The 114,755-nt window shown below is 39.5% G+C and carries 114 protein-coding genes and 4 tRNA genes (2 of these 118 cut by a window edge); 64 read left to right on the top strand and 54 right to left on the bottom strand.

Translation table 11 applies throughout. The annotated features are described in order from the left end of the window. From mutS to ACSVH6_RS08620, 4 genes are all read left to right on the top strand, one after another. Positions 1 to 1,356 carry the 3' portion of a DNA mismatch repair protein MutS gene (mutS, locus tag ACSVH6_RS08635; protein WP_438077572.1) on the top strand. It extends 1,212 nt beyond the left edge of the window, so 1,356 of the gene's 2,568 nt are visible here — the last part of the coding sequence; its start codon lies off the left edge, out of view; the stop codon is at positions 1,354 to 1,356. Positions 1,357 to 1,498: 142 nt separating this feature from the next. Next, positions 1,499 to 1,571: transfer RNA gene (locus ACSVH6_RS08630), tRNA-Gly, on the top strand. Positions 1,572 to 1,585: 14 nt separating this feature from the next. After that, positions 1,586 to 1,671 (top strand) — tRNA-Leu (locus ACSVH6_RS08625). Positions 1,672 to 1,730: 59 nt separating this feature from the next. Beyond that, positions 1,731 to 2,081, top strand: coding sequence for a DUF1508 domain-containing protein (locus ACSVH6_RS08620; protein WP_438077502.1), 351 nt, complete (start codon positions 1,731 to 1,733; stop codon positions 2,079 to 2,081). An 80-nt stretch (positions 2,082 to 2,161) separates the two neighbouring features. Here ACSVH6_RS08620 and ACSVH6_RS08615 read toward each other — a convergent pair whose 3' ends face one another. The 3 genes from ACSVH6_RS08615 to ACSVH6_RS08605 form a co-directional block, all read right to left on the bottom strand. Continuing rightward, positions 2,162 to 2,398 carry a hypothetical protein gene (locus ACSVH6_RS08615; RefSeq protein WP_438077500.1) on the bottom strand — a complete coding sequence of 79 codons (237 nt, stop codon included), beginning with the start codon at positions 2,396 to 2,398 and terminating at the stop codon, positions 2,162 to 2,164. Positions 2,399 to 2,554: 156 nt separating this feature from the next. After that, positions 2,555 to 4,705, bottom strand: a complete 2,151-nt coding sequence (locus ACSVH6_RS08610; RefSeq protein ID WP_438077498.1) for a S46 family peptidase — start codon at positions 4,703 to 4,705, stop codon at positions 2,555 to 2,557. 33 nt (positions 4,706 to 4,738) lie between these two features. Beyond that, positions 4,739 to 5,974, bottom strand: coding sequence for a 3-deoxy-D-manno-octulosonic acid transferase (locus tag ACSVH6_RS08605; protein ID WP_438077496.1), 1,236 nt, complete (start codon positions 5,972 to 5,974; stop codon positions 4,739 to 4,741). Between the two features lie 95 nt (positions 5,975 to 6,069). On the opposite strand from ACSVH6_RS08605, the gene ACSVH6_RS08600 reads away from it, so the two are divergent. From ACSVH6_RS08600 to ACSVH6_RS08585, 4 genes are read left to right on the top strand one after another with little or no spacing between them, the layout of a single operon-like run. Then, positions 6,070 to 7,203, top strand: a complete 1,134-nt coding sequence (locus ACSVH6_RS08600) for a DegT/DnrJ/EryC1/StrS family aminotransferase (RefSeq protein ID WP_438077494.1) — start codon at positions 6,070 to 6,072, stop codon at positions 7,201 to 7,203. Position 7,204: 1 nt separating this feature from the next. Continuing rightward, the gene (locus ACSVH6_RS08595) at positions 7,205 to 7,345 is read left to right on the top strand and encodes a hypothetical protein (RefSeq protein WP_438077492.1); all 141 of its coding nucleotides are present in this window, start codon (positions 7,205 to 7,207) and stop codon (positions 7,343 to 7,345) included. An 11-nt stretch (positions 7,346 to 7,356) separates the two neighbouring features. Continuing rightward, on the top strand, positions 7,357 to 8,370 hold the full coding sequence (gene galE, locus ACSVH6_RS08590; RefSeq protein WP_438077490.1) for a UDP-glucose 4-epimerase GalE: 1,014 nt from the start codon (positions 7,357 to 7,359) through the stop codon (positions 8,368 to 8,370). A 49-nt stretch (positions 8,371 to 8,419) separates the two neighbouring features. Then, positions 8,420 to 9,337, top strand: a complete 918-nt coding sequence (locus ACSVH6_RS08585) for a DMT family transporter (protein WP_438077488.1) — start codon at positions 8,420 to 8,422, stop codon at positions 9,335 to 9,337. A gap of 33 nt (positions 9,338 to 9,370) precedes the next feature. On the opposite strand, the gene ACSVH6_RS08580 is transcribed toward ACSVH6_RS08585, so the two are convergent. The 4 genes from ACSVH6_RS08580 to fabD form a co-directional block, all read right to left on the bottom strand. Further along, the gene (locus tag ACSVH6_RS08580; RefSeq protein ID WP_438077486.1) at positions 9,371 to 9,631 is read right to left on the bottom strand and encodes a hypothetical protein; all 261 of its coding nucleotides are present in this window, start codon (positions 9,629 to 9,631) and stop codon (positions 9,371 to 9,373) included. 120 nt (positions 9,632 to 9,751) lie between these two features. After that, positions 9,752 to 10,135 carry a DUF3037 domain-containing protein gene (locus tag ACSVH6_RS08575; protein WP_438077484.1) on the bottom strand — a complete coding sequence of 128 codons (384 nt, stop codon included), beginning with the start codon at positions 10,133 to 10,135 and terminating at the stop codon, positions 9,752 to 9,754. Then, on the bottom strand, positions 10,113 to 10,901 hold the full coding sequence (locus tag ACSVH6_RS08570) for a HipA family kinase (protein WP_438077482.1): 789 nt from the start codon (positions 10,899 to 10,901) through the stop codon (positions 10,113 to 10,115). The genes ACSVH6_RS08575 and ACSVH6_RS08570 overlap by 23 nt, the downstream gene beginning before the upstream one ends. A 77-nt stretch (positions 10,902 to 10,978) precedes the next feature. Then, entirely contained in the window at positions 10,979 to 11,848 is an 870-nt protein-coding gene (gene fabD, locus ACSVH6_RS08565) for an ACP S-malonyltransferase (protein WP_438077480.1), read from the bottom strand. Between the two features lie 123 nt (positions 11,849 to 11,971). Between fabD and ACSVH6_RS08560 the strand changes: the two genes are divergently transcribed. Beyond that, the gene (locus tag ACSVH6_RS08560) at positions 11,972 to 13,594 is read left to right on the top strand and encodes a hypothetical protein (protein WP_438077478.1); all 1,623 of its coding nucleotides are present in this window, start codon (positions 11,972 to 11,974) and stop codon (positions 13,592 to 13,594) included. A gap of 48 nt (positions 13,595 to 13,642) precedes the next feature. Here ACSVH6_RS08560 and ACSVH6_RS08555 read toward each other — a convergent pair whose 3' ends face one another. From ACSVH6_RS08555 to ACSVH6_RS08510, 10 genes are all read right to left on the bottom strand, one after another. Continuing rightward, entirely contained in the window at positions 13,643 to 14,170 is a 528-nt protein-coding gene (locus tag ACSVH6_RS08555; RefSeq protein ID WP_438077476.1) for an NADPH-dependent FMN reductase, read from the bottom strand. Beyond that, entirely contained in the window at positions 14,167 to 14,397 is a 231-nt protein-coding gene (locus tag ACSVH6_RS08550) for a (4Fe-4S)-binding protein (protein ID WP_438077474.1), read from the bottom strand. Before ACSVH6_RS08550 ends, ACSVH6_RS08555 begins: the two co-directional genes overlap by 4 nt. Positions 14,398 to 14,399: 2 nt before the next feature. Further along, positions 14,400 to 14,807 (bottom strand): OsmC family protein, encoded by a 408-nt coding sequence (locus tag ACSVH6_RS08545; protein WP_438077472.1) that lies wholly within the window; start codon positions 14,805 to 14,807, stop codon positions 14,400 to 14,402. 2 nt (positions 14,808 to 14,809) lie between these two features. Beyond that, on the bottom strand, positions 14,810 to 15,094 hold the full coding sequence (locus tag ACSVH6_RS08540; protein ID WP_438077470.1) for a GNAT family N-acetyltransferase: 285 nt from the start codon (positions 15,092 to 15,094) through the stop codon (positions 14,810 to 14,812). Positions 15,095 to 15,146: 52 nt separating this feature from the next. Continuing rightward, a complete protein-coding gene (locus ACSVH6_RS08535; RefSeq protein ID WP_438077468.1) occupies positions 15,147 to 15,863 on the bottom strand; it encodes a pirin family protein in 717 nt (238 codons plus the stop codon). Positions 15,864 to 16,135: 272 nt separating this feature from the next. Further along, on the bottom strand, positions 16,136 to 16,711 hold the full coding sequence (locus ACSVH6_RS08530) for a Crp/Fnr family transcriptional regulator (protein ID WP_438077466.1): 576 nt from the start codon (positions 16,709 to 16,711) through the stop codon (positions 16,136 to 16,138). Between the two features lie 6 nt (positions 16,712 to 16,717). After that, positions 16,718 to 17,029, bottom strand: coding sequence for a DUF6370 family protein (locus ACSVH6_RS08525; RefSeq protein ID WP_438077464.1), 312 nt, complete (start codon positions 17,027 to 17,029; stop codon positions 16,718 to 16,720). 2 nt (positions 17,030 to 17,031) lie between these two features. Beyond that, complete coding sequence (purT, locus tag ACSVH6_RS08520) at positions 17,032 to 18,195, bottom strand: formate-dependent phosphoribosylglycinamide formyltransferase (protein WP_438077462.1); 1,164 nt, start codon at positions 18,193 to 18,195, stop codon at positions 17,032 to 17,034. Positions 18,196 to 18,379: 184 nt separating this feature from the next. Further along, on the bottom strand, positions 18,380 to 19,567 hold the full coding sequence (locus ACSVH6_RS08515; protein ID WP_438077460.1) for a pyridoxal phosphate-dependent aminotransferase: 1,188 nt from the start codon (positions 19,565 to 19,567) through the stop codon (positions 18,380 to 18,382). A gap of 56 nt (positions 19,568 to 19,623) precedes the next feature. Then, on the bottom strand, positions 19,624 to 20,718 hold the full coding sequence (locus ACSVH6_RS08510) for a fatty acid desaturase family protein (RefSeq protein WP_438077459.1): 1,095 nt from the start codon (positions 20,716 to 20,718) through the stop codon (positions 19,624 to 19,626). Between the two features lie 107 nt (positions 20,719 to 20,825). Between ACSVH6_RS08510 and rsmG the strand changes: the two genes are divergently transcribed. Beyond that, on the top strand, positions 20,826 to 21,455 hold the full coding sequence (gene rsmG / locus ACSVH6_RS08505; RefSeq protein WP_438077457.1) for a 16S rRNA (guanine(527)-N(7))-methyltransferase RsmG: 630 nt from the start codon (positions 20,826 to 20,828) through the stop codon (positions 21,453 to 21,455). 26 nt (positions 21,456 to 21,481) lie between these two features. On the opposite strand, the gene ACSVH6_RS08500 is transcribed toward rsmG, so the two are convergent. The 7 genes from ACSVH6_RS08500 to map all read right to left on the bottom strand — a co-directional run bounded on the left by ACSVH6_RS08500 (position 21,482) and on the right by map (position 29,175). After that, a complete protein-coding gene (locus ACSVH6_RS08500; RefSeq protein ID WP_438077455.1) occupies positions 21,482 to 22,486 on the bottom strand; it encodes a T9SS type A sorting domain-containing protein in 1,005 nt (334 codons plus the stop codon). A 120-nt stretch (positions 22,487 to 22,606) separates the two neighbouring features. Next, entirely contained in the window at positions 22,607 to 23,824 is a 1,218-nt protein-coding gene (locus tag ACSVH6_RS08495; RefSeq protein ID WP_438077453.1) for a T9SS type A sorting domain-containing protein, read from the bottom strand. A gap of 132 nt (positions 23,825 to 23,956) precedes the next feature. Further along, positions 23,957 to 25,585, bottom strand: coding sequence for an L-glutamate gamma-semialdehyde dehydrogenase (gene pruA, locus ACSVH6_RS08490; RefSeq protein ID WP_438077451.1), 1,629 nt, complete (start codon positions 25,583 to 25,585; stop codon positions 23,957 to 23,959). A 141-nt stretch (positions 25,586 to 25,726) separates the two neighbouring features. Beyond that, positions 25,727 to 26,113 carry a Co2+/Mg2+ efflux protein ApaG gene (apaG, locus tag ACSVH6_RS08485; protein WP_438077449.1) on the bottom strand — a complete coding sequence of 129 codons (387 nt, stop codon included), beginning with the start codon at positions 26,111 to 26,113 and terminating at the stop codon, positions 25,727 to 25,729. Positions 26,114 to 26,187: 74 nt separating this feature from the next. Next, on the bottom strand, positions 26,188 to 27,438 hold the full coding sequence (locus ACSVH6_RS08480; RefSeq protein WP_438077447.1) for a DUF5103 domain-containing protein: 1,251 nt from the start codon (positions 27,436 to 27,438) through the stop codon (positions 26,188 to 26,190). 66 nt (positions 27,439 to 27,504) lie between these two features. Next, the gene (locus ACSVH6_RS08475; protein ID WP_438077445.1) at positions 27,505 to 28,275 is read right to left on the bottom strand and encodes a class I SAM-dependent methyltransferase; all 771 of its coding nucleotides are present in this window, start codon (positions 28,273 to 28,275) and stop codon (positions 27,505 to 27,507) included. 81 nt (positions 28,276 to 28,356) lie between these two features. After that, positions 28,357 to 29,175 (bottom strand): type I methionyl aminopeptidase, encoded by an 819-nt coding sequence (gene map, locus ACSVH6_RS08470; protein ID WP_438077443.1) that lies wholly within the window; start codon positions 29,173 to 29,175, stop codon positions 28,357 to 28,359. A 155-nt stretch (positions 29,176 to 29,330) separates the two neighbouring features. On the opposite strand from map, the gene ACSVH6_RS08465 reads away from it, so the two are divergent. Then, the gene (locus ACSVH6_RS08465) at positions 29,331 to 30,599 is read left to right on the top strand and encodes an acetyl-CoA hydrolase/transferase family protein (protein WP_438077438.1); all 1,269 of its coding nucleotides are present in this window, start codon (positions 29,331 to 29,333) and stop codon (positions 30,597 to 30,599) included. Positions 30,600 to 30,631: 32 nt separating this feature from the next. Here the strand turns inward: ACSVH6_RS08465 and ACSVH6_RS08460 are convergent, their stop codons facing one another. The 4 genes from ACSVH6_RS08460 to ACSVH6_RS08445 form a co-directional block, all read right to left on the bottom strand. Continuing rightward, positions 30,632 to 32,050 carry a T9SS type A sorting domain-containing protein gene (locus ACSVH6_RS08460; RefSeq protein WP_438077436.1) on the bottom strand — a complete coding sequence of 473 codons (1,419 nt, stop codon included), beginning with the start codon at positions 32,048 to 32,050 and terminating at the stop codon, positions 30,632 to 30,634. Between the two features lie 76 nt (positions 32,051 to 32,126). Continuing rightward, complete coding sequence (locus ACSVH6_RS08455; RefSeq protein WP_438077434.1) at positions 32,127 to 32,855, bottom strand: hypothetical protein; 729 nt, start codon at positions 32,853 to 32,855, stop codon at positions 32,127 to 32,129. A 267-nt stretch (positions 32,856 to 33,122) separates the two neighbouring features. Further along, on the bottom strand, positions 33,123 to 34,640 hold the full coding sequence (gene gpmI / locus ACSVH6_RS08450) for a 2,3-bisphosphoglycerate-independent phosphoglycerate mutase (RefSeq protein WP_438077432.1): 1,518 nt from the start codon (positions 34,638 to 34,640) through the stop codon (positions 33,123 to 33,125). Between the two features lie 75 nt (positions 34,641 to 34,715). Continuing rightward, positions 34,716 to 37,169 carry a DUF5916 domain-containing protein gene (locus ACSVH6_RS08445; protein WP_438077430.1) on the bottom strand — a complete coding sequence of 818 codons (2,454 nt, stop codon included), beginning with the start codon at positions 37,167 to 37,169 and terminating at the stop codon, positions 34,716 to 34,718. 190 nt (positions 37,170 to 37,359) lie between these two features. On the opposite strand from ACSVH6_RS08445, the gene ACSVH6_RS08440 reads away from it, so the two are divergent. Continuing rightward, positions 37,360 to 38,067 (top strand): murein L,D-transpeptidase catalytic domain family protein, encoded by a 708-nt coding sequence (locus ACSVH6_RS08440; protein ID WP_438077428.1) that lies wholly within the window; start codon positions 37,360 to 37,362, stop codon positions 38,065 to 38,067. On the opposite strand, the gene ACSVH6_RS08435 is transcribed toward ACSVH6_RS08440, so the two are convergent. Both ACSVH6_RS08435 and ACSVH6_RS08430 read right to left on the bottom strand, forming a co-directional pair. Further along, positions 38,056 to 39,642, bottom strand: coding sequence for a L,D-transpeptidase family protein (locus ACSVH6_RS08435; RefSeq protein ID WP_438077426.1), 1,587 nt, complete (start codon positions 39,640 to 39,642; stop codon positions 38,056 to 38,058). The genes ACSVH6_RS08440 and ACSVH6_RS08435 overlap by 12 nt on opposite strands. Next, positions 39,635 to 40,072, bottom strand: coding sequence for a GNAT family N-acetyltransferase (locus tag ACSVH6_RS08430; RefSeq protein WP_438077424.1), 438 nt, complete (start codon positions 40,070 to 40,072; stop codon positions 39,635 to 39,637). The genes ACSVH6_RS08435 and ACSVH6_RS08430 overlap by 8 nt, the downstream gene beginning before the upstream one ends. Before the next feature lie 156 nt (positions 40,073 to 40,228). Between ACSVH6_RS08430 and ACSVH6_RS08425 the strand changes: the two genes are divergently transcribed. After that, positions 40,229 to 40,301: transfer RNA gene (locus ACSVH6_RS08425), tRNA-Gly, on the top strand. A 30-nt stretch (positions 40,302 to 40,331) separates the two neighbouring features. On the opposite strand, the gene pepE is transcribed toward ACSVH6_RS08425, so the two are convergent. Continuing rightward, the gene (gene pepE, locus ACSVH6_RS08420; protein ID WP_438077422.1) at positions 40,332 to 41,042 is read right to left on the bottom strand and encodes a dipeptidase PepE; all 711 of its coding nucleotides are present in this window, start codon (positions 41,040 to 41,042) and stop codon (positions 40,332 to 40,334) included. A gap of 121 nt (positions 41,043 to 41,163) precedes the next feature. On the opposite strand from pepE, the gene ACSVH6_RS08415 reads away from it, so the two are divergent. Genes ACSVH6_RS08415 through ACSVH6_RS08395 form a run of 5 tightly spaced genes read left to right on the top strand, consistent with a single transcriptional unit; the run spans position 41,164 to position 45,677 of the window. After that, entirely contained in the window at positions 41,164 to 41,931 is a 768-nt protein-coding gene (locus ACSVH6_RS08415; RefSeq protein WP_438077420.1) for a hypothetical protein, read from the top strand. Positions 41,932 to 41,948: 17 nt separating this feature from the next. Then, a complete protein-coding gene (locus ACSVH6_RS08410) occupies positions 41,949 to 42,449 on the top strand; it encodes a DUF6702 family protein (protein WP_438077418.1) in 501 nt (166 codons plus the stop codon). Positions 42,450 to 42,508: 59 nt separating this feature from the next. Then, entirely contained in the window at positions 42,509 to 44,758 is a 2,250-nt protein-coding gene (locus tag ACSVH6_RS08405) for a M1 family metallopeptidase (protein WP_438077416.1), read from the top strand. A gap of 41 nt (positions 44,759 to 44,799) precedes the next feature. Beyond that, positions 44,800 to 45,123 carry a Sec-independent protein translocase subunit TatA/TatB gene (locus ACSVH6_RS08400; protein WP_438077414.1) on the top strand — a complete coding sequence of 108 codons (324 nt, stop codon included), beginning with the start codon at positions 44,800 to 44,802 and terminating at the stop codon, positions 45,121 to 45,123. Further along, positions 45,123 to 45,677 (top strand): phosphatase PAP2 family protein, encoded by a 555-nt coding sequence (locus ACSVH6_RS08395; RefSeq protein WP_438077412.1) that lies wholly within the window; start codon positions 45,123 to 45,125, stop codon positions 45,675 to 45,677. Before ACSVH6_RS08400 ends, ACSVH6_RS08395 begins: the two co-directional genes overlap by 1 nt. Here the strand turns inward: ACSVH6_RS08395 and ACSVH6_RS08390 are convergent. Then, entirely contained in the window at positions 45,674 to 46,315 is a 642-nt protein-coding gene (locus ACSVH6_RS08390) for an O-methyltransferase (protein WP_438077411.1), read from the bottom strand. The genes ACSVH6_RS08395 and ACSVH6_RS08390 overlap by 4 nt on opposite strands. A 60-nt stretch (positions 46,316 to 46,375) precedes the next feature. Between ACSVH6_RS08390 and rlmN the strand changes: the two genes are divergently transcribed. Continuing rightward, the gene (gene rlmN, locus ACSVH6_RS08385; RefSeq protein WP_438077409.1) at positions 46,376 to 47,416 is read left to right on the top strand and encodes a 23S rRNA (adenine(2503)-C(2))-methyltransferase RlmN; all 1,041 of its coding nucleotides are present in this window, start codon (positions 46,376 to 46,378) and stop codon (positions 47,414 to 47,416) included. 55 nt (positions 47,417 to 47,471) lie between these two features. Here rlmN and ACSVH6_RS08380 read toward each other — a convergent pair whose 3' ends face one another. Continuing rightward, on the bottom strand, positions 47,472 to 48,347 hold the full coding sequence (locus tag ACSVH6_RS08380) for a hypothetical protein (protein ID WP_438077407.1): 876 nt from the start codon (positions 48,345 to 48,347) through the stop codon (positions 47,472 to 47,474). A 107-nt stretch (positions 48,348 to 48,454) separates the two neighbouring features. Between ACSVH6_RS08380 and ACSVH6_RS08375 the strand changes: the two genes are divergently transcribed. The 5 genes from ACSVH6_RS08375 (at position 48,455) to dnaG (ending at position 54,015) form a co-directional block, all read left to right on the top strand. Then, a complete protein-coding gene (locus tag ACSVH6_RS08375) occupies positions 48,455 to 49,432 on the top strand; it encodes a polyprenyl synthetase family protein (RefSeq protein WP_438077405.1) in 978 nt (325 codons plus the stop codon). Between the two features lie 145 nt (positions 49,433 to 49,577). Then, complete coding sequence (locus ACSVH6_RS08370) at positions 49,578 to 50,138, top strand: RNA polymerase sigma factor (RefSeq protein WP_438077403.1); 561 nt, start codon at positions 49,578 to 49,580, stop codon at positions 50,136 to 50,138. Further along, positions 50,125 to 50,859: a hypothetical protein gene (locus ACSVH6_RS08365; protein WP_438077401.1), complete on the top strand. Its 735-nt coding sequence runs from the start codon at positions 50,125 to 50,127 to the stop codon at positions 50,857 to 50,859. Before ACSVH6_RS08370 ends, ACSVH6_RS08365 begins: the two co-directional genes overlap by 14 nt. 30 nt (positions 50,860 to 50,889) lie before the next feature. Continuing rightward, positions 50,890 to 51,912, top strand: a complete 1,023-nt coding sequence (locus ACSVH6_RS08360; RefSeq protein WP_438077399.1) for a hypothetical protein — start codon at positions 50,890 to 50,892, stop codon at positions 51,910 to 51,912. 111 nt (positions 51,913 to 52,023) lie between these two features. After that, a complete protein-coding gene (gene dnaG, locus ACSVH6_RS08355; protein ID WP_438077397.1) occupies positions 52,024 to 54,015 on the top strand; it encodes a DNA primase in 1,992 nt (663 codons plus the stop codon). A gap of 30 nt (positions 54,016 to 54,045) precedes the next feature. On the opposite strand, the gene ACSVH6_RS08350 is transcribed toward dnaG, so the two are convergent. Both ACSVH6_RS08350 and nadE read right to left on the bottom strand, forming a co-directional pair. Then, positions 54,046 to 54,675, bottom strand: coding sequence for a response regulator transcription factor (locus ACSVH6_RS08350; protein ID WP_295337852.1), 630 nt, complete (start codon positions 54,673 to 54,675; stop codon positions 54,046 to 54,048). A gap of 72 nt (positions 54,676 to 54,747) precedes the next feature. Then, positions 54,748 to 55,554 (bottom strand): NAD(+) synthase, encoded by an 807-nt coding sequence (gene nadE, locus ACSVH6_RS08345; protein WP_438077395.1) that lies wholly within the window; start codon positions 55,552 to 55,554, stop codon positions 54,748 to 54,750. A gap of 130 nt (positions 55,555 to 55,684) precedes the next feature. Between nadE and gldB the strand changes: the two genes are divergently transcribed. Together gldB and gldC are read left to right on the top strand one after the other, a co-directional pair. Then, positions 55,685 to 56,614: a gliding motility lipoprotein GldB gene (gldB, locus tag ACSVH6_RS08340; RefSeq protein ID WP_438077393.1), complete on the top strand. Its 930-nt coding sequence runs from the start codon at positions 55,685 to 55,687 to the stop codon at positions 56,612 to 56,614. Further along, complete coding sequence (gene gldC, locus ACSVH6_RS08335; protein ID WP_438077391.1) at positions 56,607 to 56,942, top strand: gliding motility protein GldC; 336 nt, start codon at positions 56,607 to 56,609, stop codon at positions 56,940 to 56,942. Before gldB ends, gldC begins: the two co-directional genes overlap by 8 nt. Before the next feature lie 26 nt (positions 56,943 to 56,968). Here gldC and yihA read toward each other — a convergent pair whose 3' ends face one another. Together yihA and ACSVH6_RS08325 are read right to left on the bottom strand one after the other, a co-directional pair. Next, positions 56,969 to 57,586, bottom strand: coding sequence for a ribosome biogenesis GTP-binding protein YihA/YsxC (gene yihA, locus ACSVH6_RS08330; RefSeq protein WP_438077389.1), 618 nt, complete (start codon positions 57,584 to 57,586; stop codon positions 56,969 to 56,971). 39 nt (positions 57,587 to 57,625) lie between these two features. Continuing rightward, positions 57,626 to 58,390 (bottom strand): alpha/beta fold hydrolase, encoded by a 765-nt coding sequence (locus tag ACSVH6_RS08325; RefSeq protein ID WP_438077387.1) that lies wholly within the window; start codon positions 58,388 to 58,390, stop codon positions 57,626 to 57,628. 388 nt (positions 58,391 to 58,778) lie between these two features. On the opposite strand from ACSVH6_RS08325, the gene mraZ reads away from it, so the two are divergent. The 17 genes from mraZ (at position 58,779) to ACSVH6_RS08240 (ending at position 75,852) form a co-directional block, all read left to right on the top strand. Beyond that, positions 58,779 to 59,252, top strand: a complete 474-nt coding sequence (gene mraZ / locus ACSVH6_RS08320) for a division/cell wall cluster transcriptional repressor MraZ (RefSeq protein ID WP_438077385.1) — start codon at positions 58,779 to 58,781, stop codon at positions 59,250 to 59,252. After that, positions 59,227 to 60,135, top strand: a complete 909-nt coding sequence (rsmH, locus tag ACSVH6_RS08315; RefSeq protein WP_438077383.1) for a 16S rRNA (cytosine(1402)-N(4))-methyltransferase RsmH — start codon at positions 59,227 to 59,229, stop codon at positions 60,133 to 60,135. The genes mraZ and rsmH overlap by 26 nt, the downstream gene beginning before the upstream one ends. 5 nt (positions 60,136 to 60,140) lie before the next feature. After that, positions 60,141 to 60,488: an FtsL-like putative cell division protein gene (locus ACSVH6_RS08310; protein WP_438077381.1), complete on the top strand. Its 348-nt coding sequence runs from the start codon at positions 60,141 to 60,143 to the stop codon at positions 60,486 to 60,488. Then, positions 60,479 to 62,488, top strand: a complete 2,010-nt coding sequence (locus tag ACSVH6_RS08305; protein ID WP_438077379.1) for a penicillin-binding protein — start codon at positions 60,479 to 60,481, stop codon at positions 62,486 to 62,488. Before ACSVH6_RS08310 ends, ACSVH6_RS08305 begins: the two co-directional genes overlap by 10 nt. Continuing rightward, positions 62,485 to 63,948, top strand: coding sequence for a UDP-N-acetylmuramoyl-L-alanyl-D-glutamate--2,6-diaminopimelate ligase (locus ACSVH6_RS08300; protein ID WP_438077377.1), 1,464 nt, complete (start codon positions 62,485 to 62,487; stop codon positions 63,946 to 63,948). Before ACSVH6_RS08305 ends, ACSVH6_RS08300 begins: the two co-directional genes overlap by 4 nt. A 3-nt stretch (positions 63,949 to 63,951) precedes the next feature. Then, positions 63,952 to 65,178: a phospho-N-acetylmuramoyl-pentapeptide-transferase gene (gene mraY, locus ACSVH6_RS08295; RefSeq protein WP_438077375.1), complete on the top strand. Its 1,227-nt coding sequence runs from the start codon at positions 63,952 to 63,954 to the stop codon at positions 65,176 to 65,178. Then, entirely contained in the window at positions 65,178 to 66,512 is a 1,335-nt protein-coding gene (gene murD, locus ACSVH6_RS08290) for a UDP-N-acetylmuramoyl-L-alanine--D-glutamate ligase (protein WP_438077373.1), read from the top strand. The genes mraY and murD overlap by 1 nt, the downstream gene beginning before the upstream one ends. Positions 66,513 to 66,584: 72 nt before the next feature. Beyond that, the gene (locus ACSVH6_RS08285; protein ID WP_438077371.1) at positions 66,585 to 67,895 is read left to right on the top strand and encodes an FtsW/RodA/SpoVE family cell cycle protein; all 1,311 of its coding nucleotides are present in this window, start codon (positions 66,585 to 66,587) and stop codon (positions 67,893 to 67,895) included. A 1-nt stretch (position 67,896) separates the two neighbouring features. Then, positions 67,897 to 68,988: an undecaprenyldiphospho-muramoylpentapeptide beta-N-acetylglucosaminyltransferase gene (gene murG / locus ACSVH6_RS08280; protein WP_438077369.1), complete on the top strand. Its 1,092-nt coding sequence runs from the start codon at positions 67,897 to 67,899 to the stop codon at positions 68,986 to 68,988. A 1-nt stretch (position 68,989) separates the two neighbouring features. Beyond that, positions 68,990 to 70,330 carry a UDP-N-acetylmuramate--L-alanine ligase gene (gene murC, locus ACSVH6_RS08275; RefSeq protein WP_438077368.1) on the top strand — a complete coding sequence of 447 codons (1,341 nt, stop codon included), beginning with the start codon at positions 68,990 to 68,992 and terminating at the stop codon, positions 70,328 to 70,330. Continuing rightward, a complete protein-coding gene (locus ACSVH6_RS08270) occupies positions 70,327 to 71,049 on the top strand; it encodes a cell division protein FtsQ/DivIB (RefSeq protein ID WP_438077366.1) in 723 nt (240 codons plus the stop codon). The genes murC and ACSVH6_RS08270 overlap by 4 nt, the downstream gene beginning before the upstream one ends. Before the next feature lie 6 nt (positions 71,050 to 71,055). Next, the gene (ftsA, locus tag ACSVH6_RS08265) at positions 71,056 to 72,447 is read left to right on the top strand and encodes a cell division protein FtsA (protein ID WP_438077364.1); all 1,392 of its coding nucleotides are present in this window, start codon (positions 71,056 to 71,058) and stop codon (positions 72,445 to 72,447) included. Positions 72,448 to 72,495: 48 nt separating this feature from the next. After that, complete coding sequence (gene ftsZ / locus ACSVH6_RS08260; RefSeq protein WP_438077362.1) at positions 72,496 to 74,448, top strand: cell division protein FtsZ; 1,953 nt, start codon at positions 72,496 to 72,498, stop codon at positions 74,446 to 74,448. Between the two features lie 222 nt (positions 74,449 to 74,670). Next, positions 74,671 to 75,120: a GatB/YqeY domain-containing protein gene (locus ACSVH6_RS08255; protein WP_438077360.1), complete on the top strand. Its 450-nt coding sequence runs from the start codon at positions 74,671 to 74,673 to the stop codon at positions 75,118 to 75,120. A 98-nt stretch (positions 75,121 to 75,218) separates the two neighbouring features. Next, positions 75,219 to 75,467 carry a GIY-YIG nuclease family protein gene (locus tag ACSVH6_RS08250; protein ID WP_438077358.1) on the top strand — a complete coding sequence of 83 codons (249 nt, stop codon included), beginning with the start codon at positions 75,219 to 75,221 and terminating at the stop codon, positions 75,465 to 75,467. Positions 75,468 to 75,528: 61 nt separating this feature from the next. After that, positions 75,529 to 75,777, top strand: a complete 249-nt coding sequence (locus ACSVH6_RS08245) for a GIY-YIG nuclease family protein (RefSeq protein WP_438077358.1) — start codon at positions 75,529 to 75,531, stop codon at positions 75,775 to 75,777. Between the two features lies 1 nt (position 75,778). Next, positions 75,779 to 75,852, top strand: a tRNA-Arg gene (locus ACSVH6_RS08240). 293 nt (positions 75,853 to 76,145) lie between these two features. On the opposite strand, the gene ACSVH6_RS08235 is transcribed toward ACSVH6_RS08240, so the two are convergent. From ACSVH6_RS08235 to ACSVH6_RS08205, 7 genes are all read right to left on the bottom strand, one after another. Further along, complete coding sequence (locus ACSVH6_RS08235; RefSeq protein ID WP_438077357.1) at positions 76,146 to 76,529, bottom strand: HU family DNA-binding protein; 384 nt, start codon at positions 76,527 to 76,529, stop codon at positions 76,146 to 76,148. A gap of 378 nt (positions 76,530 to 76,907) precedes the next feature. Further along, positions 76,908 to 77,570, bottom strand: a complete 663-nt coding sequence (rpe, locus tag ACSVH6_RS08230) for a ribulose-phosphate 3-epimerase (protein WP_438077355.1) — start codon at positions 77,568 to 77,570, stop codon at positions 76,908 to 76,910. Between the two features lie 205 nt (positions 77,571 to 77,775). Beyond that, entirely contained in the window at positions 77,776 to 78,639 is an 864-nt protein-coding gene (locus ACSVH6_RS08225; RefSeq protein ID WP_026711939.1) for a sigma-70 family RNA polymerase sigma factor, read from the bottom strand. A gap of 126 nt (positions 78,640 to 78,765) precedes the next feature. Next, entirely contained in the window at positions 78,766 to 79,446 is a 681-nt protein-coding gene (locus ACSVH6_RS08220) for a hypothetical protein (protein WP_438077353.1), read from the bottom strand. Positions 79,447 to 79,618: 172 nt separating this feature from the next. Beyond that, the gene (locus tag ACSVH6_RS08215) at positions 79,619 to 81,817 is read right to left on the bottom strand and encodes a polyribonucleotide nucleotidyltransferase (RefSeq protein ID WP_438077351.1); all 2,199 of its coding nucleotides are present in this window, start codon (positions 81,815 to 81,817) and stop codon (positions 79,619 to 79,621) included. Between the two features lie 140 nt (positions 81,818 to 81,957). Further along, complete coding sequence (gene rpsO / locus ACSVH6_RS08210; RefSeq protein WP_026724205.1) at positions 81,958 to 82,227, bottom strand: 30S ribosomal protein S15; 270 nt, start codon at positions 82,225 to 82,227, stop codon at positions 81,958 to 81,960. 106 nt (positions 82,228 to 82,333) lie between these two features. Next, entirely contained in the window at positions 82,334 to 82,789 is a 456-nt protein-coding gene (locus ACSVH6_RS08205) for a GAF domain-containing protein (protein ID WP_438077349.1), read from the bottom strand. A 70-nt stretch (positions 82,790 to 82,859) separates the two neighbouring features. Here ACSVH6_RS08205 and xrtF point away from each other — a divergent pair, with 70 nt between their 5' ends. The 11 genes from xrtF to ACSVH6_RS08150 all read left to right on the top strand — a co-directional run bounded on the left by xrtF (position 82,860) and on the right by ACSVH6_RS08150 (position 92,836). Further along, positions 82,860 to 83,417, top strand: a complete 558-nt coding sequence (gene xrtF, locus ACSVH6_RS08200; RefSeq protein WP_438077347.1) for an exosortase family protein XrtF — start codon at positions 82,860 to 82,862, stop codon at positions 83,415 to 83,417. Further along, on the top strand, positions 83,392 to 83,835 hold the full coding sequence (locus ACSVH6_RS08195; RefSeq protein WP_438077345.1) for an exosortase F system-associated membrane protein: 444 nt from the start codon (positions 83,392 to 83,394) through the stop codon (positions 83,833 to 83,835). The genes xrtF and ACSVH6_RS08195 overlap by 26 nt, the downstream gene beginning before the upstream one ends. Positions 83,836 to 83,854: 19 nt before the next feature. Continuing rightward, on the top strand, positions 83,855 to 85,402 hold the full coding sequence (locus ACSVH6_RS08190; RefSeq protein WP_438077343.1) for a T9SS type A sorting domain-containing protein: 1,548 nt from the start codon (positions 83,855 to 83,857) through the stop codon (positions 85,400 to 85,402). A 144-nt stretch (positions 85,403 to 85,546) separates the two neighbouring features. Next, positions 85,547 to 86,383 (top strand): ATP cone domain-containing protein, encoded by an 837-nt coding sequence (locus tag ACSVH6_RS08185; protein ID WP_438077341.1) that lies wholly within the window; start codon positions 85,547 to 85,549, stop codon positions 86,381 to 86,383. Next, positions 86,380 to 87,735: an MBL fold metallo-hydrolase RNA specificity domain-containing protein gene (locus ACSVH6_RS08180; RefSeq protein WP_438077339.1), complete on the top strand. Its 1,356-nt coding sequence runs from the start codon at positions 86,380 to 86,382 to the stop codon at positions 87,733 to 87,735. The genes ACSVH6_RS08185 and ACSVH6_RS08180 overlap by 4 nt, the downstream gene beginning before the upstream one ends. A 45-nt stretch (positions 87,736 to 87,780) precedes the next feature. Further along, positions 87,781 to 88,182: an HYC_CC_PP family protein gene (locus tag ACSVH6_RS08175; RefSeq protein WP_438077338.1), complete on the top strand. Its 402-nt coding sequence runs from the start codon at positions 87,781 to 87,783 to the stop codon at positions 88,180 to 88,182. Positions 88,183 to 88,232: 50 nt separating this feature from the next. Next, entirely contained in the window at positions 88,233 to 90,239 is a 2,007-nt protein-coding gene (locus ACSVH6_RS08170) for a TonB-dependent receptor plug domain-containing protein (protein ID WP_438077337.1), read from the top strand. 18 nt (positions 90,240 to 90,257) lie between these two features. Next, positions 90,258 to 90,599 (top strand): heavy-metal-associated domain-containing protein, encoded by a 342-nt coding sequence (locus tag ACSVH6_RS08165; protein ID WP_438077335.1) that lies wholly within the window; start codon positions 90,258 to 90,260, stop codon positions 90,597 to 90,599. Between the two features lie 100 nt (positions 90,600 to 90,699). After that, complete coding sequence (gene can / locus ACSVH6_RS08160; protein WP_438077333.1) at positions 90,700 to 91,335, top strand: carbonate dehydratase; 636 nt, start codon at positions 90,700 to 90,702, stop codon at positions 91,333 to 91,335. Next, positions 91,335 to 92,063: a DUF2490 domain-containing protein gene (locus tag ACSVH6_RS08155; RefSeq protein WP_438077331.1), complete on the top strand. Its 729-nt coding sequence runs from the start codon at positions 91,335 to 91,337 to the stop codon at positions 92,061 to 92,063. Before can ends, ACSVH6_RS08155 begins: the two co-directional genes overlap by 1 nt. Positions 92,064 to 92,152: 89 nt before the next feature. Beyond that, positions 92,153 to 92,836: a DedA family protein gene (locus ACSVH6_RS08150; RefSeq protein WP_438077329.1), complete on the top strand. Its 684-nt coding sequence runs from the start codon at positions 92,153 to 92,155 to the stop codon at positions 92,834 to 92,836. A gap of 74 nt (positions 92,837 to 92,910) precedes the next feature. Here the strand turns inward: ACSVH6_RS08150 and groL are convergent, their stop codons facing one another. The 7 genes from groL to miaB form a co-directional block, all read right to left on the bottom strand. Then, positions 92,911 to 94,542, bottom strand: coding sequence for a chaperonin GroEL (groL, locus tag ACSVH6_RS08145; RefSeq protein ID WP_438077327.1), 1,632 nt, complete (start codon positions 94,540 to 94,542; stop codon positions 92,911 to 92,913). Positions 94,543 to 94,599: 57 nt separating this feature from the next. Continuing rightward, a complete protein-coding gene (locus ACSVH6_RS08140) occupies positions 94,600 to 94,875 on the bottom strand; it encodes a co-chaperone GroES (protein WP_438077325.1) in 276 nt (91 codons plus the stop codon). Between the two features lie 136 nt (positions 94,876 to 95,011). After that, on the bottom strand, positions 95,012 to 95,353 hold the full coding sequence (gene secG, locus ACSVH6_RS08135) for a preprotein translocase subunit SecG (protein ID WP_438077323.1): 342 nt from the start codon (positions 95,351 to 95,353) through the stop codon (positions 95,012 to 95,014). Positions 95,354 to 95,359: 6 nt separating this feature from the next. After that, positions 95,360 to 96,169, bottom strand: a complete 810-nt coding sequence (locus ACSVH6_RS08130) for a tetratricopeptide repeat protein (RefSeq protein ID WP_438077570.1) — start codon at positions 96,167 to 96,169, stop codon at positions 95,360 to 95,362. Between the two features lies 1 nt (position 96,170). Then, positions 96,171 to 96,674 (bottom strand): LptE family protein, encoded by a 504-nt coding sequence (locus ACSVH6_RS08125; RefSeq protein ID WP_438077321.1) that lies wholly within the window; start codon positions 96,672 to 96,674, stop codon positions 96,171 to 96,173. A gap of 57 nt (positions 96,675 to 96,731) precedes the next feature. Continuing rightward, entirely contained in the window at positions 96,732 to 97,994 is a 1,263-nt protein-coding gene (locus ACSVH6_RS08120) for a sigma-54 interaction domain-containing protein (RefSeq protein WP_438077319.1), read from the bottom strand. Positions 97,995 to 98,021: 27 nt separating this feature from the next. Further along, positions 98,022 to 99,473, bottom strand: coding sequence for a tRNA (N6-isopentenyl adenosine(37)-C2)-methylthiotransferase MiaB (gene miaB / locus ACSVH6_RS08115; protein ID WP_438077317.1), 1,452 nt, complete (start codon positions 99,471 to 99,473; stop codon positions 98,022 to 98,024). Between the two features lie 330 nt (positions 99,474 to 99,803). On the opposite strand from miaB, the gene ACSVH6_RS08110 reads away from it, so the two are divergent. From ACSVH6_RS08110 to ACSVH6_RS08075, 8 genes are all read left to right on the top strand, one after another. Continuing rightward, positions 99,804 to 100,016, top strand: a complete 213-nt coding sequence (locus tag ACSVH6_RS08110) for a hypothetical protein (protein ID WP_438077315.1) — start codon at positions 99,804 to 99,806, stop codon at positions 100,014 to 100,016. 131 nt (positions 100,017 to 100,147) lie between these two features. Beyond that, positions 100,148 to 102,646 carry a type I DNA topoisomerase gene (topA, locus tag ACSVH6_RS08105; protein WP_438077313.1) on the top strand — a complete coding sequence of 833 codons (2,499 nt, stop codon included), beginning with the start codon at positions 100,148 to 100,150 and terminating at the stop codon, positions 102,644 to 102,646. 3 nt (positions 102,647 to 102,649) lie between these two features. Beyond that, the gene (locus ACSVH6_RS08100; protein WP_438077311.1) at positions 102,650 to 103,801 is read left to right on the top strand and encodes a formimidoylglutamase; all 1,152 of its coding nucleotides are present in this window, start codon (positions 102,650 to 102,652) and stop codon (positions 103,799 to 103,801) included. Positions 103,802 to 104,048: 247 nt separating this feature from the next. Further along, complete coding sequence (gldK, locus tag ACSVH6_RS08095; RefSeq protein WP_438077310.1) at positions 104,049 to 105,470, top strand: gliding motility lipoprotein GldK; 1,422 nt, start codon at positions 104,049 to 104,051, stop codon at positions 105,468 to 105,470. A gap of 50 nt (positions 105,471 to 105,520) precedes the next feature. After that, positions 105,521 to 106,153, top strand: coding sequence for a gliding motility protein GldL (gene gldL, locus ACSVH6_RS08090; RefSeq protein ID WP_438077308.1), 633 nt, complete (start codon positions 105,521 to 105,523; stop codon positions 106,151 to 106,153). Between the two features lie 56 nt (positions 106,154 to 106,209). Then, positions 106,210 to 107,754: a gliding motility protein GldM gene (gene gldM, locus ACSVH6_RS08085; protein WP_438077306.1), complete on the top strand. Its 1,545-nt coding sequence runs from the start codon at positions 106,210 to 106,212 to the stop codon at positions 107,752 to 107,754. 42 nt (positions 107,755 to 107,796) lie between these two features. Continuing rightward, the gene (gldN, locus tag ACSVH6_RS08080; RefSeq protein ID WP_438077304.1) at positions 107,797 to 108,774 is read left to right on the top strand and encodes a gliding motility protein GldN; all 978 of its coding nucleotides are present in this window, start codon (positions 107,797 to 107,799) and stop codon (positions 108,772 to 108,774) included. Positions 108,775 to 108,838: 64 nt separating this feature from the next. Then, complete coding sequence (locus tag ACSVH6_RS08075) at positions 108,839 to 109,882, top strand: NAD(P)/FAD-dependent oxidoreductase (protein WP_438077303.1); 1,044 nt, start codon at positions 108,839 to 108,841, stop codon at positions 109,880 to 109,882. On the opposite strand, the gene ACSVH6_RS08070 is transcribed toward ACSVH6_RS08075, so the two are convergent. Beyond that, on the bottom strand, positions 109,872 to 110,255 hold the full coding sequence (locus ACSVH6_RS08070; protein ID WP_438077301.1) for a DUF983 domain-containing protein: 384 nt from the start codon (positions 110,253 to 110,255) through the stop codon (positions 109,872 to 109,874). The genes ACSVH6_RS08075 and ACSVH6_RS08070 overlap by 11 nt on opposite strands. A 100-nt stretch (positions 110,256 to 110,355) precedes the next feature. Here ACSVH6_RS08070 and ACSVH6_RS08065 point away from each other — a divergent pair, with 100 nt between their 5' ends. Next, positions 110,356 to 112,266 carry an ABC-F family ATP-binding cassette domain-containing protein gene (locus ACSVH6_RS08065; RefSeq protein ID WP_438077299.1) on the top strand — a complete coding sequence of 637 codons (1,911 nt, stop codon included), beginning with the start codon at positions 110,356 to 110,358 and terminating at the stop codon, positions 112,264 to 112,266. A gap of 28 nt (positions 112,267 to 112,294) precedes the next feature. Here the strand turns inward: ACSVH6_RS08065 and ACSVH6_RS08060 are convergent, their stop codons facing one another. Continuing rightward, a complete protein-coding gene (locus tag ACSVH6_RS08060) occupies positions 112,295 to 113,440 on the bottom strand; it encodes an 8-amino-7-oxononanoate synthase (protein WP_438077298.1) in 1,146 nt (381 codons plus the stop codon). A gap of 59 nt (positions 113,441 to 113,499) precedes the next feature. Further along, positions 113,500 to 113,982, bottom strand: a complete 483-nt coding sequence (locus tag ACSVH6_RS08055; protein ID WP_438077296.1) for a DUF1761 domain-containing protein — start codon at positions 113,980 to 113,982, stop codon at positions 113,500 to 113,502. A 219-nt stretch (positions 113,983 to 114,201) separates the two neighbouring features. Between ACSVH6_RS08055 and ACSVH6_RS08050 the strand changes: the two genes are divergently transcribed. Continuing rightward, on the top strand, positions 114,202 to 114,755 hold the 5' portion of the coding sequence (locus tag ACSVH6_RS08050) for a leucine-rich repeat domain-containing protein (RefSeq protein ID WP_438077295.1). The gene runs 301 nt beyond the window's last position; the window shows 554 of its 855 coding nt (coding positions 1-554); the start codon lies at positions 114,202 to 114,204; the stop codon falls past the right edge of the window.

Raw genomic sequence — 114,755 nt, 5'->3', positions numbered from 1 at the left:
GCGCCGGTAGCAATTACCAAAGGAAATGCGATAGCAGCCGGAATTCATGCTGAATTGGACGAGTTGCGAAGTATTGCTTTTTCCGGAAAAGAATTTCTGGAAGCCATTGAAATCAGAGAATCAGAGCGTACCGGGATTTCTTCCCTTAAGATTTCGTTTAACAATGTGTTTGGATATTACATTGAAGTCAGAAACACACACAAAGATAAGGTGCCGTCCGAATGGATTAGAAAACAAACCCTGGTCAATGCGGAGCGTTATATAACCGAAGAATTAAAAGAATATGAAACCAAAATTCTTGGGGCTGAAGAGAAAATCCATCAAATAGAAACGTATTTATTCGAACAATTGGTGGTTTGGATTGGAACTTATATCAAGCAGGTTCAGCTGAATGCAAACTTGGTGGCACAATTGGATTGTCTTACCTCTTTTGCGCAACTGGCTATTGAGAATGATTATGTGTGTCCGATATTAGACGAAACGTTTGAATTGGAAATTACGAATGGTCGTCATCCGGTTATTGAAAAGCAATTGCCGGTAGGAGTTCCATATGTAGCTAACGATGTGTTTCTGGATAGGGAGTCCCAGCAAATTATCATGATAACCGGTCCTAATATGTCGGGTAAGTCGGCTATACTGAGGCAAACAGCCTTGATTGTACTCTTGGCGCAAATGGGAAGTTTTGTTCCGGCAGAGAAGGTGAGAATGGGTGTAGTGGATAAAATATTTACACGCGTAGGTGCCAGTGATAATATTTCAATGGGCGAATCTACGTTTATGGTAGAGATGAATGAAACGGCTTCCATTTTGAATAATATCTCAGACAGAAGTTTGGTCCTTTTGGATGAAATCGGGCGAGGAACGAGCACCTATGACGGTATTTCTATAGCTTGGGCCATTGCAGAGTTTTTACACGAAAATCCCGCACGGCCTAAAACTCTTTTTGCTACGCATTATCATGAGTTGAATGAAATGAGTGAGTCGTTGACCCGGATTCAGAATTACAATGTTTCCGTTAAAGAATTAAAAGACACCGTTCTTTTTATCAGAAAACTAGTGAAAGGAGGAAGTGCCCATAGTTTTGGAATACATGTGGCTAAAATGGCCGGTATGCCGCAGATGGTGATTCAGAAAGCACAGAAACTATTGAAGAAGTTAGAGAAAAACCATTCCAGTGATGCTTTAAATGGGATCAAGTCTGATAAAGAGGAAATGCAGTTGAGTATTTTTAACTTGGATGATCCGTTACTTGAAGAAATCAGGGAAGATATAATCAATTTAGACATTAACACTTTAACTCCGGTGGAGGCATTGATGAAGCTTAATGAGATAAAACGAATGTTGCAAAAGAAATAGTTGTCGCAGCTTAGTTTTGCTAATCAGGGCATTAGATTTTCAAAAAGTTTTTTTCAAAAAAAGGTTTGTATAATTCAATTTTAGTGTTACATTTGCATCCGCAATACAGAACAAGTATGGCGGTTCTTATACAAAATGAAATGCGAAAATAGCTCAGTTGGTAGAGCGCGACCTTGCCAAGGTCGAGGTCGCGGGTTCGAGCCCCGTTTTTCGCTCAACATCTCATAACGCTCGGATGGTGAAATTGGTAGACACGCTGGACTTAAAATCCAGTGAACAGCAATGTTCGTGCGGGTTCAAGTCCCGCTCTGAGTACAAAAGCTTCAAACTATGTTTGGAGCTTTTTTGTTTTAATCACTTTTGAAAATTATTTCATGGGTACTTTTGTAATCAGCAAACGGTTGAATGACTACTATAAGTTTGAATTTGTTTCCAGAAAAGGAAAGACAATTCTAACCAGCAATAGTTATGAGTTGAAATTTGAATGCGAGGAAGAGATTGAAGTGCTTAAGGCTTCTTTGGAAAGATGTGATTACCTGAAGTTTAAAACGGCCAAAGGCAAATGTTTTTTTAAGCTGATGCTGGATCAAAAGATTGTGGCGGTAAGCAGAAAGTATTCAACTGAACTGCTCTTGCAGAAAGGGATTGACGAGATTAGTAAATATGCCTCAAAATCAGAAGTGCTTGATTTTTCTGGTGGAGATTCAATTTTCTTGGAGTCTTAATTTTTTATAATTTATTGCTAAAAAAGAAAGCCACGCATAGCGTGGCTTTAAATCTTTTAAAGATAATTAGTGAGTACTAATTATTTTTTTGCTGGAGCAGCTGGAGCAGCAGCTGGAGCAGCAGCTGGAGCTTCTGCTTTAGCAGCAGTTGTGTCAGCAGCTGGAGCAGCAGCAGTATCAGCAGCTGGAGCAGCAGCAGTATCAACAGCTTCAACAGCAGTTGTGTCAGCAGTAGCTTCAGCATTAGCATCAGCTTGTTTACAAGATACTACAGTTAATGCAGCAACAACAGCTAAACTTAAAAATACTTTTTTCATCTTACTTAATTATAAAAGGTTAATTATTAATTCGAGGCAAAGATATAAATTTTTTTATTCGGAAAAACTTTTATTTAACTTTTTTTGAAAAATCTATATTTCACTTCGCTTTTTCTATCACAATAATCGTGCCAAAAATTAAGAACGGCTTAAGAATTATTTTTTCATTTTTGGGGAAATGATTTTCATTTCTTTGATAAGGTTCTCTGCACCGGCATATTTATCTACTATAAAGAGCACATAGCGGATATCCACCATAATATTTCGACAAATGTCGGGAGAATAATAAATATCACTCATGGTACCTTCCCAAACCCTATCAAAATTCAAACCAATCAAATTACCGTTGGCATCCATTGCAGGGCTTCCCGAGTTGCCTCCCGTAGTGTGATTGGTTGCAATAAAAGCGAGCGGCATTTTACCATTAGATGCACCATATCGGCCATAATCTTTCGCATTGTATAAATCAATCAGTTTCTTCGGGACATCAAATTCATAGTCGCCAGGGACATATTTTTCGATTACACCATCCAAATACGTAAAGGGTTCGTAAGTCACTCCATCGTTTGGCTTGTAGCCTTTTACTTTTCCGTAAGTCACACGTAATGTACTGTTGGCATCCGGAAAAATGCGGGCTGATTTTGGACTTAATTCCAAAATTGCTTTCATGTAGGTCCTTTGCGTGGCTATATTTTTCAAATTGATTTCATCATATTTAGGCGCAACATTTTTCAGATAATTATCGGCCATGGTTTTGATTACCTCAAATCCTTTGTCTTTATTGATGTTTTCTAAAACTGTTTTAGAGTCGCCACTCAGTAGAACTTTAATTTTGTCGTAACTGACCAATTGTGATTGCGTGAAAACAGTATTGGCCAAGCTTACAGCGTTTAAATTCTCATATGCTGCCGGTAAAAACTGTTTTGGGTAGTTACTGCTGTAAAAAGCCATCAATTGCTCAAATACTTTTTGATCTACATTCGGATTGAAATCTTTGTAAAAATCTCCTAATCCATTGATTAAGTTGTTTCTTCTGTCATTAAATGCTTGTTCTCCCTTATTATTGTATAGTTGTTCTAATTGGTACAATTTGTATCCAAGAGTTAGAATTTCGGTATTGCGCAAGGCAATTTCGGTGAATATATCCCGGGCCAAAGCATAGTCTTTAATGTTGGTGTAATTTTTGTCGAAATCAGCTAACAGGTTTCCGTATTCGGCTTGTTTTCCTGCTTTAATCACTTTTTCCTGAAAGTTTTTTTCAAACTTTTGCTTCATGGCAACAGCATTCGATTTCTTTAAACCTTTGGTTTCACCCATCCATTTTTTCCAATAATTGGCGACACCGGCATATTTAGAAGCGTACTGAATTTTAATGGCATTGTCTTTTCGCATAAATCCATCCTGCACTTTCAAAGCAGCATCGCGTATCGCTATTTTTGCCGGATTCAGTGTATTTACAATTTGGTCTACTGCTGCTGAAGGCAAGTATTCTTGTGTTCTTCCGGGATATCCCATTACCATGGTAAAGTCATTTTCCTTAACTCCTTTAATGGAGATAGGTAATGAATATTTAGGTTTGTACGGAACGTTTTCTGTCGAATATTCTGCCGGGCGATTATTTTTGTCGGCATAAATACGGAACATAGAAAAATCTCCGGTGTGACGTGGCCAAACCCAGTTGTCTGTGTCCGAACCAAACTTGCCTATTGAACTTGGTGGCGCTCCAACCAAGCGAATGTCTTTATAGGTTTCTGTAACAAACAAGATGTATTGATTTCCGTCATAAAAGGTGCGGATACTGTTTTCCTGCCAGGCTTCTTTGGGTAAGGTTTTGTTTAGCGTGCTGATGTTCTCCTGTATTTTCTTTTGTTTGTCGGCTTCGTTGGGTAAAGCGGAAACACCTTCTAAAACTTTGGGTGTTACATCTTCGATGCGGATGATAAAAGTGACTACCATGCCTTTGTTGGGCAATTCATCTTCCATTTTATAAGCCCAAAAACCGTTGGTTAAGTAATCGTGGTCTACCGAAGAATGGTTCTGAATCGCATCAAACCCACAGTGGTGGTTGGTTAAAATCAATCCCTTGTCCGAGATTACTTCTGCGGTACAGCCTCCGTCAAACTGCGGTACGGCATCTTTTAGGTTTGATTTGTTAATGGAATAGATTTGCTCTGCGGTAATTTTCATGCCGAGAGTTTTCATTTCGTTTTCGTTCATGCCTTTGAGCATCGAGGGAATCCACATGCCGCCTTGTTGGGCCGAAACCTGTACGAAAACAAATAAGAGAAGAAGTCTTAAAAATTTCATGATAATAGTTTGAGGTATAAGTTTGTTTTTTGATTAATTGTTACGAATGTGATTTAAAATAATCTCCGTAGCTCCTTTGTTCATTTGAACAAAAGTGGCGCAGATGTGTCCTTTTTCGTGACGGATATCCAAGTTGAAAATCAAATTTTGAAACGCCTCGTTAAAGTCGTTTTGAGTACTAACGGAAACGCAGCCTTCCAGATTTACCAAGGCGGTAGCTTCTGCAAAATGAGAGTAATTTGGGCCGACAACTATTGGAATGCCAAAAGTGGCTGGTTCCAGAATATTGTGTACTCCGGGATTCCCAAAACCACCGCCCACATAAGCAATATCAGCATAGCTGTAAATTTTGGTCAGTATCCCAATGGTGTCAATGATAAAAACCTGATAATCGGCCAAGCTGCAGCCTTCTTTTTCAGAATACAGTACTGTAGGTTTTTGAATTTGGGATTTCAAAGTTGCAATTTGATCAGCTTTAATATTGTGCGGCGCAATGATAAATTTCACATTGGCAGCAGTCTGATTGATAAAATTAACCAGGAGACTTTCGTCTTTTGGCCAGGAACTTCCAATGACGATTGTTGTGGTGTTGTTTTTGAATTGTTCGATGAAATCCAGAGAATTATCCCGTTCCAAAATAGAAACTACCCGGTCAAAGCGGGTATCTCCAGAGATTTTTACATTTTGGTAGCCTAGACTTTGCACCAGTTTTTTCGAACTGTCATTTTGGACAAAAAAGTACTCAAAAGTTTTCAGGGCATTGCGGTAAAAACCACCATACCATTTGAAAAAAGCCTGATTTTCTCTGAAGATGCCCGAAATCAAATAAGTTTTGATGCCGGCTCTCTTCAATTCGTTCAAATAATTCGGCCAATACTCATATTTGATGAAGAACACCTGTTCAGGATGAACCAATTTTAAAAATTGCTTTACGTTGTTTTTGGTGTCCAAAGGCAAATACACGGTAACATCCGCAATGGTATTGTTTTTTCGAACCTCATAGCCTGAAGGTGAAAAGAACGTCAATACAATTTTATGGTTTGGGAATTCTTTTTTTATTTTTTCCATCACCGGCAGGCCTTGTTCGAACTCACCCAGTGAAGCGGCATGAAACCAAATGGTTTGGTCTTTGGTGTTGATTTTGTTGGTTAAAGTTTGGAAAACGGATTTTCTCCCTTCAACAAACAACTTCATCTTCGGGCTGAAAAGTGCTGCTATTTTCACGATTTGTGAAGCCAAAATCAGTAATACATTGTATAGAAAAAACATCCCGAAAATTTTGATGCGCTAAAATACGTTTCTTTTACGGAATAGGATATTCTACTTCAGAATTTCTTACTTTTGCTACTCATAATTTTTAAAACATGAGAAAAATTCAAATGGTTGACTTAAAAAGTCAATACGATAAAATAAAAGATACTGTTAACGCCTCCATCCAGGAAGTTTTAGATACCACCACTTATATCAACGGACCTTTGGTTCATGAATTTCAGAAGAATTTAGAGGAATATCTTGATGTAAAACACGTCATCCCATGTGCTAACGGAACTGATGCATTGCAGATCGCAATGATGGCATTGGATTTGAAGCCGGGTGATGAGGTAATCACAGCCGATTTTACCTTTGCCGCCACAGTAGAGGTGATTGCCTTGTTGCAGTTAACCCCCGTTTTGGTGGATGTGGATATGATAAACATGAATATTTCTATTGATGCCATAAAAAAAGCCATTACGCCAAAAACGAAAGCCATTGTACCGGTTCACCTGTTCGGAAGAGCGGCCAATATGGAAGCCATCATGGCGATTGCCAAAGAACACAATTTGTATGTTATAGAAGATAACGCACAAGCTATCGGAGCTAACTGCAAATTCTCTGACGGTACTAAAAAGAAAGCCGGAACGATAGGACATGTGGCGTCTACTTCTTTTTTTCCTTCTAAAAACCTAGGCTGTTATGGAGACGGCGGAGCCATTTTTACCAATGATGATGACTTGGCCCACAAAATTCGGGGGATAGTAAACCACGGGATGTATGTGCGTTACCATCATGATGTGGTAGGAGTGAACTCGCGTTTGGACAGTATTCAGGCGGGAGTTTTAAATGCCAAGTTACCTTTTTTAGACGCTTACGGGAAAGCCCGTCAAGACGCAGCACGAAAATACTCAGCCGCTTTTGAAGGGCATAAAAACATTATCGCGCCGAGCATCTGTGATATTTGTGATTGTCATGTGTTTCACCAATATACACTGCGAATTATTGATGCCGACAGAAACGGTTTGATGGAACATTTACTAGCCAAAGGAATTCCGTGTGCGATTTATTACCCGATTCCGTTGCACAGTCAGAAAGCGTATGCAGACAGTCGCTACAAAGAAGAAGATTTTCCGGTGACCAACCAGTTGGTGAAAGAGGTAATATCCTTACCCATGCACACCGAGTTAGACGATGAGCAAATTCAATTTATTACCGACAGTGTTTTAGAGTTTTTAAACAAATAAAATGGAAGAAGGGAACAAGAAGAAAATAGTGCAGGTGATTCTCTTTATAGTAACGTTTGCGGTTGCTTTTTTCGGAACAAAATATGTGATGTCTCGTTTGAAATCAGAAAAACCGAAAGAAGTCAAAGAATCAATAAAATAATCTATTAATTAATGAAAGTAGTTGTTACCGGAGGTTTAGGGTTTATTGGTTCACACACCGTAGTAGAATTGCAAAACGAAGGTTTTGAAGTAGTGATAATCGATAATCTTTCTAATGCTTCTGAAAAGGTTTTAGATGGTATATACAACATCACGGGTCAAAAGCCGCTTTTTGAAAAAATTGATTTAAGAGAAAAGTCAGCCGTACAGCATTTTTTTAAAAAATACCACGATGTAGTTGGAATAATTCACTTTGCCGCTTCCAAAGCCGTTGGAGAAAGTGTTGAGAATCCTTTACTGTATTATGAAAATAATATCAATACTTTGGTTTACCTGCTTCAGGAATTGACGGCCTTGCCTCAGGCCAACTTTATTTTTAGTTCTTCTTGTACCGTTTACGGTCAGGCCGAAAAAATGCCGATTACTGAAGATGCCTCTGTGCAACCGGCCATGTCACCTTATGGGAATACCAAACAAATTGGAGAAGAAATCATCAGAGATACCGCCAAAGTGACGAATGTCAATGCTGTTCTCTTGCGTTATTTCAATCCAATCGGAGCCCATGCAAGTGCTGAAATAGGAGAATTGCCATTGGGAGTTCCGCAAAACTTAGTGCCGTTTATTACACAAACGGCGATGGGCTTACGCGAGAAGCTTTCTGTTTTCGGAAATGATTATCCAACGCCTGACGGAACCTGTATTCGCGATTATATTCATGTAGTCGATTTAGCAAAAGCACACGTTATCGCTTTACAACGTTTGTTAAACGAACAAAATGTTGAAAAAGTGGAAACCTTCAACTTGGGCACCGGTACCGGAAGCTCTGTTTTAGAAGTAATTCATGCTTTTGAAAAAGTGTCCGGACAAAAATTAAACTACCAAATCGTGGGCAGAAGAGAAGGGGATATCACTTCCGCTTATGCCAGTACAAATAAGGCCAATACTGTGCTGGGTTGGAAGGCTCAATTGTCTCTGGAAGAAGCGTTGGCCTCTGCCTGGAAATGGGAACAAAAAATCAGAAGCTGATAATTTTTTAAATCCCCGATTACTGTCATCATAGAAATCACCTGCGAAAATGAGTGAAAAGCCCGATTTTAAATTAATTTTTTGCTTGTTTACGGTCGCCATCGTTTGGGGAACCACCTATCTCGGAATCCGAATAGCTGTCGAGACCATACCGGCTTGGTACATAACATCAACCCGACAAGGAATTGCTGCCTTGATGGTACTGGTCATTTTGCTCTATAAAAAACAATTGGCCTGGATAGGATGGGAGAATTTTAAAATCCAATTCATTCCCGCTATTTTGATGATTGTTGTGGCCAACGGGTTTACAACCATAGCAGAAAAGACGCTGCCCAGCGGGTTGACCTCCATACTTAGTGCCCTTTCGCCTTTGGTGGTTTTCTTAGGCAGCACAATCATGGGTTTGCAAAAGCCTACGCTGAGAGGATTTATAGGAGTTGTGATTGGTTTTCTCGGAGTTGTTTTTATTTTCAGAGACGGACTTGGCGCTATACTGGATCCCAATTATAAAATTGGAATACTGTTCTTGAGTATCGCCATTTTATCTTGGTCGGCCGGAACGGTGTTTACCAAAATGAACACCCACAAATCCAATAATATCGCACTTAATTTATTTTATCAATTCTCTATTGCCGCTATTGTTCAATTTGTTTTGGCGCTTATTTTTAATCCCGATGTGGATTTCAACAAATGGAGTGCCCGAAGTATAGGAGCTACTTTGTATCTGGCTGTTTTTGGTTCTGTTGTGGCCTTTTTCTGTTACCACTATGCGCTCAAAAGAGTGACAGCGATTCAGGTTACAGTGCTCAATTACATCAATACCGCTATTGCCGTTTTTTTGGGTTGGCTGTTGTTGGATGAGGTAATCAAACTTGATTTTTTAATTGCAACATTACTGATTATTTTAGGCGTTTTCATTACCAATTATAAAAGAACCCGTAGGGGGCCCGAAAAGGATAAAGTATAAAAAAAATCCCTTCTTGATTGGACGGGATGGTATTTATTTTTTTACGCTCTCTTTTAATTTCTTAGCAGTTTCCTCCAATTTTTCAGCGCTTTTCAGTTTTAAACTGTCTACTTTGGCATTCGCCTTTTCTTTTAAGGAATCTACTTTGGCTTCGGCTTTTATTTTGGCCGAATCAACCTTTTCCTGTACTTCTTCAGTTACGGCGTCTTTGGCGCCTTCCAGTTTTTCTTTGGTTTCCGGTTTGCAAGAAACCAGCAAAGTCACTAAAGCGAATGATAAGATTATTTTTTTCATGATTTAAGATTTTAATTTTTAATAACGAATTTGGATACAAACAAAGCTACAAATACAAGGCCAAAGTTGCTAAACGACGGGCTTCGGGATGAGTGCTTTTTGTTTTTCATAATGATTCAGTTATAAAACCAATTCAGTATACAGTTTTTCAAAAGTGGCATCTAAGTCAAAACTAAATCCTGAATGTGGCCGGGAGCTTTGGATGCTCGAGCTTTTAACTGCGGTTAACCACCTAAAACGCTCTGCGGTTTCAAAGGCTGCTATTGGCCCGCCATCTTTACTGCCTTTTCCTATTTTTACAAACGAATCTAAGTTTTCTTGTAATTGGTCTATATCAAATTCGGAACAGATTGACTTGATTTTTTCGGGAACAAGATGATATTCAATTCTTAGGTATTTCTGTCTTTTACAAAAAAGCATCAACCCAACATTTATAAATTCTTCGCGCTCTACCTTAGGCACAACACGAATCACGGCATATTCATATAAGTGTTTTTCGTGCATCTTGAGCTTGTTTTAAAAATAGGTCAGCATGTGCCAATCGAAGGGTTAAAAACTGAAAATAGACTTCTTTTATCTCTTCAGGAGAAAGGGTTTTGTCTTCCCAATGCAACCAGTCTTCCGGGATTTGATTTACAATTTCTCTCAGGACTACATCGTTTAACCGGGCTGTAAACTCGGCGTTCACCGCTGAAAGTTGAGCCGCTTTGGGCAATAAAACATGGTCTTTTATTAAAGCAAAAGGGGTAATGGCACTGCTTTGCCAATTGTCCCAAGAATGGTGAAAATAAAAAGAAGCACCATGATCAATCAACCAAAGTTCTTTCTTCCAAATCAACAGATTGGTGTTTTTAAAAGTCCGATCCACATTGGTAATGAAAGCATCCAGCCAAACAATCTTTGAGGCTAAGGTTTCCTCACAATCATTGGTTGCGGCATCATACGTTATCGCGCCTGACAGGTAGTGTAATCCCAAATTTAGCCCTTGACTAAATTGTAACAAATCCTGAATTTCTTCATCGGCTTCGGTTCTTCCAAAGGCTTCGTCCAAATTCGCAAAAACCAATTCAGGAACCGGCAAACCGAGATAACGCGCAATTTGTCCACCCAAGAATTCGGCAATCAAAGCCTTGACACCATGACCCGCTCCCCGAAATTTTATCACATACTTAAAATCGTCATCCGCTTCTGCCAATGCCGGAAGCGAGCCACCTTCGCGAAGCGGCGTAATATATCGGGTTACATTTACAGTTCGTAAATTTAAGTTCATGAATTTGGAATTCTTTTAACAAAGATAGCATAAAAAAACTCCGATGTTTTTATCGGAGTTTTCAATTTTTTTTAAGGTTATGCCGAATGGGTTTCCACATCCCGATCAATTTTATTGACCAAACCTACTAATACTTTTCCTGGGCCTACTTCTGTAAAACTAGTGGCGCCATCTTTAATCATTTGTTGTACCGATTGTGTCCATTTTACCGGAGCAGTCAACTGAATGATTAAGTTTTTCTTAATCTCACCAGCCTCCGAAACGGCACTGGCGGTTACGTTTTGATAGACCGGACAACTCGGTGTGTTGAATGTAGTTGCTTCGATGGCAGCAGCCAATTCTTCTCGGGCAGGTTCCATCATAGGCGAGTGGAACGCGCCCCCTACAGGCAATAATAAAGCGCGTTTGGCACCTGCCGCTTTCATGGCTTCACAGGCTGCTTCTACGGCTTTAAATTCTCCCGAAATAACCAACTGCCCCGGACAGTTATAATTGGCAGCAACCACAACCCCGTCAACAGACGCACAAACCTCTTCCACAATTTTATCGTCCAGTCCTAAAACCGCCGCCATCGTGCTTGGCGTAATTTCACAAGCTTTCTGCATCGCCATGGCACGTTGGGAAACCAATTTTAACCCGTCTTCAAACGACAAAGTACCATTGGCCACCAAGGCCGAAAACTCTCCAAGCGAATGTCCTGCCACCATATCGGGTTGTATGTTCAAGGTTTTAGCCAAAATAACCGAGTGCAAAAACACAGCCGGTTGGGTTACCTTGGTTTCTTTCAATTCTTCGGCAGTACCTTCAAACATGATGTCGGTAATACGGAAGCCTAATATTTCATTGGCTTTTTCAAAAAGTTCTTTGGCTAAAGCCGAGGATTCATATAAGTCTTTACCCATTCCGGTAAATTGGGCGCCTTGTCCCGGGAAAACGTATGCTTTCATAATTTTTATTTCAAAAGTGATGTTGTAAGCGTCTATTGGTAAGGAGCAAAAATAGTATTTTATTTAATTATTGTAACTATAATTCTCTTCCGTCGTATAATAGCCGTAACATAAATCTTACTCATGAAAAAAATTATACTTCTTATCGTCGTTGCCTTTTTACTGTTTTATTTCAATTTACCAGTAATCAGTTACGGGTTTTTGGGATTGCCGGTGATTCTTTTAATCCTTTGCGTCCTGGCTATTATTCTTTTCACCCGATTGGAAGTAGGGCAGGATAAGAAGGTCCGCCTCATGGAGAAACCCAAGAAAATCTTTTTCCTCCTGGCAGGAATTGTATTGATTTACATGATAGTTTTTCCGCTTTGTACCAGTTTGCCCATGTTCAGAAGTGAAGCCTATAAAAACCTGATTGGCAAGGTGGCGGACGGAAAGAAAATCTCCCAACACATAGCTCCGATTTCGATTAATGAAATCCGGGTGGTAGACGAAGACTTGGCTTATTTGTTGGGCGAAAAAATTCTAGGCTCGCAACCGGCTTTAGGAAGTCAGGTAGAGTTAGGTGATTTTTGCATCCAAAAAGTAGGCAAAGATTTGTATTGGGTAGCGCCATTACTGCATTCGGGCTTTTTTAAATGGTGGAATAACCAGGAAGGGACTGCCGGTTATGTGATGGTTTCGGCCACCAATGAGCGCGATGTGAAACTGGTGCAGCAGGTCAACGGCAAAGCCATTAAAATCAAATACCAGCCCGAAGCCTTTTTTCAAAGTGAGATTACCCGCCACATTTACATGAATGGCTATGCCACCACCGGATTAACCGATTATACGTTTGAGATTGATGATGCCGGGAATCCGTTTTGGGTAGTGACCAAATTTGATAAAACTATCGGATTCAGCGGTGACAATGCCAATGGAGTTGTAGTAGTAGATGCCCAAACAGGAGCGATTCAGGAATATACCATTGCCAATGCACCAACGTGGATTGACCGCATTGAGCCCATCAGTTTTATAGAAGAGCAATTGAACGATTGGGGTGAATATGTTCACGGTTACTGGAATTTTTCCAACGCCAATAAATTACAAATCACCGAAGGCCTGACTTTGGTATACGGACACAACAATCGTTCGTATTGGTACACGGGTCTCACTTCGGTAGGGAAGGATGAATCGGCGGTAGGCTTTGTATTGGTAGATACCCGAACCAAAGAAACTACGTTCTACAAGCAAAGCGGAGCTACCGAGTTTGCCGCTCAAAGTTCGGCTGAAGGAAAAGTTCAGGAGAAAGGCTATAAGGCTTCGTTGCCCATTCCGTATAACATTAACAACATTCCAACCTATGTCATGACCTTAAAAGATGAGGGTGGATTGGTCAAAATGTATGCCATGGTAGCCATCAGTGATTATACAATAGTAGGCGTTGGCAATACAATGCGCGAGACCCTGATGTCCTATAAAAATGTGTACAACATGGCCGGAAACAAAATCAACCCGAACAGCGAAAGCAACAAGAAACAATTGAAATCGGTGGTTACCCGTATTCAGAATGATGTTAAAAACGGCAACAGTTTTTACTATTTCACCGTTAAGGATTATCCCAATATTTTTGTGGGCTCGTCACAGCTTTCCAGCCAGTTGCCGGTAACGGTAGTGGGCGACAGCATTAAGGTGTCGTTTGATTTGGATTTGGAAGAAGTCATTGATGTTTCAACGTTTGAAAACCTGAATCTGAAAAAGAAAAAATAACCCCTGTACTGAAAGCAAAAGCGCCTGAGTAATCAGGCGCTTTTTTAGTTATAGTTCGATCGAATCGATAAGATCCAGCAATTGTTGGTTCAACTCCGGATTGGTAATTCCTTTTCCCTTTTCAAAATTTTCATTGAAACTCGGCAACGAAAAACTACCTTTTACGATTCCTCCCTGAAACGGCATTCGTTTGACGGCGGTATCCAATACCGTACTTCCGCCACGTGCACCGGGCGAAGTAGCCAGTAAAAGCATTGGTTTTTCCTGAAACGTTTTCCCGTTGATGCGCGACATCCAATCTAAGATGTTCTTATAAGCTGTGGTGTAACTGCCGTTGTTCTCGGCAAAAGAAATCAGAATGAAGTCAGCATCTCCAATTTTTTGGTAAAAATCATGCGCCAATTGCGGTATTCCGTTTTTCCGCTCCCGGTCTTTGGAGTAAATCGGCATTTCGTAATCGTTCAAATCCAATAGATCCACGTCAACCTCTTTAAATAGTTTTGAGGCATAAGTGGCCAGTTGTTTATTGATAGAATCGCTGCTGTTGGAAGCACCAAAGGCCAGTAATTTTTTCATTTTTCGTTATTTAAATAATAAGTCAAAGCACCCGAAGGACATTTTTTTATCGTATCCATAATCTTTTCAGTGGTGGAGCTTTCCGGTGTAATCCAAGGCTTTTCTTTAGGTTTGAAAACATCCGGATTGTTGCGCACACAATTGCCCGAATGAATGCATTTGCCCGATTGCCACACTATGGTGACTTCGCCATTGGTATATTCTTTTGTTAGGTTGTTTGGATCCATGGTTATAGCGTTGTGTTAATGATTACTTTGTTTTTCAGAATTTTTGAAATCGGACATTTGTCGGCAATGAGCAGCAAACGTTCTCTTTGTTCTTCACTGATATGGGCAGAAAAGGCAATGTCTCTTGAAATCGTAGTCTCCAGTTCAGGATTTTGTTCTTGTGCCAAATTTAATGAAATAGTAATTTCCGGTATATCCCAACCCTTGCGGTCAATGTACATGCGCAAAGTGGCTAAGGTGCAGCCCGCCAGCGAAGCCAAAAGCGTGCTGAAAGGATCGGGTCCCAAATCCTGACCGCCCGAGCTTTCCGGTTCATCCATCAGCAACGTCCCGTTGCGCCAGGAAATGGTGCACAAGTAGTTTTGTGTGCCTATTTTCCCTTCTATGTTTTTCTCTAAAATCGTAGCCATAATTATAACACGTCTTGAAATTCCGGAACTTTATCAAATACACTTTTGGCAAACGGACAAAGCGGAATGATTTTAATGCCGTTCTCACGAGCGTATGCTACCGCTTGGGCGACCATTTTTTTACCCAATCCTTTGCCTTCGTTTCCGGGGTTTACCTCGGTATGGTCAATGATGATTTTGTCATCACCTGCAAAAACAAAGGTCATCATGGCTTCGCGCTGACCTGCAATGTCAATGTAAAAAAAGCCTTTTTTACCCTCTATTTTTAATTGTACTTCGTTGTTCATGTTGTTTGGTTTAAAAAAACCTGCCGGATTGAAAAATCAGGCAGGTGATGAATTATTGTATCATGGGAACTTCCATCAATAGGATTTCGGTATCGGAAGTAGCTTCAAAAGTTACTTTATCAAAATCGGTAATTCCCAGGCCATCGCGCTGTGCCAGTTCTTGTCCGTCTACTTTTACGCTTCCTTTGATGACAAAAACATACAAGCCGTTGCCTTCTTTTTTGCGGTCATATTCCAAAGTCGTTCCCTTATCTAAATTCCCCATGTGGAACCAAGCGTCTTGGTGAATCCACACACCGGCATCATCGGCATTGGGAGACAAAATCTGTTGTAATTTGTTGTGACGGTCCGAGGTGTCCAATGTGATTTGTTGGTAACGCGGCTCTACATTTCGGTATTTCGGGAACAGCCAAATCTGCAACAGATTGGTTCTTTTATCAGCATTCGGATTGAATTCGGAATGTTGTATTCCTGTACCGGCACTCATGACTTGTACATCTCCGAATTTGATGACTTCGGTATTCCCCATGCTGTCTTTGTGTGCCAAATCACCTTCCAGCGGAATGGTGATAATCTCCATATTATCGTGTGGATGGGTGCCAAAACCCATACCGCCGGCAATGATGTCGTCATTTAAAACTCTCAATACACCAAACTGCACGCGGTTTGGGTCATAGTAGCCGGCAAAACTAAACGTGTGATGAGCGTTTAACCAACCGTGATCGGCATGTCCACGGGTATTGGCTTTATGTAAGATGGTATTTTTCATATTGTATAAATTTACTAATTATTACAATACAAATTTACAATCAGAGCGCGCAGATTGCACTTAATGTAGGTTAAGAAATCGGACTGGGTTCATGGCCTCTGTTTTTGGGTTTTGTTCGGAGTGTGTGCGATGTGTGTCCGATGTGTGTGCGATGTGTGTCCGATGAAACCCTATAAAATATCGCACACACATCGGACGTATCCCGCGGGCATATCGCATATATCCGGAACAAAACAGGAGAGAGTTATGACGTAAAGTGGTATGGTATTGTTTTACTTCTTCAGCATTCTTGCTTTCATTTTGCTGAAAAACTCAGGCGTAACGCCTATATAGGAAGCAATTTGTTTTTGAGGAACCTGTTGAATCAGGCTTGGGTATTTTTTACAGAATTTTTCAAAACGCTCTTCGGCAGTCAGGCTGAGGTTGTCCATCAGTCGTTCTTGATTGGCCACCAATGATTTTTCAATTAAGATTCTGAAAAAGCGTTCGAGTTTTGGGATTTCATCATACAAGCGGTCTTGGTTTTCTTTAGTCAACACGATGACTTCGGCATCCTCTAAGACTTCAATAAAAAGATTTCCGGGTTTTTGCGACAACAGGCTGTACATGTCGCTAATCCACCAGCCATCGCAGGCAAAACTCAGTACATGTTCTACGATATTGTCATTGATATTGAAACTGCGCAACAGCCCCGAATTGACGAAATAACTCTCTTTGCACACCTGGCCGGCATGCTGAAGGATGGTTTTGGCTTTGAATTGTTTGGTTTCGGTTTTAGATAAAAATAACGCCTGCTCTTGTGGAGTAAGCGTTACTATTTTGGAAATATTGTCGAGAATTTGTGCCAAAATAGATTACTCTTTTGCCGGTAATAATTTAAAATAGGTTACCACAAAGCGGTTGTTTTTGACTTCGCCAATGACTTCCGCTTTTCGGATGGCAGAACAGAAACCGTCTTCGGCATGCGCATCGCCGTGTTCGTCAATTTTGGTGCCGTCTACAAAATAGGTTTTCCCATCAATGCGTACCGCCAGGTCACATCCTTTGGCTTTCATCCCAAACTGGCATTGCCCGCAGGATACTTCGACGGTTTGGATTTTTGATTTGTCTTGTGCCTGAACCGCTAAGCCGGTAAAAAGGACGAATAGGCATAGTATCTTTTTCATTTTTATGAGTTTACAGTTAGTAAGGTTGCGGCCTCTTTGGCCTTTTCTACGACATGTTCTATGGGGGTCCCCAAAACATCGTGGGTCAAAGCTACGCCCATTCTTCTGTACGGACGGGAACTTGGTTTTCCAAAGATACGAAAATCGGTCTTAGGTAAAGCAGCTATGTCTGCCATTCCGTAATACGTTGGGGTATTGGAGTTCTCCGAAGCTAAAATTACCGCACTGGCTCCTACTTTTTCTAAGGTGATTTCAGCAATAGGCAAGCTCAAAACAGCACGCAGATGCAGTTCAAATTCATTAAAGTTTTGGGTTCCGGCCAAGGTCACCATACCGGTATCATGCGGTCGTGGAGATAGTTCAGAGAAATACACTCCATCATCGGTAAGGAAGAATTCTACCCCAAAGAGTCCGGCTCCTCCCAAGGCCTCGGTTACTTTTTTGGCCATTTCCTGTGCTTCAATCAGGTCTTCTTCAAAAACGTTAGCGGGTTGCCAGCTTTCCTGATAGTCTCCGCGCTCCTGACGGTGTCCTATAGGAGCACAAAACAAGGTGGGATGGTTGTTTTGGGTTACCGTCAGTAAGGTGATTTCAGAATGAAAATTAACAAAAGCTTCTACGATGACTTCCACCACATCGCCCCGTGATCCTTCTACGGCATACGACCAGGCTTTGGCGATATCGGCTTCGGTTCGAACGGTCGATTGGCCTTTGCCGGAGGAACTCATCAAAGGTTTCACCACACAGGGAATCCCAACTTCGACAACCGCTTGCTCCAGTTCTTCAGCTGTCGTAGCATAACGGTAATTGGCGGTTCGCAAGCCTAATTCTTTGGCTGCCAAATCGCGAATTGCTTTTCGGTTCATGGTAAAGTTGGCGGCTTTCGCTGAAGGCACCACGGTTATCCCTTGTTTTTCGTAGTCATAAAAACGTTCGGTACGGATGGCTTCGATTTCGGGAACGATAAAGTCGGGTTGGTGCTTGGCTACGATTTTGTCCAAGGCTTTGCCATCCAACATGTTGATGACTTCAAAACCGTGGGCGACCTGCATGGCCGGGGCGTTTTCATAACTGTCAACGGCGATGACGGTTTGCCCGATGCGTTGTGCGGCGATGACGAATTCTTTTCCTAATTCGCCCGAACCTAGAAGTAAAATTTTTGACATGGTTAGTGTTGTTTAGTTGTGTTGTGTTTGCGTTAGCGGGTGGAATGAAAATCCTTTTTTAGGGTTGGCCTTGAGCAACGCAGAATGCCAAGCCGAATAAAAGATTGGAACGAAACACGCGACCCGCCGAAGGCGCGGTAACGCCCAAATAAAAAGGCCCCAAGTTTCCTTGAGGCCGTATGGTTTATGCTAGTGCTGCTGCTATTCTTTTGAACGCTTCGGTCAGTAATTCCTCGCTGGTAGCATACGAAATTCGGATGCAGTTCGGGTTTCCGAAAGCATCTCCGGTTACGGTAGCCACGTTGGCTTCTGATAGCAAATACATTGAAAAATCATCGGCATTGTTGATTGTTTTGCCGCGTAACGTTTTTCCGAAAAAGGACGAAACATCGGGGAAAACATAGAAAGCGCCTTCAGGGACGTTTAGTTTTATGCCCGGAATGGCCTTGGCTAAACCTACGACTAAATCTCTTCGGTTTTTAAAAGCGCTGACCATTTCGTTCAAGACGCTCGGATTGGCATCAACGGCAGTAATTGTAGCGCGTTGTGCAATTGAATTGGCTCCGGAGGTTACCTGACCCTGCATTTTGGTACAGGCTTTGGCAATAAATTCGGGAGCGCCGATGTACCCAATTCTCCAGCCGGTCATGGCAAAAGCTTTAGCTACTCCGTTTACCGTAATCGTTCTTTCGAACAGACCCGGAATGGAGGCAATGCTGCAAAACGTTCCGGAGAAGTTGATGTGTTCGTAAATCTCATCAGATACGATATAGATGTTAGGATGTTTTTCCAATACTTTACCGATAGCAGTCAACTCTTCCCGATTGTACACCGAACCACTGGGGTTACACGGGGAGCTGAACCACATCATCTTGGTTTTAGGGGTAATGGCTTTTTCTAACTGTTTGGCAGTCATTTTAAAATCAGTGTCTACTGAAGTGGGCACTTCTACCGGAACACCGCCGGAAAGTTTGATGATTTCGTAATAAGAAACCCAATAAGGTGCCGGCAGAATTACTTCATCCCCTTCATTCAACATTACTTGAGCCACGTTGTACAACGATTGTTTGGCTCCGGTGGAAACCACGATGTTGGACGGTTTGTAATCGAGATTGTTGTCTCTTTTGAATTTGCGGCAAATCGCTTCTTTTAATTCTAAATAACCGTCAACGGGAGTATAAGTGCTGTAGTTTTCGTCTATGGCTTTTTTGGCGGCTTCTTTGATGAAATCGGGAGTGTTGAAATCAGGTTCTCCCAAGCTCAAGCTGATGATGTCTTTTCCCTGAGCTTTTAACTCGCGGGCCAAAGCAGCCATGGCTAATGTTTGTGAGGTAGATAAATTGTTAATTCTGTCTGATAAAACGTTGTTCATGGTGTTGTGTGATAAAGGTATATAAAGAGACGCCAATGAAGGCGTCTGATTTAAATTTAGGCCAATTGAGGCTGTCTTCCCAATTCCCTTAAGTGTTTGAAATGGGAGGCTATTGCTTCACGAGTAGTTTTGAATTCATAATAAGGCAACTCACATTCCTTGGCTGTTTGCTTTACAATTTCAGCAATCTTATCATAATGAATATGGCTAATATTCGGGAATAAGTGGTGTTCTACCTGGTGATTTAACCCTCCGGTATAGTAATTGACCAACCAGTTTTTCGGTGCAAAATTGGCGGTAGTAAACAATTGGTGAATGGCCCAGGTGTTTTCAATCTCGCCGTTATCGTCCGGAATCGGGTTTTCGGTTTCCTGCACTACGTGTGCCAATTGGAATACCACACTCAGGATAACACCGGCGGTATAATGCATTACTAAAAAGCCTAAAACGACTTTCCACCAAGTGATGCCCATTACCATTGGGATAACTAACCAAATGGAGAAGTATATTATTTTAGTAATGATTAAAGTTGTCCAGCGAATAACCGGTTTTTTGAATTCTCCATACGATAAATTGCGTTTCAGATAGCGTTTCATTTGGAGAAAATCGGTGGTAATTGCCCAATTGAAAGTCAGCAAACCGTATAGGAAAATAGAATAATAGTGTTGGAATTTATGAAAACGGTACCATGGAGCTTCTTTGGTAAAACGCATGATTCGACCGGCTTCCAAGTCCTCATCGTGTCCTAAAATATTAGTGTAGGTATGGTGCAAAACATTATGCTGTACCTGCCAGTTGTAAACGTTTCCGGCCAAAATGTAAATACTCCCGCCCATCATTTTATTGACCCATGATTTAGAGGAGTAAGCGCCGTGGTTTCCATCGTGCATGACGTTCATTCCTACTCCGGCCATTCCTACTCCAATAACCACATTAAGTAGAAGATATACCCAAAAAGGCATGTCCATGGCCAGTAAAAAAAAGTAAGGTGTCAGGAAAATAGAGAACATGACCACCGCTTTCAGGTGTAGTTTCCAGTTTCCGGTTCGGTCTAAGTTGTTTTCTTTGAAATAAGCGTTCACTCTGGAATTGAGTGTTCTGAAAAATTTCAGGTTGTCAGTTTTAGAAAATATGGGTGCAGTGGTACTCATTTATGGAAATTCAAATTTTGCCCAAAGATAATTATTATAATTTTTTAAAGATTATAAAGAAATTATAATTATCAACTAAAACGTTATTTTTGTTGAAAATTCAATGTATGGAAGAGATTCTGAAGCAATTTCCCAATCTTACTGAAAATCAAGTCTTACAGTTTCAAAAACTGGAAGCTTTATATCAGGATTGGAACGCTAAAATTAACGTGATTTCCCGTAAGGATATAGACGAATTGTATACGAAACACGTGCTGCATTCTCTGGCAATTGCGAAAATTCAGCCGTTTGAACCCGGAACTTATGTTCTGGATGTGGGTACCGGGGGCGGTTTTCCCGGCATACCGTTGGCTATTTTATTTCCGGAGACACGCTTTTATCTGATAGATGTGATTGCCAAGAAAATAAAGGTGGTGCAGGCAGTGGTGGACGGCTTGGGATTAAAAAACGTAAAAGCAGAGCAACTGCGTGCCGAAAATGTCAAAGGAGATTTTGATTTTATCGTAAGCAGGGCCGTGACGAACATGCCCGATTTTGTTTCCTGGATAAAGGATAAAATCAAAAAGCAAAACAAACACGAACTGAAAAACGGAATTCTTTATCTCAAAGGAGGCGACTTGACCGAAGAGTTAAAAGACTTCCCACAAGCTACCGAGTACAATATCGCTGATTTTTTCTCAGATGACTTTTTTGAAACGAAGAAAGTAGTACACCTACCCCTGAAGTTTAAAGCATAAAAAAAGTCCCGATTTCGGGACTTTTTTTAGTTTTTTATAATTTTCTTAGTGACCTTTCCTGTCTCATTACCAATAGTGACCAAATACATGCCTTTGGGTAAGGTTGTCGGAATGTTGAATATCCCGGGGATGGTGTTGCCTTTGGATTCGTAAATAATCTTCCCCAGCATATCGGTTACGGATATGTCGGTATTTTCCATAGTTTCGGATGTGCCGATTTCAATGGTGTCTGCTACCGGATTTTTAATCCAGAGATGATTCAAAGCAAAAGCAGGGTTGCTGAGTGTAGTTGTATATTTCTCCAGCGTGGTATCTGTTTGGTCTATCGACATTAGCGGAACAACGGCTGAGGTTGTAACACTTCTGAAAATAGGATTGTTGAAATAGGTTGCTGAATTGACATCATAATAAATATATGATGTTTGAGTCACTGTGCCCACATTGGTGAAAAAACTGTAGTTCAGTGAGATGTTGAGAACGGTTTTCAATCGCACTACCGAACCGGTATAAGAGATTGACGGATCCGTAAGTGTCAGTGTGCCATAAGCGTCTACACTGGTATTGAGTGTGCCTGTAAAAGTTCCGGAGTAGGTCGTGTACGTGTAATTTCCGGCTACGGTGTCAGAGTTACTGTATCCGTAAGTCATAGGAAAAGCTCCCAAAGTGGCATTGTTTGTAGCAAAATTAATATTCAAATCTGTGGCGGTCAATCCTGTAATGGACAAAACATTCCCTGTTGCTGTTTTGGTAAACATTTTAGAACCGCTACTGTTTAGAATTACCTCAGTCGTTCCCGGATAAGTGGTTGTTTCTGTGGTGGTGGGAGTTGCATAATTGTAAGTGGTTTGTCCCAACGCTACAAAAGAACCAAAAGTCCAACTTTGATTGGCTCCACTGGCACTGTGATCTAATGCGGTAACCGTGGAAAAAGCATCAAATACGGAATTGTCTGCGCCGTGAAACGTTGAAATGCTTTGTGCAGTTGCGCTAAGGGTTAGTAAAAAGGTAAATAAAAGTAGTTTTGTTTTCATGGTTTGACAGTTAAATTTCATTCGAATATACAAAAAATTCATATTCAACCACATAAAAAGCCCAAGTAACAACTTGAGCTCTTGTAATTGAAAATGTCGTTTTATGAAATGATATTTAAATTACTGTTTTACCAATTTTTTACTGCTGCTTCCGTAGTCGGAATTCATGGTAACCATATACATTCCTTTTGATAAAGCACTTATGTTTACCGTAGATTTACCGTCATTGTCTTCCAGTACTTTTCGCCCGTTCATGTCATAAATTTGTATGGTGTTGATTGTGGCGTTGCTCTTGCTTTCTATCGTTATCCATTCGGATGATGGATTTGGAGAAATAGTAATGTTGTCATTTTTGTCAAATTCCGATACTTCTAAATCTTCCATATCTCCGCTAGAGTTTTTGTAAATAATTCCGTAATCGCCAACAACATAGCCGGTAGTTGCATCGGCAAAAGTGATAGCCTCAAAGGGCGGGTTTCCGGCAGTATCAGCATAACAGTTTTGAGTAGCAACAGGTAACTCCGGGTTGGTCAAATCTCTTTTTTTGATGCAAAAAAAGGAACATTCGCATAAGGTAAAAGTATTCTCAACGCTCCAAACCACATTTTCATTCAAAGAGCAGAAATCCGCTGTGAGAGAGGTTGAATCTCCCATATAGATTAAATTGACCCCTCCATCTGTTGTTTTAAAAATAGCATCTGCCTTAATAAATCCAACATTTTCATCTAAAAAGAAAAAAGAAGAAACTTCATTTGAAACTAATGTCCACGTTGTTCCGCCATTTGTCGTTTTGATAAAAGCATTAGTATCGGAACCAAAATAGTCATAACTGCAAGCGTAGCCTACCTGGTCATTCAAAAACTGTATTGTTTTAAAAGAGAAATTCCCGGTATAATTTTCATCGGTATAGGTAGTTCCTCCGTTATTAGTTCTTTTAATCAACCCGTTGTCTCCGGAGATATAAAATAGATTTTCGTTCAAACAGGACAACCCGTAAAGATTGGTTGTAATTCCGGTCGGAATGTTGATCCAGCTTTCCCCGCTGTCAGTGGTTTTCAACAAGGTGCCATTCTCTCCAACAGCATATCCTGTAGTTGTGTTTACAAACTGTACTTTGGTTAGGTTCTGAATGGTTCCCGAGGGTTTTTGAATCCAATGTTCTCCCCCATCGGTAGTTTTCAGAATAGTGCCGGCATTGCCAACAATTACTACTACATTTGCCGATAAGCCGTAAACATCATTAAGGTTTTGAGTAACACCTGAATTTTGCGGAAACCAATATTGCGCCCTAAAAGACACAGAGGTTAGAAGAAGTAAAATCAAGATAATTTTTTTCATATTGGAATTTCAGGTGGTTGAACGGTAATAAAATTAACTAAAAATTTCTGATAAACGAATTTTTGTTTTTCAAACTAAAAAAGTCCAATCATTGCTGACTGAACTTTCTTAAATATTGTAATCTCTTTTATTTTATTCTCCTAAAAACGGATAACGATAATCTTCCGGCGTCACCATCGTTTCTTTGATGGTTCTTGGGGAAACCCAACGCAATAAATTTTGCATTGAACCGGCTTTGTCATTGGTTCCCGAGGCTCTGGCCCCTCCAAACGGCTGCATACCTACTACAGCTCCTGTTGGTTTGTCATTGATGTAGAAGTTACCGGCGCTGTTTTGCAATGCTTTGGTCGCCTCGTCAATGGCGTAACGGTTTTGACTGAAAATAGCTCCGGTTAAAGCATATTCTGAGGTGTTGTCCACCAATTCTAAAATTTCTGACCATTTAGCATCTTCATACACATAAATCGTCATCACCGGTCCGAACAATTCGGTTTCCATGGTGGCGTATTTCGGGTTGGTAGTCACGATCACCGTAGGTTCAACGAACCAGCCTTTTGATTTGTCGTAGTTCCCGCCCACGATAATTTCGGCATCAGCGTCTTTTTTGGCTTGGTCAATATAGCTCGCCAGTTTGTCGAACGAACCTTCATGGATTACCGCAGTAATGAAGTTAGAGAAATCTTCCGGCGAACCCATTTTCATCGACTTCACATCAGTAATTAATTGCTCTTTAACGGCAGGCCACAAACTTTGCGGAATATAGCCTCTCGAAGCCGCTGAACATTTTTGTCCTTGGAATTCAAAAGCTCCACGGGTGATTCCGGTTACAACTTGTTTTACATTGGCACTCGGATGTGCTAACACAAAATCTTTTCCTCCGGTTTCTCCAACGATTCTCGGGTAGGTTTTATAGGTATGGATGTTTTCTCCGATTTTCTTCCAGATTTCTTTGAATACAAAAGTAGAGCCGGTATAGTGCACTCCGGCAAAATCAGGATGTTTTAAAATGGTGTCGGTAATCATAATTGGGTCACCAAAAACTACGTTAATAACACCATCCGGAACTCCCGCTTCTTTGAAAACGTCAATAATGATTTTGGCTGAAAATACTTGGCTGTCGCTCGGTTTCCAAACGACCGTATTCCCCATCAATGCGGCACTGGCCGGAAGATTCGCGGCAATAGCCGTAAAGTTGAACGGTGTAATGGCGTACACAAATCCTTCCAACGGACGGTATTCCACACGATTCCAAACATCCGAAACCGATTTAGGTTGGTCGTTGTAAATTTGGGTCATGAATTCTACGTTGTAACGCAAAAAGTCAATCAACTCACATGAAGCATCAATCTCCGCCTGGAAAATAGTTTTGGATTGTGCAATCATAGTCGCAGCGTTGATACGCGCACGGTAAGGACCGGCAATCAGTTCGGCGGCTTTTAAAAAGATGGCTGCCCTTTGTTCCCAAGCCAAATTGGCCCATTTTTTTCTGGCTTTCAAAGCCGCTGCAATGGCTTTTTCTACATGAACTTTTTCGGCCAAATGGTATTTGCCCACCACATGTTGATGGTCATGGGGAGCCGTCATGTTGCGCGTGTTTCCGGTACGAATCTCTTCGCTGCCGATATAGTTGGGAACGTCAATCGTTTCGTTCCACATTTTTTGGTAAGCTGCTAATACCGCTGCTTTTTCAGGCGAATTAGGAGCGTATGATTTTACGGGTTCATTGACCGCTTTCGGGACATGAAAAAAACCTTTTGGCATATTTTTTAATTTGAAAATTAAACAATTTGAAAATTTGAAAATTTCTTTTTGGAGGAATTCAAAATGAAGCACAAAAGTACAAAGGAATTTTTGAATTTTTAATACGGGAAGGCAAAGATTAGTTTGCTCTTAACAAGACTTTTAATTCAAAGCAAAGGGGGCACTCAGTTTAAATGCCGGCACTATGACTTTGAATGTTTTGGTAGTGGTAAAATTAATCATGTTGAAAAAACCACTCATGGCTCCGAAAGGAGAGGAGAGGAGGCAACCCGAAGTATAGGTGTGTTTTTCGCCGGGCTTTAGTACCGGTTTTTTACCTATGACACCTTCGCCGTCCACAATTTCCACATCGTTGAGGGAATCCAAAATTTCCCAATGACGGGAATTCAGCTGTACAGAATCTTTGCTGTGGTTTTCAATAGTAACTTCGTAACTGAAGGCAAAATGAATCTTGTAGTTTTTGAAGTAAGTGCCTTCAAAACTAGTCAAAACCGAAATTTTTATACCTCTTGTTATTTGAGAAACCATATGGTATTGATTGGATTACGTTGTCAAATTTACGAAAAATACAATTTGTTGTGTAAAATTGGTGTTATTTTTTATCAGTTGGTGATGTCTACTGAAGAGGCTATCCCTTTTCCTATAACTCTGTCGTAACGCTGATTGTTTTCTTTGTAATATACCAGCACAAAATAATTGTTTTCGGTTTGATAAAAATTACCGTCGACCGCATTCTCTTCATCTATTTTTCCTTTGCTGTCCGCTATCACATATTGGAAATTGGTAAAGCCTTGTTTGATCATAATGGCTTTTTCATAGATGCCTTTTTCGGCATTGTAATCCATTTTGTTTTCATCGCCCAAAGCGTAATTGTTGAACATGCCGTTCACATAAATATTGTTTTTGCCGAAATAGGTTGGTGCATATAAAGTAAAAAACACCCAGGAATAATCGGCTTCTATATCATTGTTTTCGGCATCAATTTTTTTAATGATAAAGTTCCCGTTGATGTCAGGATAATACGTATACGGTTTGTTGGTTCGCGCTTCACTGGTGTAGAGGTGGTCGTTGTAAATCCCGTCTTTGGCATCCACCCGGGCGATGCTGTTATTGGCGGCTCTGATGTCTTTGTTTTCATAAAACAGAAACTCGTTGCCTCCCCAAAACTGCGTCTCGGCATCGTATTTATAAATCAAATCATTACCAATGGTGTATTGCGGTTTAATGTTCGTAATGGCATTGCCGAATTTTCCGTTTTGCATCAACAGCACTTTCACGTTTGTTAACGGGTTTTGGAAGTTAATGTTGGCCGACTTTATTGCAAAGTCCAGGTTTTGTTTCTGATTGTAAACCGAAAGATTTCGGGCTCTCTTGACTTGTACCGGTACGGAAACCAAATCTTCAAAAAGAATAAACTTTCGCGAAAAGACCACTTGTTTGTCATCATTCACAATCTTGAGGATATAGTTACCGCTTACTCTAAATTGGGTAAGTCTGTTGGGGAAAGTGACCCGATAGTGGGAGTATATCTGTAAGGTGTTGAACGAATTGCTATAGTCCTGAATGCGTTGGTCATCAAAGCCGTTCAGGTATTCATTGCGGGACAACTGTGACGGTTTCCAGTCGTAGTCGCAATGTACAATTTGATAATAATAATTGGCTTCGTTTCCATATAAGTCGTCAAACTGCAATTGAAAACTGTCGCCCAACTGGAAAACGGGAATGGTATTTTGTCCGTTCTGAACAAAAGTGATTGTTTTGATGTTGTAAGGCGGAGTGACTTCTGTTTCGGTTTGAGAAAAAGAAATGGCAGTAAGCAATAAAAGGCAGGCGGAAATCAACTTTTGTAACATAGTTTGCAAATCAGAATCGTAAAGATACTAAAATTTATAAACCGTCATCGTCCTGATTCTTAGGTTTTACTTAAAACAAACCGGAATGATTTCACCCGGAGCCAAACAGTATTTAGTGACCCACTCAGGAGCAATCTTGTTGGTATAATCTTCTTCCGTTACTTTGAAGCCCACACTTCTCAATTTATCAAAATAATCTCTGCCGTAAACGCGAACATGATCGTACTGTCCAAAGATTTTAGCCCGTTCTTTTTGGTCTACAATGGTATCGTCTGAAAAAGTTACCGCTCTGGACAAGTCTTGGGGTATTTGGAAAATTCCCATACCGCCCGGTTTCAATACCCGATACAACTCCTGCATGGCTTTGGTATCATCCGGAATGTGTTCTAACACGTGGTTGCAGAAGATAATGTCGTAGCTGTTGTCGGCAAACGGCAGATTACAGATGTCCGCTTTTACATCAGCTAAAGGAGATAGCAAATCGGTAGTCGTGTACTCTATATTCTTTTGTTTTTTGAAACGTTTATAGAACTCTTGTTCCGGAGCAAAGTGCAATACCTTTTTCTTGTCGGTAGCAGTAAAAAAATCGGTTTCATTTTGTAAATACAACCACAGTAACCGGTGTCTTTCCAGTGAAAGCGTACTCGGTGACAGCACGTTGTTGCGTTGGTTTCCGTAGCCATAAGGCAGAAACATGCGGAAACTCTTGCCATCAATGGGGTCCGTAAAACGATTGCCCTTTAACAATAAAGCCAATGCCGGGCGCACTACGATACTCAAACGGATAAGAATGGGTCTCGGAATGGTATTTAAAATGAACTTGAATAGTTTCTTCATGGAGTTACCTATTGTCTATTGATAGGACTTTGGGTTATAATTCCGAATGTCCACCGGACATTCTCCTCTTAATATCAAATATTACAGTACTAATGGGCTTTTACGAAACTCATCTTCCTCGTTGCTTTCGATGCCTAACGCTTTATAGATATAAGCAAAAGTCGAGAGCAATTCCGGTTTTCCGTCTATCAGTGCCACATCGTGTTCAAAGTGGGCGCTGGGTTTCCCGTCTGCGGTCAGGATGGTCCAACCGTCTTTCAATTGTTTGATATTTCGGGTTCCCATGTTAATCATCGGCTCAATGGCTACCACCATGCCTTCAACAAACAGTTTACCGCGACCGCGTTTGCCATAGTTGGGCATTTCGGGTTCTTCGTGCATTTTACGTCCCAAACCGTGTCCTACCAATTCGCGAACTACTCCATACCCATGGGCTTCGGTATATTTTTGAATGGCATTCCCCACATCTTCCACGCGGTTGCCGGCTCTGAATTCGCGAATGCCCACATACAAACTTTCTTTAGTCACCTGCAGCAATTTTTTTACTTCGGGAGCCACTTCACCAATTTCAAAAGAATACGCATGATCTCCGTAAAACCCGTTTTTCAAAGCTCCGCAATCTACCGAAATCACATCACCTTCCTGTAACGGCACATTGTTGGGAATACCGTGTACCACTTGTGCATTCGGACTCATACAAAGCGAGTTGGGAAAGCCGTACATACCCAGAAATCCCGGCTCGGCACCATGGTCTCTGATGAAGGCTTCTGCCAGTTTGTCTAAATATAAAGTGGTTACGCCCGGCTTAATTTCCGAAGCAATCATACCTAGGGTTTTTGAAACGATTAAGGCACTTTCGCGCATTAACTCTATTTCTTCACGTGTTTTTGGGATAATCATCTTGCTTAATTTAACTTGATTTCTTTTGGCTCATCACCTTGAATCAGTTGGCAAAAGTACAATTTTATACCGATTTTAAATAATCAGAAAGCACAAATGAGTTTTATCATGTTTTTCCGTATCTTAGGGCAATACCTTTGTCTAAATTTTTAGTTATGAGCAAATATGTTACTGCAGCAGAAGCTGTAAAAGTCGTAAAATCTGATGACAGAGTTTATGTGCAAGCCGCAGCAGCAGCCCCAACCGTGTTGACCAAAGCGCTTACCGAAAGAGCTGCCGAGTTGCGCAATGTAGAAATCTGTCATTTACATACCGAAGGGGAAGCTGCCTATGCCAATCCGGAGCTTGCCGAGAGCTTTCATGTGAATTCTTTTTTTATTGGTGCCAATGTGCGCCATACCTTAACGGCAGGGAACGGTTCCTACACGCCCGTTTTTTTAAGCGAACTGCCGCATTTGTTTCGCAAAAATGTGGTGCCGCTTGATGTGGCTTTTATTCATGTTTCGCCACCCGACAGGCATGGGTATTGTTCTCTGGGCGTTTCGGTAGAAGCTACCGTAGCGGCTATTGAAAATGCCAAAATTGTCATTGCCCAAGTCAATCCGCAAATGCCCAGAACCTTTGGCGACGGGATTCTTCATGTCGATGAGATTGATTATTTGGTCGAAGTGGATGTGCCTATTTACGGTCATGAACCGAGTTCCTTTACCAAAGAAGAAGAAAAAATAGGCGAGTATGTGGCCTCTTTAATTGAAGACCGAAGCACCCTGCAAATGGGTATCGGCTCTATCCCGAATGCCGCTCTCAGCAAACTCAAAAACCACAAGGACTTAGGCCTACATACCGAAATGTTCTCTGATGGCGTGATTGATTTAATCGAAAGCGATGTCATCAATTGCAATTACAAAGGGACTCTGCGCGGCCGTGTGTTGGCCACGTTTTTAATAGGTTCCAAACGCCTGTATGACTTTGTCAACGACAATCCGTTTATCGAAATGAAGGAATCGTCTATGGTGAATGATACGGCCCGCATTCGCAAAAACCCTAAGATGGTCGCCATCAACTCGGCCATAGAGGTGGATGTAACCGGGCAAGTGTGTGCCGATTCCATCGGGGCCCGAATGTATTCCGGTGTAGGCGGACAAATGGATTTTATCAGAGGCGCCTCATTGAGTGAAGGCGGCAAGGCCATTATTGCGTTACCCTCTGTGACCAAAAGAGGCGAAAGCCGCATTGTGCCTTACTTGAAACAAGGGGCCGGCGTAGTCTCTACCCGTTCCCATGTGCAATACATCATTACCGAAAACGGTATTGCCAACTTGTATGGCAAAACCCTCAAACAACGCGTATCCGAAATGGTCAAAATAGCGCATCCCAACCATCAGGAGCAGGTGGAAAGAGCCTATTATGAACTCTTGAAATAAAAAGAAGGCCTCTCATTGAGAGGCCTTCTTTTTTATTCTTTAATGAACTTAACGTTCGTACTGCCTTTGTCGGTGGTGACTTTAATACAATAGATTCCATTCTGTAACTGAGAAACATCTATCGCAGCAACAGCCTTAGGGAGGGTCAGCACCACTTGCCCCAACACATCATAAACAGTAAGGGAGGTCAAGGTTATCCCCTCCGGAAGATTCAAATACAAATTGGTTTTGACAGGAACAGGGTACAGGCTGCAATACACCTTGGCACCGGAATGGGGTGTGGCCAAATCGCAGAGGCTGTTGGCCTGGCAATTGGTATACCCGTATTGGGTAATCAAGTTTTGTACGTCGTTAAGTTGGGCTTCATCGGCACAAACGTTTTGCAGGCTCGGATTGTTTGAAAAATCCAAAAACGATTCGTTGCTGCCGTTCTTGATATTCAAATCAGTTAACATCGGGTTGTTGTAGCAATTCAACAGCGACAATTCGGGTAACTGACTTGTGTCTAAGGTGGTCATTGGATTGGCACTACAGTCCAAAATCTGTAAGCCGGGCAAGTCGGTTAACGTAAAAGCCGGAATCAGGTTGTCATGGCAATACACCGATTGCAGTGCGGGCATCCCGTTCAGCACCAGGGTGTTGCTGATTAGGTTGGCTTCGCAGTTGAGCAGTGTCAATAGGGAAAGATTTGCCAGGTCTAAGGCGGTAATTTGATTGTGGGCACAATTCAAGGTGCTGATGGTATCCAATCCGGTCAGGTCTAAGGCAGTCAATTGGTTGAACGAGCAATTCAGTGCTGTCAGATTCACCAAACTGCTCAAATCCAACGAGGTCAACTGATTGGATTGACACCCCAAATCCGTGAGTTGGACGGAGTTGCTGAGGTTTATGGTGGTCAGTTGGTTGTAATCGCAGTTCAGCGTGTGCAGGTTGGGCAGTGCAGCGACATCCAGGTTGGTAAGGAAATTGAATCGGCAGCTCAAAGACTGAATATTGACCGCATCGGCAAATGTAATTTGGGTCAGTACGTTCTCGGCACATTCCAACGTTAGCAGATGTGTCAGCCCGCTTAAGTTTAGTGAAGAAAGCAGATTCAGGCTGCAGTACAATGATTTCAGATTCACCAGTGTACTCACATTGAGCACCGGAAAATGATTTTGACTGCAATTCAGCCACCTGAGGTTGGTAAAGTATTCGATACCGGTAGTGTCGTAAATATCGGCTATGGATATGTTTAAGCTGCTTACCTGCAAGGCTTCGCTTAGCTCTATTTCGTTGTTGTTGTTGGTGTCTATGGTGATGTACACATTGGCACTGTTGGCCGCAGTGGTATTGGTCGGGCCGGCTGCCAGCAGTCGGGCTTTGAAATTAGCATCGGGGATGTTGATGATTTGCGCCTGAGTGGTGAACGCCATAACGAACACCAGCAGCAACGGGAAACATTTTTTCATAAAATGAGTTTATGAACCAAAGATATACAAATACCACAAGATACAAATTGCGTTCCCTTTTTTGTCTCTCCAAAAGCTAAGACTCCGCGGCAATAATCCTGGCCGGACTGCAGTTTTTGCTGTTCACATATTGCTTTTCGGTAAATCGGTTGGTGTGGTAAAACAGGAGCTTGGCACAGACCAATACCAAATGGCCCTGGGGCATAACAGGACCGGTCCACACCGTTTCGGGGATAAGCGCCTCCTGGTAGGCTATCGGGAGCAGGGTGTAGGCATCCTCGTAATGGGTGTGCCGGTCAAAGTTGGTGGATAGGACATACAGCAGCAGTTCGGCTTGCTGTGTCTCTTCGGCAAAATGTACGGCTGTTTTAGGATGAAATGCGGGAATGGTGACCACCACCTGATTTTGGTCGTTGAGGACAGCGTTGATGTCCGGCGTAAAATAATCGGTAAAAGGAGAGTGGGTGTTAAACTCAAAACCGGCTAACCCAACCATGCTGCTGTTTAGCGGAGTCCGCACTCCTTTGGGCAAAGCGGTATTCAATTGTAAAGCAGCATAGAGCTGACCGGTAAAACGGCTGTGCATATAGCTGTCGGTGTCGTGCGACAAAAAGGAAGTCAACCCCAGCCGCAGCCGTTTCGCCCAACTGCTGCATTGCCTGAATTCGCTGCCGCTGATGCGCGTTTTTGAGGTCTGTTGTACCGAATCGGGTTTGGACTGTACAATTTGTTTTTTGGCCATCGTTCTGAAAACGAGGTTTCCGATAACGCCGCTTAAGGCTTTGTGTTTGTTAATCTGTGCCATAGGATTGAAAGATGGATTTAGTTATGCCGCAGAGACACTCGGTATCCCTTTGGGGTAATACTATACCAATACTGTGCCAATACTGTAAAAAAGGGTGTTTTTCACAGAGTTACCATAGAGTTATCATAGACTCACTATAGACTCATGGGGAATACAACCCCAACACGTACCGAAAAAGAAAGGGATTGTAGTACTGTTTTTGGAGCTGTTGGGGTATAAAAAAACGCCCTTCGGATGAAGAGCGCTATACTGTTCCGGTGAACGAGATTATAATAAGGATTTGCCGGTCATCACCGCAGGCTTTTCAATACCCATCAGCTCCAATATGGTAGGAGCGATGTCGCCCAGTACACCGTTGTTTACGGTTTTGAGCTCAGGGTCTACCAGGATAATCGGCACCGGGTTGGTCGTGTGCGCCGTGTTGGGCGAACCGTCGGGGTTGATCATGGTTTCGCAGTTGCCGTGGTCGGCGATGATGATGGTGGTGTAGTGGTTTTCAAGCGCAGCGGTCACCACTTCTTTCACACAAACATCTACCGCTTCACAGGCTTTGATGGCCGCAGCCATCACACCGGTATGACCTACCATATCGCCATTGGCAAAGTTGAGGCACACAAAATTCACGTCGCCTTTTTTAAGTTCCGGAATCAAAGCGTCTTTTAATTCGTAGGCGCTCATCTCGGGTTGTAAATCATAGGTGGCTACCTTAGGAGAGTTTCTCAAAATACGGGATTCCCCTCTAAACGGAATTTCCCTTCCGCCGGAAAAGAAAAACGTAACATGCGGGTACTTCTCGGTTTCGGCTATACGGATTTGGGTTTTGTTGTGTTTTTCCAACACTTCACCCAGAGTTTCGGTGATGTTGTCTTTGTCATAGATGATGTGTACATTTTGATAGGTATCATCGTAATTGGTCATCGTCACATAGTATAGATTCAGCTTGTGCATGTTGAATTCGTGGAAGTCTTTTTGCGAAAGCGCTTCGGTGAGTTCTCTTCCTCTGTCGGTTCTGAAGTTGAAGAAAATCACCACATCATCATTTTGAATCGTAGCCACCGGGGCATCATTGGCATCCACCGCGATTATCGGATGGATGAATTCATCGGTTACGTTTTCGGCATAACTCTCCGCTATGCTTTGGACTAAATCAGTGCTGTGTTTCCCCGTTCCGTTCACGATTAAGTCATAAGCGAGCTTCACGCGTTCCCAACGTTTGTCACGATCCATGGCATAATAACGGCCAACCACCGAGGCGATTTTGGCCGAAGTATTTTGAAGGTACTTTTCCAAATCCTGAATATAACCTTTTCCTGATTTCGGGTCTACATCGCGACCATCGGTAAACGCATGGACATACACCTTGCTCAATCCGAATTCCTGCGAAGCATCAATCAACCCCCGTAAATGGGAGGTATGCGAATGCACCCCGCCATCGGAAACCAAGCCCAGAAAATGGACGGCTTTGTTGTTATTTTTGGCATAGGTAAAAGCGTCAATCAACGATTGTTCTTTACTCAAGGTTTTATGAGCGACTGCCAAATTGATTTTGGCCAAATCCTGGTACACGATACGACCGGCACCTAAATTCATGTGGCCTACTTCGGAATTCCCCATCTGTCCATCGGGTAAGCCTACATTGAGGCCGTCCGTTCGGAGTTGGGCATTCGCATATTGGGTATACAAACTGTTTATGAAGGGCACATTGGCATTGTCAATAGCAGAGACTTTCGGGTCGGGTGATTTCCCCCAACCGTCTAAAATCATGAGGATTACTTTTTTGTTCATCGCGAAGTTATTTTATTTAGTACCGTTCGGCCGGTAGGTCGCAGGTGCTACAAAGATAAGCCTAAAAATTGATTATCAGAAGTGGATTCTTTCCTGAGGTTTGGTAAAGGCCCTGGCAAAGCGGCTGTTTTTTACCGAATTGTAATCAATGAAATAGCGGATGCTTACGGAGAAAATGTGACTCAGATTCTGATTGTCGACGGCCTCTTTGAAATTGTGATCAAACTGATGGCTGAATTCACGGGTAAACAAGCTCGAATTGTTGCGATACAATACCGAAATCTGACTGCCGGGAGCAAACCACCAGGAATACGACAGGTCTAAATTCCAGTTGTTTAAATTGGAGTTTTTGTTTTTGGTAAACGTGGTGTTGTCTGTCAGACTTCCATCCGTCATCAGCGACATATAATTGTGATTGACCACATAAGACCAATAGTGTCGCACCGATAAATTCAAATTCATTTTGTTATTCACAGAGTACTTTCCCTGCAACGTATTGGCGTAGGTAATGCGGTTTCGTCTGGCAAAAACAACTTCATCGTTGTCAAAGGCAACCCAGCCGATATCATTGTTCTGGCGGTTAAAGTTGAAATTATACACCAATGAAAAACGGTCATTGAATCGGTACCGTGGACTGATGATAAAACCATAACTCACCCGGTCTTTTTCGTTCAGGAAATTATAAAAAGGATTAAAATCGAGCGCAAAGGTCTTATTGTAATTGGAGGAGTAGTAACACCATAGGTTGAAGCTTTCCGGCAGGGTAACAAACGCGCGTTCGTTTTCGGTTCTCGGCTCGTAAAAATCATAAGTTTTTAAGGGTCTCCAATTGAAGCCATAGCCGTAATAATTGTTTTTAACGGTGGTTGAATTGATGTTGAGGTTAAGTTGACCGGCCTGAATCCTTCCGGTAAGGTTGTCAAATTCGGAATAAAAGTTCAGATTGGATTGGTAGGAATTGTATTTTTTGGTAGGCTTTAGCAGACGGTAACTGGCATTACCATACACGGAGTGGTAATGGGTTTGGAAATTAATCCCTAAATCGTTGATGTCATACCCTCTTGAGTAGTACTCGGCCCCTAAGCCATAGCGGTATTTTCCGCTTGATTTGGCGGCATACAATTCGGATTTGAAGCCGGTTTTATTGTCAGCGTCTGCGGTTTCGTTGATGTAACTGTACTTGTAATTTCCGTTGAGGTTATAGGTGTTTTTTCGGGTGTTCAAATCAAATGACAAAGCCGAGACGTTGGCATCGCGATAGGTTCCGTCCCGCATGACATTGGTATTGGTCAGGGAAACGGAAGAGTTTTTGTTAAAACGCTGGTCGAAAACCAACACATTGTAATTGGTTAAGGGGGATAAGATTTCCCGACGGACAGTACCGGTATCGTCATTTTGTATGGTTACACTGGTTTTTTCAGAAACGGCGTTCATCACACCGATACCCAATCCGCTTTTGGTTCTGCCGGAAACCTTCAGCGCATTTACCAGTTTGATGTTGCCGGGCTTATCTAAAATGGTTTCGTTGTCGGCTACTGCGATATCGGGTGTTTCGCCTATTCTTCGGGTGTACAGCAGGTCGCCTTTATTGAATAAGTCGGTTCCCTCTGTAAAAAACGGACGATTTTCACTGAATTGCTGCTCAAAGGCACTCAGGTTTAACTCGACATTGTCGAATTTGGTTTGGCCAAAATCGGGAATTAGAATAGCGTCTAGAGTAAAGGCATCATTAATACCGTACTTGATATCCAGTCCCCCTTTAAACTCCCCATTGCTCTTGTGTTCCTTACTGGCATAAAAATACTGTGAGGAATAGGGGATGAAAAACAAACGGGTTGGGGTTTTGATGTTGTTGATACCGTCTAAAATACCGGCCTGTGTACTTTCGTTAGGGATTTTGTTATCGAGAAAGTTCCAGGAATATTGTTGCCGGTCGCGCATAATTTCGCGGTAAAAGTTGAGCCCCCATATTTGTTTCACATCCGTAGAAAAACGCAAAGCCGCATAAGGGATTCGCATTTCAACGGCCCAACCGTAGTCAGTGATGGCTACATGGCTGTCCCAAATGGCATCCCAAGAGTAATCTTCACCATTGGCATCGGTATACACCAGGTCCTGTTGTACCCCGGCAGCACTGACAAAAAAACGGAATTCCTGTTGGCCGTCATTATAGCCGTTAAAGAAAACACCAAAATGATCTGCGGTGGCAAAATTATCTCTTGAAGTAAGTTCTTTGCGTATTTTATCGGGTTCGTTATCGTACAACTTAGCGGCCACATAAATGGCTTCGTTGTTGTACACGATTTTGACTTCGGTTCTTTTTTCGTAGGGAATGGGTTTGCCGTTGTCGGGATTAATCATGATGAAGTGGGTAGCCACAGCTGCCGTTTTCCAAGCTTCCTCATCAAACTCAGCATCTATCGTTATCTTCTCGTCTGTGAATTTTGTTTGCAGGACTTTCTTTTGGCCAAATGACAAAATCGATAGGAGTAGTATGATATGTAAAAAACGATAAGATTTTTTAGACATAAAGAGGGCACTTAGTCGAACAAAAATAATTATTTAATTGATTGTCACAAGAATCAGTACAATAAAATAGCAAATTTTGCGTTATAAAGAATACTTAAGAATAGATTAATTTTTTAAAAAAGATAGCATTCCGATTGCTATTTTTATAGATTTGTCATCCCAAGTCTAATGTTTAAACCTATATACTTCAATGAATTACAACCTATTTTCACTCTTTATAGTCGTATTGTTGACCTCTTTTGGTCGTCTTTCCAATACGACGAAGCCAAAAGATGCCCCGGTTACCGCTATCGAAAATCCCGCTTCCGGTGCGCTGGCAGTCTACAAGATGTTGGATGCCAATTCTTTCAGTATGCCTAATCCCGAGAGTTTTTCAGAAGCTTTGGAAGGGTTTTATGCTTTGAAGCAAAAGGGAATCATACAAAAGGATATCCTAACACTTATAGACTTTTCAAAATCAGCCAACACGAAACGTTTGTGGGTAATCGATTTAAAAGCCAATAAGATTTTATTCAATACCCTGGTGGCCCACGGGAGAAACACAGGAGAAGAATATGCACAGACTTTTTCAAACGCTGCGGAGTCTTTCAAAAGCAGTTTAGGGTTTTACGCCACAGGCGAAATTTACAACGGGAAACACGGGTTGTCTTTACGATTAGACGGATTGGAAAAAGGAATCAACGACCATGCTCGTGAAAGATCGGTAGTGGTCCATGGTGCTGATTATGTTTCGGAGTCTTTTATTAAAGGCAACAAACGATTGGGGAGAAGCCAGGGTTGTCCGGCGATTCCGGTTGAAATGAACGAAAAAATCATCGAAGTGATTAAAGACAAATCCTGTCTTTTCATTTTCCACCCTTCCAGAAATCAATCGGCTTTCCGCAAATTAATTTCTTAACTTTTTGTACAACTCTTCATCGAGGTCGTAAATATCGTCTCTGAAAATTAGTTTCCCCTCTTCACTCCAAGCCGTCCAATACCAGAGATAAAGATAGGTTTCGGAGGGTATGCGAACGTTTTGAGTTTTCCCGTCTTTCAGGATATCGGCAATTTTAGTTTTGGAATACTGAATTGTGTCGTTGAGAAGGTAAGCGGTCAATTCGAGTGGATTGTCCACACGCACACAGCCCGAACTGAGGGAACGGTTGGTTTTATCAAAGTAATCCCGGTGGTTGGTATCGTGCAGATAGACCGAAAAGCGGTTGGGGAAAATCAGTTTGACCATGCCCAATGAATTGTAGGTGCCCGGACTCTGCACATAACGGTACCCTCTGGCTCTCGAAGCTTTCCAGTGGGATGCTTCCACTACATTTCCATTCGCATCATAAACCGTTATGTTCTTTTCGGCCAAATAATTTCTGTTTTTAAGAGTAGCCGGAATCACATCTTCTTTAATAATGGTAGGCGGTACCGTCCAGGTCGGATTGAAAACGGCATAACTCAGCTTGGAGGACAATACCGGTGTTTTTCTTTTGGCCGAACCGACTATGATTTTGTGTGTTCTTATGGTGTCATTATCATGCACCACATGTAGGCTATAGTCTGGAATGTTGATGATGAGGTACTGTTTGCCTAAATCCTGTTGGTACCATTTCCAACGCTCTAAATTGGCTACAATCTGCTGTCTTCTCTGTTCTTTGGTAAAATTTAAAGCCGCAATGGTTCCTTTGCCTATGACGCCGTCTGCGGCTAAACCATGTCGGGTCTGGAATTTTTTGATGGCGGTTACCGTTCTCGAATCGTAAATGTTGGTTAAACTGTCCGGTTTCTTTAAGTCATTCCAATACACCAGTTTTTGTTTGATTTTTAATAAGGCGTTGTTGGTATCATTCGGAATGATTTTGGCTTCAAAAGTTATTTTTTTCAGCGTGTCTTTCGGGAATGTATTGAGCAAGACTAAGGCGCTCTTCAATCTTTTGTAAACTAAATGTTGGGGTTTGCAACTGTCTAGGGAAGCCCAGAAATCAGTCGACTTATAACTGTTGAGTAAAATTTTGACCACATCGTTTTTCTTCGGATTCAATTCCCAATTTTTGTACAAGGCCATCGGGTTCAGTTTGCCTTGGCTGATGTGTCTGATGTATTTCTGCAGGTTGTAGGTGAGCAGCAAATCATAGTTCACCATTTCTTTATCAGAAAGCGAACTGAATTTTTTCTCAAAAGCGTTTAGTTTTTTGATATGGTAATCGGAAGGGTTGAGTCCCTCATTTTCCGCTTGGCTCAATTCGGCTAAGATAAGTGCTCTCTTTTTTGCTGATTGCCAAACGGTTTCATTTTCAAACTTTTGATAAAATGCCGTCAGCGTCGGACTGTTGTATTTTGAATACAATAGGGTGTCAATTTTCAGAATTCGTCCTTCGGTTATCGTATCGCCTCTGGAGATTCTTTTTGGCGGTGTTATCTTGATAGCCGGAGTGTCATTTTTACAACTCACCATGAGTAGGATAAGACAAAAAAGGAGTAGCTTATACATTTTTATACATTATAAAGTGAGTGCCGATGTCTTTGATTTCAAAGGCATCGCCTTTGATCTGATATCCCAGTTTTTTGTAAAAGCCGACCGCATGACTTCGGGCGTTGAACCAAAGTAAGCAATTTTCCTCGTCTTTGAGCAACTGTTCACAATACTTTAGCAATAGTTCACCGAATCCTTTTCCTTGAAATTCCTCCAAAATGGCCATGCCGCGCAATTGTACCTGATTGGTTTCGGGAAAAACAGTCTGGCGATTTTTAAAAAATGACGCGACACCAATGAGTTTCTCGTCACTGAATAGGCCATAATGATGTGTTGTGGGGAGATTGTCGCCGTCAAAGTGGCAACTTTCGATAGGTTTTCCGCTTCTGAGGACAGGATGCCGAACCGAAAAAGTATCTGCCGCAGCTATTTCCTTGATGGTATGCATTTGATTCGAATAAAAATTGAAGGCAGTTAAAAATATAACATTTTCATTATAAAATGGTTGTGAGCGAATTCTTTTTGCGGCAAAAAACATTCAAAAAAAAGTAGAAAAAAAATTTGCATCAAAGGAAACTTATTCTATATATTTGCACTCACAAATGCGGAAGTAGCTCAGTTGGTAGAGCTCCAGCCTTCCAAGCTGGTTGTCGCGAGTTCGAGCCTCGTCTTCCGCTCAAAAGCCTTAACGAAAGTTAAGGCTTTTTTTATTTGCCCAAAAAGGCTAAGTCTGTTTCAGGTTCCAATTCTTCCGGAGTTTGGTTTTGTTGAAACAGTCGCGCAGTTAAAGTGCCTTTTAAAATAATCTTTTCTCCGGTCACTTCCAGCCAGCTTCCTTCACGCAGCCCTAGAACCGGTGTAGTGTTGAAGGCGTGAAATTCTTTAATTCTCGTTTCACGGGTTTCACCCATATGTTTGCTTTGCAAATCGGCATCCAGATAGTGTGGATTGAGATTGAAAGGAATCAAACCCAAAGTGGTAAAGCTGGGCGGATAAATTATGGGCATGTCATTGGTAGTTTGCATGGTTTGCCCTGTAATGTTGCTGCCGGCGCTCGAGCCCAGATAAGGCGTTCCGTTTTGAACGGTTTGAGCCAGAACTTCCATGACGTTGTTAGCATACAGTTGGGTCACCAACAAAAAGGTATTTCCACCTCCTGTAAAAATTCCTTCTGCTTTTTGAATGGCCTCAACAGGATTCTCAAATTCATGAAGTCCTTTTACTGTTTTGTCAATTTTAGCAAACGCAGATTGAACAGTAGTGGTATAGTCATCGTGTGATATACCACCAGGACGGGCATACGGAATAAATAGGATTTCACTACACTGGCTGAAATGGCGGCTTAAGGTGGGTAATAAATATTCAAGGTAACTTCCTCCGTGAAGTGTTGAGGTGCTGGCTATGATTAGTCGTTTCATTTTAAATTATTCTTTCTTCAAAAGTACTGTTTTTAGGCTTTTTATTTAACAAAAAATTACCAAGCTGTTGGCATTTATTTAGGATAGCCTTCAGATACTTTTACCGAATCGAAAACCATTCATGAGATATTTTTTTTCAATAGTGCTGCTGATTTTTATTCCTCATTTGCTTTTGGCCCAACAAGGCAGCACAAAAGAAATTAAGGGCAAAGTGGTTTCTGAGGCCCCTGATTTGGAAAATATTTATGTGGTTAATTTAAAATCGGAAGCAACTACTTCAACAAGGAACGGAGGTTATTTCACTATTGCTGCTGCGGTAGGAGATACGTTAATGTTCTCGGCAGTGCAAATTAAAGGCAGCAGAATGGTCATTACCGAAAAGGATTTGGGAAAAGATTTAATCCTTGTCAAATTGGAACCCGTGATCAATCAACTGCACGAAGTAATTATACAGCAATATAAAAACATTAATGCGGTTTCATTGGGGATTATCCCGGCGAATACGAAACGTTACACACCGGCAGAACGCAAGCTCAAAACTGCTACTGATGCCGACCCGAAAGGTAATTTTGACGGCAGTTTGGGTGGTTCGGTAGGATTAGATCCGGTGTTGAACTGGATATCGGGACGCACGGCCATGCTCAAAAAGGAACTGGAAGTAGAGAAAAAAGAGTTATTGCTTCAAAAACTGGAGAATCAATTCTCAGCCAATTATTTTACGGATAAGCTCAAAATTCCGAAAGACTATGTCAAAGGATTTTGGTACTTTGCTATTGAGGAACCTAAATTGGTCAAAGCATTGAATGAAAAGAATGAGACGATGGCTGCTTTTGTTTTGGCCGAACTGGCTACAAAATATATCGAATTACAAAAGCCTGAAAGCCGATAGTTTACTATTTTTGAGCTATGAAAAGAAGATTGACAATTGTAACGCTGGTTTTTCTGCTTATAGGGTTGAGTGCTTTCAGTCTGCACCGATTTTATGCGGCAATTTACCAGATTAATTTTGTGCCGCAAAAAAAGACAGTTCAAATAACCACGCGAATTTTTATTGACGATTTGAATGAAGCACTAAAAAGACAATATCATAAAACAACCTTTGTGGGTACCAATAAAGAAACGCCTGAAGATATTGCTCTGATGAAAAAATACCTTTCGGAAAAATTTAAGATTGCTATCAACGGTCAGCCGAAAACGATGAATTATCTCAGTGCCGAATTGGAAAACAATGTCATTATTTGTTATTTGAATATTAAAGAGATCTCTAAAATTGCCTCGCTGGAAGTAGCCAATTCTGTGTTGACGGAAGTGTACCCCGACCAGCAGAATATTATTCAGTATACAAACGACGGAAAGAAACAAAACCTCTTACTGACGGGGGAAACCACTAAAGGAATGTTAAAATAATTCCCAATACTTTCTGCCTTCCAAAATTATTTTACTTTTATGACCTTAAATTAAAGTCAATGAAAGGAATAACGAAAGTTTTGCCCTATGCGTTTATGGCTTTTTCTTGCTTCTTGCAGGCACAGGAGACCCCAAAACCACCCAAATCCGATGAGCGGAATCCCGATAAATTCAAACAGATGTATGATTTGTTGGCTACGCCCAATATGTATCGTACCGCTTCGGGAGCCCCGGGTCCTGAGTATTATCAGCAGCAGGCGGACTACAAAATAGATGTGGAGTTGGACGACAAAAACCAAAAGTTGTATGGTAAGGAAATCATAACGTATACCAATAATGCAAAAGAAGCATTGGATTATTTGTGGTTGCAGTTAGATCAAAACGAAAAGGCTAAGAACTCTCTTTCACCCTTGATTGAAAACAATAAAACCGAATCGGCCATATCGGCACAAGGTTTTTCCAGAAAATATTTAGAAGAAGACTTTGATGGCGGATTTAAGATTGAGTATGTGAAAGATGCTCAGGGCAATCCGATGAAATACATGGTAAACCAGACCATGATGCGGGTGGAATTGCCAAAGAATTTACCACACGGAGAAAAGATTTCATTGTCTATAAAATGGTGGTACAACATCAATAATTATTTGTTGGATGGAGGACGTTCCGGGTATGAACATTTTGATAAAGACGGGAATAACCTCTACATCATTGCACAGTTTTATCCCAGAATGGCGGTTTATAATGATGTGGAAGGTTGGCAAAACCAACAGTTTTGGGGCACCGGAGAATTTGCTCTGCCTTTTGGGAATTTTGAAGTAAATATTACGGTTCCGGCGGATCATATTATGGAAGCCACAGGAACTTTATTAAATAGGGCTGAAGTTTTTTCTCCGGAGCAATTAGCGCGTTACACCGAAGCGGAGAAATCATTTGACAAACCGGTAATCGTGGTGACCCAAGCAGAAGCAGAAGCCCGCGAGAAAGGATTTGCCATCACCAAAAAAACATGGAAATTCAAGGCTGAAAATGTGCGTGATTTTGGAATCGCCACTTCCCGAAAATTTATTTATGATGCCATGGCTGTAAAACTTGGTGGTAAAAATGTCATGGCCATATCGGTGTATCCTAAAGAAGGAAATCCTTTGTGGGAACAATATTCGACACGCGTAGTTGCCCACACATTAAAAAGTTATTCCAGTCATACTTTTGATTTTCCTTATCCGAAAGCCGTTTCGGTTCATGCTCAGGATCAAGGGATGGAATATCCTATGATTTGCTGGAATTGGGGAAGGCCTGACGAAGACGGAAGCTATACTGATCGTGTGAAAAACGGAATGATCAGCGTAATTACTCACGAAGTGGGGCACAACTTTTTCCCAATGATTGTAAATTCCGATGAGCGTCAATGGACGTGGATGGATGAAGGACTGAATTCGTTTTTAGAATATGTGGCTTTGATTGAATGGGATCCCAACTTTCCTGCAGACAGAGGTCCGGCAAAATTGATAGTGCCTTATATGAGCGGAGATCAGAAAGGTTTGGAGCCGATTATGACCAATTCGGAGAGCATTCGCCAATTTGGGAATAATGCTTACGGCAAACCTGCAGCAGCGTTAAATATTCTTCGTGAAACAGTCATGGGAAGAGAATTGTTTGACTACGGTTTCAAGACGTATGCCAATCGATGGAAATTTAAGCATCCTACACCTGAAGATTTTTTCAGAACCATGGAAGATGCTACTGCTTTTGATTTGGATTGGTTCTGGCGCGGTTGGTTTTACACCACCGATTATAATGATATTGGGATTAAGGAAGTAAAAAGATTTTTTGTGAGCAACGAGCCTTCAAAAGGGAACAGCGAATCCGGCTTGAGAAGAAAGCGTCGAAATTTTGACCCGGGACCTATGGTGTATATGATAGCCGAAACCAATGCGGATTTCAAGACGGAAATGAATAAGCCGTTCAACAGTAAAGAAGTAAAGAAGTTAGATGATTACATCCAAGCACACTTTACCAAGGAAGAACAGGCTCAATTGAATTCGCCCAAATACTTTTATCAAGTTACTTTCAATAAACCCGGTGGATTGGTGATGCCTATTTTGGTGGAAATTACTTTTGAAGACGGATCGGTTGAGGATTATCATTTTCCGGCACAAATTTGGAGAATGAATGATCAAGAAGTGAATCGTACTTTCGCAACGCAAAAAATGATTTCGAAGATTGTTATTGATCCAAAACAGGAAACAGCCGATATCGATGTGACTAATAATTCTTGGCCAAAAACAATTGAAAAATCAAAATTTGATTAAGAGAACTTTGTAACTTTGCAACTCATTTAGAATAGAAAATTATGTTTGGAATAGGTGGCGGCGAATTAATTTTTATTATTTTCATAGCCTTGATGTTATTTGGCTCTGATAAAATACCGGATATCGCCAGAACTCTGGCTAAGGGAATGGCCCAGGTAAAAAATGCGACAAACGAAATAAAATCAGAAATTCAAAAAGAAGTAAAGTCTGCCGGAATAGATACTTCTATAAAGGAACTGAATACTACATTTACTACTGAAGTCGAAAAAGTCAAAGAGGGTTTAGACTCTAATTTAACGCAGCCACTTCAAAAATCCAGCGAAGATATTGATGATATTGCAGGTCCTGTAAAACGACAAATGTAATGCTCGAAAAAATCATTCATCTTGATAAGCAATTGTTTGTTTTTTTGAACGGATTGGGTTCTGAAACATTCGACGGTTTGTGGTTGGCTATTACTAAACAGTTTTATTGGACGCCACTTTTTTTGTTTATTTTCTATCTTTTACAAAAGAAAATAGGATGGAAAAAATTTGGGATTTATATTCTGTTTACAGCCATTTTGATTTTGGTTTGTGACCAAACAGCGAATCTTTTCAAAGATTATTTTCATCGCATTCGTCCTTGTAATGACGAAGAGATTAAAAGTATTATCCGAATTGTTAAATCGAGTGACACGTTCAGTTTCTTTTCAGGTCATGCGGCCAATTCAATGGCTACAACGGTTTTTACTTTTATGATTTTAAAGCGTTATTATAAGTACGGTTATCTGTTATTTTTATTTCCGCTGATTTTTGCCTACAGCCGTATTTATCTTGGAATGCATTTCCCGGGAGACATATTGACTGGGTATTTTTTCGGAGCACTTTTTGGATTTATCTGCTATAAAGTATATCAAAAATACGTTTTCAAAAACTAAAGCACTCTCGATACGGTAAGTCCGTCACGAATAGGTAACAATACCGTTTCTACTCTTGGATCTTTTTTTAATAAAGCATTGTACTCCATAATAAGTTTGGTAGTTCGGTCATTTGGTTTCACTTCTTCCACCACTTTACCACTCCAAAGAACGTTGTCTGAAAGAATTATGCCGCCTTGGTTCATGATGGGTAGAACCAAGTGAAAATAGTTGATATAGTTGTCTTTGTCAGCATCTATAAAGACTAAATCGTATTTTTTATTCAAGGTTGGAATGATGTCTATTGCGCTGCCTAAATGTTGGAAAATTTGAGTTCCCCAAGGGCTTCGGTCAAAATATTTTCGTTGAAAATCTACAAGTTCTTCATTTACATCTATGGTGTCAATGGTGCCATTTTGGGCTAAACCTTCTCCTAAACAAAGGGTTGCATAGCCGGTATAGGTTCCTATTTCAAGAATATTATTTGGACGAATGATTTTAGACAACATGCTTAAAACCCTGCCTTGAAAGTGTCCGCTGAGCATACGAGGCTGCAGAATTTTTTGATATGTTTCTTTGTTGAGTTGTGCTAACAATTCCGGTTCGTTCTCGGAATGAAGCGTTACATAGTTATCTAATTCATCGGACAGGAAATGCATGGGCTCATTTTTTTACAAAAATACAAATTAACAACTATCAAAATACCCTAAATTTGCCTCATGGAAATCGAAAAAAAAGACATTCGAAGTTTAACCAAGGCTCAACTGCGTGATTTTTTTGTGGCTAATGGCGACAAAGCTTTTCGTGGCAACCAAGTTTATGAATGGTTGTGGAGTAAGGCTTCGCATAGTTTTGAAGACATGACCAATGTGTCTAAAGAAACACGCGCCATGCTTGAAAAAAACTTTGTGATTAACCATATTAAGGTGGATACCATGCAGCGCAGTGAAGATGGAACGGTTAAAAATGCCGTTCGCTTGCACGATGGTTTGATTGTAGAAAGTGTTTTAATCCCAACCGAAACCCGAACAACCGCTTGTGTTTCGAGCCAAGTTGGCTGCAGTTTGGATTGTAATTTCTGTGCCACAGCGCGTTTAAAAAGAATGCGTAATCTCGAACCGGGAGAAATTTATGACCAAGTCGTAGCCATCGACAGAGAGAGCCGACTGTATTATGGCAGACCGCTATCTAATATTGTTTTTATGGGTATGGGTGAACCGTTGATGAATTACAATAATGTGATGAAGGCCATTGATATGATTACTTCTGAAGAAGGATTGGGCATGTCACCCAAGCGCATTACGGTTTCTACTTCGGGAGTTTCCAAAATGATTAAAAAAATGGCAGATGATGAAGTAAAATTCAAACTGGCTGTTTCTCTGCATTCGGCTGTTGAAGCAACCCGAAATCGTATTATGCCTTTTACTAAAAACTTTCAGTTGCCCGAATTGAAAGAAGCTTTGCAATATTGGTATCAAAAAACCAAAAGCAAAGTGACTTATGAGTACGTAGTATGGAAAGGAATCAATGATGACAAAACTTCAATTGACGCCTTGGTAAAATTCTGTAAATACGTTCCGTGTAAGGTCAATTTAATTGAATACAATCCTATTGATGATGGCGAATTTCAACAAGCTTCAGAAAGTGTAATTAATGATTACATCATCGCATTGGAACGAAATGATATTGTAGCCAAAGTGCGAAGAAGCCGAGGTAAAGATATAGATGCCGCTTGCGGACAACTAGCCAATAAATCATAAAAAAAGTCCCAACACTACAATGTTGGGACTTTTTTCCTTTTATAATAGCTTGATTTTAATTTCCAAATGTAAAACTTGTAGCAGCTCCGCCATCAATAGCAATGGTAGCACTGTTATCACAATCGCCATTTCCATAATCAATCACAGCACTGTGTGAAGGTCCTGTAATCGTTAGAATACCACTAACTGCTTTATATTGACAACTCATTTCGATTTTTAATGGAGATGTCATTAATATAACATGGCTATGTTGTGTTCCATTGGGTCTTGTTGTCACGATAGATTGGTAAATTTTATAAACATTATCACTTAAATCAAAGTTGCCAAAATTTTCAACACATTCTCTGGTTCTTGTTCCAACTCTGGTATACACATCTCCGTTAGGGAAGGTAGCTGTCATATTCATATCCATTATATGTATAGGATGATTGTCTGCTAAAAGATCGCTACCGGTAAATTTTCTGGTGATAGATCTGTTTCCTTCGATTAAAATTCCGTTATGTGTAAAGTTTACAAATTGATAATTTATGGTGTATCCTGTCGTAGCTAAGGTAATTGCAGTAGGTAATGGTAAAGCTCCTGATACTACAATTTGACCATTTAAAATATTTCCGTTGAATGTACAATTATTGAAAGTTACTGTTCTTGACCAAGTAGTTGAAGTTACAGTAGCAGCACTAACTGATGCGCAAAGAGGTAAAACCGATACAAAAGAATTTGTGTTTTTTCCAACCCCTGATGGATTTTGTTGGAAATAAACATCTTCAACAACGTCAGAAATATCATTTGCTGCTTTATCCATTTTGTTTGAGGCCACAGCATCAGCTGAGGTTAATTTTGAATCTGCAGGAGACGAGTTGTCTTTAGAGCAACTAGCTAAAGAAAAAACAGCTACCAAAGCTATTATTCCAAGTAAGGATTTTGTTTTCATATTTAAGTATTTTTAAATTTCCGTGGTAGGACATGATTGAAATAGAAAGGTTTAATCAAAAATAAATTTATTTTTCTAACACCTGCATTATTGTATCTTTGAAATCCATGAACATCACCTCGCAAATAAAACAACCCATTCAGAATGAAATGGAACTTTTTGAAAAGAAGTTCTACGAATCGATGACTTCCAAAGTGGCGTTACTCAATCGCATTACCTATTATATTGTCAACCGCAAAGGCAAGCAGATGCGCCCGATGTTTGTGTTTCTCACAGCCAAAATGTTGTCCGGCGGCAATGTAAACGAAAGAACTTACCGCGGTGCAAGCGTAATAGAGTTGATTCATACAGCCACTTTAGTTCACGATGATGTTGTAGATGACAGTAACCGGCGCCGTGGATTTTTTTCCGTCAATGCCTTGTGGAAAAATAAGATTGCTGTTTTGGTAGGTGATTATTTGTTGTCAAAAGGATTGTTGCTTTCTATTGATAACGGCGATTTTGATTTGCTTCGAATCATATCGGTTGCCGTTCGTGAAATGAGTGAAGGCGAATTGTTACAGATAGAAAAAGCCCGTAGATTGGATATTGTTGAAGAAGTGTATTATGAAATTATTCGTAAAAAGACGGCCACTTTAATTGCTTCTTGCTGTGCATTGGGTGCTAAATCGGTTTCAGAGGACGAAATTAAAGTGGAAGCGATGCGTAAGTTTGGCGAGCTGATTGGGATGGCATTTCAAATCAAAGACGATTTATTTGATTATACTGATGACGCCATAGGCAAACCTACCGGAATTGATATTAAAGAACAAAAAATGACATTGCCTTTAATATATGCTTTAAACCATTGTACAGATAAAGAAAAAAGTTGGTGCATTAATTCTATTAAGAATTACAATAAGGATAAAAAACGCGTCAAGGAAGTGATTCAATTTGTAAAAGATAAAAACGGTTTGCACTATGCCGAACAAAAAATGGTGCAGTTCCAACAAGAAGCTCTTCAAATCTTAGAAAATTTTCCCCAATCAGAATATAGAGATGCACTTTCACTCATGGTGAATTATGTTATTAAGAGAAAAAAATAATTTCTTTTAAATATTTTTTGCTTCAAAGTGTTGATTTTGTTGAGATTGTTTACTTGGTAATCTCAAAATTAGATTTTTTTTAAAATGTCATGCAACCATTTTTCAATGACATTCGTCTATGCTCATAGAACTCTAACAATAGGTTTTGAAAGTAATCAACTTACATAAAGATGAAAAAGAATTAATCGAATTGGCCGTCGAAAATAATCGTCACGCCCAGCACATGATTTATTCGAAGTATGCTTCAAAAATGCTAAGTGTTTGTCGACTATATATTAAAGACTTGCATCAGGCAGAGGATATTATGATTACGGCTTTCATGAAGGTGTTTACGGCTTTAAAACACTTTGAACACAAGGGAAGTTTTGAAGGTTGGATTCGCCGAATTATGATAAACGAATGCATCTCATTTATCAGAGTTAATAAAAAAGTGAAGTTTGTTGAAGATGAAAATTTCTTTGAAGAAAGACATAATAATATTGAAAGTCACTTTTCAGTTGAAGACATTCAGTTTTTGATTGACAGTTTGCCAGAAGGGTATAAAATGATTTTCAATTTATATGCAATAGAAGGTTTTAAGCATCAGGAAATTGCGGCAATGCTAGGAATTAGTGAAGGAACTTCAAAATCGCAATTGTCACACGCTCGAAAAATGCTGCAGGAGCATATCACCAAATTAAAAAATTATGAAAATGGAACCGAATAATATAGAAAAACAGTTCAGAGACAAGTTGAATGTCAGAGAAATTCAGCCTTCATCTCAGGCTTGGGATCGATTGGATGCGATGCTTTCGGTAGCAGAAGAAAAAAAAACAAAACGACCTTTTGGCTTTTTGTTCATTGCTGCCAGTATTTTGGTTTTAGTAACACTTGGTATGTTTTTTTTCATGCCAAACAGTACAGAAATTAAACCGATAAATAATGTTGTTGGGACAGAAACTAAAGCAGATACCTTACAAAATGTGGTAAAACACAATCAATTGCCGATTGTTAAAAGTGAAAAAGATATCGAAGCAATCGCCACAACGGATAATCAAACGTCAAATCAATCATCAATCATCAATCAAAAAACAACAGTAAATCAAAAAGACAATGCTTATCAGAGTCAAATCATCAAAGACAAAGAAATTATTTTTCAAAACTCAGATGACGTAGCACTCAAAGACTTGCCCAAAATTGTCGACTCCAAAGAGACTATTGCGGTAAAAAGAGAAACAATGTCCGATGCGGACTTACTGGCCAGTCTAGATGCTGCAGCCAAGCAATCGACTTCTAAAAACTCAACAATGAAAGTAGATGCCAAAAGCTTACTGTCGCAAATTGACGGAGAACTCAATCAAACGTTCCGGGAAAAAACGTTTAGCAAACTGAGCAAAAATTACCAGGAAATTAAAGTGGCTTTGGCCAACCGAAACAACAAAGAATAACAATCATCAATTACATTAATCAACATTATCATGAAGAATTTTATTATTTACGCCTCATTGGCATTGACCTTTTTAGTTAGTAAGGCAACGGCACAAGAAGCTACTTTCGAAATGAAAGCCCGACTAATTGCTAATAAAATAGAAGCCATTTCCAAAGAAGAAAAGGGAGCATTGAAAGAAGAAATCGAAGCCGTAAACAAAGAATTGGAAGCAGGAACAATAACCAGAGAACAGGCCGATGCCAAGAAATTATTGTTGGCCGAAACCCGCTCCAAGAATATTGAAACCCGTATTGCACAAGCACAGGACGAACTGAAAGATTTGGTACAGCAAAAAGTAGACGGAAAATTGAAAGACTCGAAAACCAAAACATTCTCGTTTAATTTTGTCAACGATACAGTTAAACGCCCGGAGCGTAGAACGACTTCTCAGTTTGTGTTTGCTATGGGAGTAAACAATTTGGTGACCGACGGAGCCGTGGCAAATTCAGATTATCGATACTGGGGCTCCCACTTTTACGAATGGGGTGTGACTTGGAATACCCGTTTGATGAAAAATGACAACCTCCTGCATTTGAAATACGGAATGTCATTAATGTATAACAACTTGCGCCCGACGGACAACCGTTATTTTGTGGTGAATGGAGATCAAACGGATTTAGTAGAAAGTCCGATTCATTTAGAGGATTCTCGTTTCAGAAACGTATACATCACCACACCCCTTCACTTAGAGTTTGATTTTACCAAGGCAAAAATGAGTAAAGAAGGAAAAAAAATGTTCCGTACGCATGAGAGTTTTCGCTTCGGAATTGGTGGTTATGCAGGAGTTCGCGTTAAGTCAAAGCAAATATTGAAATACGAGGACGGCGGCCGCGATGTGACCCAAAAGACCAGAGGAAATTTCAATGCCAATGATTTTATCTATGGGGTAAGTACTTACTTAGGTTATGGTGCCACGAGTATTTATCTGAAATACGATTTGAATCCCTTGTTTAAAGACAATGCTATCAAACAAAACAATATCTCATTGGGTGTTCGTTTTGATTTAAACTAATTTGTTTGAGTTAATTTTATACTTCGAAAGATGTTTCAGTAATGAAGCATCTTTTTTTGTGTGTTAATTTGTGTAAATTTACCCTCTTCAATTTAAATCGTTCCAGTTATTTTGATTAGTCGCGAAACCATAGATAAAGTATTTGAAACGGCCCGTGTGGAGGAAGTCATTGGTGATTTCGTTCAGCTTAAACGCGCCGGCAGCAACTTCAAGGGATTGAGTCCGTTTTCGGATGAACGCTCCCCGTCTTTCATGGTGTCACCGGTTAAACAGATTTGGAAGGATTTCAGCTCGGGAAAAGGAGGTAGTGTCGTGACTTTCTTGATGGAACACGAACATTTTACCTATCCTGAAGCCATTCGGTATTTGGCAAATAAGTATAACATCGAAATTGAAGAAACTGAGGTTTCTCAAGAAGATAAAATGGAAGCCAATGAAAAAGAAAGTATGTATTTGGTTTCTGAATTTGCCAAAAACTATTTCCATGAAACACTTTTAAATACGGAGGAAGGTAAAGCCATTGGCCTAACTTATTTTAAAGAAAGAGGCTTTACAAATGAAACCATTGCCAAATTTGGTTTAGGCTACTCGCCTGAATCTTGGGATGCGTTTACTAAAGAAGCACTGTCTAAAGGATATCAACTACAGTTTTTAGAAAAAGTAGGGCTGACCATTACCAGAGAAGATGGCAAGCATTTTGACCGCTTTAAAGGCAGAGTCATGTTTCCAATTCAAAGTTTGTCCGGACGAAATTTAGGTTTTGGCGGTAGGATTTTGACCAATGATAAAAAGGCTGCTAAATACCTCAATTCACCTGAAAGCGATATTTATCACAAGAGCAAAGTGCTTTACGGTATTTTTCATGCCAAACAAGCCATTGCTAAACAAAACAATTGTTATTTGGTAGAAGGTTACACTGATGTGATACAAATGCATCAGGCTGGAATCGAGAACGTGGTAGCGTCTTCAGGAACGGCTTTGACTCCTGATCAAATAAGATTAATCAACCGTCTGACCAAAAATATTACGGTGCTTTTTGATGGTGATGCGGCAGGACTTAGGGCTTCCGTTCGAGGAATTGACTTGATTTTGGAAGAAGGAATGAATGTAAAAGTATGTACCTTTCCCGATGGTGACGATCCGGATAGCTTTGCCCGAAAAACATCGTATGAGGACTTGGTGCACTATTTGGAAAACAATGCCAAAGATTTTATTCAGTTCAAGGCTTCGCTTTTGATGGATGAAGCACAAAATGACCCCATAAAGAAAGCCGATTTGATTCGGGATATGGTGGTGAGTATTTCAAAAATTCCGGATCGAATCAAAAGGGAAATCTATATCCAAGAGACAGCCCGTATCATGGATATCTCTGAACAAGTGCTGCTAAATACTTTGGCACAATTGGTTCAGAAAGATATTGCTGAGGCAGGAAAGAAGCTTAAGACCGAACAAAAGGCTTTTGAAGTGGTTAAGCATGATGTTGAGGTTTCAAGAGAAAAATTAGATATACTGTCCAATCTGGAAATCAGCATTATCAATATGTTGATTTTGTATGGGAATTTGGAAACTGATTTTGAAAACATCTATATCAATTTTGATGAAGAAGGCAATGAAGTAGAAGTTAAAGAAAAAATAAAATGTAAAATTTCGGAACGCATTTTTTTGAGTCTTCAAGAAGATGAAATCAGTTTTACAAATCCATTATTTCAGGAAATTTATAACGATTTGATTCGTAATTATGTCAACAATTCCAGTTTTGATATAGTAACTTATATGAATACTTTAGAAGAGGCTCATGCAAGTTTTATTTCAAATTTAATAATGGAAAATGAGCGCTATACATTAGCCGGATGGTTAGAGAAAAAGCAGGTTTTTGTTAAAGAAAAAGATTCCGAAGAAGTGCTTACTAATTTAGTTACGGAAACTTTGATTTCTTTGCGCGAATATCTCATCAATAAGGTAATCATGGATTTAATGCAGAGTTATACAACGGGTGAGGGGGAAAATGATTTAGAGGAGCTTAAAGCCATCATAAATGATTATAACAAACTCAAGGTGAATTTGACCAATAAAATAGGAAGAATACGGTCTACTTATTTATAAAAAAAACCCGCGATTAGCGGGTTTTTAATTTTAAACGATTTCTAATGTTTTAGCTTTGTTAACTAAGTCCACCAAGTTGGTTACATTTAGCTTCGTTAAAAGACGAAGTTTATACGTACTGATGGTTTTCTCGTTAAGCGCTAAAATCTTGGCGATTTCGTTGTTTTTCTTGCCGTCACTTAAGAAACGTAACACCTCAATCTCTCTGTTCGAAAGTTTTCGATATAGACGCTCTGATTTGTTCTGTTTGGCAATTAATGCTAGGTTTCTCTTGATTTCTTCATTCAGGATAATTTGTCCTTGATGTACTTTGACAATGGTTATACCTAAATTCTCAAGCTTTGATGTCTTGTGAACATATCCTGCACAGCCTGCTTTGATAGCATTTGGAGCGTAAATGTGTTCAGACAAACTACTAAAAACGATAACTTTAGTTTTTGGAAAATTTCTGATGATTGACTTGATTTCATAAATACTCTTTAATCCCTCAAGCTCTAAATCGATGATTAAGACGTCAATTTCTTTGTTTCTTAACGCATCGGGAACCATAAAAAAATTTCCTACGTTGGATACGATACTTATTTCAGGATGGTCCTTGAAGTAAGCTTTCATTCCAAAGTGTACAACTGGAAAGTTATCAGCAATACATACATTTATCATAATTGTGGTATTTGATAAAAAATTAATAGAAATTTACTGTAAAGTTAAATAATTATATTGTAAAAAAGTTAATTATTTCATGTTTTTTGGGATTAAACATACAGGAATCGGATTCATTTTATGCTGATTTATAGTGTTTAACTTGCTGAAAATCGCATAAACTTCTTTTTCTCTATCTGTAAAATCTTCTCTTTTTTTGTTGTTTTCGGACTCTATCATAGCCCATTCCAATTCATCATAACTGGCTCCGATTTGTTCTTCATCTGTTCTCGAATCTCCGAACAAACCATCTGTTGGTGCAGCGTTTTGTATAGATTCGGGAATTTCCAAATGTGCTCCTAAGGCATAGACATCACTTTTCATCAAATCGGCAATTGGACTCAAGTCCACACCACCATCACCATATTTGGTAAAAAAGCCAACTCCAAAGTCTTCCACCTTGTTTCCTGTTCCGGCTACCAGCAATCCGTGTATGCCGGCAAAGTAATATAATGTGCTCATTCTCAAACGAGCTCTGGTGTTGGCCAAGGCTAAGTCCAACTTTGTATTATCATCACTTCCGGGCACAACTGTTTTAAAAGTTTCAAAGACCGTTGTCAAATCTGCTTCCATACTTTTTACATTCGGGAAACGTTTTTTCAATTGCTCTATGTGTTCCCTTCCTCTGCTTATCTGTTTCTCGTCCTGATGTATTGGCATTTCAACACATAAAGTGGTCAAGCCTGTCTGTGCACACAACGACGAAGTCACTGCAGAGTCTACACCTCCTGAGATTCCCACCACAAATCCATTTACTTTGGCTTTTGTCGCATAATCCTTCAACCATGTAACAATATACGTGTTAACTTTCCCTACCTCAATTTTACTTTTTTTAGACATTTCTTATGAAATTTTTTAAAACCTGCAATGTATATTTGCAAATGTAAAAAAATCGAAATCTTTTTAAATTCATTTCTGTCTTATAAATTCCTTAAAAATGAGAAAACACATTTTGGCTCTACTCTTGCTTTTGGCTTTGGTTTCTTGTGATAAAAAATCAAAAGTAGAAAAAGCTGTGGAAGCCATTCCGGTTGAATTAAAAGTAGATCGTTTTGATCAAGCTTTTTTTGAAAGTAGCCCTAATGATTTGATGAGGTTAAAAGCTGAATATCCTTTTTTTTTCCCTGAAGGTACCCCAGATGCTATTTGGATAGAAAAAATGCAAAACAAAGATTGGAGAGATTTATATGCAGCGGTGCAAAAAAAATATCCTGATTTTAATAAACAAACTACTGAAATCGAAGATTTATTTAAGCATTTCAAATATTATTTTCCAGATACGGTTATGCCCAAAATTTATACCGTTATTGCTGAAATGGATTATAATAGTAAAGCAATTTATGCCAATGATAAATTGATTATTGCTTTGGAATTGTATCTTGGCAAAGACAGTAAATTTTATACGTTTCCAGCCTATTTAAAACAGAATTTTGAGGAAAGACAAATGATGCCTGATATTGTTTCAAGTTATGCGATTAGAAAAATTCCCCCGCCAAAGGACAATACTTTATTGTCTAATATGGTTTATTATGGGAAGGAGTTGTATATGAAAGATTTGATGTTGCCCGATTATACAGATTCTGAAAAAATTGGTTATAAGCCTGAGCAGATAACTTGGTGCCAAGAGAATGAAAGCTATATTTGGCGTTTTTTTATTGAAGAGAACCTTCTTTTTGATTCTGATTCGAGATTGCCAAACCGATTCATCAATCCAGCGCCGTTTTCAAAATTTTACCTTGAAATTGACAACGAATCCCCGGGAAGGGTTGGGCAATGGATTGGCTGGCAGATTGTACGCTCGTTTATGGAAAATAACGAAGTCAGTATGCAGGATATGCTGAAAATGGATGCTAAACAACTATTTGAAAAATCAAAATACAAACCCAAAAAGAATGAATAATAAAATCACCTCAGAGATAAAATTCCTTGTCGAGCTGGATGAAAACCGGATACCCGAGAAACTATCTTGGACTGCACAAGATGGAGGAGTTGAGCAAGAAGAAGCTAAAGCCATGATGCTTTCCATTTGGGACAGCAAAGTGCAGGAAACCCTTCGAATTGATTTGTGGACCAAAGATATGCCTGTAGATGAAATGAAGTTGTTCTTTCATCAAACTTTGGTTGCCATGGCCGATACTTTTCAACGAGCTACCGCCGACGAGAAAATGGCTGATACTATGAAAGATTTCTGTGATTATTTTGCGGAAAAATTAGAATTGAGAAAATAAAAAAGGCGGTCAGATGACCGCCTTTTTTATAGAGTATTGCCTTTAAACATTTCATCATTTACGTCGTCTATGAATGACAGTACTTGATCTCTTCCTGTAGATTCTAAAGACGATGTAACAAAGTGCTGTGGCATTTCTTCCCAATTGTTCGCCAAAAGTGCTTTGCGGTAAGCGGCAATATGGGAGTCAATTTTGGTTTTGCTGACTTTGTCGGCTTTAGTGAAAATAATACAAAACGGCACCTCAATTTCCCCCAAATAATTAATGAATTCCAAGTCGATTTTTTGGGCTTCCAAACGAATATCTATTAAAACAAAGGCGCAAACCAATTGCTCTCTCTTTTCAAAATAATCAGTAATGAATTTCTGAAATACTTCTTTGGTTTTCTTAGAAACCCGGGCGTAACCATAGCCTGGTAAATCTACCAGAAACCAATTAGAGTTGATTTTAAAATGATTAATCAATTGGGTTTTTCCCGGCTTTCCTGAGGTTTTTGCCAAATTTTTATGGTTCGTCAACATGTTGATTAAAGATGATTTTCCCACGTTGGAACGTCCAATAAACGCATATTCCGGTAGAGGATCCTTCGGACATTTGCTTACATCAGAATTGCTGATGATGAATTCGGCAGAATTAATTTTCATGTTTGGTAAAAATAAAAAAGTCCAAAGAGGACTTTTGTTTTATAAATGAACTTCTTTTAACCACTCGTGTAGCAAACGATTGAATTCGTCAGGATGTTCCATCATAGCGGCATGACCACATTTGTCAATCCAATATAAAGAAGAATTGGGCATCAATTTGTGAAACTCTTCTGCAACATCCGGTGGTGTTACTTGGTCGTTTTTGCCCCAAATGATACAGGTTTTCACATGCATTTTTGGTAAATCTTTGGCCATGTTGTGACGAATGGCACTTTTCGCAATGGTCAAGGTTTTGATTACTTTAATCCGGTCATTTACCACCGAAAACACTTCGTCAACAATTTCTTTTGTAGCTACTTTTGGGTCGTAAAAAACAGCTTCCGCTTTCTTTCTGATGTATTCATAATCTCCTCGTTTCGGGTAACTATCCCCCATTGCACTTTCGTAAAGTCCAGAACTTCCGGTAATTACCAATCCGGCTACTTTTTCGGGATACATTTTTGAATGGTATAAAGCGATGTGACCTCCGAGTGAATTGCCAAGTAGAATTACCCGATCAAATCCTTTGAAAGTAATAAAGTCTTTCACATAACGGGCAAAGGCTTTTACATTGGTTTTTAAAATACTTTGACTGTAAATAGGAAGCTCAGGTATTACCACTTTGTATCCTTTTTCAGAAAAATAATTGGCAACGCCACCAAAGTTGCTTAATCCCCCCATCAATCCGTGCAAAACAACAATTGGGGTGCCTTCACCGGCTTCAAAATAAGAATACCTACCTTCTTTTTTAAAATTTCCTTTCATATGATTTTCGACTTTTACATCGTGAGCAAATATATGATTTTATAGCTAAAAACCTTTTGATGGCCAGAATATTTACTGCCAAAATCGACAATTTCATCAACAATTTTATAAATGAACCCGTCATTTTTTTTCAAATTATTTTGGAGAAGCTGCATTTTGATGCTGTTTATTTTTCGCATTAAAAAGTCTTAAAAACAACTTTTTATAAAGTTTATTCACAGTCTTCTTTGTTTTCTTAAAAAATCGTTAAAGAAAGCAATAAACTGATATTGTTCAGTTTTCTAAATAAATGGTAATGAAGTGGTAAAACTTATCAACAAAGTGGTAATTAGTGGTAATTAGTGGTAAATATTTTTATATTTTTGCTGATAATCAAAATAAATTACAGTTGAACTCCATAATCGGGACATACGAATGCAAAGTTGATGCCAAGGGAAGGCTAATGATTCCTTCGGCTTTAAAGAAGCAACTGGCTAATTCTCTTCAAGATGGTTTCGTCTTGAAGCGATCGGTGTTTCAGCCTTGTTTGGAGTTGTATCCTATGGTTGAGTGGAATTTGATGATGGAAAAAATCAATAAACTCAATCGTTTTGTGAAGAAAAATAACGACTTCATTCGTCGCTTTACCGCTGGTGTAAAAGTGTTGGAAGTGGATGATTTGGGTCGTTTGTTAATCCCTAAAGATTTAGTGGTTTTTGGTAAAATTTCCAAAGATATTGTGCTGTCTTCGGCAGTAAACATAGTGGAGATTTGGGACAAAGATCTGTATGAAAAATCTATTGCCGGGGAGGATATTGATTTTGCCGATTTGGCTGAAGATGTGATGGGAAATATTAATGACGATGACAATGGAATATCATAATCCCGTTTTGCTGAAAGAAACTGTTGATGGATTGAATATCAAGCCTGATGGAGTTTATGTAGATGTGACTTTTGGTGGAGGAGGTCATTCAAAAGAAATTTTAAGTCGTTTAGGGCCTAATGGAAGGTTGTTTGGGTTTGATCAAGACGAAGATGCTTGGGCAAACTCGCTACCGGATGAGAGATTTACGCTTATTCAGGAGAATTTTAGGTATATCAAACGGTTTTTGAGATTTCACGGTGTGAAAAGCGTAGATGGGATTTTGGCTGATTTGGGTGTTTCATCTCACCAGTTTGATGTTCCTGAAAGAGGTTTTTCTACCCGCTTCGATGCGGATTTGGATATGCGGATGAGTAAAAAAAATGAACTTGATGCTTACAAAGTGATTAATGAATATGATGATGCCAATTTGCGTAGGGTGTTTTTGGACTACGGAGAATTGAAAGCAGCACCAGCACTGGCAAGAACCATTATTGAAGCAAGAGAAAAAAAAGCCATTAAAACTACTGATGAGCTGAAAATAGTATTGACCAAATTTTTGCCGGAACAATTTAAGAATAAAATTTTGGCACAAATCTATCAAGCGGTTAGAATAGAAGTCAATCAAGAAATGGAAGTGCTCAAAGAATTTTTAGAACAGTCTCTTGAAATATTGAAGCCGGAAGGAAGGTTAAGTGTTATTTCATATCACTCCTTAGAAGACCGATTAGTAAAGCGTTTTATGAAAAATGGTCTTTTTGAAGGAGAGCCGGAACGCGATTTTTATGGAAATTTTTCAGTTCCGTTTAAATTAGTTGGTAAACTGATTGTGCCAACTGATGCTGAAATCAAAGAAAATAACAGAGCTCGCAGCGCCAAATTGAGAATCGCAGAAAAAATATAATTGAAATGAAAAAAGGAGTTTACAGCATATTGAAAGCCCGCTTTTTAGTCAATGAAGATGCAACAAAGAACTGGCGGTTTATTGTGTTCTGTATTTTTTTAGCCATACTGATGATTGCTTATGGACATAATTACGACCAAAAAGTTTACCGTATAGCAGAGTTGACCAACGAAGTAAAAGAGTTGCGTTCTGAGTTTGTTGATAAGCGTTCCGAATTAATGAAATTAAAGATGGAATCGACTGTTTCAGAGGAAATGGTTGAGCGAAAAATTTTCCCTTCGTCGGTTCCGCCCCAAAAAATAAAAGTTAGTAAACCCACAGAAAAAAGTTTCTTTCAAAAATTATGGCAGTAGAGGACAAACATATCTCTTACCGAATTTATTTAGTTGCTTTTGCAATCTTTCTGATGGCTATAGCAATTACTTTTAAACTCTCCAAGATACAGTGGGTTGAAGGTAATTATTATAGAAAATTGGCCAAAGAAAGAACTGTGAAAAACTTTGTTATTCCAGCCAATAAAGGAAATATTTATTCCTCCGATGGTAGTCTGTTGGCTACTTCTATTCCAAATTATAACATTCGTTTTGATGCGGTGGCACCCAAAGGAGATTCCTTTGATAACAATGTTAGAGGTTTGTCTGATTCGTTGTCAAAAATGTTTGGTAAAGGCTCCGATTATTATAATACTCGTTTGCGAATGGCACGTGCCAACAAAAGTCGATACATGTTTATCGCTCGCGATTTGAGCTACACAGAGTACATGCGAATCAAATCTTTTCCGTTGTTCAACTTAGGGCCCAATAAAGGAGGGATGATTACAGAGCAGGAAACGGTGCGTAAATACCCGATTGGAAAAATTGCATTGCGAACCATTGGTTATGACAAGGTAAATGATGACGGAAAACGGGATGGTAAAGGTATTGAATGGTCATTTCGAAGTTATCTGAACGGAAAAGACGGCAAAGTATTAAAGCAGAAAATAGCCAAAGGACAATGGAAACCTATTCGCGATGTGAACGAAGTTGATCCTCAAGATGGTTATGATGTAATTTCAACTATTGATGTTTACATTCAGGACATTGCCCATCATTCATTGTTGAAACAATTAGAAGAATACAAGGCAGAGCACGGCTGCGTAGTGGTAATGGAAACTAAAACCGGAAAAATTAAAGCAATTTCCAATTTGGGAAAATTAAATCCCTCTGATTCCACTTACTTCGAAACGACCAACTATGCAGTAGCCGAAGCTCATGAACCAGGTTCTACTTTTAAATTGATTGACTTAATCGCACTGCTTGATGATCATAAAATAGATACCAGTGCCGTTTTTGACAGTCATGGAGGTGTTATTGAATATCGTGGCAAAAAGGTGCGTGATTCCCACGAAGGGGGCTACGGCAGAATTTCACTGGCGCGCGGTTTTGAAGTTTCTTCCAATACCGTAATGGTTCAGGCGGTTTATGAAAATTATAAAAACAACCCGCAAGAGTTTGTGGACCGAATTAATCGAATGGGGTTGAATAAACCACTTGGATTGCCTTTTCAAGGAGAAGGCAGACCCTACATTCCTCAACCGAATGACAAGCATTGGAGCGCTATTTCATTACCATGGATGGCATTTGGCTACGGAGTGGCGGTTACTCCGTTGCAAACGTTAACTCTTTACAATGCCGTTGCCAATAATGGCGAGATGGTAAAACCACAATTTGTTTCCGAGATTAAAGAATGGAACAAAACCATCAAAAAATACGATAAGCAAGTCATCAATCCAAAAATCTGTTCTGACGAAACGATTAAAAAATTAAAGGCTGTAATGCAAAATGTGGTGAAACGCGGAACCGGTTCCAAACTGTATTCCAAAGATTTTTCAATGGCAGGGAAAACAGGAACAGCTCAGGCCAATTATGCCAAAAACAGAGGTACGGAGAAGCATTATATCTCTTCTTTCGTAGGATTCTTTCCTGTTGAAAATCCAAAATATTCCTGTATAGTAGTGGTGCACAAACCCAATACTTCCGGAAATAATTATTATGGAGCCGATGTGGCTGGGCCGGTTTTCAAACGCATTGCGCAAAAGATTTTTACCGATGCTCCTTCCACCAATACCATCAAAAACCTAAACCGCAAAGTAAACAAGCAGGAAATAGCCTATAACGATTACAATGTAAAGTTTCAGACGGATGCCAAAGTTATTCCCAATTTAAAAGGGATGAGCGGTATGGATGCCGTAGCGCTTTTGGAAAATTTAAAAATGAAAGTCAAAGTCATTGGCATCGGGAAAGTGAAAAAACAATCCATTCCCGCCGGTCAAGCTTTAGATAAAAATAAAACCATCATACTCGAATTATCGTGATTATTTTAAAAGACATATTGTACAAAGTTGCTATCGAGGCTGTAAAGGGCTCGACTGAAATGGCAATTAACAAAATCGAGTTCGATTCCCGAAAAGTCGCCGAGAATGATGTTTTTGTGGCAATACGCGGAACCGTTTCCAATGGGCATGACTTTGTTGAAAAAGCCATTAATCAGGGAGCGGTAGCTATTGTTTGTGATACGTTACCACAAATCATTGTGACGGGTGTCACCTATATTCAGGTAAAAGACACCAATTCCGCTTTGGCTTGTTTGGCTTCCAATTTCTATGGGAATCCGTCACAAAATTTAAAATTAGTTGGGATTACCGGTACCAACGGTAAAACGACCATTGCATCGCTTTTGTACCAATTATTCAAAAAAGCGGGCTATAAAGTAGGCTTGCTTTCTACCGTGAAAATTTTGGTGGATGATGTTGAATACAAGGCCACACATACCACTCCCGATTCGTTGACCATCAATTATTATTTGGCTGAAATGAGTGAAGTGGGCGTAGAGTACTGCTTTATGGAAGTGAGTTCCCATGGTATTCATCAAAAACGTACGGAAGGCCTTCATTTTGCCGGAGGTGTTTTTACCAATTTGTCCCACGATCATTTGGATTACCATCCCACATTTGCCGAATACCGCGATGTGAAGAAATCGTTTTTTGACCATTTGCCCAAATCGGCTTTTGCTTTGACCAATATTGACGATAAAAATGGTTTGGTGATGCTGCAAAATACAGCGGCTCGAAAACTAACCTATGCCTTAAAATCCTATGCTGATTATAAAGCACAAATACTCGAAAACCAATTGTCGGGGTTATTGTTAAAAATCAACGAACATGAAGTATGGGTGCGATTGATAGGGACTTTTAATGCCTACAATTTATTGGCAATTTATGGTGCCGCAGTAGAGTTAGGTTTGGATAAATTGGAAGTGTTGCGATTGCTTTCAGAATTGGAGAGTGTTTCAGGCCGATTTCAATTCATTGTATCTGATCAAAAAATCACCGCTATTGTAGATTATGCTCATACGCCTGATGCATTGGAAAACGTGATAAAAACCATCAATGATATCCGCACCAATAATGAGCAATTAATTACTGTAGTGGGTTGTGGTGGCGACAGAGATAAAACCAAAAGACCGATTATGGCAAATATTGCTTCGTCAATGAGTAACAAAGTTATCATCACTTCGGACAACCCGAGAAGCGAAGACCCTATCGATATTATTGCTGATATGGAAAAAGGAGTTGAGCTACAAAATCAGAGAAAAACACTTTCAATTGTTGACCGAAAGCAAGCCATTAAAACGGCCTGTCAGTTGGCCGGACCAAACGATATTATTCTCATAGCCGGAAAAGGTCATGAAACCTATCAGGAAATTCAAGGCGTTCGCCACGATTTTGATGATATGCAAATTGTAAAAGAATTTTTAGAACAACTAAATAAATAACCTATGCTATATTATTTATTTGAATACCTCGACAAAACCATGGATGTGCCCGGAACGGGCGTGTTCCAATACATCACCTTTCGTTCAGCTTTAGCGTTGATTCTTTCGCTGATGATTTCGACTATTTACGGTAAAAAAATCATCAACTTTTTGAGAAATCAGCAAGTAGGAGAAACTGTCAGAGAGCTGGGATTGGAAGGGCAGACTCAAAAAGCAGGAACACCAACCATGGGGGGATTAATCATTATCATCTCCACGCTGATTCCGGTTTTGTTGTTGACCAAGTTGAATAATATCTACATCATTCTTTTGATAGTGACTACACTTTGGATGGGTACTATTGGTTTTGTTGACGACTACATCAAAATTTTCAAAAAAGACAAACAAGGATTGAAAGGTATTTTTAAGGTAATTGGTCAGGTGGGCTTGGGTTTGATAGTGGGTTCTGTGTTGTATTTCCACCCGGGAGTTACCGTTAGAGAAAGATCTAATACGCCAATAACGTTCAATCGTACTGAAAATGTAATCAGTGAAATGCCGGCCGAAACCAAATCGACGGTAACCACTATTCCATTTATGAAAAACAACGAATTGGATTATGCCAAAATCATTGAATGGGCTGGAGATGGATATGAAAACTGGGCTTGGTTGGTATTCATTCCGATTGTGATTTTTATCATCACAGCAGTTTCTAACGGAGCTAACCTTACCGATGGAATTGATGGCTTGGCAGCCGGTACTTCGGCTATTTCAGTATTGGCACTCGGAATTTTTGCTTTCGTTTCGGGGAACGTGATTTTGTCAAGCTATTTGAACATCATGTACATTCCGAATTCGGGAGAAATGACCGTTTTCATCTCGGCATTCGTAGGCGCTTTAATCGGGTTTCTTTGGTACAATTCCTATCCGGCCTCTGTTTTTATGGGCGATACCGGAAGTTTAACCATTGGCGGCATCATCGCAGTATTAGCCATTTCGGTTCGTAAGGAAATGTTGTTGCCGGTATTGTGTGCCATCTTCTTTGCCGAAAACTTATCCGTGATTTTACAGGTTTCTTATTTCAAATACACCAAAAAACGCTTTGGCGAAGGGCGCCGCATTTTCCTGATGTCGCCTTTGCACCACCATTACCAAAAGAAAGGCTATCACGAGAGTAAAATTGTAACCCGCTTTTGGATTGTAGCCATCTTGCTGGCTATCGTTTCCATAGTGACTTTAAAATTGAGATAATGCAAAGGTTAGTAGTGCTTGGCGGAGGAGAAAGTGGCGTGGGTACCGCCATTTTGGGACAACAAAAAGGATATGATGTTTTCGTATCTGATTTTGGAAAAATAAAAGATAAATACAAAGACGTTCTTACGAAATACAATATTCCATGGGAAGATGAGCAACATACAGAAGCGTTAATTCTCAATGCAGATGTGGTGATGAAAAGCCCCGGGATTCCGGACAAGACTCCTTTGGTAAAGAAGCTGACGGAAAAAGAAATTCCGATAATCTCGGAAATAGAGTTTGCCAAACCTTTTACCAAAGCCAAGACTATCGGAATCACAGGAAGTAACGGTAAAACGACTACGACCATGCTGACCTATCACTTGCTGAAAGAAGGAGGTTTGAATGTAGGATTGGGAGGAAACATCGGGAAGAGTTTTGCCTGGCAGGTAGCCGAAGAAAACTACGACTATTATGTGTTGGAATTGAGCAGTTTTCAATTGGATGGTATCATCGAGTATAAACCGGAAATCGCCATCCTGACCAACATCAGTCCTGATCATTTGGATCGATACGAATACAAATATGAAAATTATATAGAGTCAAAATTCAGAATAACCATGAACCAAACCGAAGACGATTTCTTCATCTATGACGCCGATGACGAAGCGATTTCAAACTGGTTGAAACACAACAAAACAAGAGCTAAACTAATTCCGTTTTCACTAACCAAAACATTTGAAAATGGAGCCTTTATAAAAAACGAGACTATGGATATCATCATCAACAACGAAGAATTTGAAATGAAAACGGCAGACATTTCATTGGAAGGAAAACACAACATGAAAAACGCTATGGCGGCTACTTCGGTGGCTCAGCTGATGAAAATCAGAAAACAAACCATACGCGAAAGTTTATCCAATTTTCAGGGTGTAGAACATCGTTTGGAAAAAGTACTCAAAATACAAAACGTACAATACATCAATGACAGTAAGGCCACTAACGTTAACGCAACGTTCTTTGCTTTAGACAGCATGACAGTGCCAACTGTGTGGATTGTGGGTGGTGTGGACAAAGGAAATGATTATGCCGAATTAATGCCGTTAGTTCGCGAAAAAGTGAAAGCGATTATATGTTTGGGACTGGATAATAAAAAAATCATCGATGCGTTCAGCGATGTGGTGGATATGATGGTGGAAGTAGATAACATGCGTGATGCGGTTAATACAGCCAAACACTTGGCTGAAAAAGGAGATGCGGTATTGTTGTCTCCGGCTTGTGCCAGTTTTGATTTGTTTCAAAATTATGAAGACAGAGGAAAACAGTTTAAAGCGGCAGTGCAAAATTTGTAAAATTTAGAAGATGCGTTTGAGATTTGTGAATTGTCTAAATCTTCAATCGAAAATCCTTAACCTTAATAAAAAATGAAAGAACTAATTCACAGTTTAAAAGGAGATAAAGTCATCTGGGCATTTGTAGCCCTGTTGGCGTTGTTTTCGTTTATGCCTGTGTTTAGTGCGAGCAGTAACTTGGCCTACATGCGTCACGGTTCGGGCAATGCGTTAACCTATTTGCTCAAACATGCCGCCCAGGTTTCGGTTGGCTTTTTTATTTTATACAAAGTCCACAAAATTCCGTATCACTATTTCAGAACCATTTCACGGTTTTTGTTGCCGGTGGTTTGGCTGTTGTTGGTTTATACCTTGCTCAAAGGTACGATTATCGAAGGAGCCAATGCCAGCCGTTGGATCCAGATTCCGTTTATCGGGATTACGTTTCAAACGTCTACTTTGGCCTCGATAGTATTGTATGTTTTTGTAGCCCGGTATTTATCCAAAACCCGCGAAACTCCGGTTACCTTTCAGTCTTCTTTATGGGAATTGTGGCTGCCGGTTTTCGTTACGCTAATCTTGATTTTGCCGGCAAACTTATCTACCGCGGCCTTGATTTTCGCCATGGTGGTCATGTTAGCATTCATTGGGAAGTATCCCATCAAATACATCGGGATTATTCTCGGTGCCGGGATTTTGGGGTTGGTGTTTTTCATCTTGGTAGCTAAAGCGTTTCCGGGCGCTTTCCCTAATCGTGTGGACACTTGGATTGCCCGTATTGACAATTTTACCAGCAATAAGCCTGATGAAGATGATTACCAAATTGAAAAGGCCAAAATTGCTATAGCATCCGGAGGCGTTTACGGTTTAGGTCCGGGAAAAAGTGTGCAGAAAAACTTTTTGCCGCAATCGTCTTCCGATTTCATTTATGCCATTATTGTTGAAGAATATGGTCTTTTTGGCGGATTAGTAATATTGGGAATGTACCTGTTGCTGATGTTTCGATTTGTAGTGGCTGCTCATAAAGCCAATTCGCTTTTTGGAAAGCTCGTGGTCGTCGGACTCGGTTTTCCCATCATTTTTCAGGCGATGACAAATATGGCCGTGGCCGTAGAGCTATTGCCGGTTACGGGACAAACATTGCCATTGATAAGTTCGGGAGGAAGTTCAATTTGGATGACCTGTATTGCTTTGGGAATTATCTTGAGCGTGACCAAAAAAGAAGAGGAAATTGCCGAAGAACTTGCGGATAAACAAAAACGAGAAGATGCTTTACAACGCATGATTGACAAACAATTACAAGAAGAAGAGGCGGCAGAACAAGCAGCATTACAAGCTGAATTGGAAAATTATTCGATTGAAGATAAAGCCAATCCGATGGAGCCTGTGTTGAAAAAAAATTAAGATGAGAAAACTAAAATTCATATTAAGCGGAGGCGGAACGGGAGGACATATCTACCCGGCAGTGGCGATTGCCAACGAATTAAAATCGCGTTTTCCCGATGCTGAATTTCTTTTTGTGGGGGCCAAAGATAAAATGGAAATGCAAAAAGTACCGCAAGCGGGTTATCCGATTAAAGGACTTTGGATTGCCGGTTTGCAACGAAAATTAACCTTGCAAAATGCCATGTTTCCCTTCAAATTAATGAGTAGTTTGTGGAATTCTCGCCAAATTATAAAAAGTTTCAAGCCTGATGTGGTGATTGGTACAGGAGGTTTTGCCAGTGGTCCATTGTTGCAGGTGGCAAACAGTTTGAACATTCCGACGGTGATTCAGGAACAAAATTCCTATCCCGGTATAACCAATAAACTGTTGAGTAAAAAAGCCAATGCCATTTGTGTGGCCTATGAAAATTTGGAGCGCTTTTTTCCGGCAGCTAAAATCGTGATTACCGGTAATCCGGTTCGGCAGGATTTGCTGGAAATTGATTCCAAACGAAATGAAGCTCAGGCCCATTTCAAATTGGATCCGAATAAAAAAACACTTTTGGTGCTCGGCGGAAGCTTGGGGGCCAGAAGAATCAATCAATTAATTGCTAAAGAAATTGATGTGATAACAGCGCTAGGCATTCAGGTTATTTGGCAGTGTGGGAAGTTATATTTAGACGAATACCAACATTTTTCCGAAAAAGAAAATGTACAAGTATTGGCTTTTATTGATCGGATGGATTTGGTGTATGCCGCTGCCGATGTAGTGATTTCACGTGCCGGAGCTTCTTCGGTTTCGGAATTGTGCTTGGTGGGGAAACCGGTAATCTTTATTCCGTCGCCCAATGTGGCTGAAGACCATCAAACCAAAAACGCAAAAGCCATCGTTGACAAGAAGGGGGCTATTTTGATTAAAGAAAGCGAATTGGATACAGCGTTTGCTACAACATTTTCAAATTTGATTTCGGATGAAAATTTGCAAAATGAATTGAGCCAGAACATCAAAAAGTTGGCGAAACCCAACGCCACAAAGGACATCGTACAAGAAGTTATAAAACTGATAAAATAAAGTGAACTTAAACCAAATACATAACGTCTATTTCATCGGTATCGGAGGCATTGGAATGAGTGCTTTGGCACGTTATTTCCAAAACATCGGTAAAAATGTTTCTGGGTATGACAAGACGCCGACCATGTTGACGGATGAATTGATAGCGGCCGGGATGAACATTCACTTTGAAGACAATATCAATTTAATTCCGGCGGATTATTATACCGAAAACACTTTGGTCATCATTACACCGGCTGTTCCGATTTCACATTCAGAATGGAATTATTTTTTAGAAAGAGATTATGTAGTTAAAAAACGAGCCGAAGTACTGGGAATTATTACAAAAGACACCTTTTGTTTTGCTGTTGCCGGGACGCACGGAAAGACAACAACTTCCAGTATATTGGGACATATTCTTTGTGATAGCGGGGCTGATGTTACGGCTTTTGTGGGCGGAATAGTAGAGAATTATCATTCCAACCTAATCGGAAAAGGAAAAGCCATCTCCGTTGTGGAAGCCGATGAGTTTGATCGCTCGTTTTTGCATTTGTATCCGGACATTGCGTGTGTAACTTCAATGGATGCAGATCATTTGGATATTTATGGTGACAAATCGGCAATAGAAGATTCATTTCGCGAATTTGCCGATAAAGTAGAAAATAAAAACAATCTGTTTGTTCCGACAGGTCTGCCTCTGGAGGGAATGACAACTGGAATTAACCAAGAAGCAACCTATAAGGCTTTCAATATTCGAATTGAAAACGGTTATTATGTTTTTGATGTGCAAACCCCATCAGAAGTCATGCTCAATCTGCAATTCGGTTTGCCGGGAAGACACAATTTAATGAATGCCCTGATGGCTTTAGCGATGGCTAAAACTTATGGTACCCCAACCGAGTCCATTGCTAAAGCCCTGGCATCATTTAAAGGAATTCAACGCCGGTTTTCCTATCAGATCAAGTCGGAGGACTTGGTTTACATAGACGATTATGCCCATCACCCAACCGAAATCAATGCAGTACACCAAGCGGTACGCGAGTTGTATCCCGGGGAAAAAGTATTGGCGATTTTTCAGCCGCATTTGTTCAGCAGAACCAAAGATTTTGCGGATGATTTTGCCAAAAGTTTATCACAATTTGACGAAATTTTGTTGCTCGATATTTATCCGGCGAGAGAATTGCCTATGGAAGGAATTACGTCAACTTGGTTGCTTTCCAAAATCGAAAATCCACATAAAAAATTGATTTCCAAAGCGGATTTAATACCGACAATTTTGGCAAATGAGGCTAAAATAATTGTCACCATAGGAGCAGGCGATATAGGAGAAATGGTTCCGAAAATAAAACAGGCTTTATCATGAAAATTTTGACATGGACAAACATCAGATTGGTACTAATGATTGCATTGGTCATCTTCCTGTATTCGTTCGCTTCCTTTCGAAATGAGCATCGTAAAATCAAAAAAACGGAGGTGATTTTTGTGGGAGAAAACAAGCTTTTTTTAAAGGCTGAAACGGTTAATAAATTGTTAATAGAAAAAAATAGGGACCTAAAAACTTTAAATAAAGTTGATTTAGATTTGAATAAATTGGAAAAGTCCGTCAACCAACAAGACATGATCCAAAAAGCAGATGTTTTTGTCAGTGTTGATGGGGTTCTGAAAGCGGTGGTGCAACAAAAAACACCCATTGGAAGAGTGTTTGATGAGACGGGTTCTTTTTATATTGATAGTGAGGGGAATAGTATGCCGTTGTCGGAGAATTATACGGCCAGAGTTCCGCTAATATCGGGAGAAATTAATGTGGTAAAAAAGGAAAAATTGTCCGAAGTGTTGAGGACGATTGACAGAGATGAGTTTTTGAAAAAGAACATCATCGGGGTACAGGTTTTGCCTAACGGCAGTCTGATGATGGCCAACAGAAATTATGATTACCGGATTGATTTCGGACGAACTATTAACATTGACAGAAAATTTAAAAATTACAAAGCGTTTTTTCAGAAAGCTGTTTTAGACAGTACGCTGGATAAATACAGAGTAATCAACCTGAAGTTTACCAAGCAAGTGGTGTGCATAAAATAGAAGATTATGGAAAAAGAGAATATTGCCGTCGGATTAGACATTGGAACAACCAAGATTGTTGCCATGATTGGCAAGAAAAATGAGTATGGGAAATTAGAAATATTAGGCGTTGGTAAATCCAAAAGCTTGGGTGTGGCTCGTGGTGTGGTGAATAACATTACGCAAACCATCCAGTCCATTCAACAGGCAGTTCTTGAAGCGGAAAACAATTCAGGGTATAAAATTAATGATGTGGTGGTGGGCATAGCCGGTCAGCACATTCGCAGCATTCAGCATACGGATTATGTCATCAGGACCAATCCGGAAGAAGTAATCAGCGGCAAAGACATTCAGCTGTTGATTGATCAGGTGAATAAATTGGCGATGCTTCCGGGAGAAGAAATTATCCATGTGTTGCCACAGGAATTTAAAATTGACGGGCAGTCCGAAATCAAAGAGCCTATCGGAATGTATGGCGCTCGTTTAGAAGCGAGTTTTCACGTGGTAGTAGGACAGGCTTCTTCCATCAGAAACGTGGGAAGATGTATCCAAAGTTCAGGCATCGAGTTGTCAGGTTTGACCTTGGAGCCTTTGGCTTCAGCCGATGCAGTATTGAGTCAGGAAGAAAAAGAAGCCGGTGTGGCTTTGATTGATATCGGAGGAGGAACGACCGATTTGGCCATCTTCAAAGACGGTATCATTCGTCATACGGCTGTAGTGCCTTTTGGCGGAAACGTCATCACAGATGACATCAAAGAAGGGTGTTCGATTATCGAGAAACAAGCCGAATTGTTAAAAACAAAATTTGGTTCTGCCTGGCCGGGAGAAAATAAAGACAACGAAATCGTTTCGATTCCGGGCTTACGCGGAAGAGATCCGAAAGAGATATCGTTGAAGAATTTGTCTAAAATCATTCACGCGCGTGTTGTGGAGATTATTGAGCAGGTCTTTACCGAAATCAAAGCCTACGGTCACGAAGACCCGCGCAAAAAGTTAATTGCCGGGATTGTATTAACCGGTGGCGGTTCGCAATTGAAGCACATCAAGCAATTGGTGGAATACATCACAGGAATGGATACCCGTATCGGTTACCCCAACGAACATTTGGCGGGGAACTCCGGGGAAGAAATATCCAGCCCTTTATTTGCTACTGCCGTGGGATTGGTAATGAACAGTGTGGAAAACAATTCCAACAGTGCTTATAAAATAGAACTGAAAGAAGTGGTGGCCGAAGCGCCGAAACAAGTGGTTTTTCAGCCGGTAGTTGCAGAAGAAAAGCCGGTAGAAGAGGAAGTGTACAATGAAGTCGAGGTGCCGGAAAAGAAAAACGAATCCGACACTGCCGAAAGACAAATCAAGCGCTCCTTTTTTGACCGCTATGTCGACAAGATTAAAGATTTTTTAGATAACGCAGAATAAGCATAAACAGAATACAACAGAATAAAACCTAACAAACACCAAAATAGTATGATAAGCAACTCAGAATTTGGAAGCATCTCATTTGATTTACCAAAGAATCAATCAAATGTGATAAAAGTAATCGGAGTTGGTGGCGGAGGAAGTAACGCTATCAATCACATGTTCAAACAGGGCATAAAAGGAGTTGATTTTATAGTTTGTAATACAGACTCACAAGCACTTCAAAACAGTCCTGTGCCTAATAAAATTCAGTTAGGAGTAAATTTAACCGAAGGTTTAGGGGCAGGGGCTAACCCGGATGTAGGGCAGCAATCTGCTTTGGAAAGTGTGAGCGAAATTGAGCAAATGTTGGATACCAACACCAAGATGGTCTTCATCACCGCCGGTATGGGGGGTGGAACCGGAACGGGAGCGGCTCCTGTAATTGCACAATTGGCCAAAGAAAGAGACATTCTTACTGTGGGAATTGTAACCATTCCATTCCAATTTGAAGGAAAAGTGCGTTCAGACCAAGCGTTGTTAGGCGTTGAGAAGTTAAGAAAGCAAGTAGATTCTTTGATTGTAATCAATAACAATAAACTAAGAGAAGTGTACGGAAATCTTGGCTTTAAAGCCGGATTCTCAAAAGCGGATGAAGTGTTGGCTACTGCTTCGCGCGGTATTGCCGAAGTCATCACACACCACTACACTCAGAATATTGACTTGAAAGATGCTAAAACGGTGTTGTCTAACAGCGGTACGGCCATCATGGGTTCTGCTGTGGCTGTAGGGGATAACCGTGCTAAAGAAGCCATCATTTCAGCCTTAGACTCTCCGTTATTGAATGACAATAAAATCACCGGTGCCAAAAACGTATTGTTGCTTATCGTTTCGGGCTCGAATGAAATTACCATCGACGAGATTGGCGAAATCAATGACCACATCCAAACGGAAGCCGGTTACAACGCCAACATTATCATGGGGGTAGGTGAAGATGAATCGTTAGGGGAATCTATTGCGGTAACTATCATCGCCACAGGTTTTAATGTTGAACAACAAAACGGTATCGTAAATACAGAAGCTAAGAAAATCGTTCATGCTTTAGAAGACGATCAGAAACTGGTTCGCGATTTAACCCAAAAACCGGTAGAAGTTTTTCAAGCCATTGACACTCCGGTAACGGAAGTAAAAGAGGAAAAAATTGTATTCGAATTAATCGAAGAGGAGCCGGCTGCTGCTGTGACTTCTGTTATCGATGACAACGAATTGATTGCCATGAACCAATTCATCCGCAATTTGGATGTGACTTTTGAAATTGTATCGCCTATTAAGGATATCGATTTCAAAGTAACCACTCCCGAAGTACGCGAAATGAAAGTGGTGGAGCCTCAAAACATCGTAAAAGAAGAGGAACAAATCACCTTCACCTTTGATATGCCAACAACCGTAAACGAATTGACTTTCGAACCGGTGAAAGCAGAAGAAGACAGCAAGATTGTTTTCGACTTAACGGAAGAAACCCGTGCTATTGAAGTGAAACAGCCGGTACAGGTTGTTCCGATGACCGAATTGAATGAAAACGGCGTGATTCGTTACTCTTTGGAAGAATACATGGAATTGGAAAACGATTTGCTCAACTCTAAACCGGCTGCTAAAGTAGTAGAAGAGCCTATAGCCGAAGAGTTAAACATTACCATGAAGGCCCCGCTTGAAACAGAAAAGCCTCAGCCAACCGTAATGCATTTCGAAGACGTTTCTCCGGTAGAAATGACCATTGAGGAAACTTTGAAACACCGAGCAGACGAACGCAGAAGAAAATTAAAAGAGTTCAATTACAAGTTCCATAACAATCCGTCACGAATTGAAGAAATGGAAAAAGAACCTGCTTACAAACGCCTTGGTCTTGATCTGTCAAACAATACCGATACGAATACAAACTCAAGAATGTCTTTAGGAACCGACAGCAACGATGATGTACAGCTTCGTTCCAACAATTCATTCTTACACGATAATGTAGATTAAACTGCCATTTTTTTCTAATCGGATAACCCGAAAATTTCGTTGAGATTTTCGGGTTATTTTTTTTATCTTCGCAGGGCTTTTCAGAAGCTAACGGTCAGGGCTGTTTCAGTTGTCCGTTTTCCCGCTGTCCGCGCTACACGGTAGCATGCTCCCATCGGGGCTAGAAGCCAACCATCGCCCGGTCTGATGCTCTGAGAAGCCTAATATCTAATAATCTATTCTATGAGTTTAGAAACCCAAATCATGGACGAAATGAAAAACGCCATGAGAGCCAAAGATAGCGTTGCCTTAGAAGCTCTGAGAGCCATCAAGTCGGGGATTATCTTAGCCAAAACCGAAGCCGGTGCCAGCGATACCTTATCTTCTGATGAAGAAATCAAGCTATTGCAACGCTTGGTAAAACAACGAAAAGACAGTGCCACTATTTATACCGAACAAGGCAGAGCCGATTTGGCAGCGCCCGAATTAGCACAAGTTGCCGTAATCGAAAAGTTCCTTCCGGAGCAAATGTCAGAAGCTGAAGTGGAAACAGCAGTAGCGGCTATTATTGCCGAAGGTGGTTTCTCAGGCATGGCTGCTATGGGACAGGTAATGGGGAAAGCCTCTGCGGCCTTGGCCGGCAAAACCGACGGCAAAACCATTTCAACTGTCGTTAAAAAATTATTAGCTTAAAAGCAATCAGGATTCCTGAATCCTGAACACCAAATACTGGCTGCGTAGTTCAACTGGATACCTGCCTGCCGGCAGGCAGGGAATATCAGATTTAAGATATGACCTATTTTGTGTACATATTGAAAAGTGAAAAAGATGGCAGGCTCTACAAGGGGCATACATCAAATTTGGAGAAAAGAATAGAAGAACATAACTCTGGGAAGACAAAATCAACAAAAGGATATAGACCATGGAGGTTAGAATATTTTGAAAACTTTGAAACCAGAGAAGAGGCAATTAACAGAGAAAAATATTTTAAAACAGGAAGCGGTAGGGAATTTTTAAATAAACTACTTGTAAATAAATAATGGCTGCGTAGTTCAACTGGATACCTGCCTGCCGGCAGGCAGGGAATATCAGATTTAAGATATGACCTATTTTGTGTACATATTGAAAAGTGAAAAAGATGGCAGGCTCTACAAGGGGCATACATCAAATTTGGAGAAAAGAATAGAAGAACATAACTCTGGGAAGACAAAATCAACAAAAGGATATAGACCATGGAGGTTAGAATATTTTGAAAACTTTGAAACTAGAGAAGAGGCAATTAACAGAGAAAAATATTTTAAAACAGGAAGCGGTAGGGAATTTTTAAATAAACTACTTGTAAATAAATAATGGCTGCGTAGTTCAACTGGATAGAATATCAGATTTCGGCTCTGAGGGTTGGGGGTTCGAATCCCTTCGCGGTCACGAATAAATACAACAGTCGGGAAAATGTCCAAGCTTGCTTGAGCATTTTCCCGGCTGTTGTATTTTCAAAGCGGAGCTTTGAGGGAAGGACGAAGTCAATCCCAGATTTTCAAAGCGGAGCTTTGAGGGAAGGACGAAGTCAATCCCAGATTTTCAAAGCGGAGCTTTGAGTGAAGGACGAAGTCAATCCCTGCTATTCAAAGCGGAGCTTTGCCGGAAAGACGAAGTCAATCCTTTTCTATTGCAAAAACACGCTGATTTGTTGGAGAGCTATTGCCTGCACAGGCTTGTCCTTATGCCTTTCTCACAAACTTTAAGCGCTTCAGCATGGCTTGGAACTTCTTTCCGGGGCGGAAGATTATAGAGGCACTGGTGACATTCTTAGGCGCCACAGCCGCTGCGGTGGCACTGCCGGTTCCTTTTACGCTGATTTGAAATGACCCCAGATGGCTTACCCTTACAATTTTACCGGCCTCTAATTCTTGTGAAACCGCCTTGACCAGCCCAATGATTACCGCGTAGCAATCGGCTTGCGTAACGGTAGTGTCATTGGAAATCTGTTCGGAAAGGGCATCCAAATCTATTTCGCCGGTTTTGATTGCTTTGGGATAATACGTCATGTCCAACCCGGGTTGGGTCGGATGGGTCTTGCCGATGGGAGTGATTGTTATAGCCATATCTTAAAGTATTTCAGAAAGTTTTGTTTAACTAGTCTATACAAAGGCTATCAATTATCCTGCCAAAGCCAATCATTTACCGCGGTAACTTAAGCCGTTTACCGCGGTAAATTAGTCAAGTGACCGCGGTAACTGAAAAGACTGCTGCTGACGAGTTGAGAAAGTCTTCCTGAGAACTCGAGCAAACGCAGCGTACCTTTTTGTGGTTTTAGGAGTTCTATTCGTCAGGAAGGATTTGTTCCAATCTTTTTGGCTGCCACGAATAAAGATTCACGTCTTTAAAGAAATGGGAGCGATTTTGGCTCAAATAAGAAACAAAACAGCAGGCGGCAAATCGTAAACAGCCGTGAAATACTTGTTGGAAATTCGAATTGAAAATTATGAAACTATAGTCTTCTTCAGATTGCTGATGGTTTCGGTCGGGTTTTCAGCTTTAAACACAAAACTACCGGCTACCAGAACATCGGCCCCGGACTGTACTAATTGTTTCGCGTTTTTATCGGTAACACCGCCATCGATTTCAATCAGGGTAGAGGCATTCTTCCGAATAATTAAATCTTTTAGCTTCTCAACCTTAGAGTAGGTGTTTTCAATAAAAGACTGTCCTCCAAACCCCGGATTTACACTCATAAGGCAAACCAGGTCAATATCTTTAATGACGTCTTCCAATAGTGCAATATTAGTATGAGGATTTAAAGCAACTCCGGCTTTCATGCCTTCAGCTTTGATGGCTTGTAGTGTTCTGTGAAGGTGGGTGCAGGCTTCGTAATGAACGGTCAAGATATTGGCTCCTAATGCTTTGAAGGTTTTGATATATCGGTCAGGATCGATTATCATTAAATGCACATCTATGGTTTTTTCAGCGTGTTTGGTAATAGCTTCTAAAACCGGCATTCCAAAAGAAATATTGGGAACAAAAACACCGTCCATAATGTCAATATGAAACCAGTCAGCTTCACTATTGTTAATCATTTCAATGTCTCTTTGTAGATTGGCAAAATCAGCAGCCAAAACAGAAGGTGCGATAAGGGTGTTTTTCATGTTGTAGTGTTGTTTCCGCAAAGATAATTATAAAAAACAAAACTCCGGTAATCAGCCGGAGTTTCAATCATCAATCAAAAAACGAACAGTTAATCAGACTGTTGTTGCGGTTATGGTAAATTCCAAATATCAATTTTGTGAAGACAAATAAAAGTTATTTTTTTAATTTTCAAAACAAAAAAGACTTAAAATTTACTTATTTTTATTATCCCAAGTAAGTTTTTAAGATTTTACTTCTGGATGTATGTTTTAATCTGCGAATTGCTTTTTCTTTAATTTGACGAACACGCTCTCTGGTTAAATCGAAAGTTTCTCCGATTTCTTCCAATGTCATTGGGTGTTGGTCTCCTAAACCAAAGTACAAGCGAACAACGTCAGCTTCACGTGGCGTTAGAGTTTCTAAAGAACGTTCAATTTCGGTTCTTAAAGACTCATGGATTAACTCTCTATCCGGATTTGGAGATTCACCTGAACGTAAAACGTCATATAGGTTGGAATCTTCTCCCTCTACAAGCGGTGCATCCATGGATAAATGACGACCGGAGTTTTTCATGCTCTCTTTTACATCATTTACGGTCATGTCTAATTCTTTGGCAATTTCTTCAGCAGAAGGAGCACGTTCGTTAGATTGCTCTAACAAAGCATACATCTTGTTGATTTTGTTAATTGAACCAATTTTGTTTAATGGTAAACGAACGATACGAGATTGTTCTGCTAAAGCTTGCAAAATAGATTGACGAATCCACCAAACAGCGTAAGAGATGAACTTAAAACCACGAGTTTCGTCGAAACGTTGCGCTGCTTTGATTAATCCTAAGTTCCCTTCGTTAATTAAGTCAGGCAATGTTAATCCTTGATTTTGGTATTGTTTAGCTACGGAAACCACGAAACGCAAATTGGCTTTGGTTAACTTTTCTAAAGCTCTTTGGTCTCCGGCTTTGATACGCTGTGCTAATTCTACTTCTTCATCAGCAGTAATTAAGTCAACTTTTCCAATCTCTTGTAGGTATTTGTCTAAGGAAGCAGTTTCACGATTGGTTACCTGCTTGGTGATTTTGAGCTGTCTCATTTATTTATCTCCTTTACTTTAAAGTGTTCGGGTTGTTGTACGTAAAGAAAACCTAAAAAGTTACAATTTTAGAATAAAAAATCCGTTCACTATGGAACGGATTTTTTATGATAGAGAAATTTAAGGTTATAATTTTCTGGTTCCTGACCAACTGCCACTCTCGCCAAAATCATTTTGCCAAGTTCCACTTATCTGATTTCCGCTACTTGTACCGCTAAACGTGCCACCCTCAAACACTCCTGTTATAGAAGTGCCTATCAATGTACCATCCGTATTAAAAGCGCTGACTCCATCGTCAGATTTTGCAATTCCATCAACAACAGCGTCCACTATAACCACATGAAATAAACCTGAATCGTCACCGCTAAAGCTACCTACATAGCATTTGGCTAAAACGTTATGAAATTCTTTTAGGACTTTTATTGTGGCATTTGGATGTCCGCTTATGTTTATATTGCTGACTGTTGGATCCCCGCCATTTTCAGTAACACTAAAATCAAAAGAATTACTTCCATTGGTGAATGTCAATCCTACCATTGCAGAATTTAATGTGGCAGTTTCGGTTGTAGTGTAAGTTGAAGATGATCCATCTATGTTTAAAATTGCAGATAATGTACCGTCATTATTAATGTTAATCAGAACAGTTCCGGATGAACCTAAAAAGACACCTTTGTAGATGCCGAAATTACTGTTGTCAAATTCTACTTTGGCTAGTGGTGTGTCTGACAAAGCTGGACCTGAATCACTATCGCTTGAACAAGAAAAAGCCAAAGTTCCTAAAATGAGGAGTAAAAAAAATCTTTTCATAATATAAATATTTAAAGGTTAGGTTATTAAAGTTAAAAAAACGTTTGCTATCTTGATTTTTTAATCGTTAAAGTGTTTTAAATATCGGTTTATCTTTATTTATGATAAAAACAAAAATCCCGACTCAAAAAATAGAGTCGGGATTTTCTATGAATTAATATGTAATTTGGTATTAACCTTGTGGAGCATCTTTTTTGCCATCTCTTGGAGGACGGTTTTCGTCTCTTGGAGGGCGATTTTCATCTCTTGGAGGTCTTGGTAAAAGGGCTTTTCTGGACACTTTTTCTTTTCTGGTTTTAGGATCTATTCCTAAGTATTTCACCATAAAGACATCTCCCATGTTAACTACATCGGAAACGTTTTCGGTTCTTTCCCAAGCCAATTCAGAAACGTGTAATAATACTTCGTTTCCTGGTGCTTTGGTATACTCAACAACAGCACCAAAATCAAGCATTTTGATTACTTTTACTTCATAAGCTTCACCCACTTCCGGTTTGAAAATGATGGAATCAATTTTTGCCAATACAGCTGCAATACCATCCGGATCAGTTCCTAAGATTTCAACCACACCTTGCTCATCCACTTCGTTGATAACAATGGTTGTTCCGGTAGCTTTTTGTAATTCTTGAATCACTTTTCCGCCAGGGCCGATTAAAGCACCAATGAAGTTACCAGGGATGGTTCTCATGATGATTTTCGGAGCGTGTTTCTTAACGTCTGGTCTTGGAGTAGGGATGGTTTCAACCAATTTACCCAAGATATGCATACGGCCTTCGCGAGCTTGGTTTAACGCTTGCTCCATAATGTCGTAACGCAAACCGTCAATTTTGATGTCCATTTGACAAGCTGTGATTCCGTCTTTGGTTCCGGTTACTTTAAAGTCCATGTCACCCAAGTGATCTTCATCACCTAAGATATCGGAAAGAACGGCAAATTTCTGACCGTCAGTAATTAATCCCATAGCGATACCTGAGACTGGTTTAATCATTTGAACTCCGGCATCCATCAAAGCCATAGTACCGGCACATACCGTAGCCATAGAAGACGAACCGTTAGATTCTAAAACTTCTGATACAATACGGATAGTATAAGGACAATCAGCAGGAACCATATTTTTCAGCGCCCGTTGTGCTAAGTTTCCGTGACCAACTTCTCTTCGGGAGGTTCCTCTTAATGGTTTAGCTTCACCGGTTGAGAAAGGCGGGAAATTATAGTGTAAATAGAATTTTTCTTCGCCTTGTTCTGATGGAGAGTCGATTTGGTTTGCTTCTCTGGAGGTTCCCAAAGTTACTGTTGCCAAAGCTTGCGTTTCCCCACGTGTAAATAAGGCAGAACCATGTACAGATGGTAAGTAATCCGTTTCACACCAGATTGGTCTGATTTCGGTAGTCTTTCTTCCGTCTAAACGGATTCCTTTTTCAAGGATTACATTACGAACAGCTTCTTTTTGTGTTTTGTAGTTGTATTTGCCTACTAACTCAGCTAGATCTGCATTTTCTGCATATTCTTCTTCTGTAAACAGAGCTTTTACTTCTTCTTTTACAGCGGCAAATTTTTCACCTCTTTCGCTTTTGGCGGAAGCTTCTTGAGCGATGGCGTAATATTTGTCGTAAGAAGCTGTTTTTACTTTTTTGTAGATTGCTTCATCTTCTTTTTCGCCTTCATACTCGCGGTAAGCCGGAGAACCAACAGCGGCTCTCAATCTTTCTTGCGCTTGAATTTGAACTTTAATGGCTTCGTGGGCAAATTTGATAGCTTCTACCATTTCGTGCTCTGAAATTTCTTTCATCTCACCTTCCACCATACAAACAGAATCTGCAGAAGCACCAATCATCATGTCGATGTCTGATCTTTCCAAATCAGCTTTGCTTGGGTTGATAACCAATTTTCCGTCAACGCGAGCTACGCGTACTTCAGAAATTAAGTTGTAGAAAGGGATGTCAGAAACTGCTAAGGCGGCTGAAGCAGCTAAACCAGCTAAAGCATCCGGCATCACATTTTCGTCATGTGACATTAACTGAATCATTACCTGAGTTTCGGCATGATAATCATCCGGGAAAAGCGGACGCAATACACGATCCACCAAACGCATGGTCAATACTTCGCTGTCACTCGGACGTGCTTCTCTTTTGAAAAAACCACCCGGGAATCTTCCCGCAGCAGCAAATTTTTCACGGTAATCTACCGTTAACGGTAAAAAGTCTACACCGGGATTAGATGTTCTTGCTGATACCGCTGTTGCTAAAAGCATACAGTCTCCGCATCTTACAACAACAGAACCATCGGCTTGTTTGGCTAATTTACCGGTTTCGATGGTGATAGATCTCCCATCACCTAAATCGATTGTTTCTTGGGTTACTTTTGGAATCATAAAAATTTAATTCGTTTAAACAATTAGGTTAGTTGTGTTGTAGTTGTTGTAGTAGTTGTTTGTAACCCAATGAAAAACCGAAACTTTTCTCTTTATTTATAAAACAAAAAGAGGCGCGCAAGCACCTCTTTAGATATGTATTATTTTCTAATACCTAATTCTTTGATAATCTCACGATATCTGTTGATATCTTTTTTCTTCAAGTAGTCAAGAAGAGATCTTCTTTTACCTACTAAAAGTACTAACGAACGCTCCGTGTTATAATCGTGACGATTTTTTTTCAAGTGTTCTGTTAAGTGAGAGATTCTGAATGTGAACAAAGCGATTTGCCCTTCAGCAGATCCTGTGTTCTCAGCTTTTCCTCCGTGTTTAGCGAAGATTTCAGCTTTTGTTTCTTTAGTTAAATACATTCCAATATTATTTTAAATGATTATTATGTATGAAATGAGGTTTTCTCAATTCGTGTGCAAAGGTAATTTTATTTTTTGATTAGGCAAATAAAAAGACGGTAGAAACTTAAAAAAATTTCGCAACTTGCTCGTTTACAAACTCTAAAAAATGTTCATCAGCTTCGGTAAAAGGATCGATCACATGGCTGTCAATATCAATTTGACCAATGTTTACTCCGTTCACAAAAAGCGGAACCACAATTTCTGACTTTACTGTAAAGCTGCAGGCAATGTAATTGTCTTGTGCCGACACATCGGGAACTACAAAGTTTTGATTTGATTCAGCCACTTGACCACAAATCCCTTTTCCGAACGGAATGACCGTATGATCGGTTTCGGCACCAACATAAGGTCCTAAATGCAACGTTCTGTTTTCATGATTGGCAAAATAGAAACCAACCCAATTATAATAGGAAACGTTGTCTGATAAGAACTGACAAAGGTTTTTCAGTTTTTCGTCTCTGGTTTTCCCGTTTTCGGATAAGATGGTTACCACGTGAGGATGCAAGTTTTCAAAATTCATTTTCAATTTTTTATGCAAAAGTAACGACTGCACCTTTTTTATTTTATATAAATTTGTTAAAAATTCCAATTTGAAAAACCTACTGCTCCAATACAAACCTTTTTTGCTTTTCCTGGGGAAATTTTTATTGAGTTATTTGGTATTGACTCTGCTCTATCAATCTTATCTGAGTCGTTTTGATGCAGCAAAAAATGAAGTGGATAGTTTTACACAATTGGTGGCTAATCAAACTCAACTGATTTTGTCTTGGGTTGATTCGCATTCGTATGTAGCGCCCAATGCGAATGAACCGAGCATAAAAGTAATCTATCACGATAAATACGTGATTCGCATAATAGAGGGCTGCAATGCCTTGAGTGTTATTATTTTGTTTGTTGCTTTTTTGATTGCTTTCACCGGAAAACTCAAAAATACGTTGTTGTTTATCTTCTTCGGAAGCCTTTTCATTCACCTCTTAAACATAGCTCGGATTGCCCTTTTGGCCATTGCGTTATATCATTTTCCTAATTCCGAACACATTTTACACGGCGTAGTTTTTCCGTTAGTCATATACGGAATCGTATTTCTGTTATGGGTGCTTTGGGTTAATAACTATTCCTATCATGCTACAAGATTTGCGAAAAAATAAAAAGAAAATAGGCTGGTCACTTTTTTTAGTGCTGCTTTTGGTTTTGATTCGGGTTTTTGAAGACCATTTGTTCTACGATCCGTTTCTTAATTATTTCAAAACCGAATATGCTCATCTGCCTTTTCCCAAAATCAATATCGTAAAATTGTTTTTTAGTTTAGGAATACGGTTTTACCTCAATTCGGTAATTTCTCTGTTTTTACTTTATGTGCTTTTTGATGACAAGCAGATTGTTAAATTTTCGGCATTCCTCTACATGATTTTGGGTTCGGTACTGATGATAAGCTTTATTTTTGTCTTGACTTTTTTTGCGGAAAAAAGTAAAATGAATTTATTCTACATTCGAAGATTTCTCATTCAACCCATTTTTATATTGTTGTTCATTCCGGCGTTTTATTACCAGAAACGGATGAAATAAACTTTTAATAAATAAAGATATGAGTACAAAAAGATATTTTAAGTTTTATTCACCGATTGTAATATTGATATTTCAATTTTGCCATTCTCAAGCTCCTACAATTCAATGGCAAAAATCTTTTGGCGGAACAATGGGTGATGTTCCAATGAATATTAAGCCTACAAGCGAGGGAGGTTATATCGTTTCTGGTTTTACATATTCTAACAATGATGATGTCATAACAATGCAAGGTGTTTGTGATTTCTGGTTGGTAAAGATTGATGGGAACGGAAATCTTTTATGGCAAAAAACATTTGGAGGGACAAATTATGACTTTGGAGCTGAAGCTCAACAAACGACAGATGGAGGATATATTATTGCAGGCACTACATATTCTAACGATGGTGATGTTACAGGTAGTCATGGAGAGAGAGATTTTTGGGTTGTCAAAACAAATTTGACTGGAAATCTTTTGTGGCAAAAAACATTTGGGGGTTCTAATTCTGATGAAGCTCATAGTATTAAACAAACTTCAGACGGGGGCTATATCGTAGTTGGGTCAACATATTCTAATGACGGAGACGTTACGGGGTTTCATGGCAATGCAGCACCTGATTGTTGGATAGTAAAACTAGACGAAAATGGAGAACTTTTATGGCAAAAAGCGTTAGGTGGGTCGTCAGTTGATGGTGCCAGATGTGTACAACAAACCACAGATGGTGGCTATATTGTTGTTGGTACTTCAAGATCTATTGATGGAGATTTATTGGGAAGTGTTGACCATTATATGGATGATTGGGTTGTAAAACTCGATAGCATGGGTAATATCATATGGCAAAAAAAATACGGAGGTTTATTTACTGAGTGTGCTAATAGTGTTCAACAAACTATAGATGGAGGTTATGTCATTGCGGGATATTCAACTTCAAATAATTTTAGTAATGGGAATAATGCGAATGATTTTTGGATAATTAAAATTGATGCTGACGGAATGCTTCTTTGGCAAAAAAACATTGGAGGAACCGGGGAAGATGTTGCCTATGATATTAAGCAGACCGCAGATGAGGGCTATGTAGTTTCAGGTTCAACCTATTCATTCAACGGAGATGTTACAGGAAATCATGGCTATACAGATTGTTGGATTGTAAAGCTTGGGCCAAACGGTAATTTGCTATGGCAAAAAGCTTTTGGCAGTTCTTCTTTCGATAGTGCTAATAGTATTATTCAAACTACAGATGAAGGGATAATTTTTGTTGGAAGTGCCGATACTTCTGATGGAGATGTTATCGGAGGTCATGGATATTTTGATTTTTGGATAGTTAAACTTTATCCTGATAACCTTAATTTGATTGATACTGCACAGGAAAAAATAATAATTTATCCTAATCCAATAAGTCAAATTCTTAATGTAAAAACATCTGATGAAAAAACGATTGACAAGATTACTATTTTTAATTTGCTTGGTGAAATAATTACTGAAGTACAAAATACCAATAAAGTTGCTGTTGAAAATATTGCAAAAGGTGTTTATTTAATCCAAGTTTCATTTGATGGTATAATGACAATCGATCGGTTTGTTAAAGAATAAATTCAAATAAATAATAGCTTATAGTTAGTCTTGTTACTATTGTTCATTCCAGCCTTTTTTTATCAGAGGCAAGTTAAAAACTGAGCTGTTTTTGTTGTAACTTTACTACAGCTCTTTATTCTATAGAGCATAAATACGTTTATAATGAAAATCGTAAAGCATTCCGGTAGTATAGTAGAGTTTAACCGAGATAAGCTGAAAAGGTCACTGCTCAAATCCGGCGCAAGCACAGAAGTGGTTGATAGCGTGTTAGAGGCTATCGACAGCCAGATATACGAAGGGATTACTACCAAAAAAATCTACAAGTTAGCGTTTAATTTACTCAAAAAATCTTCCAATTCCCACGCCGCCCGTTACAACTTGCGTTCCGCTATTCAGATGTTGGGTCCGGCGGGTTTTTTCTTCGAAAAATTTATTGCCCGCTTGTTCATCTCGGAAGGGTATTTGGCGCAAACCAATTTGTTTTTACCCGGAAAATGTGTAGGGCATGAAATAGATGTGGCTATTAAGAAAAATGATTATGTAGAAATGATCGAATGTAAGTTTCATGCCAGTAATGATGCCGCGTCTGATGTCAAAGTCCCCATGTATATCTTGTCAAGATTCAATGATGTCAAGGATCGATATCACACTATTTTTACCAGAAAAGATAAAATATCAGGGTGTTGGATTGTAACCAACAATCGGTTTACCTCAGATGCCACAGCTTTTGCCTCTTGTTCAGGATTGAAATTGCTCAGTTGGGACTATCCGACTAATAGCAGCTTACGTAAGCGAGTAGATGATGATCAGTTATATCCTGTTACTTGCCTTACCACTCTGACTGCAACCGAAAAAGACAAATTATTGGTCATGGATGTCGTTTTGGCGAGAGAGGTGATTGATAATAGAGAGGCCCTTGAGAAAATTGGGTTAAGCCCCAATCGAATAAAAAATGTATTAAAAGAAGCCTCCGAGCTTTGTAAATATTTCAGACCATGAAAATAAGATTTTTGGGAGGTGCCGGTACCGTAACCGGTTCTAAGACACTTGTAGAAAGTAACGGAGTAAGAATACTGATTGATTGTGGTCAGTTTCAGGGGATCAAACCTTTGCGGGAACTTAATTGGGAACCGCTTCCGATTTTGCCTAAAACTATTGATTTTGTACTGTTGACTCATGGTCATTTAGACCATTGTGGTTGGTTGCCCAGATTAGTGAATCAAGGGTTTGAAGGTAAAATTTATTGCACAAGTCCAACCAAAGATATTGCCAAATTAATATTGCTGGATAGCGCCAAGATTCAGGAAGAGGAAGCCAACAAAGCTAACGAAGAACATTTTTCTAAACATGAAAAAGCCGAACCTTTGTATAATGTGCAACAAGCGGAGGAAGTATTTCCGTTGTTTCGGGTCGTAAAACCAAATGAAGAAGTACAATTGGATGCCGAAATATCCGCAATATTTACTAATGCCGGACACATTCTAGGTGCTTCTTCTATAGAACTGAATTTAGAAGGGGAAAAATTGGTCTTTTCCGGAGACATCGGGCGAGATGATGACGTCTTGATGTATCCGCCTGTCAAACCAAAAAAAGCCGATTATATTTTTCTGGAAAGTACTTATGGCAACCGAATTCATCCCGAAGAAGACGTCAAACTTTTACTGGAAACGTTTATCAATAATACGGTGCAGAATGGAGGTACAATCATTATCCCGAGTTTTGCGGTAGAACGGGCGCAGACCATTATGTATTTGCTTTGGCAGCTCAAGAAGGAAGATAAACTTCCCGATATTCCTTATGTTATTGATACCCCTATGGGAATCAGTGTGCTGGATGTTTTTATGAATAACAGAAATTGGCATAAGCTTTCAGAAACCGAATGCACCGAAATGTGTCAAATGTTTACCATGATTTCGGAATATCAGGAAACGATTGACACCATTTACAATAAAAATCCGAAAGTAATAATTGCGGCCAGCGGAATGATTACCGGCGGAAGAGTATTGAGTTATTTAGAACGCTATATCGGCCTGCCTGAAACCACAGTTATTATTGTTGGATATCAAGCGGAAGGGACTCGCGGAAGAAAGTTGTTGGAGGGAGCCGGTGAAATCAAGATTTATGGGAAATATTATTCCGTTATGGCCCAAATTCAGGAAATAGAAGGCTTGTCGGCTCATGGTGATCAAAATGATTTATTGCAATGGCTTTCAGTTTTGGAAAACAAACCCAAGAAAGTGTTCTTGGTTCATGGTGAAAACCAACCTGCCGATGAATTACGCATTAAAATTCAGGAAAAATATGGCTTTGATTGCTCAGTTCCTATGATGGGGCAGGAGTTGGAGATTTAATATGAATTTAAGTTTTTGATAATTGGTTTTTACTAACTTTGCCCCATGATTTTTAAAAAATATATCAGCATTTTATTGACGGTTCTCCTGTTGGTTTCCAATTTAGGATTAGCGTTTAATGTGCATTATTGCGAAAATCAAATAGCTTCAGTTACTTTAGATACAGCTCAATCCTTGCGTAAAGCAGAATCCGGTTGTTGTGGGGAACTGGAAAAAGAATCTAAATGCTGCAACGATAAAATTATTAAAGCTGAAATCAAGTCAGACCAAATTATCGTAAAATCGTTATCGTTTGAAGCCGCTTTTATTCCGGTAGCTTACGATTGGAAACCTGTCGTATGGAGTCCAAAAATTAATTTTACCCAAAGAGATAATTTCACTTATTATTGTGATGCCAATGCACCTCCGCTTTATCTCTTGTACAGCCAATATACTTTTTATGCCTGATTTTAGTATTCAATAAAGTTTCCCTTTTACGAATATTAAAATAATTTATAATGAAAAAAACTTTGTTATTCCTAACACTGTTGTTTTCTACAGTTGCTTTTTCCCAGCAAAAACTGGATGAAGTGAAAGTAGAAACCAAAAAGAAGGGATTAAAAAAATCACTGTCATTAACCGCCAATACTACTGTGGTTACCAGTAAAGAGTTGCTCAAAGCCGCCTGCTGTAATTTGGCAGAAAGCTTTGAAACCAATCCTTCTATTGATGTCAATTTTTCGGATGCGCTCACCGGAACGAAGCAAATCAAAATGCTCGGATTAACCAGTCCATACATCATGATAACTGAAGAAAACATTCCTTCAGTGCGTGGGGCTTCACAAGCCTATGGGTTGTCATTCACACCTGGAACTTGGGTGGAAAGCATCCAAATTACCAAAGGGGCCGGAAGTGTAGTCAATGGCTACGAAAGCATTTCGGGACAAATCAATACCGAATTAATCAAGCCTATAAAAGACATTCCTTTTTTCTTGAACGCTTACGGTTCGACAGATTCGCGCTTTGAATTGAATACCCATTTCAATAAAAAAGTTTCCGATTTTTGGTCCACCAGTCTTTTTGTGCACGGTAATGCCCGTGTGACTAAAAATGACATGAACGATGATGGATTCTTAGACAATCCGTTAGGCAAACAAGTCAATATTGCTAACCGTTGGCAGTATTCTAATCCCGAAACGGGCTGGGTTTCGTTTCTCAATCTTCGGTTTATGAAAGACGACAAACAAACCGGACAACTTGATTTCGACCCGAACAGAGACCGCTTGACAACCAATTATTGGGGTTCGGAAATCAATACCGAGCGATTGGATTTTTCGTCCAAAGTGGGCTATGTTTTCAAAGATATGCCATATCAAAGCATCGGTATTCAAAATGCCTTTACCAGCCATGATCAGCAATCGTATTTTGGCTTGAACCAATATGATATCCGGCAACAAAGCTATTATTCAAACTTGATTTTCAACTCGATTATCAATAATACCATGCACAAGTTTGCCACGGGTTTGAACTTTACTTATGATAAATATGCCGAGTTTGTAAATCTATCAGATGTAAGCCGGATTGACAATTCGGCCGGAGTTTTCTTTGAGTATACTTACGATAACAACGACAAGTTCAGTTACATTCTTGGCGGTCGATTTGATTATCACAACCGGTTAGGTGCTTTCTTTACGCCGAGATTGCATATCAAATACAATCCGTGGGAAAAAGCGGTACTGCGATTTTCAGCGGGAAGGGGTAAACGTGCCGCCAATATTTTTGCCGAAAATCAAAACCTGTTTGCCAGTTCCCGAACGTTTTCGGTATTGGATACTAATGGGAAAATCTATGGTTTGAATCCTGAAATTGCCTGGAATTATGGGGTAAGTTTTACGCAAAATTTTCTTCTGTTTGGCAAAAACGCCGATATGACCTTAGATTTCTACCGCACCGATTTCCAAAACCAAGCTGTGGTTGATGTGATGAATTCTCCACAACAAGCGTTGTTTTACAATCTAAAAGGAAAATCGTATGCCAACAGCCTGCAGCTTGATTTTAATTTGGAAATCATCAAGCACTTAAATTTGCGCACGGCTTACAAATATTATGATATTTCTACTGATTATCTTTCGGGTTCTTACCAGAGACCGTTGCAGGCCAAACACCGGTTTTTTGGAAACTTAGAATTTGAAACACATATCAGTGACAAAGGGCAGCAATGGAAATTTGATTATACTTTTAACTGGCTGGGCAAACAGCAATTGCCGAATACATCAACCAATCCGCACCACGATCAACTTCCTGAGTTTTCACCTTCATTTAGTTTGATGAATGCGCAAATTACCAGAACTTTTTCGAGTACTTTTGAAATGTATTTGGGCGGTGAAAATATTGGGAATTACAGTCAGCACAAAGCGGTTCTGGGAAACGATAATCCTTTTGGACCTAATTTTGATACGTCGATAGTGTATGCACCGGTTTTCGGGCAAATGTATTATGCCGGTTTACGATTTAAAATAAAATAACTTTAAAAACAGATAAAAATGAAAAATATGATTTTAGGAATGATGTTACTGTTTGTAGCATTTTCAGGCCAAGCACAAGAAAAGAAAAACAAAAATGCCAAATATGAATTTGAAGTCAACGGCAATTGTGAACAATGTAAAAAGCGTATCGAAAAAGCTGCTTTTTCGGTAGCCGGTGTTAAAAGTGCCGATTGGCATATTGACGATCACAAGTTGCATTTAATTATCAATGAAGAAAAATGCTCAGTGGTTGATGTAAAAAAAGCGATAGCCAAGGTGGGTCATGATACTGATGATATAAAGGCCGACGATGAGGTGTATAAAAACCTGCATGCCTGTTGCCAATACGAAAGAAAATAAGATTTTTTAAACTCCTCAAATCCGAGGAGTTTTTTATTTGAATAACTTTCGGCTATATACTTTATCTTTACACCCACTAAAACGATTTGAGTGTATTCTTATGAGCGATTTTTATAAAAAGATACTGGACAACAACAAGCAATGGGTTGAAGACCAATTAAAAATAGATCCCAATTATTTCAAAGACTTATCACAAGGACAAAACCCACCATTGCTTTGGATAGGTTGTTCGGACAGCCGTGTTCCGGCAAACGAAATCATAGGGGCAAAACCGGGTGAAGTTTTTGTACACAGGAATATTGCCAATATGGTAGTGCATTCTGATATGAACATGTTGAGTGTATTGGATTATGCCGTAAACGCGTTGAAAATAAAGCATGTTATTGTTTGCGGTCATTATGGCTGTGGTGGAATCAAGGCAGCCATGGGCAACAATTCTATCGGTATTATAGACAACTGGATTCGTCATATCAAAGATGTCTACCGCCTACACCATCAGGAGCTAAACGCTATTGAAAATGAGAATGAACGCTTCAACCGTTTTGTAGAGGTGAATGTGATTGAACAAGTTTGCGATTTGGCCAAAACATCTATCGTGCAATCGGCCTGGAAAGAAGGACAGGAGCTTACTCTACACGGTTGGGTGTATGGTTTGAACTCTGGCTTTGTAACCGATTTGAATGTGAATTTCAGTAGTAATAAAGACTTGGATGATGTTTATCAATTAGAATTTTAATGAGACGTTATCTGTTTTTTTTATTCTCTTTTTTGAGTTTTGGTCTTAAAGCTCAGGAATTAAAACAAAATCAACGTGTTTGGTTTTCTTATGCGGGGCAATATAAAGTCTCAGAGCATTGGGGTTACCATCTGGATGTGCAATTTAGAACAGACAATCAGTTGCAGCAAAACCAGCAAAATGTGTTTCGCATAGGTGGGATTTATTTTATTACAACTTCTAAAATGCTTACTGCCGGCTATGCATTGGCAAATACCTATAATACTTCTTTGCAAGATTTTTACAAAGAGAATCGTTTATGGGAACAATTTCAATACATTGACAAATGGGCTAAAAATACCATGATGCACCGATTTCGATTGGAACAGCGTTGGGTAGAAAGTATCACTGCGGTTGACGGGAATGTAGTTTCATTGGGGGCTAATTATCAAAACCGGTTGCGGTACCTCAATAAGAATACGTTTCATTTGACCAATTTGCGATCAGAAAAGGAAGAGATTTATGCCGTACTGCAAGATGAGATTTTTGTGACTTTAGGGGACAATAAAGTTAATTCCAATATTTTTGATCAAAATCGATTTCTGATTGGAATGGGCCTGAATTACAATAACAACATTCGGCTGGAATTGGGCTATATGAATCAGTTTGTTAATGCCAATTCCAAAGCAGATGTGATGAATCACAATATTTTTATTTCATTGATTCAAAATTTAGATTTGCAAAAATAGTAGTGTAGTTTAACTTTTTAAAAGGTAATTATACCGAAAAAAAGGTTTATTTTCACGCACGATTTTTTACCTTAATAATATAATAATCCATGAGCAACTTTGATTGGATGCAATTGTTGAACCCTGAGTTTTATATCACCATGTCAATTGGGGGTGTAAAAGTGGGTCTTTGGATTGTATTGTTTATAGTGTTTGCAGAAACCGGACTTTTTGCAGGCTTCTTTTTACCGGGAGACAGTTTACTTTTCCTGTCAGGAATTTACAGTAGAGATTTAGTTGAGAATTTCACTTTTATCGAAAGTGATTTGGTTAATGTGACGTTATTGTCAACATTGGTAGCCACGGCCGGAATTTTAGGAAATATGATGGGATATTGGTTCGGTGCTAAAAGCGGATATTATTTGTATAAAAAAGAAGATAGTTTTTGGTTCAAGAAAAAGTATTTAATCCAGTCCAAAGATTTCTTTGAAAGATATGGTGGTAAAGCCATCATTTTTGCCCGTTTCCTTCCGATTGTAAGAACCTTTGCACCTATAGTAGCCGGAATTGTCACCATGGATAAAAAGAAGTTTATGTTCTACAATATTGTAAGCTCTTTCCTTTGGTCATTTGTTTTAATTTTTTCAGGACATTATCTATACGGAATGTTTTTAGAAAAATTTGATATTGATCTAAAGCACCACATTGAAAAAATTGTGATTGGCATTATATTGATTTCCACATTTCCGGTCTTTTTAAAGATGATAAAAAAGACTCCGAAACAAGCAGAATAAAAAAACGCCTCAATATATTTTGAGGCGTTTTTTGTTTGTTTCGCATTTCTTAATGATATGATGTGTTTTGGTTTTTACATCATGCCCGGCATTCCGCCGCCCATTGGCATTCCGCCTCCTGCATTTTCTTCTTTGATTTCTACCAAAGCACATTCGGTAGTTAAAATCATACCCGAAACAGAAGCCGCATTTTCCAAAGCTATGCGCGTTACTTTTTTAGGATCGATGATTCCGGCTTTCAGCATATCAACATATTCATCTGTTTTGGCATTGTAACCAAAATTCTCTTTACCTTCTGATACTTTGGCTACCACAACGGAACCTTCTAATCCGGCATTTTCAACGATAGTTCGTAACGGCGATTCCACTGCGCGGGAAACAATTTGAATTCCGGTAGTTTCATCAGCATTCGATGGTTTTAATTTATCTAAAACCGATTTGGCTCTCAATAGTGCCACACCGCCTCCGGCTACAATACCTTCTTCTACGGCTGCACGAGTGGCGTGTAAAGCATCGTCTACACGGTCTTTTTTCTCTTTCATTTCTACTTCAGAAGCGGCACCAACGTAAAGTACGGCAACACCTCCGGCCAATTTAGCCAAACGCTCTTGTAACTTTTCTTTGTCGTAATCTGAAGTGGTAGTCTCCATTTGTGCCTTGATTTGGTTTACGCGATTTTTAATCATGTCGGCATTTCCGGCACCGTTAACTACGGTAGTATTGTCTTTGTCAATGGTTACTTTTTCTGCTGTACCCAACATTTCCAAAATAGTGTTTTCCAAAGTATAACCGCTTTCTTCAGCAATTACAGTTCCACCGGTAAGAATGGCAATGTCTTCCAACATCGCTTTTCTTCGGTCGCCAAAGCCGGGAGCTTTAACAGCTGCTATTTTTAAAGCACCGCGTAATTTGTTTACTACCAAAGTAGATAAAGCTTCTCCGTCAACATCTTCAGCAATAATCAATAATGGTTTCCCCGATTGGGCTACCGGTTCAAGAATTGGTAATAACTCTTTTAAAGAGGAAACTTTTTTGTCGTATAACAAAATGTAAGGGCGCTCCAATTCCACTTCCATTTTCTCAGGATTGGTCACAAAATAGGGCGATAGATAGCCTCTGTCAAACTGCATTCCTTCTACTACATCCACATAGGTGTCGGTTCCTTTGGCTTCTTCAACGGTGATTACGCCTTCTTTTCCCACTTTGGCAAATGCCGTGGCAATCAAATCCCCAATTACTTCATCGTTATTAGCCGAAATAGAGGCAATTTGTTTGATTTTTTCAGAAGAACTACCTACTTCTTTGGCTTGTTTGCCAAGGTCAGCTACTATAGCTTCTACAGCTTTGTCAATTCCTCGTTTTAAATCCATCGGATTGGCTCCGGCAGCAACGTTTTTCAAGCCCTCTTTTACAATAGCTTGTGCCAAAACGGTTGCTGTTGTTGTTCCGTCTCCGGCCAAGTCATTGGTTTTAGAAGCCACTTCCTTCACCATTTGGGCTCCCATATTTTCTAAGGCATCTTTCAGCTCAATTTCTTTTGCCACCGAAACCCCGTCTTTGGTCACGGTTGGTCCGCCAAACGATTTAGAAATAATTACATTTCTACCTTTAGGTCCTAAAGTTACTTTTACTGCATTGGCTAATGCATCCACACCACGCTTTAATCCGTCGCGGGCTTCAATATCAAATTTTATATCTTTTGCCATAATTTGTTTGTGTTTGTTTTTTAGTCTTAATACTTAATTTTCAAATCTTAATCCTAATTAGATAATCGCCAAAATATCGTCTTCGCGCATGATGAGGTAATCCTTTCCGTTAAATTTCAGGTCAGTTCCGGCGTATTTACCATACAACACGGTGTCACCTACTTTTACGGTTAACGGTTCGTCTTTTTTTCCATTTCCCACAGCTACGACAATACCTTTTTGCGGTTTTTCTTTGGCCGTGTCCGGAATAATAATTCCTGATGCGGTTTGTGTTTCGGCAGCAGCCGGTTCCACGATTACACGATCTGAAAGCGGTTTAATGTTTAATGCCATAATTATATGTTTTATGTTATTAGAATGTTTTGGTTTCCCTTTTTCAGAAATTATGCCAAGCCTTGTAAACTGACATTTTTACCTAAAAAAAATGCCAGCATGTCAGCGCTGGCATTTGAATTTCAGTGTGTCTGAATTATTTTTTTACAGGCATGTTTGTTGCCGGTTTGTTTGGAGTGGCTGTTGCCGGTTTTGCCGGAGTAACAGTCTCAGATTCTTTAACCAATTTTGAATTCGTATCTCCCATACTTCCTGAGAAGCTTAAGCTTGACAATAAAATCAAAACAATTAGAATGGTAGCCAAAGTCCAAGTACTTTTATCTAAAAAGTCGGTTGTTTTTTGTACGCCACCCATTTGAGTTGAACCACCTAAAGATGATGACAAACCGCCTCCTTTTGGATTTTGAACCATAACTACTATTATCAATAGAAAACAAACTATTGTGATTAGTACTAAAAAAATTGAAAATGTGCTCATTATGTATTAATTATTTTGTTGTAAAATTTTAATATCCGAAATTCGGTCTGCAAAGAAACTACTTTTTTCCGGATATTTCAAAATTAATATTTCATAGGCTTGAATCGCTTTAGAATATTTTTTTTGTTCCAAGTATACCCTTGCTAAAGTTTCAGTCATCAAATAGGAGGTGTCCTCAGCAACCGGCTCTATCGAAGGGATTACAGCATCTTTGGAAATCGGAGAAATTTTTGGGTTGTTTTCGATAAACCTGTCGATTAAATCTAATTTTTTCTTTTTCTCAGAATCAACTGTTGGATTAGTTTCTTCGCGAACAATAGGTTTTAATCTCGATAATTGCAGCCATTCCTGGAAAGAATGTTTCTCGTTTTTCGAGAATTCTAAGGGCTTGCCAATGGCAAGTTTTTCCGTCGCCTTTTGTTCTTCAGGCGTTGCCTCTTTGATGGAGGTTAAAATTGACTGCTCTAACGGATCTACGCTAAGCTCTTTGTATTCTACTTTAACTTCTTCCATTCCCACTACGTTCATGTTCATCAACTCTTCCAGTTTCTTTTCATACAATCCTTTTTGTACGGAAACAAATGAGTCAGAAGTGATAAAGTCAAACAGAACACTTCGGTCAGTAGTGTATGCAGCTGAAACCTTTAAAGCATAATTGTAATTAAAACTATCCTGATTGTACATGTGTTTCAACTTAAGCACCCGCGCACTTTGGAAATAAGGAAAAGCACTCAAAACATTGTCTAATGTTTCGGCGTGCCTGTCATTGATAGCGTCAGGTTTGTTGAGTAAAAAAGTGTAATCAGTCAGGTTCATATTACCATTTGGCCAGTGATTCATTAAAAATATCTTGTGTGATGCGTTCAAAAATCACATCCAGTGCTTCAGTTAGTTTAGAGCCGTTCAACTGTGTTGAACCATCGTAGTCATAGTAAAATGAAAAGCGTTTTTCAAAATTATCTGCTTCTTTGTTTTTATTGCTGAAACGCACATTAACCGAAATAGTCAAGCGGTTTTGTGCTGCCTTTTGATCGGCGGTAGCAGTCATTGGTGTGATACGGTATTCCGTAATTTCCCCTTCGTAAAGTAAGTCGCCATTGGAACTTGTAAGATTCAGGTTGGTTTGTCCCTGAATCAATTCCTGAAGCTTGAGTGTAAAAGTACGCTCAATGCCGGGTTCAATCAGTTCCGCATTGTTCTGAAAATAATTCACCTGATAGGTTTTAGCATCAACGGGTTTGGCTCCCGTAAAATTATAAACAGAGCAACTGCTTAGGCTAAAAAAAATAAAGGCGGAAAGTAAAAATTTATAAATCTTCATCGCTCAAATATAAAACCATTATTGGGTTTTGGAATCTCTTTTTTTAGAATTTTACAATTATAGGTTAAACTGCTTTATCTTTCGGTAAAGAGTTCTCTCTGAGATACCCAATTCGTCTGCAGCCGCTTTTCGCTTTCCTTTGTGACGCTCTAAAGATTTTTTGATAAGTTCAATTTCTTTTTGTTCCAATTTCAGCACTTCCTCTTCTTCTACCGTTTCGGCCATTAAATAATTGGTGTCATCTTCGTCATCAAATTCCTCTTGTTGCGATTGATTAGGGGTAGGGATGATATTCATTCTTGGTTCTTCTTCAAAAGATATTTCGTTTTCCCCTTCTTTCGAACCATAGACTTTTTGAATCAAACTCGGATTGATATCCTGCACTTTAGTGCCGTTTTTCATCAGCTCCAGCGTTAGTTTCTTCAAATCATTCAAGTCACTTTTCATGTCGAAAAGCACTTTGTACAAAATATCTCTTTCGGTGGCAAAATCGCTGTCTGACTTTTTTCCTCCGATTACCGATGGCAGTGTACTGCCTTCTGTCGGAAGATAGGATTGCAACGTTTGTAATGATATATCGCGATGGGTTTCTAAAACGGAAAGTTGCTCAGCTACATTGCGCAACTGACGGATATTTCCGCTCCAACGGTATTTTTGTAAAAACTGAATGGCATTCTCGCTCAATTTGATTGGAGGCATTTTGTATTTGTGTGCAAAATCAGAAGCAAATTTTCGGAAAAGCAAATGAATATCCTCTTTACGGTCGCGCAACGGTGGCAACGGAATGTCTACCGTGCTCAAACGATAATACAAGTCCTCACGGAATTTGCCTTTTTCAATTGCGTCAAACATATTCACATTGGTGGCCGCCACAATACGCACATTGGTTTTCTGTACTTGAGACGAACCCACTTTGATGAACTCACCGTTTTCCAGTACACGTAACAAACGCACTTGTGTCGTCAGTGGCAATTCGCCTACTTCATCCAAAAAAATGGTACCTCCGTCTGCTACTTCAAAATACCCTTCACGGGTATTGGTCGCTCCGGTAAAAGCACCTTTTTCGTGACCAAATAGCTCACTGTCAATCGTTCCTTCGGGTATGGCACCACAGTTTACGGCTATGTATTTACCGTGTTTTCTATGCGAAAGCGAATGAATAATTCGGGGAATACTTTCTTTACCCACACCGCTTTCACCTACCACCAATACTGAAATGTCTGTAGGAGCTACTTGAATAGCTTTCTCAATAGCACGGTTCAATTTCGGGTCATTCCCGATAATCTCAAAGCGTTGTTTTATGTTTTGAACTGATTCCATGTTGTTCCGAATTTATTTCAGTTGCTCTTAGTTTTGCATCCCCGAATACCCAACAGCTTCTCCTATTAAGGTAGCTGTGGTACAATCGGTCACTTTTACTAAGACAAAATCGCCTTCTTTGTAATTGCCTTTCGGGAAAACCGTTACCACGTTTTCTGAGTTTCTGCCACTCCAGTGTTGATTGGATTTTTTGGATTCTTTTTCAATCAATACTTCTACTGTTTGACCCAGGAAACGTTTGGTTCTCTTTTCGCTTAAGATTTGTTGCAAGTCTACAATTTCCTGCAAACGTCTTTTCTTTACTTCCTCAGGCACATCATCTTCCATCTTTCTGGCAGCCAAAGTGCCCGGTCTTTCGGAATACGCAAACATATAGCCAAAGTCATATTCTACATATTCCATCAAACTCAAGGTGTCTTGATGATCTTCTTCCGTTTCTGTCGGGAAGCCCGATATCATGTCCTGTGAAATAGAACAGTCCGGAATGATTCTTTTGATTTTATCCACCAACGCCATGTATTCTTCACGGGTGTGTTGGCGGTTCATTTCTTTTAGTATTCGGGTACTGCCGCTTTGTACCGGCAGGTGAATGTAGTTGCACACATTATCATATTTGGCAATCACGTGCAATACTTCCTCGTGCATGTCTTGCGGGTTCGAAGTCGAAAAGCGAAAACGCATCTTAGGAAAGGCAACAGCGCATTGTTCCAAAAGCATTGCAAAATCAGTAGCCGTAGCCTTTTGCATTTCGGTGGCTTTGTCGAAATCTTTTTTCAATCCGCCACCATACCAAAGGTAACTGTCTACGTTTTGACCCAACAAACAAACTTCTTTAAAGCCTCGGTTCCACAAATCCTGAATTTCTTCCATGATACTTTGTGGTTCTCTGCTACGTTCCCGTCCGCGGGTAAAAGGCACCACGCAGAAGGTACACATATTGTCGCAACCTCTTGTTATAGATACAAAGGCATTTACGCCATTACTGTTCAAACGCACCGGCGCAATATCGCCATAGGTTTCTTCTTTGGATAAAATTACATTGATGGCATCCCTTCCTTCTTCCACTTCTTTCAAAAGATTCGGCAAGTCTTTGTAAGCATCAGGGCCTACGACCATGTCTACAATTTTTTCTTCTTCCAGGAATTGCGTTTTCAAACGCTCGGCCATACAACCCAAAACACCCACTTTCATCCCCGGATTAATACTGCGTTTTACCGCGTTGTATTTCTCCAAACGTTTTCTCACGGTTTGCTCGGCTTTGTCTCGGATAGAACAAGTGTTGACCAAAACCAAGTCGGCCTCCTCGAGTTTTTGAGTCGTATTATACCCTTGCTCGGTCAGGATAGACGCTACAATTTCACTGTCCGAAAAATTCATCGCACAGCCGTAGCTTTCTATAAATAGTTTTTTGGTGTTGCCTTCTTTGTGTTCCAGTACCATGCTGGTACCTTGTTTTTTCTCGTCAATTTCCTTTTCCATAAATAATATATCACTTTCGGGACAGCAAAGATAATACTAAATTCTAATATCTGACAAGATGGCAGAAACGGTTTAACAAAAGATTTGGAACCACTCGAACAATAGCAAACTGGTGAAACGATGATTCGGGCATGTTTAGAATCCATATTCCCGCTGTTCTGCACCCATCAGCGCTAAAAAGGTTTTGTCTTTTGTTTCGGTATACTTTAAAAAAGTATGGTATAACATCAATCCTATATATAGGTGGAGCATCAATTTGATATTCATCTGAAAAGTTATATACCATTTTAAATTTTAATCCAAATAGATTTTCCGGATTCCCGCTGGGTTTTGGATTTTCCCAATGAAGTATTGGGTTTTCCCAAGGGGGTATTGGATTTACCCAAGGGGGTATTGGATTTGCCCAAAGGGGTGTTGGATTTACCCAATGAAGTATTGGATTTACCCAAAGGGGTGTTGGATTTACCCAATGAAGTATTGGATTTTCCCAAGGGGGTATTGGATTTACCCAATGAAGTATTGGACTTTCCCATAGGGTTTTAAAAGTTACTGTTACTAACACATAGCTGCGAAACCAAATAAGTTGCTCTTATGGGTCAATCACCGTTAAAAACCAACCTTAAATCGATAATTTAAAAAAAACGTTTACTTTTGTCCGCGTAAACAATAGGCATATGGCAAAGAATTTAGTTATCGTGGAGTCGCCGGCAAAGGCAAAAACAATCGAAAAATTTCTGGGGAGCGACTATCAGGTAGAGTCCAGTTACGGGCACATTGCCGATTTGCCTTCCAAAGAAATAGGAGTAGATGTGCTGAATGGTTTTAAACCTAAATACGAAGTCTCCTCAGATAAAAAAGCCTTGGTGACCAAACTCAAAGGATTAGCTAAAAACGCCGAAATGGTATGGCTGGCTTCCGATGAGGACCGCGAGGGAGAGGCCATTTCCTGGCACTTGGCGGAAGAATTAAAATTAGACAAGAACAAAACCAAACGTATTGTTTTTCACGAAATCACCAAATCTGCCATTCAAAAAGCCATTGAAAACCCACGTGGTATTGATTACAACTTAGTTAATGCGCAACAGGCTCGAAGAGTATTGGACCGATTGGTAGGGTATGAATTGTCTCCGGTACTTTGGAAAAAAGTAAAAGGCGGTTTGTCGGCCGGTCGTGTACAGTCGGTATCCGTTCGCTTAATCGTAGAGCGCGAAAGAGAAATCCAGGAGTTCAAACCCGTGGCTTCGTATTCGGTTACCGCTGAGTTTATCAACGAAGCCGGCAAAGTGGTGAAAGCCAAATTGCCGAAAAACTTCGCGACCAAAAAAGAAGCGGAAGACTTTTTGCAAAAAAACGTAGGCTCCTTATATAAGGTAGCCGATTTAGAAACCAAACCCACTAAAAAATCACCGGCAGCGCCCTTTACGACATCAACGTTACAACAGGAAGCCGCCCGTAAATTATATTTACCCGTAGGGATTACAATGCAAATCGCCCAGCGCTTGTACGAAGCCGGACTCATCACCTATATGAGAACAGACAGCGTGAACCTTTCACAGGAAGCGATGGCAGCGGCACAAGCAGAAATCACCAGCTACTACGGAGCCGAATTCAGCAAGCCGAGAAATTTCAATACCAAATCAAAAGGAGCACAGGAAGCCCACGAAGCCATCCGTCCTACAGACATGTCCCGTCATACGGTGAATGTAGAAAGAGACCAAGCCCGTTTGTACGAACTAATTTGGAAAAGAACGTTGGCCTCTCAAATGAGTGATGCGGAATTAGAGCGAACCAATGTGAAGATTGAAGCCAATAATCATTCAGAAGTTTTTCAGGCCACCGGAGAAGTTATCAAGTTTGAAGGGTTTTTAAAAGTATACTTAGAAGGCAATGACGAAGATGATGAAGAACAAGAAGGCATGTTGCCGGCTTTGAAAGTCAACGAAAAATTAACCAACAACAATATTACAGCTACCGAAAGATACACGCGTCCGGCCTCAAGATATACTGAAGCGGCGCTGGTTAAAAAGTTGGAAGAGCTGGGTATCGGTCGTCCGTCAACATATGCGCCCACAATTTCTACTATCATCAGCAGAAACTATGTAGAAAAAGGCAATATGGAAGGGGTAGAACGAAAATATGTGCAGCTGACCTTGAAAGAGGGTAAAGTAGACGAAAAGATTTTAAAAGAAAATACAGGCTCTGATAAAGGCAAGTTAGTACCTACCGATATCGGAACCATTGTAAATGACTTCTTAGTGAAAAACTTTGAAGCCATTTTGGATTATAATTTTACGGCCAAGGTAGAACAGGATTTTGACGAAATAGCAGAAGGTAATATCGATTGGGCCAAAATGATGCAGGACTTCTACAACAAGTTCCATCCGAATGTTCAGGAAGTAGAGAAAAATGCTGACAGAGAAAGCGGTGAAAGGATATTAGGAACAGATCCTAAAACAGGTAAACCGGTTTCGGTACGTTTAGGGAAATTTGGTCCGATGGCACAAATTGGTGAGGCCGATGATGAAGAGAAACAGTTTGCAAGCTTACGTCAGGAGCAGAATATCGGAAACATTACATTAGAAGAAGCCTTGAATTTATTCTTGTTGCCTAAAAATCTAGGAACTTATAAAGGAGAAGAAGTAGAAGTGAGCAATGGTCGTTTCGGTCCTTATGTTCGTTTCGGAAAACAATTCATCTCATTACCTAAGGGAGAAGATCCTTTGGATGTAACTATGGAACGTGCTCAGGAACTGATTAATGAAAAAGCCAAAGCCGATGCGCCAATCGCCGTTTATAAAAATATGGACGTGCAAAAAGGGGTGGGACGTTTTGGTCCTTTCTTAAAGTGGAACGGCATCTTTATTAATGTAAATAAGAAATACAACTTTGACAATTTATCCCAATCGGATATCGCAGAACTGATTGAAGAGAAATTGCAAAAGGATATTGATAAAGTAATCCACAACTGGGAAGAAGAAGGAATAGTGGTGGAAAAAGCCCGTTGGGGAAAATCAGTAATTACCAAAGGCAAGATTAAAATCGAATTGAACAAAGATGTGGATGCTGCCAAATTAACTTTGGAAGAAGTGAAAGAGATGATTGAAAAAATGACCCCGGCCAAGAAAACAGCCGCCAAAAAAACCACCAAAAAAGCACCTGCTAAAAAGAAATAAACTATGGAATTTGATTTTCTGTCACCGGTTGATGATGAAATTATTCAATTTGTAAACGGCCTGTCGTCACAGCACTTAGGGAGTAAAGTAGCCTTTCATACCGAAAAAGATTTTCCGGATACGGATCAGATTAAAATTGCCATTATTGGTGTTTTAGAAAATCGCGGCGATGCCAATGCTTTTGAAGAAGTAGATTTGATTGCTATTCGGAAAGAATTGTATGGTTTGTTTCCCGGCAACTGGCAGAGTTCCATTGCAGACTTAGGCGACATACTTCCGGGAAATTCTCTGGAAGACACGTATTTTGCTTTGCAGAAAGTAGCTGCCAAGTTAATCCGAAAAAATATTATACCTATTATAATAGGAGGTTCTCAGGATTTGACGTATCCGTTGTATCGAGCTTATGATGCCATGGAACAAATGGTTAATTTGGTTTCTATCGACAGCAAATTTGATTTTGGTAAGCAGGAAGACGGGGTGTCTGTTTCATCGTACTTGTCTAAAATCGTATTGGATGAGCCGAATAATTTGTTTAATTACTGTAATATAGGGTATCAAACGTATTACAATTCACAAGAAGAGATTGATTTAATTGAGAAGTTGTATTTTGATGCTTACCGTTTGGGAGAAATTTCAAACAATATCGAGTTGGCGGAACCTGTTTTCCGTGATGCTGATATTGTGAGTATTGATTTAAATTCTGTAAAGTCTTCATATTCAGGAAATTTTATTACTTTTACGCCTAATGGTTTTGACGGGAAAGAAATTTGCAGCCTGTCGCGTTATGCAGGCATCAGTGACAAAGTGAGTTCATTGGGAATCTTTAATCACAACAATAAGAAAGAGGAAGCTGTGCTTATCGCCCAAATTATTTGGTATTTTATCGAAGGATTGAATTATCGATCTAATGAATATCCGTTTGGAACCCGTGAAAATTATTTGAAATACATAGTGCCTCTGGAAAACGAAGAATTGGTGTTTTATAAAAGCAATAAAACGGACCGTTGGTGGATAGAAATTAATTTTTTTTCAGGCCAACACAATAAACTGAAAAAAAATACGTTATTACCATGTTCGCACGAGGAATATTTAATCGCCTGTAATCAGGAAATCCCCGAAAGATGGTGGAAGGCCCAGCGAAAAAATAGCCTTTAGGAATTAAAAAAAGTATAAAAACGAGTAAACAACTATAAAATAACTTATAAAATACTTACAAAAAAATATAAATATTGCACTTTATCGATATTTTTATGTACTTTATCGGATAAATATTTTTTTTTTTGACTAATTAATTTTAGCTTTGGCATGTTAATTAATTTTTGATTTTATAATTGTTTTTTTGAAAAATAATAAATAGGTTTACGCCCTTAAAAAATAGAATATTCAAATAACCCCAATTTATATGAAGAAGTTCATTGCATTCGCATCATTTTTAGCTTTATTAACGAGCTGTGGAGGATCAAGCGACAAAGGTGAGTTAGTAGGAGTTAAAGGAAAAAAATGGCATCCGGAAAAACCTTTCGGGATGACTTTGATTCCGGGTGGTGCTTACATTATGGGTAAGTCAGATGATGACCCTGCCAATGTACAGGACGCACCGACTAAAACGGTTACGGTTAGATCATTCTATATGGATGAGACTGAAATCACAAATAGTGAATACCGTCAATTTGTGGAATGGGTAAAAGACTCTACTATTAGAGTTCGTTTGGCTATTCTAGCTGATGAAGTGGGTCAAACTGCCGGCGGAAAAGGTGGTAAAGGCGGAAAAGGTGGTGGTAAAGGCGGAAGCATTGGTGACTTTGCTTTCAATGATACCGATCCTGCAAAAATGACTCCTTACGATAAATACATGTATGAGAACTATTATAGTGTGGGTACTGAAGATGATCCTTATGCAGGTAGAAAATTAAATCGTAAAGTGAAGTTGATTAAAGAAACCAGCAAATATCCTGATGAGTACTATACTGAAGTTATGGATACAATGTACTTGCCGGTAGCTGAATCTTTTAATGGTTTAAGAACCATAGATGTAAAGAAATTAAAGTTCCGTTATTCTTGGATGGACATACAAGCTGCGGCTAAGGCTAAGGTTGGTAAAAGAAGTTCATTCATCAGAACAGAACAACAAGAGGTGTATCCGGATACTACAGTTTGGATTAAAGATTTTGCTTACTCTTACAATGAGCCGATGCACAATGATTATTTCTGGCACCAAGCTTACGGTGAATATCCTGTAGTCGGAGTGAACTGGAAACAAGCTAAAGCATTTTGTGCTTGGAGAACCTTGAACAAAAACACTTACGTAAAATCTAAGAAAAAGCACCATGACTTAATTAACTCTTTCCGTTTGCCTACAGAAGCTGAGTGGGAATACGCAGCTAGAGGAGGTCTGGAGTCAGGAACATTCCCATGGGGAGGTCCTTATGCTAAAAATGACAGAGGTTGTTTCTTAGCGAACTTCAAACCAAACAGAGGGGATTATGCGGCTGACCAGGCTTTGTATACAGTAGAGGCTAAGTCTTATGAGCCAAATGGATATAATCTTTACAATATGGCTGGTAACGTAGCGGAATGGACGGATTCATCTTATGATCCTGCTGCTTACGAATATGTATCAACTATGAACCCTAATGTACCGGACTTGAAAAACATGAGAAAAGTAGTTCGCGGCGGTTCTTGGAAAGATGTTGCTTACTTCTTACAAGTAGGAACAAGAGACTTTGAATATGCGGATACAGCAAGAAGTTATATAGGATTCCGTACTGTACAAGATTACATGGGAACTCAGGTAACCGGAAAAAACAAAGCACCTAGAAAGTAATTTCAAAACCACTTATTATATTAACTTAACTAACTAAAATTTTTATTATTATGGCATTATTACCAAAAAAAGTTATGAATTTCGCCTACGGTATGGGGGCAGCAGTTGTAATTGTTGGAGCATTATTCAAAATACAACACTGGACAGGAGCAAGCGCAATGCTTATTATAGGTCTATTAACTGAGGCATTAATTTTTGGTTTGTCAGCCTTTGACCCAGTTGATAAGGAGTTGGATTGGTCATTAGTATATCCTGAATTAGCCGGTGGTGAACCAACAGCTAAAGGAGCAAAGAAAGAAGATCCAAAAGAAGCACAAGGTTTATTATCTCAGAAATTAGATAATATGTTGAAAGAAGCAAAAATTGACGGACAGTTAATGGAAAGTTTAGGAAACAGTATCAGAAACTTTGAAGGAGCTGCTAAATCAATTTCTCCAACTGTTGATGCAATGGCTGGTCAAAAGAAATACGCTGAAGAAATGACAAAAGCGGCATCTCAATTAGAAACCTTAAACGGTTTGTACCAATTGCAGTTGCAAAGTGCTGAAAGAAATGCACAAATTAACAATGAAGTTGCTGAGAATAACCTAAAATTAAAAGATCAAATGCAGTCTTTAACTTCTAACTTGTCTTCATTGAACAATGTTTACGGAGGAATGCTATCTGCAATGAGTAACCGATAATTAGTTTTTAAACTATATTTTACAAACAAAAAAATAATTTAAACTAATTAGAAAAGATGGCAGGAGGAAAACTAACCCCTAGACAGAAGATGATTAACCTGATGTATCTGGTTTTCATCGCGATGTTGGCATTAAACATGTCAAAAGAAGTATTGACGGCTTTCGGTTTGATGAATGAAAAATTCGAAGGCGTTAATAAATTTTCAGAAGAATACAACAAAAGCTTATTAGGAACTTTAGAACAAAAGGCACAGGATGATCCGACCCGTTTTAAAGGACCATTGGATAAGGCAAATCAAGTTCAAAAGATATCAAAAGAGCTTTATGCTTACTTAGGAACTTTAAAAGAGGCGGTTTCAAAAGAGTTTGAAAGAGACCCGAAAACCGGAAAGTTACCTTATGAACAAATGGATAAAGGTCATTATATTGATGAAACTTGGTTCAAAGGTGACAGATATTCTAAAAAAGGTGATGAAATCATCGCTAATATTGAGAAATATAAAAATGATTTAATTGCTGTTTTTGGAAATGATGTTAAATATCAGCCAATCATCAACAACATTAAAACCAAATTTAATTTGGATAATGTGAAAGATAAAGATGGTGTTTCTAAAAAATACTTGATGTATCATTTTGAAGGTTTCCCTGCTGTAGCTTCTATCGCTAAATTAACCAGTATGCAAAATGATGTTGAGTCTACAGAGCAAGACATTTACAATGCCTTAATCGGTAACACTATTGCTCAGGCAGCTTCATTGAAAAACTTCCAGGCAATGGTAATTTTAGAGAAAAATGTATACTTTGAAGGTGAAACTGTAAAAGGAAAAGTAGTGTTAGGAAAATACGATGCTAACACAGTTCCTACAAGTTTCTCTGGTCCTGGTAAAATTGAAAACGGTCAAGCTGTTATCTCCATGACTGCTGGTGCTGTTGGAGAGAAAAACATTACTGGTACCTTCTCTTTCATGGAAGACGGTAAACCAGTGCCTTTGAAATTCGAAGGTAAATACGTAGTTGTACCTCGTCCAAATTCAGCAAACATTTCTGCTGACAAAATGAACGTAGTATACCGTGGTTTACCAAATCCAATGACAATTTCATTTGCAGGTATTCCTGATAATGCTGTTACCGCTTCTGCTCCGGGATTGTCATCTGCAGGTGGTAAAGGTAAATACAACTTAAACCCAGGCGCAGGTACTGAAGTTACAGTTTCTGTTACCGGTAAGATGTCAGACGGAAAGTCTGTTACGGATAAAAAAGTATTCAGAATTAAAAATATTCCTGCTCCAGCTGGAGCTATCGGAAAACAAGTGGGTGTACTTAAAGGAGCTAAATCTCGTTTAGAGGTATCTCAAGTTACTGCTGAATTACAAGATTTCTTGTATGACCTACAGTTCCAAGTTACTCGTTTTACGTTTAAAGTTCCTGGTCAACCTGCTATTATTGTTAATGGTGACAGAGTGAATTCTCAATGTAAAGCAGCTTTAGCCAGAGCTACCAGAGGTGATCAGATTACTATCTCCGAAATTAAAACTAAAATCGTTGGAGGTGCTAACGTTATTACAAAAGATGCATCACCTGTGGTTTACGAAATTCAATAATATTTGAGTTATCTATACCTACTATAACTTATTTTATACATTATGAAAATTAAAAATCTTTTATTTGCGGCATCTGCTTTAGTATTGTGCGTAAGTTCTTTTGCTCAGTCTAATTTGCTTAATGCAAAAGTTCCGGATGAAATTGGAAAGAAAACGCCTGCGCAATTAATTTCTGATAATGATAAGCCATTGCCTTATGGTTATGTGCACGACAGAGACGTATTGATGGGGAAGACCATTTGGGAATTAATTGACATTGATGAAAGAATTAATTTTCCTTTGTATTATCCAATCGATACTGCTTTTGTTGGTAAAGACAGAAGATCATTGTTTGATGTTTTGATTAAAAACATAAAAAACGGTAAAATTACTGAAGTATATGCGGATGATTATTTTAATACTAAAAAGTCATTCAAAGATATGAGTTCATCTTTCACTTTTATTGATACCATACCAGCAGGTAAGGATTATATTAATGACCATTATGATGAATTTTATCCAAAAGCATCAACACGAAAAGTGAAAAAAGGAAAAACTTGGGTAACCGAGGAAGTACCTGCTGCACCGGGTGCTGTGTTGGATCCTCAGTATATCGATAAGAGAGAATTAACCGCTCAGGATATTTCAGGATATAAAATAAAAGGATACTGGTATTTTGATAAACGTCAAGGAGAGTTGAAATATAGATTGTTAGCCATTTGTCCTGTGGCTCCTGAGGCTAGAGATGTTGGTAAAGAAAATGGAGATGTAATTGATTTGTTTTGGGTATATTTCCCGGCTATCAGAGACATTCTTCATGAAGCTAAAGCCTTCAATGATAAAAACTCTGCCATGCCTATCAGTTTTGATCACTTGCTGAATTCCCGTCGTTTTAACGGTGAAATTTACAAAGAGGAAAATGTGTATGGCGATAGAGAAATTCAACAGTACATGAAAGACAATGCCCAAAATCAGTTGTTAGAATCGGAAAGGGTAAAAGAGAAAATCCGAAACTTTGAATCTGATATGTGGAATTATTAAGATTATTTCCCATTCAATATAAAAACTCTCACCTTTATGGTGGGAGTTTTTTTATCTTTATACAATGACAGATTATATTATTGTTGGTGCTGGTTTGGCTGGCATTGCTTTTGCCGAGACACTTTTAGAAAAGGGAAAAACATTTGTGATTTTTGATAATCATTCGCAGAACTCTACCCGAATCGCCGGAGGCTTATACAATCCGGTCATTCTAAAACGGTTCAGTCAGGTCTGGATGGCTAATGAGCAGTTGTCTATAGCGGACAAGTTTTACCATCGCTTAGAAGAAAAGCTTTCTGTTCAGGTTGATTTCAAGATGCCTATTTATCGAAAGTTTTTTTCGGTAGAGGAGCAGAACAATTGGTTTTCTGCTTCAGATAAGCCAGCTTTAGCTCCTTTTCTATCAACCACCATTATTCATAAACAGTATAAGTCTATTGAATCACCGTTTGGCTATGGTGAGGTATTGCATACCGGTTATGTTGATACAGGACTTTTTTTAGATAGCTATCACGCTTATTTAAAAGAGCTGGGATTGTTAAGGGAAGAGGCCTTTGATTATAATCAATTAGAGGTTTTAGATACACAAGTGCATTATCAAGGATTAGAGTCAAAACACATTGTCTTCGCAGAGGGCTTTGGGATGCATGCTAATCCGTTTTTTAATCATTTGCCACTTGACGGGACCAAAGGAGAATTATTTGTTATTAAAGCGCCTGATTTAGACTTGGATGTTATTGTGAATACCAGTGTCTTTATACTGCCTTTAGGTGACCATTTTTTTAAAGTGGGAGCTACCTATAACTGGGATGATAAAACCAGTATTCCCACCGAAGCCGGAAAGAAAGAACTTATCGAACGAATTAAGGAAATTCTGTGCTGTGATTTTGAAATCATAGAGCATTTTGCTGGTGTACGTCCTACGGTTAAAGACCGACGCCCTTTATTAGGGACTCATCATAAACATAAGAACTTGCATATTCTGAACGGACTTGGTACGCGAGGTGTAATGTTGGCACCGGCTATGGCTTTGGATTTATATGCCTATATAGAAGAAGGAGTTCCTTTGGAAAGAGCCGTAGATATTAAGCGTTATACTACTTCTTAACTGCATCTTTATCGTAATGCACAAAAAAGTTGATGTATATATTTCTGGCCAATCTGGCCGTTATCGGCATAAGAACTATCAGACCGACTATGATTGCGATAAAAGAGGTAACTAAATCAAGACTCAGAAAAATTTTGGCAATAATAAAAACGGCTACACCTATGGCTACTGTTAAGGCGTAGCTCACATACATTGCACCGTAAAAAAAAGAGGGCTCTATTTTATAATGCAGTCCGCAATGACTACATTCTTCATGCATGTTGTAGATGTTTTTTAAATTATACGGATTAGGGTCTGTATACATATTTTCTTCTTGGCAACGAGGACAACTTCCTGTTAAAATGCTATTTAGTTTGGATCCTTTTTTTAACATTTGCAAAAATTTTAGCTTTGTTCGGTTTGGCCTTATGGCCTAGAGTGTACAAAGGTACTTTATAGAACTCTTTTTAATGTAACTTTTGTAACAAATCATTATGTTAAACATACACAATTTATCGGTTTCGTTTGGTGGGACGTATCTTTTTGAAGAGGTAACTTTTCGTTTGGGTTCAGGTGACCGTGTTGGACTGGTTGGAAAAAATGGAGCGGGGAAATCGACTATGCTCAAAATATTGGCCGGTGATTTTAAACCGGACAGCGGACAAATTGCCACAGAAAAAGAAGTACGCATAGGTTTTTTGCGTCAGGATATTGATTTTGAACAAGGCAGAACTGTACTCGAGGAAGCGTATCAAGCATTTGAAGAAATTAAGCGGGCCGAACGTAAAATAGATGAAATCAACCATCAGTTGGCCACAAGAACCGATTATGAAAGTCAAAGTTATTCGGATTTAATTGAGCAGTTAAGTGATGTAACACATCATTATGAAATATTGGGAGGCTATAATTATGTGGGAGATACAGAGAAAATTCTCTTGGGACTTGGATTTAAGCGAGAAGATTTTAATAACCAAACCGATACCTTCTCGGGGGGGTGGCGCATGCGTATCGAGTTGGCCAAGTTGTTATTGCAATCGAATGACATCTTGTTACTGGATGAGCCGACAAATCACTTGGATATTGAGAGTATCATTTGGTTGGAAGGCTTTTTAAGAAACTTCCCGGGAGTGGTGGTGATTGTATCACATGATAAAATGTTTTTGGATAATGTGACCAATCGAACCATTGAAATTTCATTGGGAAAGGCCTATGATTTTAATAAGCCATACTCTCAGTATTTGGTATTGAGAGAAGAAATTCGGGAAAAGCAATTGGCTACACAAAAGAATCAGGCCAAGAAGATTGAGGAAACTGAAAAGTTAATCGAGAAGTTTCGTGCCAAAGCCTCCAAAGCCTCGATGGCGCAATCATTAATTAAAAAGCTGGATAAAGTAGAGCGCATTGAAGTAGATGAGGATGACAATTCGGTGATGAATATATCATTTCCGGTATCGCAAACGCCAGGGAGAGTTGTTATTGAAGCCGACCATGTGACTAAAGCCTATGGAGATAAGGTCATCTTAAAAGATATTTCGCTTTTGGTGGAACGAGGAAGCAAGATTGCTTTCGTAGGACAGAATGGTCAGGGAAAATCCACTTTTGTAAAAGCCATTGTGAACGAGTTCAAGTACGAGGGGACTATCAAACTGGGTCATAATGTGCAATTGGGATATTTTGCCCAAAATCAAGCTGAATATCTCGACGGAGAGATTACATTGTTGGAAACCATGACTAATGCCGCAACTGATACCAATCGTTCAAAAGTGCGTGATATGTTGGGTTCTTTTTTATTCCGTGGAGATGATGTAGAGAAGAAAGTCAAAGTACTGTCAGGAGGCGAACGCAATCGTTTGGCATTATGTAAATTACTATTACAGCCCATCAATGTGCTGGTGATGGATGAGCCTACGAATCATCTTGATATCAAATCAAAGAATGTGCTGAAAGCTGCGTTACAGAAATATGAAGGAACGTTGTTGTTGGTTTCTCACGACAGGGATTTTTTGCAGGGCATGTCGAATATCGTATACGAGTTCAAAGACCAAAAAATTAAAGAGTATTTGGGTGACATCAATTACTTTCTGGAACAACGCAATGCCGCCAATATGCGTGAGATTGAGAAAAAAGACGTGGTGGTCAATAGCAATGTGTCCAAAGGAAATAAAAGTCTGTCTTATGAAGATCAAAAGAAAAACAAATCACTGCAAAATCGTTTGAGCAAAATAGAAAGCCAAATCAAGCAATTGGAAATCGACATTCAAAACGATGACAAGGCTCTGGCTTCCAACTATGACAAACATATAGAAGATGCTAACTTCTTTATGGCATATAACAAGAAAAAAACAGAATTGGATAAGCTACTTGAAGACTGGGAAGTTGTTCAAGGGGAGTTGGATAATATGTAATCAAAAGAGTTCCGATAGGAACTCTTTTTTATTTAAACGGATGACGTTGCTGCCAAACTAAATCGGGCTCTAACTTCGGAAAAATTTTTGACATTAATTTGTCAATCCACTTGTTGGTGTGGTAGATGAAACCGCTCATTTCTATCGGCTCTGCTCCGATGGAGCTCTTAATCTCTAAAGCAGTTCTTCCGAAAATAATCTTTTCGAATCGATGTTCAATTCCATACTGTGTCATTTGGTACAGCATGTTCAGGTACAGCATCTTTTGCTTTTGTATGTGTTCGTCATAACCTAAAAAATAAGTTTCCAACACATTTCCGTTTAATAACAGGGTGTGAAAACCTACCAATGTATCGTTTAAGAAATAGCCGCATAGTACAAACCGGTCTTTACATTGTTTCTTAAAAACGGAGAAGTGATTTTTGGCTAAGAAAAAAGTGTTGAACGGTGCATTTTTGGCTACGTGATAATACAACTCGTAAATGCGTTCTTCTCGGCTTATAATTTCTTCCAATGGCAATTCACGGGTTGTGATACCTTCAAATTTCTTATGTGCCCTTTTGTATTGATCTCTGTATTTTTTAGAAAAAGCAGCGGTGTAATCTTCGTTGGTTTTCCAGTCTGCAGGCAATTCAAAAATCATATTGGGTTGCGTATTGAACTCATACATTTGGGCAAAGTCAAATCGTTTCATTTCGTCAGCACATTTTTGATAAAAATCTTTAAAAGAAACGATATGGATTTTAATATGCTGCTTTTTGAAATAAAGGATAATTTCATCAGCACAAGCAGTTAGCAAGTCACAGATGTGTTTAGGGTCAATGTCTTTTAGAAACGCATAGCCATTTTGGCCGGTAATCATATTGTTGCCCAAAAACAATACATGGGACGCAAAGTTCTTAAAGACAAAATTGCGGATATAAGTTTTCAAACAACGGTCCCTTTCCCCAAAGGATTCCAGTTGGTTCAGATTCAGGTATTGCGACAAGGCTACTCCGATAAGTATTTCTTTTTCAAAAATACCGATATAAAAACACTGCATGTTTGTTGGCGCAGATTCTTCTAACACCTTTAAATATGGCGTTTGCAGAAAAGCGTTTTCATGAGCAACATGGTCCCAAGAATCGGGCAGTTGAGCTACAGTGGTGAAAATTTTAAAATCAGGGGTTTCCAATACGCTAAAAAAAATCGCTCCACAAATGTAGAGCGATTAGTATATAATAAAATGTTAAACTATTTCCATCCGCAAATGATGGCACCCATAATCATCATCGAAACCATCCAATAACCGGCATTAATTAAAATGTATCTCCAAGATTTTTGTTCAAATAATCCGTTAATGGCAGTGATGGGAAGCGCAATGAATAATCCGGCCATAAAGCCATGCAGGGCACCGTGCTTGAATGTTCTGAATGCTTCACCATAATCGGCTAGGAATGCCGTGTAGGAAGCTTTGGCAATTGTAGGATCTCCACCTACCATACCTAAGGCACCCATTTGATGAATTACCAAGGATGGCATCATAAAGGATAACATAAAGGAATAAAAAATGGTCAAACCGAAAACTTTCAACATATTTGATTGTTTCGCTTTTTCTTCTGTCATTCCGGATTCTTTCATCCAGATGGTTCCGAAAATTTTAGGACTGTACCAAACAAATCCCACCAGTAGTGTAACTAAGGTTGACACTAAAACGGCTAAAAAATTAAAAGGCATATTGTTTATATTTAATTGGTTAGGATACCAAATATAAATAAATAAATTTTAAATCAGATTCTTTGCCAGTTTCAGACAATTTTTCAATGAGAAATTTTAATAAAATGTAAGATAAATATATAAAAATAAACACTTAAAATGTATTTCATCGATTATTTTTGTTTTTAAACGGATAAATGTATAGTTTTACACCGTCATAAACCCCAAATCACAAAACTTATGAAATCTATTTTTACTTACTTAGCCATCTTCTTAGTTTCTGCTTCTTCGTTCGCAGAAATATCCAATACGGAGAAAAATGCTTTAGTGAAACTATACAAAGCCACTAAAGGTTCGCAATGGACCAATAAATGGGATTTGAAAGCACCGGTATCTTCTTGGTACGGTGTAGGAATCCAAAATGACAAAGTGGTTTCAATTAAACTAATCAACAATAACTTGGTGGGTCAACTGCCAGAAGAGCTTGGTGACTTGACCTCATTGGAGGTGTTGAATCTTTTCAGAAATACCATTTCAGGCCCGCTGCCGGAAACGATTGGGAACCTGAAAAACTTAACACAATTGAATATTGCGTTCAATCATATATCGGGTGCTTTGCCTCAAACGTTGGGTAATGCTACCAAGTTAAAATCGATCGAATTACATATGAACCGTTTGACAGGTGAACTGCCTGCCAATATTGGTAATTTGGCCAGTTTAGAGACGCTTTCATTATTTAACAATGAGATTGAAGGATCAATTCCAATGTCTTACTACCAATTGAAATCTTTAAA

The sequence above is a fragment of the Flavobacterium sp. XGLA_31 genome (assembly GCF_051547105.1).
Lineage (GTDB): Bacteria > Bacteroidota > Bacteroidia > Flavobacteriales > Flavobacteriaceae > Flavobacterium.
Note: the sequence above shows the minus strand (reverse complement) of the source record. Positions and strands in the feature narration are given on the sequence as shown.

What these genes read in the sequence shown, in the direction of transcription:
- ACSVH6_RS08620 (WP_438077502.1), top strand. Translation starts at nt 1,731, where the DNA reads ATGGGTACTTTTGTAATCAGCAAACGGTTGAATGACTACTATAAGTTT.
- ACSVH6_RS08615 (WP_438077500.1), bottom strand. Translation starts at nt 2,398, where the DNA reads ATGAAAAAAGTATTTTTAAGTTTAGCTGTTGTTGCTGCATTAACTGTA.
- ACSVH6_RS08610 (WP_438077498.1), bottom strand. Translation starts at nt 4,705, where the DNA reads ATGAAATTTTTAAGACTTCTTCTCTTATTTGTTTTCGTACAGGTTTCG.
- ACSVH6_RS08605 (WP_438077496.1), bottom strand. Translation starts at nt 5,974, where the DNA reads ATGTTTTTTCTATACAATGTATTACTGATTTTGGCTTCACAAATCGTG.
- ACSVH6_RS08600 (WP_438077494.1), top strand. Translation starts at nt 6,070, where the DNA reads ATGAGAAAAATTCAAATGGTTGACTTAAAAAGTCAATACGATAAAATA.
- ACSVH6_RS08595 (WP_438077492.1), top strand. Translation starts at nt 7,205, where the DNA reads ATGGAAGAAGGGAACAAGAAGAAAATAGTGCAGGTGATTCTCTTTATA.
- galE (WP_438077490.1), top strand. Translation starts at nt 7,357, where the DNA reads ATGAAAGTAGTTGTTACCGGAGGTTTAGGGTTTATTGGTTCACACACC.
- ACSVH6_RS08585 (WP_438077488.1), top strand. Translation starts at nt 8,420, where the DNA reads ATGAGTGAAAAGCCCGATTTTAAATTAATTTTTTGCTTGTTTACGGTC.
- ACSVH6_RS08580 (WP_438077486.1), bottom strand. Translation starts at nt 9,631, where the DNA reads ATGAAAAAAATAATCTTATCATTCGCTTTAGTGACTTTGCTGGTTTCT.
- ACSVH6_RS08575 (WP_438077484.1), bottom strand. Translation starts at nt 10,135, where the DNA reads ATGCACGAAAAACACTTATATGAATATGCCGTGATTCGTGTTGTGCCT.
- ACSVH6_RS08570 (WP_438077482.1), bottom strand. Translation starts at nt 10,901, where the DNA reads ATGAACTTAAATTTACGAACTGTAAATGTAACCCGATATATTACGCCG.
- fabD (WP_438077480.1), bottom strand. Translation starts at nt 11,848, where the DNA reads ATGAAAGCATACGTTTTCCCGGGACAAGGCGCCCAATTTACCGGAATG.
- ACSVH6_RS08560 (WP_438077478.1), top strand. Translation starts at nt 11,972, where the DNA reads ATGAAAAAAATTATACTTCTTATCGTCGTTGCCTTTTTACTGTTTTAT.
- ACSVH6_RS08555 (WP_438077476.1), bottom strand. Translation starts at nt 14,170, where the DNA reads ATGAAAAAATTACTGGCCTTTGGTGCTTCCAACAGCAGCGATTCTATC.
- ACSVH6_RS08550 (WP_438077474.1), bottom strand. Translation starts at nt 14,397, where the DNA reads ATGGATCCAAACAACCTAACAAAAGAATATACCAATGGCGAAGTCACC.
- ACSVH6_RS08545 (WP_438077472.1), bottom strand. Translation starts at nt 14,807, where the DNA reads ATGGCTACGATTTTAGAGAAAAACATAGAAGGGAAAATAGGCACACAA.
- ACSVH6_RS08540 (WP_438077470.1), bottom strand. Translation starts at nt 15,094, where the DNA reads ATGAACAACGAAGTACAATTAAAAATAGAGGGTAAAAAAGGCTTTTTT.
- ACSVH6_RS08535 (WP_438077468.1), bottom strand. Translation starts at nt 15,863, where the DNA reads ATGAAAAATACCATCTTACATAAAGCCAATACCCGTGGACATGCCGAT.
- ACSVH6_RS08525 (WP_438077464.1), bottom strand. Translation starts at nt 17,029, where the DNA reads ATGAAAAAGATACTATGCCTATTCGTCCTTTTTACCGGCTTAGCGGTT.
- purT (WP_438077462.1), bottom strand. Translation starts at nt 18,195, where the DNA reads ATGTCAAAAATTTTACTTCTAGGTTCGGGCGAATTAGGAAAAGAATTC.
- ACSVH6_RS08515 (WP_438077460.1), bottom strand. Translation starts at nt 19,567, where the DNA reads ATGAACAACGTTTTATCAGACAGAATTAACAATTTATCTACCTCACAA.
- ACSVH6_RS08510 (WP_438077459.1), bottom strand. Translation starts at nt 20,718, where the DNA reads ATGAGTACCACTGCACCCATATTTTCTAAAACTGACAACCTGAAATTT.
- rsmG (WP_438077457.1), top strand. Translation starts at nt 20,826, where the DNA reads ATGGAAGAGATTCTGAAGCAATTTCCCAATCTTACTGAAAATCAAGTC.
- ACSVH6_RS08500 (WP_438077455.1), bottom strand. Translation starts at nt 22,486, where the DNA reads ATGAAAACAAAACTACTTTTATTTACCTTTTTACTAACCCTTAGCGCA.
- ACSVH6_RS08495 (WP_438077453.1), bottom strand. Translation starts at nt 23,824, where the DNA reads ATGAAAAAAATTATCTTGATTTTACTTCTTCTAACCTCTGTGTCTTTT.
- pruA (WP_438077451.1), bottom strand. Translation starts at nt 25,585, where the DNA reads ATGCCAAAAGGTTTTTTTCATGTCCCGAAAGCGGTCAATGAACCCGTA.
- apaG (WP_438077449.1), bottom strand. Translation starts at nt 26,113, where the DNA reads ATGGTTTCTCAAATAACAAGAGGTATAAAAATTTCGGTTTTGACTAGT.
- ACSVH6_RS08480 (WP_438077447.1), bottom strand. Translation starts at nt 27,438, where the DNA reads ATGTTACAAAAGTTGATTTCCGCCTGCCTTTTATTGCTTACTGCCATT.
- ACSVH6_RS08475 (WP_438077445.1), bottom strand. Translation starts at nt 28,275, where the DNA reads ATGAAGAAACTATTCAAGTTCATTTTAAATACCATTCCGAGACCCATT.
- map (WP_438077443.1), bottom strand. Translation starts at nt 29,175, where the DNA reads ATGATTATCCCAAAAACACGTGAAGAAATAGAGTTAATGCGCGAAAGT.
- ACSVH6_RS08465 (WP_438077438.1), top strand. Translation starts at nt 29,331, where the DNA reads ATGAGCAAATATGTTACTGCAGCAGAAGCTGTAAAAGTCGTAAAATCT.
- ACSVH6_RS08460 (WP_438077436.1), bottom strand. Translation starts at nt 32,050, where the DNA reads ATGAAAAAATGTTTCCCGTTGCTGCTGGTGTTCGTTATGGCGTTCACC.
- ACSVH6_RS08455 (WP_438077434.1), bottom strand. Translation starts at nt 32,855, where the DNA reads ATGGCACAGATTAACAAACACAAAGCCTTAAGCGGCGTTATCGGAAAC.
- gpmI (WP_438077432.1), bottom strand. Translation starts at nt 34,640, where the DNA reads ATGAACAAAAAAGTAATCCTCATGATTTTAGACGGTTGGGGGAAATCA.
- ACSVH6_RS08445 (WP_438077430.1), bottom strand. Translation starts at nt 37,169, where the DNA reads ATGTCTAAAAAATCTTATCGTTTTTTACATATCATACTACTCCTATCG.
- ACSVH6_RS08440 (WP_438077428.1), top strand. Translation starts at nt 37,360, where the DNA reads ATGAATTACAACCTATTTTCACTCTTTATAGTCGTATTGTTGACCTCT.
- ACSVH6_RS08435 (WP_438077426.1), bottom strand. Translation starts at nt 39,642, where the DNA reads ATGTATAAGCTACTCCTTTTTTGTCTTATCCTACTCATGGTGAGTTGT.
- ACSVH6_RS08430 (WP_438077424.1), bottom strand. Translation starts at nt 40,072, where the DNA reads ATGCATACCATCAAGGAAATAGCTGCGGCAGATACTTTTTCGGTTCGG.
- pepE (WP_438077422.1), bottom strand. Translation starts at nt 41,042, where the DNA reads ATGAAACGACTAATCATAGCCAGCACCTCAACACTTCACGGAGGAAGT.
- ACSVH6_RS08415 (WP_438077420.1), top strand. Translation starts at nt 41,164, where the DNA reads ATGAGATATTTTTTTTCAATAGTGCTGCTGATTTTTATTCCTCATTTG.
- ACSVH6_RS08410 (WP_438077418.1), top strand. Translation starts at nt 41,949, where the DNA reads ATGAAAAGAAGATTGACAATTGTAACGCTGGTTTTTCTGCTTATAGGG.
- ACSVH6_RS08405 (WP_438077416.1), top strand. Translation starts at nt 42,509, where the DNA reads ATGAAAGGAATAACGAAAGTTTTGCCCTATGCGTTTATGGCTTTTTCT.
- ACSVH6_RS08400 (WP_438077414.1), top strand. Translation starts at nt 44,800, where the DNA reads ATGTTTGGAATAGGTGGCGGCGAATTAATTTTTATTATTTTCATAGCC.
- ACSVH6_RS08395 (WP_438077412.1), top strand. Translation starts at nt 45,123, where the DNA reads ATGCTCGAAAAAATCATTCATCTTGATAAGCAATTGTTTGTTTTTTTG.
- ACSVH6_RS08390 (WP_438077411.1), bottom strand. Translation starts at nt 46,315, where the DNA reads ATGCATTTCCTGTCCGATGAATTAGATAACTATGTAACGCTTCATTCC.
- rlmN (WP_438077409.1), top strand. Translation starts at nt 46,376, where the DNA reads ATGGAAATCGAAAAAAAAGACATTCGAAGTTTAACCAAGGCTCAACTG.
- ACSVH6_RS08380 (WP_438077407.1), bottom strand. Translation starts at nt 48,347, where the DNA reads ATGAAAACAAAATCCTTACTTGGAATAATAGCTTTGGTAGCTGTTTTT.
- ACSVH6_RS08375 (WP_438077405.1), top strand. Translation starts at nt 48,455, where the DNA reads ATGAACATCACCTCGCAAATAAAACAACCCATTCAGAATGAAATGGAA.
- ACSVH6_RS08365 (WP_438077401.1), top strand. Translation starts at nt 50,125, where the DNA reads ATGGAACCGAATAATATAGAAAAACAGTTCAGAGACAAGTTGAATGTC.
- ACSVH6_RS08360 (WP_438077399.1), top strand. Translation starts at nt 50,890, where the DNA reads ATGAAGAATTTTATTATTTACGCCTCATTGGCATTGACCTTTTTAGTT.
- ACSVH6_RS08350 (WP_295337852.1), bottom strand. Translation starts at nt 54,675, where the DNA reads ATGATAAATGTATGTATTGCTGATAACTTTCCAGTTGTACACTTTGGA.
- nadE (WP_438077395.1), bottom strand. Translation starts at nt 55,554, where the DNA reads ATGTCTAAAAAAAGTAAAATTGAGGTAGGGAAAGTTAACACGTATATT.
- gldC (WP_438077391.1), top strand. Translation starts at nt 56,607, where the DNA reads ATGAATAATAAAATCACCTCAGAGATAAAATTCCTTGTCGAGCTGGAT.
- yihA (WP_438077389.1), bottom strand. Translation starts at nt 57,586, where the DNA reads ATGAAAATTAATTCTGCCGAATTCATCATCAGCAATTCTGATGTAAGC.
- ACSVH6_RS08325 (WP_438077387.1), bottom strand. Translation starts at nt 58,390, where the DNA reads ATGAAAGGAAATTTTAAAAAAGAAGGTAGGTATTCTTATTTTGAAGCC.
- rsmH (WP_438077383.1), top strand. Translation starts at nt 59,227, where the DNA reads ATGACGATGACAATGGAATATCATAATCCCGTTTTGCTGAAAGAAACT.
- ACSVH6_RS08310 (WP_438077381.1), top strand. Translation starts at nt 60,141, where the DNA reads ATGAAAAAAGGAGTTTACAGCATATTGAAAGCCCGCTTTTTAGTCAAT.
- ACSVH6_RS08305 (WP_438077379.1), top strand. Translation starts at nt 60,479, where the DNA reads ATGGCAGTAGAGGACAAACATATCTCTTACCGAATTTATTTAGTTGCT.
- mraY (WP_438077375.1), top strand. Translation starts at nt 63,952, where the DNA reads ATGCTATATTATTTATTTGAATACCTCGACAAAACCATGGATGTGCCC.
- murD (WP_438077373.1), top strand. Translation starts at nt 65,178, where the DNA reads ATGCAAAGGTTAGTAGTGCTTGGCGGAGGAGAAAGTGGCGTGGGTACC.
- ACSVH6_RS08285 (WP_438077371.1), top strand. Translation starts at nt 66,585, where the DNA reads ATGAAAGAACTAATTCACAGTTTAAAAGGAGATAAAGTCATCTGGGCA.
- murG (WP_438077369.1), top strand. Translation starts at nt 67,897, where the DNA reads ATGAGAAAACTAAAATTCATATTAAGCGGAGGCGGAACGGGAGGACAT.
- ACSVH6_RS08270 (WP_438077366.1), top strand. Translation starts at nt 70,327, where the DNA reads ATGAAAATTTTGACATGGACAAACATCAGATTGGTACTAATGATTGCA.
- ftsA (WP_438077364.1), top strand. Translation starts at nt 71,056, where the DNA reads ATGGAAAAAGAGAATATTGCCGTCGGATTAGACATTGGAACAACCAAG.
- ftsZ (WP_438077362.1), top strand. Translation starts at nt 72,496, where the DNA reads ATGATAAGCAACTCAGAATTTGGAAGCATCTCATTTGATTTACCAAAG.
- ACSVH6_RS08255 (WP_438077360.1), top strand. Translation starts at nt 74,671, where the DNA reads ATGAGTTTAGAAACCCAAATCATGGACGAAATGAAAAACGCCATGAGA.
- ACSVH6_RS08250 (WP_438077358.1), top strand. Translation starts at nt 75,219, where the DNA reads ATGACCTATTTTGTGTACATATTGAAAAGTGAAAAAGATGGCAGGCTC.
- ACSVH6_RS08245 (WP_438077358.1), top strand. Translation starts at nt 75,529, where the DNA reads ATGACCTATTTTGTGTACATATTGAAAAGTGAAAAAGATGGCAGGCTC.
- ACSVH6_RS08235 (WP_438077357.1), bottom strand. Translation starts at nt 76,529, where the DNA reads ATGGCTATAACAATCACTCCCATCGGCAAGACCCATCCGACCCAACCC.
- rpe (WP_438077355.1), bottom strand. Translation starts at nt 77,570, where the DNA reads ATGAAAAACACCCTTATCGCACCTTCTGTTTTGGCTGCTGATTTTGCC.
- ACSVH6_RS08225 (WP_026711939.1), bottom strand. Translation starts at nt 78,639, where the DNA reads ATGAGACAGCTCAAAATCACCAAGCAGGTAACCAATCGTGAAACTGCT.
- ACSVH6_RS08220 (WP_438077353.1), bottom strand. Translation starts at nt 79,446, where the DNA reads ATGAAAAGATTTTTTTTACTCCTCATTTTAGGAACTTTGGCTTTTTCT.
- ACSVH6_RS08215 (WP_438077351.1), bottom strand. Translation starts at nt 81,817, where the DNA reads ATGATTCCAAAAGTAACCCAAGAAACAATCGATTTAGGTGATGGGAGA.
- rpsO (WP_026724205.1), bottom strand. Translation starts at nt 82,227, where the DNA reads ATGTATTTAACTAAAGAAACAAAAGCTGAAATCTTCGCTAAACACGGA.
- ACSVH6_RS08205 (WP_438077349.1), bottom strand. Translation starts at nt 82,789, where the DNA reads ATGAATTTTGAAAACTTGCATCCTCACGTGGTAACCATCTTATCCGAA.
- ACSVH6_RS08195 (WP_438077345.1), top strand. Translation starts at nt 83,392, where the DNA reads ATGCTACAAGATTTGCGAAAAAATAAAAAGAAAATAGGCTGGTCACTT.
- ACSVH6_RS08190 (WP_438077343.1), top strand. Translation starts at nt 83,855, where the DNA reads ATGAGTACAAAAAGATATTTTAAGTTTTATTCACCGATTGTAATATTG.
- ACSVH6_RS08185 (WP_438077341.1), top strand. Translation starts at nt 85,547, where the DNA reads ATGAAAATCGTAAAGCATTCCGGTAGTATAGTAGAGTTTAACCGAGAT.
- ACSVH6_RS08180 (WP_438077339.1), top strand. Translation starts at nt 86,380, where the DNA reads ATGAAAATAAGATTTTTGGGAGGTGCCGGTACCGTAACCGGTTCTAAG.
- ACSVH6_RS08175 (WP_438077338.1), top strand. Translation starts at nt 87,781, where the DNA reads ATGATTTTTAAAAAATATATCAGCATTTTATTGACGGTTCTCCTGTTG.
- ACSVH6_RS08170 (WP_438077337.1), top strand. Translation starts at nt 88,233, where the DNA reads ATGAAAAAAACTTTGTTATTCCTAACACTGTTGTTTTCTACAGTTGCT.
- ACSVH6_RS08165 (WP_438077335.1), top strand. Translation starts at nt 90,258, where the DNA reads ATGAAAAATATGATTTTAGGAATGATGTTACTGTTTGTAGCATTTTCA.
- can (WP_438077333.1), top strand. Translation starts at nt 90,700, where the DNA reads ATGAGCGATTTTTATAAAAAGATACTGGACAACAACAAGCAATGGGTT.
- ACSVH6_RS08155 (WP_438077331.1), top strand. Translation starts at nt 91,335, where the DNA reads ATGAGACGTTATCTGTTTTTTTTATTCTCTTTTTTGAGTTTTGGTCTT.
- ACSVH6_RS08150 (WP_438077329.1), top strand. Translation starts at nt 92,153, where the DNA reads ATGAGCAACTTTGATTGGATGCAATTGTTGAACCCTGAGTTTTATATC.
- groL (WP_438077327.1), bottom strand. Translation starts at nt 94,542, where the DNA reads ATGGCAAAAGATATAAAATTTGATATTGAAGCCCGCGACGGATTAAAG.
- ACSVH6_RS08140 (WP_438077325.1), bottom strand. Translation starts at nt 94,875, where the DNA reads ATGGCATTAAACATTAAACCGCTTTCAGATCGTGTAATCGTGGAACCG.
- secG (WP_438077323.1), bottom strand. Translation starts at nt 95,353, where the DNA reads ATGAGCACATTTTCAATTTTTTTAGTACTAATCACAATAGTTTGTTTT.
- ACSVH6_RS08130 (WP_438077570.1), bottom strand. Translation starts at nt 96,169, where the DNA reads ATGAACCTGACTGATTACACTTTTTTACTCAACAAACCTGACGCTATC.
- ACSVH6_RS08125 (WP_438077321.1), bottom strand. Translation starts at nt 96,674, where the DNA reads ATGAAGATTTATAAATTTTTACTTTCCGCCTTTATTTTTTTTAGCCTA.
- ACSVH6_RS08120 (WP_438077319.1), bottom strand. Translation starts at nt 97,994, where the DNA reads ATGGAATCAGTTCAAAACATAAAACAACGCTTTGAGATTATCGGGAAT.
- miaB (WP_438077317.1), bottom strand. Translation starts at nt 99,473, where the DNA reads ATGGAAAAGGAAATTGACGAGAAAAAACAAGGTACCAGCATGGTACTG.
- topA (WP_438077313.1), top strand. Translation starts at nt 100,148, where the DNA reads ATGGCAAAGAATTTAGTTATCGTGGAGTCGCCGGCAAAGGCAAAAACA.
- ACSVH6_RS08100 (WP_438077311.1), top strand. Translation starts at nt 102,650, where the DNA reads ATGGAATTTGATTTTCTGTCACCGGTTGATGATGAAATTATTCAATTT.
- gldK (WP_438077310.1), top strand. Translation starts at nt 104,049, where the DNA reads ATGAAGAAGTTCATTGCATTCGCATCATTTTTAGCTTTATTAACGAGC.
- gldL (WP_438077308.1), top strand. Translation starts at nt 105,521, where the DNA reads ATGGCATTATTACCAAAAAAAGTTATGAATTTCGCCTACGGTATGGGG.
- gldM (WP_438077306.1), top strand. Translation starts at nt 106,210, where the DNA reads ATGGCAGGAGGAAAACTAACCCCTAGACAGAAGATGATTAACCTGATG.
- gldN (WP_438077304.1), top strand. Translation starts at nt 107,797, where the DNA reads ATGAAAATTAAAAATCTTTTATTTGCGGCATCTGCTTTAGTATTGTGC.
- ACSVH6_RS08075 (WP_438077303.1), top strand. Translation starts at nt 108,839, where the DNA reads ATGACAGATTATATTATTGTTGGTGCTGGTTTGGCTGGCATTGCTTTT.
- ACSVH6_RS08070 (WP_438077301.1), bottom strand. Translation starts at nt 110,255, where the DNA reads ATGTTAAAAAAAGGATCCAAACTAAATAGCATTTTAACAGGAAGTTGT.
- ACSVH6_RS08065 (WP_438077299.1), top strand. Translation starts at nt 110,356, where the DNA reads ATGTTAAACATACACAATTTATCGGTTTCGTTTGGTGGGACGTATCTT.
- ACSVH6_RS08055 (WP_438077296.1), bottom strand. Translation starts at nt 113,982, where the DNA reads ATGCCTTTTAATTTTTTAGCCGTTTTAGTGTCAACCTTAGTTACACTA.